The organism is Lancefieldella parvula, assembly GCF_963547875.1.
GTDB lineage: Bacteria > Actinomycetota > Coriobacteriia > Coriobacteriales > Atopobiaceae > Lancefieldella > Lancefieldella parvula_D.
Genome location: NZ_CAUUSI010000002.1, coordinates 1 through 115,343 on the forward strand (window position 1 = coordinate 1; position 115,343 = coordinate 115,343).

General features: G+C 47.1%; 91 protein-coding genes and 1 tRNA gene (1 of these 92 running past the window's edge). 72 read left to right on the plus strand and 20 right to left on the minus strand.

What is annotated here, in order from left to right; genetic code table 11:
• On the minus strand, positions 1 to 1,119 hold a 1,119-nt coding region (locus RWJ96_RS01625; protein WP_396427207.1), incomplete at its 3' end, for an N-acetylmuramoyl-L-alanine amidase family protein.
• 345 nt (positions 1,120 to 1,464) lie between these two features.
• Between RWJ96_RS01625 and RWJ96_RS01630 the strand changes: the two genes are divergently transcribed.
• Positions 1,465 to 1,668 carry a cold-shock protein gene (locus RWJ96_RS01630; protein ID WP_012808976.1) on the plus strand — a complete coding sequence of 68 codons (204 nt, stop codon included), beginning with the start codon at positions 1,465 to 1,467 and terminating at the stop codon, positions 1,666 to 1,668.
• Between the two features lie 87 nt (positions 1,669 to 1,755).
• On the opposite strand, the gene RWJ96_RS01635 is transcribed toward RWJ96_RS01630, so the two are convergent.
• Positions 1,756 to 2,418, minus strand: a complete 663-nt coding sequence (locus RWJ96_RS01635) for an HAD family phosphatase (RefSeq protein WP_314018581.1) — start codon at positions 2,416 to 2,418, stop codon at positions 1,756 to 1,758.
• 113 nt (positions 2,419 to 2,531) lie between these two features.
• Between RWJ96_RS01635 and RWJ96_RS01640 the strand changes: the two genes are divergently transcribed.
• A complete protein-coding gene (locus RWJ96_RS01640; RefSeq protein ID WP_314018583.1) occupies positions 2,532 to 5,177 on the plus strand; it encodes an N-acetylmuramoyl-L-alanine amidase in 2,646 nt (881 codons plus the stop codon).
• 91 nt (positions 5,178 to 5,268) lie between these two features.
• Here RWJ96_RS01640 and RWJ96_RS01645 read toward each other — a convergent pair whose 3' ends face one another.
• A complete protein-coding gene (locus RWJ96_RS01645; protein WP_314018585.1) occupies positions 5,269 to 7,539 on the minus strand; it encodes a tetratricopeptide repeat protein in 2,271 nt (756 codons plus the stop codon).
• Between the two features lie 171 nt (positions 7,540 to 7,710).
• Here RWJ96_RS01645 and RWJ96_RS01650 point away from each other — a divergent pair, with 171 nt between their 5' ends.
• Positions 7,711 to 8,421: an HAD hydrolase-like protein gene (locus tag RWJ96_RS01650; RefSeq protein WP_314018586.1), complete on the plus strand. Its 711-nt coding sequence runs from the start codon at positions 7,711 to 7,713 to the stop codon at positions 8,419 to 8,421.
• Between the two features lie 71 nt (positions 8,422 to 8,492).
• On the opposite strand, the gene RWJ96_RS01655 is transcribed toward RWJ96_RS01650, so the two are convergent.
• From RWJ96_RS01655 to RWJ96_RS01675, 5 genes are all read right to left on the minus strand, one after another.
• A complete protein-coding gene (locus tag RWJ96_RS01655) occupies positions 8,493 to 10,409 on the minus strand; it encodes an ABC transporter ATP-binding protein (protein ID WP_314018588.1) in 1,917 nt (638 codons plus the stop codon).
• On the minus strand, positions 10,402 to 12,303 hold the full coding sequence (locus tag RWJ96_RS01660; RefSeq protein WP_314018589.1) for an ABC transporter ATP-binding protein: 1,902 nt from the start codon (positions 12,301 to 12,303) through the stop codon (positions 10,402 to 10,404). Before RWJ96_RS01660 ends, RWJ96_RS01655 begins: the two co-directional genes overlap by 8 nt.
• Positions 12,288 to 12,719: a MarR family transcriptional regulator gene (locus RWJ96_RS01665; protein WP_314018591.1), complete on the minus strand. Its 432-nt coding sequence runs from the start codon at positions 12,717 to 12,719 to the stop codon at positions 12,288 to 12,290. The genes RWJ96_RS01660 and RWJ96_RS01665 overlap by 16 nt, the downstream gene beginning before the upstream one ends.
• A 177-nt stretch (positions 12,720 to 12,896) precedes the next feature.
• Entirely contained in the window at positions 12,897 to 13,793 is an 897-nt protein-coding gene (locus RWJ96_RS01670; RefSeq protein WP_314018593.1) for an alpha/beta hydrolase, read from the minus strand.
• Between the two features lie 21 nt (positions 13,794 to 13,814).
• On the minus strand, positions 13,815 to 15,854 hold the full coding sequence (locus tag RWJ96_RS01675) for a class I tRNA ligase family protein (RefSeq protein ID WP_314018594.1): 2,040 nt from the start codon (positions 15,852 to 15,854) through the stop codon (positions 13,815 to 13,817).
• Positions 15,855 to 15,981: 127 nt separating this feature from the next.
• Here RWJ96_RS01675 and RWJ96_RS01680 point away from each other — a divergent pair, with 127 nt between their 5' ends.
• From RWJ96_RS01680 to queA, 3 genes are read left to right on the plus strand one after another with little or no spacing between them, the layout of a single operon-like run.
• Positions 15,982 to 16,848: a type II CAAX endopeptidase family protein gene (locus tag RWJ96_RS01680; RefSeq protein ID WP_314018595.1), complete on the plus strand. Its 867-nt coding sequence runs from the start codon at positions 15,982 to 15,984 to the stop codon at positions 16,846 to 16,848.
• A complete protein-coding gene (locus RWJ96_RS01685; protein WP_314008211.1) occupies positions 16,848 to 17,480 on the plus strand; it encodes an epoxyqueuosine reductase QueH in 633 nt (210 codons plus the stop codon). Before RWJ96_RS01680 ends, RWJ96_RS01685 begins: the two co-directional genes overlap by 1 nt.
• The gene (gene queA / locus RWJ96_RS01690) at positions 17,470 to 18,633 is read left to right on the plus strand and encodes a tRNA preQ1(34) S-adenosylmethionine ribosyltransferase-isomerase QueA (RefSeq protein ID WP_314018596.1); all 1,164 of its coding nucleotides are present in this window, start codon (positions 17,470 to 17,472) and stop codon (positions 18,631 to 18,633) included. The genes RWJ96_RS01685 and queA overlap by 11 nt, the downstream gene beginning before the upstream one ends.
• A 119-nt stretch (positions 18,634 to 18,752) precedes the next feature.
• Here queA and RWJ96_RS01695 read toward each other — a convergent pair whose 3' ends face one another.
• Positions 18,753 to 20,063, minus strand: a complete 1,311-nt coding sequence (locus RWJ96_RS01695) for a hypothetical protein (protein WP_314018598.1) — start codon at positions 20,061 to 20,063, stop codon at positions 18,753 to 18,755.
• Positions 20,064 to 20,246: 183 nt separating this feature from the next.
• Between RWJ96_RS01695 and RWJ96_RS01700 the strand changes: the two genes are divergently transcribed.
• Entirely contained in the window at positions 20,247 to 20,519 is a 273-nt protein-coding gene (locus RWJ96_RS01700; protein ID WP_035427753.1) for an HPr family phosphocarrier protein, read from the plus strand.
• 68 nt (positions 20,520 to 20,587) lie between these two features.
• On the plus strand, positions 20,588 to 20,965 hold the full coding sequence (locus RWJ96_RS01705; RefSeq protein ID WP_035427752.1) for a phage holin family protein: 378 nt from the start codon (positions 20,588 to 20,590) through the stop codon (positions 20,963 to 20,965).
• On the opposite strand, the gene RWJ96_RS01710 is transcribed toward RWJ96_RS01705, so the two are convergent.
• Positions 20,934 to 22,160: an Mbeg1-like protein gene (locus tag RWJ96_RS01710; protein ID WP_314018600.1), complete on the minus strand. Its 1,227-nt coding sequence runs from the start codon at positions 22,158 to 22,160 to the stop codon at positions 20,934 to 20,936. The two genes, RWJ96_RS01705 and RWJ96_RS01710, sit on opposite strands and share 32 nt — an antisense overlap.
• Before the next feature lie 72 nt (positions 22,161 to 22,232).
• Between RWJ96_RS01710 and RWJ96_RS01715 the strand changes: the two genes are divergently transcribed.
• Positions 22,233 to 23,366 (plus strand): acyltransferase, encoded by a 1,134-nt coding sequence (locus RWJ96_RS01715; protein ID WP_314018602.1) that lies wholly within the window; start codon positions 22,233 to 22,235, stop codon positions 23,364 to 23,366.
• Between the two features lie 589 nt (positions 23,367 to 23,955).
• On the opposite strand, the gene RWJ96_RS01720 is transcribed toward RWJ96_RS01715, so the two are convergent.
• Complete coding sequence (locus tag RWJ96_RS01720) at positions 23,956 to 24,795, minus strand: peroxide stress protein YaaA (RefSeq protein WP_314018604.1); 840 nt, start codon at positions 24,793 to 24,795, stop codon at positions 23,956 to 23,958.
• 106 nt (positions 24,796 to 24,901) lie between these two features.
• Here RWJ96_RS01720 and RWJ96_RS01725 point away from each other — a divergent pair, with 106 nt between their 5' ends.
• The 6 genes from RWJ96_RS01725 to RWJ96_RS01750 are packed head-to-tail and all read left to right on the plus strand — an operon-like array spanning position 24,902 to position 36,769.
• Positions 24,902 to 28,045: a PD-(D/E)XK nuclease family protein gene (locus RWJ96_RS01725; RefSeq protein ID WP_314018605.1), complete on the plus strand. Its 3,144-nt coding sequence runs from the start codon at positions 24,902 to 24,904 to the stop codon at positions 28,043 to 28,045.
• Positions 28,046 to 28,051: 6 nt separating this feature from the next.
• The gene (locus RWJ96_RS01730; RefSeq protein WP_314018606.1) at positions 28,052 to 31,570 is read left to right on the plus strand and encodes a UvrD-helicase domain-containing protein; all 3,519 of its coding nucleotides are present in this window, start codon (positions 28,052 to 28,054) and stop codon (positions 31,568 to 31,570) included.
• Positions 31,571 to 31,582: 12 nt separating this feature from the next.
• Positions 31,583 to 33,895 (plus strand): primosomal protein N', encoded by a 2,313-nt coding sequence (gene priA, locus RWJ96_RS01735; RefSeq protein ID WP_314018607.1) that lies wholly within the window; start codon positions 31,583 to 31,585, stop codon positions 33,893 to 33,895.
• An 8-nt stretch (positions 33,896 to 33,903) separates the two neighbouring features.
• Positions 33,904 to 34,446 (plus strand): peptide deformylase, encoded by a 543-nt coding sequence (def, locus tag RWJ96_RS01740; protein ID WP_314018608.1) that lies wholly within the window; start codon positions 33,904 to 33,906, stop codon positions 34,444 to 34,446.
• An 8-nt stretch (positions 34,447 to 34,454) separates the two neighbouring features.
• The gene (gene fmt / locus RWJ96_RS01745) at positions 34,455 to 35,378 is read left to right on the plus strand and encodes a methionyl-tRNA formyltransferase (protein WP_314018609.1); all 924 of its coding nucleotides are present in this window, start codon (positions 34,455 to 34,457) and stop codon (positions 35,376 to 35,378) included.
• Positions 35,378 to 36,769: a transcription antitermination factor NusB gene (locus RWJ96_RS01750; protein WP_314018610.1), complete on the plus strand. Its 1,392-nt coding sequence runs from the start codon at positions 35,378 to 35,380 to the stop codon at positions 36,767 to 36,769. The genes fmt and RWJ96_RS01750 overlap by 1 nt, the downstream gene beginning before the upstream one ends.
• A 76-nt stretch (positions 36,770 to 36,845) precedes the next feature.
• Here RWJ96_RS01750 and RWJ96_RS01755 read toward each other — a convergent pair whose 3' ends face one another.
• Positions 36,846 to 37,031 (minus strand): zinc ribbon domain-containing protein, encoded by a 186-nt coding sequence (locus RWJ96_RS01755; RefSeq protein WP_314009051.1) that lies wholly within the window; start codon positions 37,029 to 37,031, stop codon positions 36,846 to 36,848.
• Positions 37,032 to 37,130: 99 nt separating this feature from the next.
• On the opposite strand from RWJ96_RS01755, the gene RWJ96_RS01760 reads away from it, so the two are divergent.
• Positions 37,131 to 38,495, plus strand: a complete 1,365-nt coding sequence (locus RWJ96_RS01760; protein WP_314018612.1) for a thiamine diphosphokinase — start codon at positions 37,131 to 37,133, stop codon at positions 38,493 to 38,495.
• A gap of 163 nt (positions 38,496 to 38,658) precedes the next feature.
• Here the strand turns inward: RWJ96_RS01760 and rpmB are convergent, their stop codons facing one another.
• The gene (gene rpmB, locus RWJ96_RS01765; protein WP_012808949.1) at positions 38,659 to 38,847 is read right to left on the minus strand and encodes a 50S ribosomal protein L28; all 189 of its coding nucleotides are present in this window, start codon (positions 38,845 to 38,847) and stop codon (positions 38,659 to 38,661) included.
• Positions 38,848 to 39,141: 294 nt separating this feature from the next.
• Between rpmB and RWJ96_RS01770 the strand changes: the two genes are divergently transcribed.
• The 16 genes from RWJ96_RS01770 (at position 39,142) to RWJ96_RS01845 (ending at position 55,318) form a co-directional block, all read left to right on the plus strand.
• Positions 39,142 to 39,489 (plus strand): Asp23/Gls24 family envelope stress response protein, encoded by a 348-nt coding sequence (locus tag RWJ96_RS01770; protein ID WP_035427743.1) that lies wholly within the window; start codon positions 39,142 to 39,144, stop codon positions 39,487 to 39,489.
• A gap of 37 nt (positions 39,490 to 39,526) precedes the next feature.
• Positions 39,527 to 41,191 carry a DAK2 domain-containing protein gene (locus RWJ96_RS01775; protein ID WP_314018613.1) on the plus strand — a complete coding sequence of 555 codons (1,665 nt, stop codon included), beginning with the start codon at positions 39,527 to 39,529 and terminating at the stop codon, positions 41,189 to 41,191.
• Positions 41,192 to 41,194: 3 nt separating this feature from the next.
• The gene (gene recG / locus RWJ96_RS01780) at positions 41,195 to 43,387 is read left to right on the plus strand and encodes an ATP-dependent DNA helicase RecG (protein WP_314018614.1); all 2,193 of its coding nucleotides are present in this window, start codon (positions 41,195 to 41,197) and stop codon (positions 43,385 to 43,387) included.
• Between the two features lie 50 nt (positions 43,388 to 43,437).
• Entirely contained in the window at positions 43,438 to 44,016 is a 579-nt protein-coding gene (rsmD, locus tag RWJ96_RS01785; protein ID WP_314018615.1) for a 16S rRNA (guanine(966)-N(2))-methyltransferase RsmD, read from the plus strand.
• An 8-nt stretch (positions 44,017 to 44,024) separates the two neighbouring features.
• Entirely contained in the window at positions 44,025 to 44,534 is a 510-nt protein-coding gene (gene coaD / locus RWJ96_RS01790; RefSeq protein ID WP_314018617.1) for a pantetheine-phosphate adenylyltransferase, read from the plus strand.
• 126 nt (positions 44,535 to 44,660) lie between these two features.
• Positions 44,661 to 45,158, plus strand: coding sequence for a hypothetical protein (locus RWJ96_RS01795; protein WP_012808943.1), 498 nt, complete (start codon positions 44,661 to 44,663; stop codon positions 45,156 to 45,158).
• 5 nt (positions 45,159 to 45,163) lie between these two features.
• On the plus strand, positions 45,164 to 45,733 hold the full coding sequence (locus RWJ96_RS01800) for a DUF177 domain-containing protein (RefSeq protein ID WP_314018618.1): 570 nt from the start codon (positions 45,164 to 45,166) through the stop codon (positions 45,731 to 45,733).
• Positions 45,734 to 45,880: 147 nt separating this feature from the next.
• A complete protein-coding gene (rpmF, locus tag RWJ96_RS01805; RefSeq protein ID WP_012808941.1) occupies positions 45,881 to 46,060 on the plus strand; it encodes a 50S ribosomal protein L32 in 180 nt (59 codons plus the stop codon).
• Positions 46,061 to 46,136: 76 nt separating this feature from the next.
• A complete protein-coding gene (plsX, locus tag RWJ96_RS01810; RefSeq protein WP_313993292.1) occupies positions 46,137 to 47,120 on the plus strand; it encodes a phosphate acyltransferase PlsX in 984 nt (327 codons plus the stop codon).
• Between the two features lie 169 nt (positions 47,121 to 47,289).
• Positions 47,290 to 47,526 carry a phosphopantetheine-binding protein gene (locus RWJ96_RS01815; protein ID WP_035427734.1) on the plus strand — a complete coding sequence of 79 codons (237 nt, stop codon included), beginning with the start codon at positions 47,290 to 47,292 and terminating at the stop codon, positions 47,524 to 47,526.
• Between the two features lie 13 nt (positions 47,527 to 47,539).
• Entirely contained in the window at positions 47,540 to 48,271 is a 732-nt protein-coding gene (gene rnc, locus RWJ96_RS01820; RefSeq protein WP_035427733.1) for a ribonuclease III, read from the plus strand.
• A gap of 17 nt (positions 48,272 to 48,288) precedes the next feature.
• A complete protein-coding gene (gene smc, locus RWJ96_RS01825; protein WP_314018619.1) occupies positions 48,289 to 51,828 on the plus strand; it encodes a chromosome segregation protein SMC in 3,540 nt (1,179 codons plus the stop codon).
• A complete protein-coding gene (gene ftsY, locus RWJ96_RS01830) occupies positions 51,828 to 52,733 on the plus strand; it encodes a signal recognition particle-docking protein FtsY (protein WP_035427731.1) in 906 nt (301 codons plus the stop codon). The genes smc and ftsY overlap by 1 nt, the downstream gene beginning before the upstream one ends.
• Complete coding sequence (gene ffh / locus RWJ96_RS01835; RefSeq protein ID WP_314018621.1) at positions 52,733 to 54,112, plus strand: signal recognition particle protein; 1,380 nt, start codon at positions 52,733 to 52,735, stop codon at positions 54,110 to 54,112. Before ftsY ends, ffh begins: the two co-directional genes overlap by 1 nt.
• A gap of 108 nt (positions 54,113 to 54,220) precedes the next feature.
• Positions 54,221 to 54,601 (plus strand): YbaN family protein, encoded by a 381-nt coding sequence (locus RWJ96_RS01840; RefSeq protein WP_314018622.1) that lies wholly within the window; start codon positions 54,221 to 54,223, stop codon positions 54,599 to 54,601.
• 63 nt (positions 54,602 to 54,664) lie between these two features.
• Positions 54,665 to 55,318, plus strand: coding sequence for a hypothetical protein (locus RWJ96_RS01845; protein ID WP_314018623.1), 654 nt, complete (start codon positions 54,665 to 54,667; stop codon positions 55,316 to 55,318).
• 64 nt (positions 55,319 to 55,382) lie between these two features.
• Here the strand turns inward: RWJ96_RS01845 and RWJ96_RS01850 are convergent, their stop codons facing one another.
• Positions 55,383 to 57,062: a L,D-transpeptidase gene (locus RWJ96_RS01850; protein WP_314018624.1), complete on the minus strand. Its 1,680-nt coding sequence runs from the start codon at positions 57,060 to 57,062 to the stop codon at positions 55,383 to 55,385.
• Between the two features lie 228 nt (positions 57,063 to 57,290).
• On the opposite strand from RWJ96_RS01850, the gene RWJ96_RS01855 reads away from it, so the two are divergent.
• Positions 57,291 to 58,943 (plus strand): hypothetical protein, encoded by a 1,653-nt coding sequence (locus RWJ96_RS01855; protein WP_314018625.1) that lies wholly within the window; start codon positions 57,291 to 57,293, stop codon positions 58,941 to 58,943.
• Between the two features lie 77 nt (positions 58,944 to 59,020).
• Positions 59,021 to 59,854 (plus strand): RNA methyltransferase, encoded by an 834-nt coding sequence (locus RWJ96_RS01860; protein ID WP_314018628.1) that lies wholly within the window; start codon positions 59,021 to 59,023, stop codon positions 59,852 to 59,854.
• 85 nt (positions 59,855 to 59,939) lie between these two features.
• On the opposite strand, the gene ftsH is transcribed toward RWJ96_RS01860, so the two are convergent.
• Positions 59,940 to 61,874: an ATP-dependent zinc metalloprotease FtsH gene (gene ftsH, locus RWJ96_RS01865; RefSeq protein ID WP_314018629.1), complete on the minus strand. Its 1,935-nt coding sequence runs from the start codon at positions 61,872 to 61,874 to the stop codon at positions 59,940 to 59,942.
• 465 nt (positions 61,875 to 62,339) lie between these two features.
• On the opposite strand from ftsH, the gene ileS reads away from it, so the two are divergent.
• From ileS to RWJ96_RS01880, 3 genes are read left to right on the plus strand one after another with little or no spacing between them, the layout of a single operon-like run.
• Complete coding sequence (ileS, locus tag RWJ96_RS01870) at positions 62,340 to 65,138, plus strand: isoleucine--tRNA ligase (RefSeq protein ID WP_314018631.1); 2,799 nt, start codon at positions 62,340 to 62,342, stop codon at positions 65,136 to 65,138.
• Positions 65,139 to 65,657, plus strand: a complete 519-nt coding sequence (lspA, locus tag RWJ96_RS01875) for a signal peptidase II (protein WP_314018633.1) — start codon at positions 65,139 to 65,141, stop codon at positions 65,655 to 65,657.
• A complete protein-coding gene (locus RWJ96_RS01880) occupies positions 65,650 to 66,660 on the plus strand; it encodes an RluA family pseudouridine synthase (RefSeq protein WP_035428892.1) in 1,011 nt (336 codons plus the stop codon). Before lspA ends, RWJ96_RS01880 begins: the two co-directional genes overlap by 8 nt.
• A gap of 5 nt (positions 66,661 to 66,665) precedes the next feature.
• Here RWJ96_RS01880 and RWJ96_RS01885 read toward each other — a convergent pair whose 3' ends face one another.
• Entirely contained in the window at positions 66,666 to 67,487 is an 822-nt protein-coding gene (locus RWJ96_RS01885; protein WP_314018636.1) for a helix-turn-helix transcriptional regulator, read from the minus strand.
• 150 nt (positions 67,488 to 67,637) lie between these two features.
• Here RWJ96_RS01885 and RWJ96_RS01890 point away from each other — a divergent pair, with 150 nt between their 5' ends.
• From RWJ96_RS01890 to RWJ96_RS01970, 17 genes are all read left to right on the plus strand, one after another.
• On the plus strand, positions 67,638 to 69,221 hold the full coding sequence (locus RWJ96_RS01890; RefSeq protein WP_314018638.1) for an ABC transporter ATP-binding protein: 1,584 nt from the start codon (positions 67,638 to 67,640) through the stop codon (positions 69,219 to 69,221).
• 132 nt (positions 69,222 to 69,353) lie between these two features.
• A complete protein-coding gene (locus RWJ96_RS01895) occupies positions 69,354 to 70,661 on the plus strand; it encodes a glycosyltransferase family 2 protein (protein ID WP_035437131.1) in 1,308 nt (435 codons plus the stop codon).
• Between the two features lie 75 nt (positions 70,662 to 70,736).
• Positions 70,737 to 72,260 carry an IMP dehydrogenase gene (locus RWJ96_RS01900; RefSeq protein WP_314018641.1) on the plus strand — a complete coding sequence of 508 codons (1,524 nt, stop codon included), beginning with the start codon at positions 70,737 to 70,739 and terminating at the stop codon, positions 72,258 to 72,260.
• A gap of 75 nt (positions 72,261 to 72,335) precedes the next feature.
• Positions 72,336 to 74,909, plus strand: coding sequence for a leucine--tRNA ligase (gene leuS / locus RWJ96_RS01905; protein WP_314018643.1), 2,574 nt, complete (start codon positions 72,336 to 72,338; stop codon positions 74,907 to 74,909).
• Between the two features lie 124 nt (positions 74,910 to 75,033).
• Positions 75,034 to 75,528 (plus strand): ribosome maturation factor RimP, encoded by a 495-nt coding sequence (gene rimP, locus RWJ96_RS01910; RefSeq protein WP_314018644.1) that lies wholly within the window; start codon positions 75,034 to 75,036, stop codon positions 75,526 to 75,528.
• Positions 75,529 to 75,544: 16 nt separating this feature from the next.
• A complete protein-coding gene (gene nusA, locus RWJ96_RS01915) occupies positions 75,545 to 76,786 on the plus strand; it encodes a transcription termination factor NusA (RefSeq protein ID WP_035427693.1) in 1,242 nt (413 codons plus the stop codon).
• Positions 76,787 to 76,829: 43 nt separating this feature from the next.
• Positions 76,830 to 79,469, plus strand: a complete 2,640-nt coding sequence (gene infB / locus RWJ96_RS01920) for a translation initiation factor IF-2 (protein ID WP_314018645.1) — start codon at positions 76,830 to 76,832, stop codon at positions 79,467 to 79,469.
• Between the two features lie 11 nt (positions 79,470 to 79,480).
• Positions 79,481 to 79,891 carry a 30S ribosome-binding factor RbfA gene (rbfA, locus tag RWJ96_RS01925; RefSeq protein ID WP_314018647.1) on the plus strand — a complete coding sequence of 137 codons (411 nt, stop codon included), beginning with the start codon at positions 79,481 to 79,483 and terminating at the stop codon, positions 79,889 to 79,891.
• 4 nt (positions 79,892 to 79,895) lie between these two features.
• Entirely contained in the window at positions 79,896 to 80,915 is a 1,020-nt protein-coding gene (locus RWJ96_RS01930) for a bifunctional oligoribonuclease/PAP phosphatase NrnA (protein ID WP_314018649.1), read from the plus strand.
• Positions 80,916 to 81,857 (plus strand): tRNA pseudouridine(55) synthase TruB, encoded by a 942-nt coding sequence (gene truB / locus RWJ96_RS01935; protein WP_314018651.1) that lies wholly within the window; start codon positions 80,916 to 80,918, stop codon positions 81,855 to 81,857.
• A gap of 9 nt (positions 81,858 to 81,866) precedes the next feature.
• Entirely contained in the window at positions 81,867 to 82,904 is a 1,038-nt protein-coding gene (ribF, locus tag RWJ96_RS01940) for a riboflavin biosynthesis protein RibF (protein ID WP_314018653.1), read from the plus strand.
• Positions 82,894 to 84,876 (plus strand): DNA primase, encoded by a 1,983-nt coding sequence (gene dnaG, locus RWJ96_RS01945; protein WP_314018655.1) that lies wholly within the window; start codon positions 82,894 to 82,896, stop codon positions 84,874 to 84,876. The genes ribF and dnaG overlap by 11 nt, the downstream gene beginning before the upstream one ends.
• Before the next feature lie 121 nt (positions 84,877 to 84,997).
• Positions 84,998 to 86,365 (plus strand): RNA polymerase sigma factor RpoD, encoded by a 1,368-nt coding sequence (gene rpoD / locus RWJ96_RS01950; protein WP_035437152.1) that lies wholly within the window; start codon positions 84,998 to 85,000, stop codon positions 86,363 to 86,365.
• 119 nt (positions 86,366 to 86,484) lie between these two features.
• Positions 86,485 to 86,559: transfer RNA gene (locus RWJ96_RS01955), tRNA-Asn, on the plus strand.
• 296 nt (positions 86,560 to 86,855) lie between these two features.
• Positions 86,856 to 88,157, plus strand: coding sequence for a substrate-binding domain-containing protein (locus tag RWJ96_RS01960; RefSeq protein ID WP_035430942.1), 1,302 nt, complete (start codon positions 86,856 to 86,858; stop codon positions 88,155 to 88,157).
• Between the two features lie 104 nt (positions 88,158 to 88,261).
• Positions 88,262 to 89,770 carry a sugar ABC transporter ATP-binding protein gene (locus RWJ96_RS01965; RefSeq protein WP_035430944.1) on the plus strand — a complete coding sequence of 503 codons (1,509 nt, stop codon included), beginning with the start codon at positions 88,262 to 88,264 and terminating at the stop codon, positions 89,768 to 89,770.
• A gap of 15 nt (positions 89,771 to 89,785) precedes the next feature.
• Positions 89,786 to 91,441 carry an ABC transporter permease subunit gene (locus RWJ96_RS01970; RefSeq protein ID WP_035430948.1) on the plus strand — a complete coding sequence of 552 codons (1,656 nt, stop codon included), beginning with the start codon at positions 89,786 to 89,788 and terminating at the stop codon, positions 91,439 to 91,441.
• A gap of 595 nt (positions 91,442 to 92,036) precedes the next feature.
• On the opposite strand, the gene RWJ96_RS01975 is transcribed toward RWJ96_RS01970, so the two are convergent.
• Genes RWJ96_RS01975 through RWJ96_RS01985 form a run of 3 tightly spaced genes read right to left on the minus strand, consistent with a single transcriptional unit; the run spans position 92,037 to position 95,957 of the window.
• On the minus strand, positions 92,037 to 93,656 hold the full coding sequence (locus RWJ96_RS01975; protein ID WP_314018658.1) for a UDP-glucose--hexose-1-phosphate uridylyltransferase: 1,620 nt from the start codon (positions 93,654 to 93,656) through the stop codon (positions 92,037 to 92,039).
• Positions 93,647 to 94,858: a galactokinase family protein gene (locus tag RWJ96_RS01980; protein ID WP_314018660.1), complete on the minus strand. Its 1,212-nt coding sequence runs from the start codon at positions 94,856 to 94,858 to the stop codon at positions 93,647 to 93,649. Before RWJ96_RS01980 ends, RWJ96_RS01975 begins: the two co-directional genes overlap by 10 nt.
• Before the next feature lie 40 nt (positions 94,859 to 94,898).
• Positions 94,899 to 95,957: an aldose epimerase family protein gene (locus RWJ96_RS01985; RefSeq protein WP_314018661.1), complete on the minus strand. Its 1,059-nt coding sequence runs from the start codon at positions 95,955 to 95,957 to the stop codon at positions 94,899 to 94,901.
• 266 nt (positions 95,958 to 96,223) lie between these two features.
• On the opposite strand from RWJ96_RS01985, the gene RWJ96_RS01990 reads away from it, so the two are divergent.
• The 15 genes from RWJ96_RS01990 to holA all read left to right on the plus strand — a co-directional run bounded on the left by RWJ96_RS01990 (position 96,224) and on the right by holA (position 110,779).
• Positions 96,224 to 97,252 (plus strand): LacI family DNA-binding transcriptional regulator, encoded by a 1,029-nt coding sequence (locus RWJ96_RS01990; RefSeq protein WP_314018662.1) that lies wholly within the window; start codon positions 96,224 to 96,226, stop codon positions 97,250 to 97,252.
• Between the two features lie 76 nt (positions 97,253 to 97,328).
• Positions 97,329 to 98,432 (plus strand): ATP-binding cassette domain-containing protein, encoded by a 1,104-nt coding sequence (locus tag RWJ96_RS01995; RefSeq protein WP_396427208.1) that lies wholly within the window; start codon positions 97,329 to 97,331, stop codon positions 98,430 to 98,432.
• A 153-nt stretch (positions 98,433 to 98,585) separates the two neighbouring features.
• The gene (pyrR, locus tag RWJ96_RS02000) at positions 98,586 to 99,161 is read left to right on the plus strand and encodes a bifunctional pyr operon transcriptional regulator/uracil phosphoribosyltransferase PyrR (protein WP_314018664.1); all 576 of its coding nucleotides are present in this window, start codon (positions 98,586 to 98,588) and stop codon (positions 99,159 to 99,161) included.
• Positions 99,161 to 100,096, plus strand: a complete 936-nt coding sequence (locus RWJ96_RS02005; protein WP_035427676.1) for an aspartate carbamoyltransferase catalytic subunit — start codon at positions 99,161 to 99,163, stop codon at positions 100,094 to 100,096. The genes pyrR and RWJ96_RS02005 overlap by 1 nt, the downstream gene beginning before the upstream one ends.
• Positions 100,080 to 101,387, plus strand: a complete 1,308-nt coding sequence (locus RWJ96_RS02010; RefSeq protein WP_314018666.1) for a dihydroorotase — start codon at positions 100,080 to 100,082, stop codon at positions 101,385 to 101,387. Before RWJ96_RS02005 ends, RWJ96_RS02010 begins: the two co-directional genes overlap by 17 nt.
• Complete coding sequence (locus RWJ96_RS02015; RefSeq protein WP_035427674.1) at positions 101,387 to 102,181, plus strand: dihydroorotate dehydrogenase electron transfer subunit; 795 nt, start codon at positions 101,387 to 101,389, stop codon at positions 102,179 to 102,181. Before RWJ96_RS02010 ends, RWJ96_RS02015 begins: the two co-directional genes overlap by 1 nt.
• Positions 102,175 to 103,101, plus strand: a complete 927-nt coding sequence (locus RWJ96_RS02020; protein ID WP_035427672.1) for a dihydroorotate dehydrogenase — start codon at positions 102,175 to 102,177, stop codon at positions 103,099 to 103,101. The genes RWJ96_RS02015 and RWJ96_RS02020 overlap by 7 nt, the downstream gene beginning before the upstream one ends.
• Positions 103,095 to 103,826, plus strand: a complete 732-nt coding sequence (gene pyrF, locus RWJ96_RS02025; protein ID WP_314018668.1) for an orotidine-5'-phosphate decarboxylase — start codon at positions 103,095 to 103,097, stop codon at positions 103,824 to 103,826. Before RWJ96_RS02020 ends, pyrF begins: the two co-directional genes overlap by 7 nt.
• Positions 103,827 to 103,989: 163 nt before the next feature.
• Positions 103,990 to 104,298: an integration host factor, actinobacterial type gene (gene mihF, locus RWJ96_RS02030; RefSeq protein WP_012808895.1), complete on the plus strand. Its 309-nt coding sequence runs from the start codon at positions 103,990 to 103,992 to the stop codon at positions 104,296 to 104,298.
• Positions 104,298 to 104,876 (plus strand): guanylate kinase, encoded by a 579-nt coding sequence (gene gmk, locus RWJ96_RS02035; protein ID WP_314018669.1) that lies wholly within the window; start codon positions 104,298 to 104,300, stop codon positions 104,874 to 104,876. The genes mihF and gmk overlap by 1 nt, the downstream gene beginning before the upstream one ends.
• Positions 104,876 to 105,160, plus strand: a complete 285-nt coding sequence (locus RWJ96_RS02040) for a DNA-directed RNA polymerase subunit omega (protein ID WP_314018670.1) — start codon at positions 104,876 to 104,878, stop codon at positions 105,158 to 105,160. The genes gmk and RWJ96_RS02040 overlap by 1 nt, the downstream gene beginning before the upstream one ends.
• 5 nt (positions 105,161 to 105,165) lie before the next feature.
• Positions 105,166 to 106,410: a tRNA uracil 4-sulfurtransferase ThiI gene (gene thiI, locus RWJ96_RS02045; protein WP_314018671.1), complete on the plus strand. Its 1,245-nt coding sequence runs from the start codon at positions 105,166 to 105,168 to the stop codon at positions 106,408 to 106,410.
• Positions 106,411 to 106,691: 281 nt separating this feature from the next.
• The gene (locus tag RWJ96_RS02050; RefSeq protein WP_051485229.1) at positions 106,692 to 107,444 is read left to right on the plus strand and encodes a ComEA family DNA-binding protein; all 753 of its coding nucleotides are present in this window, start codon (positions 106,692 to 106,694) and stop codon (positions 107,442 to 107,444) included.
• A gap of 97 nt (positions 107,445 to 107,541) precedes the next feature.
• Positions 107,542 to 109,824 carry a ComEC/Rec2 family competence protein gene (locus tag RWJ96_RS02055; protein ID WP_314018674.1) on the plus strand — a complete coding sequence of 761 codons (2,283 nt, stop codon included), beginning with the start codon at positions 107,542 to 107,544 and terminating at the stop codon, positions 109,822 to 109,824.
• Entirely contained in the window at positions 109,808 to 110,779 is a 972-nt protein-coding gene (holA, locus tag RWJ96_RS02060) for a DNA polymerase III subunit delta (RefSeq protein ID WP_314018675.1), read from the plus strand. Before RWJ96_RS02055 ends, holA begins: the two co-directional genes overlap by 17 nt.
• A 73-nt stretch (positions 110,780 to 110,852) precedes the next feature.
• On the opposite strand, the gene rpsT is transcribed toward holA, so the two are convergent.
• Positions 110,853 to 111,116, minus strand: coding sequence for a 30S ribosomal protein S20 (rpsT, locus tag RWJ96_RS02065; RefSeq protein WP_012808888.1), 264 nt, complete (start codon positions 111,114 to 111,116; stop codon positions 110,853 to 110,855).
• 108 nt (positions 111,117 to 111,224) lie between these two features.
• Here rpsT and lepA point away from each other — a divergent pair, with 108 nt between their 5' ends.
• The 3 genes in view from lepA to hemW are tightly spaced (at most 9 nt apart) and all read left to right on the plus strand, a layout consistent with a single transcriptional unit that may run on beyond the window.
• Positions 111,225 to 113,036 (plus strand): translation elongation factor 4, encoded by a 1,812-nt coding sequence (lepA, locus tag RWJ96_RS02070; protein ID WP_314018691.1) that lies wholly within the window; start codon positions 111,225 to 111,227, stop codon positions 113,034 to 113,036.
• Positions 113,037 to 113,045: 9 nt separating this feature from the next.
• Complete coding sequence (gene dusB, locus RWJ96_RS02075) at positions 113,046 to 114,137, plus strand: tRNA dihydrouridine synthase DusB (RefSeq protein WP_314018677.1); 1,092 nt, start codon at positions 113,046 to 113,048, stop codon at positions 114,135 to 114,137.
• Between the two features lie 9 nt (positions 114,138 to 114,146).
• Positions 114,147 to 115,343: the 5' portion of a radical SAM family heme chaperone HemW gene (gene hemW / locus RWJ96_RS02080; protein ID WP_314018678.1), read on the plus strand. It continues 54 nt past the right edge of the window; 1,197 of the gene's 1,251 nt are visible here — the first part of the coding sequence; its start codon is at positions 114,147 to 114,149; its stop codon lies beyond the right edge, outside the window.

The window sequence follows — 115,343 nt, forward strand, 5'->3', positions numbered from 1 at the left end:
TGCCCAAGCCCAACCGCCATTAGGGAGCTGTACCCAATCGTTAGAAGTCATTCCATTATTTACGTCAACGTAATAAGTTCCGCTGGAAATAGTGAAGACACCTTTCTTAAGCACAGGGAAGCTGTAAGTAGTGTAGACAAAATCCTTATTAATCATAGGGAATTCTGTTTCACCAAAATAGAACCACTTACCATTTGGCATGTGTTTCCAGCCAGAATAAACAGAGCCTACTGTTTCAATCCAAGCCCATTCACCATCATCCTCAATCCAACCATGGGTAACAAGGCCATTACTGTGATCAAAGAAATAATATTTACCATCAATAGCTATTCCGCCCATTACCACTGCATTGTAACCTTCTGGGTCGGCATACCAAGTTTTGCCATCTGGAGTTTTAAACCAGCCAGAGACAGCAGCGCCATCTGGACCAGCCCAGTACCAATCTTCTACACCCTGGCCCATATTCACCCAAGAATTTCGTAAAAGTCCTGTCGAAGGATCAAAGAAGTACAGCTTTCCATTGACTGAGGCATCGTCAGTAATAACCGGAGCACCCCCTTCAGTCTTAACAGTTAAATACCAGGTTGTACCATTAGGAGCAGTAAACCATCCTTCAATAAAACGCCCATCAGCTCCGGCCCAGCTCCAACCATGATCTGTTTTAACCCAATTGTTTTTTATCAAGCCGTTATCTTTATCTACGTAGTAGTAAACATATTGATTATCAGGCGTTTTTTGGTCGAAATAAATTAATCCGTATCGAGCGTATGGAAAAAAATTTGAATTAAAATACCAGGTTTTACCATCAGGCGTAGTATAGAAACCAGATGCTGCAGCTCCAGTTTCATCTACATAATATTTATCATCGCCATAAGTAATCCACTGACTTTTTAGAATAGTTCCATCTTCAGTATAAAAATATACCTTTCCATCAACTTCTTTCAATTTTGGATAATTGGATTTAGAAGTTGATTCAGGGGCACTTACTGCGGATGTATCAGTAGTTTCTGCAAGAGCAGGAGTAGCGTGGAGTCCGCAAAGTAGAGCTGCACTCAACGAAGCAACTGCAATAAGCTTTTGCATTGAAGGCCTGCTGGACAAACATGTCTTCTTTTTCATTGGCATATCCTTTTTTGAAGGGATAACTTTCTATATAAATAATAGTTTGATGTGTCTGTTATTGTTCCCGTAAATTAATCCTATACAAATTCTCTATCTTCTATGAAAAAATGCTCAACTAATGAGATAAAAAACGTTTAATAGCAGATATATCCATAAATAAATGCTGGAAAACAGCTTGATTACCTGTGGCTCTTCCGGTAGATGGTGTGAAAATCTCCATGAGTGGTTTCTCGCCACATAAGTTGTTGATTAAGGTTATTATATTCCACGTGGCGAAACGTCACGGTATCGCGCTCCACAGGCGCAGTTTTGCCCTGCGGGGCTAAGAAAGAAAGGCACGAAATGGCTCAGGGTACTGTAAAGTGGTTTAATCCAGACAAGGGTTACGGCTTCATCTCTCGTGAGGATGGCGACGATTTGTTCGTACACTTCTCCGAGATTCAGATGGACGGTTTCAAGACTCTCGATGAGGGTCAGCCTGTCGAGTTTGAGATTACCACCGGCCAGAACGGTAAGCTCCAGGCTTCTAGCGTCCACAAGATCTAGTACTTGCGAACACTACCATCAAAAGGAGACCTTCGGGTCTCCTTTTTTGTTACATCGCTATTTATACAGTTGCAGTAACCAAGAGCTTTAATACCAATGCTTGATGGTAAGGTCGGCAAGTTCAGAGAGTTTCTCGATATCTTGATGCTCATCATCACAATTAACAGCACAGGTGATAAGGCCAACAGAATTTCCTGTCTGAAGAGCCAGTGGAATGTCTTCAAACAGAATTGTTTTCTCGGCTGGAGTATTAAGACGTTTAAGCACCTCAAGATACAGATGAGGTTCATCTTTTGCAGATCCAACATCTGCTGCAAACACCTGAGTATCAAACAGAGTGGATAGATGTAAACGAGGCTCAAGAAGAGCAAGAAGCTCTGGCTCGTTGACAGTTGCTAATGCAGTAGGGATGTCTTTTTCTTGTAACTTGCCAATAAAATCAACAACACCAGGTCGAAGCTGCACGGAGTTTACAAAGAAGCTTTTACTGAGTTCTTTCCACTCGGCGACAATCTTTTCTGGATCTTCCTTTAGCCCATAGGTGGCAATTGCCCATTCGGCTCCCCTTTCAAATCCAAGAGGGGAGAGAATCTTGCCAATTTCTGGAGTGTAAGGGATTCCTCGCGACTCAAAAAACTCCTGGTCAACAAGCTTCCAAATATGGTGTGTATGAGCAATAGTGCCATCAAAATCAAAGATCGCTGCTTCAAAATCTGTTGCAAGAATATCTTCAAGTGTCGAGAAAATCACAGAGTTCCAATCAAGTTGCGGTGAGCTTGTGTTTTTTATTGTTGACGTGCCAGTCTAGTGTAAACTTTTAGCAAGTATGAAGAGGAGTAAACCAATACTTTTCGGAGGACCGCATGAAACGCAGCTTATTTAATACTCGCGGTAAATTGCTTGCTGTTTTGTTCTTTGTTGTCGCAGCATTGTTTGTAACAACAGTTCAAAACGCATATGCAACTACCTACACCACAATGGATGCCCAAGGAAACATTATCCAGAGTGAATCACTAAAAGATGCCGTAGCACTTGCTCGTGCAACTGGCAGACCTATTGCGCTTGACCCAGGTCACAGTGACGGCCTTGAAGGCAGAGATCCAGGTGCTACCTACTTTGGACTCAAAGAGGGAGATTTGGCTTGGGCCACTGCCATGTACGCCAAGAAGTATCTGGAAAAATGGGGTGTACAGGTTGTTGTTGTTCGTGGAGAACACGAGGATCCATCGATCAAGACGCGCGTACAGCGTGCTGTTGATGCAAACGCTTGCGCCATCATCTCACTTCACTACAATGCCGGCCCTGCATCTGCAACGGGCTCAGAGGTACTTGTTCCTCATAAGGTAAGCTACAACTATGATCTTTATCTCTCCGGTCAAGTTTTTGCTGGCAAGGTTAACTATTACCTCAGAAATAAAGTTGGTATTGTTACCCGCGGTGATGGAGCTACTGAGCGTGGCTACAACGACCAATACGGAACAGACTATTACGAGAATGGCGATGAGTCCGATTATTACGGTATTGTCCGCTATGCTCGTCAAAAGGGAATTCTTGGCGTAATTATTGAGCATCAATTCATCTCTAATCCAGCACATGCTGCTGAGTTTAAAGACCTTGGCGATAATTCCAAGGTTGACTACATTGGCTGGGCAGATGCATGGGCAATTTGGGAAATGTACAGCTCTGATACCTGGTGGAGCATGAGCAGTGTTTCAGTAGCTCAAAAGGATAACGATGTCACTTTAAAACCAGTTCTTACTGGCGTAGTTACTGACGCAACATTTACTTACAGCTATGTTGGTCCAGATGGAACAAAGGTAACGGTTGCATCTAATACAACGGCAACTTCGTCTACCTTTACGCTTCCTGCTAGCGGCCGTTACACCCTGTATATCACAGCAAGATCTTCTGATGGTCAAGAAGTAACCCGACAGACAAACTATGACGCTAAGATTAAAGAATCCTATGGCTGGCGCAGAGCTGCTGAAGGATGGATGTATTCCGACGACAACGGCACTGCTTACGTAAGCAGATGGCTTAAAGATGATGATGGCTGGCATTATTTTGATGCCAGGGGAATTGCTGTTTCTGGCTGGTTTACTACGTCAAATGGTAAGGTTTGGTACTTTGACGCAGCTACACCTCATAACGCTGCCGCTCTTGGTCAGAGGACTATTTCAGGTAAGTCTTATTACTTTGATGAGACTAATGGAATGGCAAAGAATTCCTGGGTCCACCAGGCTGATGATTCTTGGTCTTGGGCGACAGGAGATGGCTCTCTGCACGCAGGTTGGAAGTACATGCCAAATGGCAAGTGGTTCTACTTTGATGCTAACAACAGCTATCACGCTACCTTTGGTCTTATGACTGACGGAAACAAGAAGTACTACATTGATCAGAATCGTGGTCTGATTTACGGCGGTTGGGTCAATCTTGCTAATGGAGATTGGATCTGGCTTAATGACGACGGTACTCTTTACTCTGGCTGGAAGTACATGTCTAACGGCAAGTGGTTCTACTTTGATGAGAATGCTGAGTATCCACTGATGAAGACTGGACTTGTTATCACAGCTAGCGGGTCATACTACGTTGATGCCAATAGCGGCATGAAGGCTAATGACTGGGTAGAAATGCCTAATAATGTCTGGGCTTGGGCTCAATCTAATGGTGCTCTTGTTTCTGGTTGGTTTAATACACCAAATGGCAAGACATGGTACTTTGATCCAAATACAAAAGAGCACGGTGCTCTCTTTGGTCTTCAGGTAATTAACGGCTCATACTATTACTTCGATCAGAGTAATGGATTGTTGCGCTCTCAAAATGTCACTCTTCCTGATGGTCGTGTTGCTTACGCAGATGCAAATGGCGTTCTTAACATCAAGTCTGCAGATAACAACAACGGTGGTAATGGCGGAGATAATAGAGACGCTAACAACACTCCAGCTGATGACGGTTCTCCAATTGAACCAACTCGCGGTAATTTCTCTGATCGCACTAGCGTTCTTGGAGCACCTCTTGTCACAAAAGAGGACCTTCAGCGAGATTTCAACAAGCGCGTAGGTTCTGCTTATCCAGCCGTCTATGCCGAGAAGGGCGCTGCAACAGGGACCGATTTTGTAAACCAGCTATGGCAGGCTGCAATTGATGAGGGAGTTCGTCCAGAGCTCCTCTATGCGCAGGTCATGATTGAGACAGGTAACCTTCGCTTTGGTGGCGATGTCCTTCCTGAGCAGTGCAACTTTGGTGGTATGGGTGCAACAGGAAATGGTGAGCGTGGACTCTCGTTTGATACCGTTCTTAAGGGACTCCGCGCGCAGGCCTTGCACCTTCGTGCATACGCAGGTTATGAGCCACTGACCGTTGATCCAAGCAAAGCTCAAGAGGTTGACAAGCGCTACGGAGCATGGATTCTTGCTAAGAAAGCCAACATTATTCGTAAGCTTGCTGGTACGTGGGCAATGGATAAGAACTATGCTGTAAAGCTTGTTCGCGTAATGAATGAGCTGTAAAAGTCACAGCACATTGCGCAAAAGGAGTTCCGAGAAATCGGAACTCCTTTTTTATGCCAATTCTTTGTGAGTTTGAGTTGAGTTGAGTTATTTATCTATCAGGCTCTCCTTCAATGGAGTTGAGCATGTCAAAATAGACGTCATCTTTCGTCATAATTCCTAGGTTCATCATGAAGTTCTTGGCCACACTAAAAAGCTCTGCATCAAGCGAGGCTCTCGTACCATCCAAGAAAATAGTAGAGACTTCATCTGTCGGAGCAACAGGAATTTGATTTTCTATGAGCGTGGCGTAAATCTCATCATCGCTCAGTTCATCGCAGCTAAACTCAGGCTCTGTTTGCGCAAGAATAGCTGTCTCGGTGCCAATAATAAATGTAGCTCCCGGTAAGAACTTCAAGGCAAACTGATAGCAAGCTTGAGCAGCTTTAAGATGTCTCAAACGCCACTGGAAGAATGCCATGCGATAATAGCCAAACCCAATACTCTCTGGGTCATGGGCAAGCAGCAGGAGCTTCTTGAGTTCATCTGCCGCTGCAGTAATGTCCAACGACTCTTCAAGACAGTGGGAGAGATGTAGCCTTGCACTCATGCTCAAAGGTGCAATTTCCACAGCCCTTCTCGCGTGCTGAAGAGCACTTTGAGTTTGTCCCTGAAGCGTTTGAGCAATAGATACCAAAAGGTGTGCCTCAAAGTAAGACATAGGAGCTAGACGAGTGTTTTTCTCGGGATTAGAGAGAATTCTGTTGTAGAGCACTCGATCGACGTAGTTCATAAATACGCGCCACTGAGTGGTGTTTGTATCTGTGTAGGTGTTATTTCCATCAACAGAGTCCAGCGCTTCGCGTAGGAGCAGTTCTGCGTCTTGATAGTTTTTCTCGCCAATAAGACGCTGGGCCTTGGTAACCGCCAAGGAAAGAACGCCTCCGTCAACAAACTCTTCTGAAATAGCCTCAAAGTCATCTTCTGCAAGCGTACCCTTAATAAAGCGAGAAACCACGCGTTCTCCCGCTGCTCGCACCGTAGGATCGGTGGAGTTTGCGGTATACGACAAGATAGTGCGGACGTTTTCTTCTGTAGAAGAAGAGAGGTTGCGCAAAATTTTGGTGATAATTTCTTCTCGCGCCTGACCTTCATCAATAGAAAGCCCCGACACTTCATCGGTGCCTAGTGCGTGAGCTGCGACGCTATCAAGGCGTTTTTGAGAAGACTCAACAAAATCGTATCTACTGGGTGGGCAGAATATCTCATTGTCTAAGGTAAAGAGCGGCTGTACTGCATGAAGAATGCCATCTGCCTCGTTAATTTGCGCGTTCCAGAGCTGATAGACAGAAAGCGGATTAGTATCTTCTGTAATGTTTGTATCTTCAAATTGCTTGCGAGTAATGTGGAACGAGAAAAGACAGGCATGCAGCTTGTTTGTATTGCATATGCCAGAGAGCCATACCTCGTTAATCCTCTTCGAGCTTCTAAAAGCACTTGCGGTGATGAGCATACCAAGGTGTAAGTTGTAAGCGGTTGCCGCACGGCTGAGGTCATCAAAGGTTGCTTCTTTGATACTTCCATCTTTGTCAAGAAAGCTTCTTGGGAACTGCTCTGGAAGGGCCAGGTGTACCCTAAAGGCGGCAATTCCCTTGTGTACGTTGGTCCTAAACTCAGTGACAAGACGCTGAGATAGACGCAGGCTTTCAATGTGTAGAGAGATGGCTTTGCGGACAACCCACTCACCATCCTCTTGGGTGCTTTGAGTGGTGGCGCAGCGGGGGCGAGATTGCTTCATCATGGTAGAAACAATCTTTTGCTCAAAAGCAAGTAAGTCAAGCTCAGATGCCATATTTGCATCAAGAAAGTATCGCTCTGCAAAGAGGGCAGTGTTTAGTGCGCTTTCAATAGTAAGAAGCTGAATCTTCTGCTCATAAGAAAGTGCTTTTTGATTAGCGCGCAGATAAAAGAGGCCATTGGTACGCAGGCGCACCACGCGGCAGGGGATAGTAATGTCTTGCGCATCGAGAACACCGGCATCTTTTAGTCGCTGGGCTAGGTGCAGTTCAAAATCACTTGGCGGGATGGCAACAGATCCACCTTTTCGGTGAGAATCTTTTTCACGCAAAAATGCTGTAGTTACAAAATGTTTGAGCACTTCAAGAGGGGTTATGGACTCTGTAAGCGTAAGAGAAAGCGCTTCAATATTGAGCTTTGTATGCCAACCAGTCTGATCAATAGAACCAACATGTTGATTATTTTGTACAGCGTCTAGAGACTCATCAGGCAGAACGTCTGTATTGACGAGAGACGGATAGAGTTTTCCAAGCCTGTTTCTTCCAGGTTGCTTAGCTTCTGGATTATTTTCCTGACGAGTCATCATACACCTCCCAAGTTAGGCATACTGATTCATCTATAGTTAACTATATACCTTTGCTGGTGTACGACATTTCAGCTGTCAATAGTTAATTCGGCAGGCGAGAAGAAAAAGTCATTGACTGGTTAGTTTTGCGCCATGAACGGTATACTCACATACGTAGATGATTGGATTGACATGGCAATAATGCAAAACGTAACTGATACAAACAAAGCACTGATAGCTTCTGATGCAGTTTCAGATCTGCAGAATCGCTCGCTTATTATTTTTGATTTTGATGGGACTATGGCAGACACGTTGCCCACCATTGTTTCTACTGCAAAGATGGCAATGACAGACTGCGGCCACACAGACTTTATCGAATCAGACCTTAAAAAGCTTGTAGGACCGCCGTTTCCTTATGCGTTTGAGCTAGTCTTTGGCTTAAGCCATGAGGACGCTGCTGCGGTTACTAAGCGTTATCGAGAGCTTTATGTAACTACAGGAAAATGGCCACTCTTTGAGGGTATGAGAGACCTCATTGATGACCTTCATGCCGCCGGTAAAAAGGTTGCCGTAGCAAGCTCAAAGAATCAGCCCATGCTAGAGATGGGGCTTAGGGACAACAACCTTATTGGTGTTCTTGATGCCTATGCTGGAAGAATAGATGAGGCAGCAACTGATAAAATCACTGCTATTGCTCACGTTATGCGCCAGCTTGGCTTTGATGCTTCTGAAAGCGTTATGGTAGGGGACCGCCGTTTTGATATGGAAGCAGCATTCCCAAATAAGATTCCGTGCATTGGCGTTTTGTATGGAAAAACGACCAATAAACAGGAGCTTATCGATGCGGATGCGGTTGCAATTGTAGATACGGTAGAAGATCTACATCACGTTCTTCTCGCCTAAGAACCGTTACATACACAAAAAACGCCTTGTCGCTAAGATGACAAGGCGTTTTGCGTTTTGCGTGTCAGACGTTACTCAAGCTCAAAGGCTCCTGTGTAGAGCTGGTAGTACGTTCCTCGCTTGGCGAGAAGTTCGTCGTGTGTACCGCGCTCAATAATGCGACCGTGGTCAAGTACGACAATAACATCTGCGTTTCTAACCGTAGAAAGACGGTGAGCAATAACAAAGGTGGTGCGGTCGTACATCAGAGCGTCCATACCACGCTGGACAATTGCTTCGGTACGTGTGTCAATGCTGGAGGTAGCCTCGTCCAGAATCATAACGGGTGGATCTGCGACTGCTGCGCGAGCAATGGAGATGAGCTGACGTTGTCCCTGGGAGAGAGCGCTACCGTTGTCCTTGAGCATGGTGTGGTAGCCGTCAGGAAGACGTCTGATGAAGTCATCGGCACCGGCAAGTTTTGCGGCTTTCACGCAGTCCTCATCAGTGGCATCAAGACGGCCGTAGCGGATGTTATCCAAGACGGTACCTGTAAAGAGGTTGACGTCTTGCAGAACAATACCGAGAGCACGACGAAGAGCGCTCTTCCTAATCTTGTTAATGTTGATGCCGTCATAGCGAATCTTGCCGTCTTCAATGTCATAGAAGCGGTTGAGCAGGTTAGTAATGGTTGTTTTACCAGCTCCTGTTGCGCCAACAAAGGCAACCTTCTGACCAGGTTTTGCATAAAGAGAAATATCATGCAACACGGTGTGGCCAGGCTCGTAGCCAAAGTCAACATCAAAGAGACGAACGTCTCCCTTAACAGGGGTGTAAGTAACCGTGCCGTCACTGTGTGGATACTTCCAAGCCCAGTAACCGGTGCGGTACTCAGCTTCCTGAACTTTACCGTCAATGGTTTCTGCGTTGACTAACGTAACGTAACCTTCTTCAGTCTCTGCTGGTTCATCAAGTAGCTCAAAAACTCGATTAGCACCAGCGATACCCATAACAACAGAGTTAATCTGACTAGAAATTTGGTTGATCTGAGCGGAAAACTGACGTGTCATGTTGAGGAAGGGGACAGCTACAGCAATGGTGAAAGGCAGTCCAGACAAAGAAACGTTTTGAATGTTCAGAGTAATAAACACACCAGAAACTACAGCAACTACAACGTACATAATGTTGCCCAGATTGTTGAGGATGGGCATAAGCGTGTTGGCATAAAGGTTTGCATTTCTTGCAACAACCATCAGCTCATCGTTGATTTTGTCAAATGATTCAATAGTTTCTGCCTCATGACTAAAGACCTTAACGACCTTCTCGCCATTCATCATTTCCTGAATGTGGCCCTCAACATCTGCGGTAGTCTTCTGAGTCTTAACAAAGTTCTTTGCAGACTTACCACCAAGGTTTTTAGTAGCAAGGCCCATCAAAGAGAATCCAAACAGAACAACCATGGCCATAAGTGCACTGTAGTAAAACATGATGAATACTACTGCGATGATAACCACAGAGGTAAAGAGGAGGTTTGGAAGACTGGTGCCAATCATTTGGCGCATTGCGTCAATATCATTGGTGTAATAGCTCATAATGTCGCCATTGAGGTGCGTATCAAAGTACCTAATAGGCAAGTCTTGCATGTGCGAGAACATCTTTGAACGCCATTTTTGCAGAGCTCCCTGGGTGACAATAGCCATACCCTGGGTAGAGATGATATTTGCAAGAAGTCCAATGACGTAGAAGGTGGCGAGAAGAGCCACGTTCTGGAAGACTAAGCCTTCAGCAGAACTCCAGTCACCACTATCAATAAAGTTAGAGATGATAGAGAGGATTCGCTCCAAGAAGACACTTGGGAGTGACTGCATAATTGCTTGGATAACAGCACCAAGGAGTGCTATAGGGAGAAGGACAGGATAGAACTCCCAGAGCATTTTAATGGTTCGAGTAAGAATTTTTCCCACGGGAAGCTTTGGTCTTGTGTTGTTTGTTTCTGTTGTCCTACTCATGAGAAGTCACCTCACCTTCCTGAGACTGATTTTCATCAACACTTTGCTTGTTCTGTGAGAAGTACACTTCGCGGTAGATTGGATTATCTTTCAGGAGTTCTTCGTGCGTACCAATTGCGTTAACGCGGCCGTTATCCAGAACAATAATCTTGTCAGATTCTTCGATACTGGAAGTACGCTGAGCAATGATAATCTTGGTGGTATCAGGCAAGAAATCTTTAAGACCAGAGCGAATTAAAGAATCAGTCTTTGTATCAACAGCACTGGTAGAGTCATCAAGAATAAGTACTTTTGGGCGCCTAAGCAGTGCGCGCGCAATACAGAGTCTTTGCTTTTGACCGCCAGAAACGTTGTTGCCACCCTGCTCAATATGAGTCTCATATTTATCAGGGAAGGTTTGAACAAAGCTATCAGCCTGAGCAAGACGAGCTGCCTCAAGAATCTCTTCATCGGTAGCGTCAGGGTTACCCCACAGGAGATTCTCTTTGATGGTGCCGCTAAAGAGAACGTTTTTCTGAAGAACCATGGCAACAGCACCACGAAGAGTGTCAATGTCATAGTCTTTGACATTGTGTCCACCAACAGAAACGCTACCAGCGGTTACATCGTATAGTCGAGGAATGAGCTGCACCAGCGTGGACTTTGCAGAACCGGTACCACCGATGATACCGATGACCTCACCAGAGTTGATGTGAAGATCTACACCAGACAGGGCTTCTCGACCCTCTGGACCGGAATAGGAGAATCCAACGTTCTCAAAATCAATGGATCCGTCTGTAACCTCGGTCAGAGGATTTTCTGGGTTGTTAATAGTGGAAGTTGCAAGAAGTACCTCACAGATGCGGCGAGCACCTTCTTCTGCAATGATGATCATGGCAAAGACAAAGGAAAGCATCATGAGTGACATAAGCATCATAAAGCCATACGTAATAAGCGAAGAAAGCTGTCCAACGCCAAATGCAGTTCCCTGAGAAGAAACAATCAGATACGAGCCAAAGTACAGAATGAAGACAAACAGCACGTAAATAGTGAAGTTCATAAATGGAGAGTTCAGAGCCATGAGCCTCTCGGCTGCTGTAAAATCTTCGCGCAGCTCTTCTGAAGCCTTATCGAATTTCTGACGCTCAAAGTTTTCATTTACAAATGACTTAACAACGCGGATACCAGCCAAGTTTTCTTCAGCAGATTCATTGAGTGCGTCGTATCTCTTAAATACCTTTTTAAAAATAGGAATGACTCTAGAAATAATAAAGTAGAGGCCAATTCCTAGAAGAGGCATGACGGCAACAAAAATAATGGCAAGCCAGCCACCCATGATAAAGCCAGCAATAAACGCTGCAATAAACATAAATGGAGCACGAACGGCCATGCGGATGAGCATCATAAATGCCATTTGTACGTTAGAAATATCCGTAGTAAGGCGTGTTACTAACGATGACGAAGAGAATGCATCAATAGTGGTAAACGAGAAATTTTGGATATTACGGAACATATCACGGCGAAGATTGCGCGCAAAGCCCGTGGATGCTTTGGCAACAGAAATACCGGATAGTGTTCCAAACAGCAGCGACAGCATTGCCATAGCAGCAAGAACAGCTCCAGACTGAATGACAGCGTTTAGTTCTGCCCCTGTGCGAAGCGTATCAACAAGATTAGCTGTTCTAAAAGGAATAAGAATTTCTAAGATGGTCTCAATTAACACAAAGAGAGGAGTGAGGATAGTGTCTCTTTTGAACTCGCCGATACTCTTTGAAAGCACTAAAGCAATCTCTTTAATGGAAAGATTACTGACATCTGCAATACCTGTCAGGGCAGAGGGAACCATAGCAGTTTCTGCTTCAGTTGATTCAACCATGTTTTCAAGTTCTTCAGTTGAAGTTACTTCTTCTGACATGCTGTTTCTCCCTTCTCATCTCTGTTAATTGTGTCCCAATGTTCAACTAAACGATCTAGATATGCGCAGAATGTAACTTTTTCTTCATCTGAAAGAACCGACAAAGCCTGTGCTTCAAATGACTCGATGGCCTCTTGAGCTTCTTTTGCTTGTTTTCGACCTTCTTTTGTCAAAGAAAGAAGTGTTTGTCTGCGATCTTTGTCTACGCGTGTACGTTCAACAAGACCTTTTGCTTCAAGTTTGCTCACCATTTCTGAAAGAGATGCAGAGGTATTCTTTGTCTTGGCGAGAAGATCTTTTTGTGTCATATCTCCATCACGATAGAGCGCAGTCAAAATAAATTGTTGACCGCCACGACATCCGCGCGTGATGTAAAGATAATGACCTAGATGGCCAAGATTGCGAATAATGCGCATCTCTTGAGTAGGTGAGGTAGGTGCTTGATGCATGAGTACCTCCCATAACAGAAATAATTCTTGTAAGGTATTTTACTCAAAAATTTTGAGATAGCAAGGTACTTAACAATTAAGTACCGAAGTTTTATTTTCTTGAAATAAAAGCAGGTAAATCAGGTTAGAGTTCCAGCTCTGTTTTTAAAGGTAGGCAAAATTTGCAAATAACCTACGAATTACCGCACCAGGAGACACCTTAGGAACGTTGTGAGGGCATCCTGGAATGAAGAGAAGTCGAGCGGTAGGAATTGCCTCAGCAATACGGCGAGTTTCCTCTGGATAAATCTCATCGTATTCACCTGCCATGACAACAACAGGAACGGAGATGTGTTCAAGGGACGCGGGGTCAATATGAGGATTATCTACCATGAGCTCCAGATGCTCTGCAATACGAGCCGCCTCAGCAGGCGAGGGAACGGGATAGCCATCTTCTAGAACAGCGCCTTCCCAACCTTGAGCTGCCCAACGTTTATTGCCCTCGATACTTTCATATAGCCAGGTCATATCACCTAACGTGTCAGGCTCAAGATTTGCTCCGATAGATACGAGAGAGACAACTACGTCTGGATAGTCACGTGCCAGAAGAAGACCAAGAATAGCTCCGTCAGAAAAGCCCACAATATGAGCAGATGAAACACCAAGCTGCCTCAGGACAGCATACGCATCTTCTGCCATCTGCTCGTAGGTAAAGGCAGCAGTTCCTCGGGTGCTTAAACCCTGATCTCTTGAATCAATACCAATTGCGATGTAGCCGCGGCTGCATACTTCGTCAATGATGGTGCCAAAGATGCCGTGCTCTTCTCCATTTCCGTGGAGAAAAACAATGGGTGTAGCAAAGCTATCGTCGGGAACAGACGCCAAATAAGCCGCAGTTGAAGCGAGGTCTTCACAGGGTTTCTCGCCATCAGAGGTGTGGGGAGTGTAGACAAACGTTGCAATTTCTGCGCCGTCATCAAGCAACACCCGAAGATGGCTCTTCAGGTGTGCTGTTGGCTTGCTATAAGGTTTTGGGCGGTAGACGGGTGGAAACTCAACCACGTATGCTCCTAGCTGCGTGTTTTAGTTCTTCTGGCTTGGATGTGCTTTGAAGAAGTCAAAGCGAGGAGGGAGCTCTTCAAGCTGGTGCTCCTCTGCGCTCTGGCCAAGCTTTGCTGCAAGCTCTTTTGGACCCATAAAGGCGTTCTCCCAAGAGAAGAACTCCTCATGTGGGAAGTTGAGAGCATCTGCAATGCGCTCGCAGCCTTCCGGAACAGCCGGGTGCATAAGCAGCGTGATGGTCTTGAGTGCATAGAATGCATCAGCAAGTGCCTGGTCGTAGGCCTCGTCATTGCCCTGAGCGGCCTTGGAAGCCTCGCCCCAACGCTTGTTTTCTGCGCGAGCGTACTCATCAACAGCGGCAAGTGCAGAGTGTGCGTCAAAGCCGTATGCAAGCTGCTCGTACTTAAGCAGTACCTCTTGAGCAGCATCGATAACTTCCTGGTGAGGCTCACTGATAGGCAGGTGACCACCACACGCATTGGCTGCACCATACAGGCAGCTACGAGCCATTCGGTTAAAGATGTTAGTGAGGAATGCGGACTCCTTGAGCGCTGGATCAACAACGCGAGGGTCATCTTTTACCAGAAGATCTGGCTGACCATCTTTACCCTTCCTGGATACAGAGGTATCAAAAGCCTTTGGCGAGAAGGACACGGCGCGCTGATCAAGGCCAAGCGAGAGCCAGTGAGCGCGGAGCTGTTCTGGAGTGTAGAACTCAAGGAGTTCCTCGGCCATTGGAGGCTTGATAGCACCAGAGCTGGAGGCCTTCTTGTTCATAAAGAGAATGTGGTAGTTAGCAACGGGAGTATCGGTGATAAGACCCCAATCGAGTGCATCCCACAGTGGGTTCTGGACAATGCAATAGAAGAAGATGTTGTCCTGACCAATAAACTGGTAGACGGCAGCATCATCGCTGCACCACCAATCGCGCCACTCGTCAGAAGAGTAGCGAGAACCACCGTTGCTGGCGTCTTCAGAAAGAGCAGCACGTGTGAAGGTGATAGGAGCCCAAAGGGACTCAGTCCAAACCCAGATAGTAAGATCTTTGAGGTCCTCAATGTCAGGAGACTTAAGACCCCAAGAAATATTGCCCGTCATGCGATAAGGCAGGAGGGTCTTGCTTGTTCTAAAACGAATTCCAGCCTCTTTGAGTTTCTCGCGAGCTTCATCTCTATCTTGCCAGTTTTCAAAAACAACAGAGAAGGAAGAGGCGTTCCCTTCTGGCTCAATGACACTATGAGCTGGGAGGGAAGAGGCAACACTATCAAAGTCTTGGCGGTAGGAATTTTGGATATAGATAATAGGCTCGGTCAGAGTCTCTTGAACGGTAGAGGTAACAACTGAGCGAATCTGTGGGTTGTTCTTCCACTTTTCTACCAGGTTGTTTAGAAACTCTTTGTATTGTGGCAGGTCAAAGTACCAGCTTGGTGCAGGACGAAGCTCTGGCGTGGTGCCGGTGAGCTGCGAAATAGGGGCAATGAGCTCCTCTGGGTTGAACTGATGACCCAGGTCGCATTCTTCTGCATAAGCCTTCTCTGACTTGCAGCCCTTAATAGGGCAACGTCCATTGACCTGGCGACCATTAAGGAATGTGTGAGCCTCGGTATCGTAAAACTGTTTAGTTGAGAGCTTGGAGAGTTTACCGCGCTCGTAGAGGCGGTGCATGATGCTGTCAGCCATCTCTTCGTGGATCTTTGCGGCGGGTTCTAGCGCGGAACCGCCGTAGAAATCAAGCGAGATATTGTAGGCGTTAAGAGCGCTTTTCTGCAGGTTGTGATTATGATTAACGTAATCAAGGATGGTACCCTCGTAGCCCTCTTCTTCAACCTTTTTGCGATAGCCCTCTGCAATAGGAGAGCCATAGCAATCAGTTCCCGAGATAAACAAAACGTTTTTCTGGCCAATTCGATCTCTTAAGAAACGAGCAAAGAAATCTGCTGGGACAAAGACGCCCGCAATGTGTCCAAAGTGGAGATTTTTATTACCGTAGGGCATACCACCGGTAATAACAGCGCGCTTAGGAAAATGAGGGCGCATGTTCATGTCGTAGCTTTCGGCCATGGATACCTCGCAGTTGGAATTAGTAGATTACGCAAATTATCTTCTTATTCTAATCTTTTTTGATTCACTACACGAATAGATTCAGAAGTCGATACTATAGTGAGTAGAAATTATGTAAGGAGAGTTTGTGGGAAGAAAAAAGCCAAAGACAAGCCTTGAGTTTGTCCTAAAGGATCCACCAAAGTCTGTGGTGACGCCCTTCCTTGTGGCTGACCTTGCGCTTTTACTCATGTTTGTGTGTCATATTCCACTGATGGTTATGGGAGAGCTCCCACCCAATGACATCCTTCCAGCCGTGTTAGGTCTTCTTGGAAGCATGTTGGCAGGCGGCTTAATCCTTGTGTGGATTACCCGCGTCAATAAGCGTGATTTTAGGTCTTTGGGTCTTCGAGTAAGCTCCTGGCCAGGATTTATGCGCGGAGTTACCTTTGGCTTCTTGATGGTACTGTTTACCTTTGGCTCCATCATGCTTATTGAAGGCTTTGATTTTAACTTCAACGCCTCCTATAACATTTTTGCCGCTCTCTTTTTACTTGTGGCAACACTTATTGAGTCCGCAGCAGAAGAAATCTTGTTTAGAGGCTACCTACAAACTGGAGTTGCCGCTAAGAGTTCTTTCCCTGTAGCGCTTGTGCTTCAAGCAGTGCTCTTTACCGCAACGTATGGACTAACGCCTAATATCTCTGTTGCTGCAGCAATCTCAGTCTTTTTGATGGGCATCCTGTATGGCCTGGTTTTTTGTCTTACCGATAACCTGCTTATGACCATTGCTATGCACTTTATCTGGAACTTTGTGACTGGCCCTATTCTGGGTATTTCGGTTACTACGACGCTTCTTCCCACCACGCTTTTAACGGCGTATCCTGCGGCGTCTGAGTTTATCTCGGGTGGCGCTTACGGTATCGAAGCAAGTGTTGTTACCATTTTTGTCTGTCTTGCTGCCTGCGCTATAGTAGGTTGGAAATGTTATAAGGCGCAAGGCGAGAAAAACTAATGGCTTCAAACATGCTTCAGTCAATTGAGACTCTTTCAGTAGAGCCGGGAACACCGCTGCTGCTCCATGCATGCTGTGGTCCATGCTCACTTGAACCTTTAAAACATCTGAGGGAAGAGGGCTTTGAGCCAACCATCTGCTGGACTAATCCTAATATTCAGCCAGTTGAAGAGCACGATAGGCGTCTGCAGACATTACTTACGTGGGCTCAAGAAGAGGCTCATGTTGAGGTGATTGTGGCAGGAGATCCGCGAGAGCAGTGGGAGCGAGCTGTGGCCCCTCAGGGATTTGAGCGAGATCGTCGCTGTCGTGCTTGTTACGCAATCCGCTTGGCAGAGAGTTGTCGTGTGGCGGCTGAGCGCGGGTTTGAATACGTTTCTACAACACTGGCTGTCTCGCCCTATCAGCTCTTTGATGCGTGCGAGGATGAGCTGGTGTCCATTGCGCACGCTCATGGACTGACGCCTGTATGGAGAGATTTCCGTCCGTTTTACCCCGAGGCTACAAAAGAGTCTCGTGAGCTTGGTATGTATCGACAAAATTATTGCGGTTGCAGATATTCTGCGGCCGAGGCTCAGATAGAGCGTCATGAAGCTCGTGACGCAAGAAAGGCAGCACGTCATGCGAACTGACGATTTTGATTACAACCTTCCAGAAGAACGTATTGCACAAGCTCCTGCTGAGCCAAGAGACTCTTGTAGGCTTTTGGTGCTGCATAGAGAAGATGGCCGCATAGAGCACAAGCACTTCACCGATATTGTGGAGTATCTTGAGCCGGGCGATTTGGTTGTAGTTAACCAGACGCGCGTTATGCCAGCTCGCCTTGTAGGTAAAAAGCAAAATACGGGCGGCGTCTCAGAAACGCTGCTTTTAAAACGTCGAGAAGACATTGATGCTTTGGGTAGTGTATGGGAGTGTCTGGTAAATCCTGGTAAGCGTCTAAAGCCTGGCGCGGTAATTGAATATCGTGCAGGTGGCTTGCATGCCCCAGACTCAGCTCCTGTTGTGTTGACGGGCACCATTGTGGACTTTGTTGACGACAACAGGGGAGGTCGCCTGGTGCGTTTTGAAGCACAGGGAGATCGCACTCTTGACGAGGCTATTCATGAAGCGGGCCACGTTCCACTGCCTCCGTATATTACACAATACGAGGGAGACCCAGAGAAGTACCAGACGGTCTACGCTATGCAGGACGAGCATTCTGCTGCAGCTCCTACCGCGGGTCTTCACTTTACTCCTGAGCTCATTGAAACCATCAAAGCAAAGGGTGTTCAGTGGGCATCTGTTGAGCTAGAGGTGGGTATTGATACCTTCAGGTTGGTAACAGAGGATGACCCTACTAAACACGTCATTCATACTGAGCGCTATCACGTAGCTCCAGAAGTTGTAGAAGCAGTAAAGGCTACCAAAGCCGCTGGTCATAAGGTTATTGCCATTGGTACTACCAGTGTTCGCTCGCTTGAGAGTGCTTGGGATAATCAGATTCCTGCAGCTGAGCCTCCTGTTGTTGCTCGTCGCTTTGAGGAGGCAGAAGACTCTGCTGCAGTGACTCATAAAGGCGATATGGTTGCCCGAGAAAACGCAACCACCAATCTCTATTTGATGCCAGGCTCTACGTTCCACGTGGTAGACACCATGGTGACCAACTTCCACGTTCCACGTTCAACTTTGATGATGCTGGTTTCTGCGTTTGCAACGCGCGAGCAGATTATGGACGCCTATCAAAGTGCCATTGACGAGAAGTACCGCTTCTTGTCATTTGGTGATGCCATGATCATCATTTAGCGAGTTTGGTTACGTGACCATGATCCTTACGTTTAACTTGAGAGTTTAGATGTAGAAAAAGTGCCCACAGTATTGTGAGCACTTTTTTCATATGGTGATTTGTCTGGGCAAAGACTAAATTACCAGTTAAAAATCAGCCAAACAAAAGACGCAAGAATCGCTATCATGCCAAGAACAACAATGATGAAGCCAATGCGCTGACCACGAGTTGTCTCTCGAAGGATTTTCTCGCCAGTAATGAGCTCTTTAAGGGTGAGCTGCTTGGTATTGATGTTAATTACTTGCTCGTCAACAGACTTTCTGAGCTCCTCAGTAATTTCTGGTGTTGCGTGAATTTCTTTAGCGTCATCAATGACTGACTGTGCTTCATCATGTTTATCTGCTGCTTCGTTAAAAAGCTCCTTGGCTGTCTTAATTTTCTCTTCAAGATCCTCTATATCTTTGCTCAGAATCCTCTGACGAGCATTAGCCTCAGCTACTACGGCGTCATATTCTTGCTGTTTCTGCTCATAATCTTTGCGAGCTGCATCAATAGAAGACTCTGAGGACTCCAACGATTTGCCCTGGGTCCAGTAATGCGTTTGTGCCATCTCAAGTGAAGACTGGAAAGAGTTCTGTAGTTCCTCAACTTGCTTTTGGGCCTGCTCTGCACGAGCAAGCTCTGATTTAAGGTCTTCCTCAATACGAACAATTGCATCGTGGTTAGCAGCAGGGTCTGTCTTAAGACCAGCAAGCTCTTCTCTGAGAGAAAGCTGTCTTGCCTGGGAGTTTTCCAGTGCTTTATTTGCAGACGCTACAGCAGCATCGCGTTTCTCGGTAACTTCTTTGAGCTGAGCCTCGGCGTTTTTAACACCACGCTGCGCCTCGGAGATTGTCTTTGAGATATCATCCAGCCTGCCTTTTGCTGTGGCAGCAACTTCTTTGTAAGGCTTAATCTTTGCTTCGTCGTCAACTTTTTGCTGTTCAAGCTTCTGAATAAGCTGGTTTTTCTTAACCGTGAGAAGATCCACTTGCGTAGATTGATCACTCATGACCTGAGCGGTCTCTGCAAAAATTTTCTCTTGCTCAGCAATTATTTGATCAAACGAACTCTGCACGTAGTCTCTGTGCTCTAAGTCTTGCTTGTCTTGAGCAAGGTGTTCTTGCATCTGCTTAAGCTCTTGCTTTGCAGAGTTTGTCTCTTTGGCAGCGTTGTGGACTTCTTTGGTAGCCTGGAAACCTTCTGCAACAGCGGTTGTGGCGCTCTCAAACGCACTGCTTACGCCCTTTGCTACAACCTGAGTAGTGTCTTTGGCAATCTTTTGAATGTCCTGGGACTTGCTGACTTCAGGTGTGTTCTCAGACTCATTCTGTTCATCAGAAGTTGTTGTTTGAGTATCTATTGTGTCCAAATCCTCGGTTTTAGAGTTTTGGATATCGTTTTCAGCCATGGTGAACCTCCTATAAGAGTTCCGACTTTTTATTTTTACCCTGTTTTTGAGCAAATCATAGTCTAATTTGGTTCTTTCTGGAAATAAGATTGGATATAATACGTTATGTTTTGTTACGATAGTAACGATTAATCGAGAATAACTCTCGAGTAGATTTTTGGTTTCCGGAAGGGGAGTCCACTTATGGTTTCAAAGCAGACTACTATCATCAATGCAACTGGTCTTCACGCTCGTCCAGCATCCGTCTTTGTTTCTGAGGCAAAGAAGTTTGAGAGCAACGTCACCATCAAGAATGTTGACAAGGACTCCGCACCAGTTAACGCTAAGTCCATCATGATGATTCTTGCTGCTGGCCTTGGTACTGGCACCAAGATTGAGATTGCATGCGACGGCGCTGACGAGCAGGCAGCTCTTGACGCTCTTGTTGCTCTTGTTGACAGCGGCTTCGGCGAGTAAGCTAACGGCTTACATACTGTGCATGTTAAGCCCGGCTTTTGCCGGGCTTTTTTCAAAGAGAGGTTAGTATGACATTTGTTGCAACATGGCTTGTAACTACTGTTGCTACGTTGGTGGCCTGCACCTTAATTCCAGGTCTAACTATTGTGGGAGGCTCGTGGGCAGGTCCTATTCTGTTCTCATTAGTACTCGCAGCAGTCAATACGGGCATTAAGCCTGTTGTTAAGCTACTCTCATTGCCTATTAATGTGCTAACCCTAGGTATTTTCTCGCTCTTTATTAATGCCTTTATGCTTGAGCTTTCAAGTTTTATTTCTAGGAATTTGCTGCATGCGGGCGTTGCTATTGATTCTTTAGGCACCGCTATCCTGGGATCAATAGTTATCTCAATTGTCTCTTCAATTGTGATTAGCCTTACTGGTCTGAAGAAGGAGAACCTTTCGTAAGTTCCTTCTGGGCTTTATCCAGTTTGGCAAAGCTTTCTGAGATAGCAGAAGTAATCTGAGAGATCTGCGATGACTCGGTAATGTTTTCAATCAAAGATGTTGCTGATGCATTGACAAGCGAACTAAGGAGGTCAAAGAAGACTTCTTTGGTTTGCTTTTCTGTTTTAGTGAGTGCTGCAACAACAGGCTGTAAGTTTGCGGGCGAGCTAATAATGTCGCTGAAATAGACTGCTCCGCCTGCCGAGAGAGCGTCAAAGAGCTCATTAGTAAAGTGCTCACGATCAGAGAGCGGGAGTTCTTTATACCAGTTGCTAAACGCCTCGTTAATCTTTTTACATTCCAGCTGGAAGTCGTCAGCAAACTCAAAGGTATTGCGAGAGACTTGCCATGAAACGCCGTCGTGAGCCATCATACCTGTCTCGGAGCTTTTTACGATGAGCTTTGGAACAGCAGGATCATCAAAAATCATGCCAACTACACTAAACTCAGGCAAAATTCTGATGTATTTATCTCCAAGCACCTTATGGGCTGTGGTGGGAAGAATTTCTGGACACATGTTAGGACCGTCGTTACTCCAGACGCGATCAATTGTGCCAAGCAGCTCGTCAGGGCAGACTGTTGCTGCGTATGCCGCAAGATTGCCACCCTTAGAGTGACCGCCAACCATAACGTTTGCGCAGGTAGTGCTATTGCCATCTGCAAGGTGTTCTCGAATACGTTTCTCAAGGTATAGTGCTGCTGATTTATCAGCGGAAGTAACCTGGAAGCTAAGGTTAAGGTTTTCTCGCCAGCCAACCAGGGTACCGTCGGTTCCTCTAAAAGAAACAAACATCTGCCCCGTAGGAAGATAGACGGTAAACGCTGCAAACTGCAGGCTTTTCTCGACATTAATACGATCTACATAGCGGCCAAGTTCAATGTTGGCAAAACGAGGAGCATTGACCAGCGCTTCAAGGAAGGTTCCATCAACGCGAGAAAATCCCGTGATAAGAGACGGGTCATCTTTAAGTTTTTCCAGTATTTTTGCGCAAGCGTCACCAAGTAGAACGCGTTTCTCGCTTCGTTCAGAAGGAACGACGCCGCCAAATCCCAGATAGGAAAGGATTGAGAGAATCAGGTTATCAACGTTGTTAAAGGGATCATTCTCAAACGTCAGATCGCCGCGCCAGTGTAGATAGTCAACGACATTTGCCATGATGCCTCTTTCCTGTTGGTACTTTTCGTATACTAAGCATAGAGGAAGTTTGATTGATTTGGGGAGAAGCCCGTGGAAAAAGCTACAGTTTCTTCAAAAGCAGCTGCTGTTCAGAAGCGCTTTGTTTTTGCAGATGTTCTTACCATTCTGGCAGGTATTGCTGTTGTTATGTTACATACCTCGCTCAACGTTTTTTCTCTTGCGCACACTAAAACATGGGCTTTCTCTTTAGCTCTGCAAGCAGCGTTTATTTACGCGGTACCCATCTTTTTTATGCTGAGTGGCATGAATCTGCTTGGATATAGAAGCAAATACTCCACAAAGACATTTTTTATGAAGCGTGCTAGAAAGACGCTGATGGCGCTCATTTTTGGCAGCGCAGTGGTGTATCTGATGTACGTGCTTTTTCCTACAAAGTTTTGGGGCGCCGAAGAGGTTGCGGCAAGCGCTGGTGTTGCTGATTTTGTAAAGCGCTTTCTAACCAATAACGTTAACAGCACTCTTTGGTTCATCTATACCATTTTGTATCTATATCTTTTGACGCCTGTGCTTTCTTTGGTAATTCAAAAGAAAGAAACCCTGCTCTATGTTATGGCGCTCACGCTCTTTGTGAGTTTTGGCCTGCCGCTACTTGAGTTCATTGGCGTTCGTGGTGTTTACTTTGATCAGCTGTTTAGATGGGCTGCGTTTAACAGCGATGGCCTTTTCTACTATCTGCTGGGATATTACGTTAAGACGTATTACGACGAGCTTCCAAAATTTACTAAAAACAATCTTGTGCTTGCTGTAATTTTCTTGCTTTCGTCTGCGGCTATGTTTGGCTGGGGAGTTATTGCTAACAACTTTGGAACCCCATTAACTCCAGAAATGACATATCAGAGTTATCCCATTACTATCAAAAACTTCCTTTGTGTAGTACAAGCGGCATCTTTGTTCTTGTTTGTGCTGAACCTTGAACCAAGTCTGCAGGAGCTTTCCGATGGTACCAAGAAGCGCATCAGCACGGTATCTGCTGGTGTTTTAGGAGTCTATCTGTTCCAGATTCCTGTTATTAACTTCTTGGGACTAAGACTTGGCCGATTCCCGTACAGCTTGCTTGGAAATGCTTTTGTACGGGGCATCTTTGTCTTTGTAGTCACAATTGTTGTAGTTATGGCGTTCCAGTGGCTGATGAGGCAGATCAAGCTGAAATTATCTGCTAAATAGCTTTCGCTATGTCATCTGAGAAATTGAGTTGATATTAGAAATAATTTTAATATCAGATAAAATATGGTTTATATAAACTGAAGGAGTACAGAGATGAGCTCTTTTACGTTTTTTAAACATAAAGAATTTTCTAATAACGCGTCCGAAAATGTAATAAAAACGTCACATCTTCGCACGTTCAATCCCACTAGAATACTGGGCTTTTGTTTGCTTAGTTTAATCTTTGGATTTCCTTTTCCTGTGATTTTAATTCCTAGTGATGATGTTTATTGCAATGTGCCATTGGTTTCTTTTGTAATGTGCATTTTTGTTGCTTGTGTCTTTGATAAGGCGTATCGCATTCTCAATGGTGAGTCAGTTCAAAAAACAATAAAGAGCCTGTGTTTGTGTCTGGTCATTTGGTTGTTCTCAGCTCTATTTATTTACTGTTTAGCGTACATAGATTTGGGATTTGGTGGAAAAATTGTCAATACAGGTATAGGTCTCTTTGTATTTATCTGTCTTAGTCGGATTGTGATTCGTTAATAAATAAGCCTGCATCAAATATGCGGGCTTATTTTGAAGGTTTTGGATTAGTTTTATTCAGTGACTAGCGACCAGTAACAAGCGTGAGCGTTGCTTCTCCAGAAGCATTTGCTGTGCTTACGTCAACGTCAATGACACCTGGTAGATCGCTTGCGATTTCTACAATTTGAGATACGCTGACTTCTTCAGAGAGCTTTCCGTTTGCTCGCTGCTCAAAGAGGGCGCCTGCAAGTACACCACGCATGTGTTTTGCGTTATGCGATACAACACTGCGCTTTCCCGTACAAGGATCTTCTCGCTGTACGACAACTTGCAACAGCTCACAAGGATGCTTTGCCGAAGGCGTCCACATCTTTCTGTATTCACCCGAGCGACAATCTACAATTATTTGATCTTTTAGAGCGGCGTTTAACAGGGGATTAAGCTGCTTTTTCCAGTAAGTTGCAACGGTACCAACGGTGGGCAGCTTGATTGAGGCAGACAGTCTATAGTTGGGGAGAAGATCGTGCGGTCTTACAACTCCCCAGAGACCAGAGAAAATCATGATTTCTGAGTTAAGGATATCTGCTGGTAATGTGACTGTTTTCTGCGTGTTTTCTAACGTAACGTTTTCAAGTGTTTGGTTGAACTTTGCAGCTTCAAAAAGTACGCCAGTATAGAGATTGAGTGCGGTTGTGGTTGGAGCTTCATAGACGTCTAGGTTGTCGGCTATGTCACCGACGGTATTAGGACCAATTTTAAGCATCTGAGCTGCGTTTGCGTGAGAACATACCTGGTGTAAGTCCTTGATGAGTTCTTCTCGACAGCTGGTGAGTTCAGAACCAAACAAAAGTGATGAGAGATTAAGAGAAGGTCCCGAGGTGGGAGCGGTTTTTCCTGATGATGGAGGAAGCAAAATAATCATGAAAATCCTTTTGATACGGGATTTTTAGTTGTTGTTTAGTTTGATTCTAATTTATGTCCGGTGTGCGTGGTAACTTTAGAAGTAAGAAAAATCGGAGAGGTGACGTATGGGCTTGCTTCTGTACAAACAACAAACAGGTGCTTTCTTATCAAACTCTGTTAAAGAGCAGTTAGAGACTTCGCTTGAGAGGTGGGGTTCTGCTCAGCTTATAGTGCCTTCTTCCGATGCTGTGCTGTTGGTTAAGAGGAAGCTTGGAGCCATCCAAGAGCTTTCTGTTGGCGTGAATGTTTCAACTTTTGATGAGTGGATGCGCGATCAATGGAAGCTGTATGGAAGCTCTGATCGTCTGCTTTCAAATACGCTTCGCAAGGTATTTTTCCAGCAGATTCTGGATGGAATGTCTGCTGATGAGCTAGGCACTTTAACTACGAGCAAGGGTACGGTGGAGCTTCTGTCTAAGCTTGCTCCAGAGTATCTTACAGAACTTGATCAGATTACGACCTCCGGTCAACTTTCTGCTGGTCAGATGAGTGCTTGTAAGGTGCTCGAGCGCTACAAGGCGCTGCTTGAAGAAAAATCTTACGTTGAGATGTGTCAGTGTTTGGACCACCTACTGCAGTCCATACCAGCACAAGGACCTGCATTGGTTTTCTCGCGAGTTGAAGATCTTTCGGAGGCACGTCTTCAGTTTGTGCGCAAGCTGTCGCAGAAGCGGGATGTGGTGTTTTCTCTCTACGTGCCTGAAGGACCGGCAGGTTATGCAGCAGAGCAGCAGCTGGAGTTGGTTGGCGGTCCGGGATGCGATTGTCGTGTGGATACGGAGCCGGCGCCAGCCGCAAAAAGTCAGGAGCTCACCGATCTTCTCGCCAGGGTGTTCAGGGCCAAGGAGGGCAATGAGGTTACGCCGAGCGGTGCGGTAACGTTTTTGTCGCCGCTGGGTCAGCATGCCGAGGCGGAGTCTATCAGCAGGTATATCTCTCAGCGCGTTGAGTCTGGTAGCAAGAGCTTTGTGGTGTACACCTCAGATTCACAAAGGGTTTGGGATGCGCTCTCGCAAAAGCTTGCAGCAAAGGGGATTGCTGCTCACTATAAGCGTTCGGTGCGTATTCAAGACTCGCTTGCAGGACGTGCGTTTGCTAGCTTGATTGATGCGTACGTCACGCTCAGTGAACGTGCAGAGCTCGAGAAAAACATTGACTACCAGGCATCTGACCATCAGATGGGGGATATGTCGTGGTGGCCTCCACGTACTCTTATGGACTATCTGATTTCACCTATTTCAGGTATAAGCGTCGAGCGCGCGTGGATGCTGGATAAAAGCTGGCGCGGTAATAGAACGCTGTATGCCACCAGAGTGCTTGAGACGCTTTCTAAAGCAGCTATGAGTTCACGCCTGTGCGCAGAGACCATCAAGAGCCTTGAGCTTGGCAGAATTGGCTCTGCTGCTCAGCGCATTATTGAATACCTTTCTGCAGAAACATCTGATGAGCAGGCAGAGGTTGTCCAGTCTAAAGAGTTGACACTACAGTCTCTTCAAAACCAAGAGTCGCTTAAGGTAATGAACAAGATTGTTTCTTCTGCTCAGGAGCTACATGAGGCAGGATTAAAGCTCACTCCTCAGACACTCAAATCTTTTATTGAGCTTTGCAAAGACCAGACGGTCATGACGCCTGTTTCTAATGGTATCCAGTCTGATATTCAGGTGCTAATCGCTCCTGTAAGCCAAGCTCATTCTTTTGAGCCACATTCTTTTGATGCCGTCATTTTCCAGGGTATGGATACGCTGAATTTTGGTGTCAAAGCATCAGACGGTGCACTTCAAGAGTTTGTTCGCCATGCAAGCCAAATGCCTAAGGTATCAGAGTTTGCACGATATCAAAGAGATTTTTATACGGCGCTTACAACTGCTTCCATCAGCGTTGCGTTTGAGAAGGTTGAGCAAAAAGATGTCTTTAATGCAGTAGCTCTCAGTGAGGTTAAAGCATGCTATCCCAAAGACTATGCAAAGAAGACAGGGGTTGCACGCGGAGAAGAAGATGTGCTGGTAAACCTGTTGCCTCAAGCTACTGACCCAGAACGTGTTGCAGAACTCCCAACAATCGAGTCTGGTGAAATTGACCCTAAACTCAAAAATATTGTGGTACTCCCACGTCATTTGACTAGGGAGATCCTTGAGCAGGAATTACAGGGTCTTATAGAGGTCTCGCGAGAGGGGCTACCGCTTCTTTCCGCTTCTCAGATTGAGACGTATCTTGAGTGTCCCTACAAGTGGTTTACGCAACGTCGAATCAAAATTTCTCAGGTAGACACTGACTTTGCTCCAATGCAGATAGGTACCTTTATCCATCGTGTTTTGGAGCTAACACACGCAACACTTTTAGCTGAATCACTTGGTTGTGATGTGGCTGAAGTTGATTCAGTGGTTGAATCTGCGCTTTTACAAGACATTCCTGGATCTAGGATTACATCTGATAATCTAGATCATGCAAAACAAGTGTTAGACAGCTGTTTTGCCCAGGTCTGGGATGAGCAATTCAACAACATTAACCGAGCATCTTCAAATGAGCTTATTCCGCATAGCATTCAAGAAAGAAAACAGGTTGAGAATATACGAGAAAATCTCAAGGATCTTCTCGAGTTTGAAGCTTCGCACTTTATTGGCTATCAGCCCAGGTTTTTTGAGCTTCGTTTTGGTAGAGAAGAAAATGTTGTTGAGTATGCAGGAGCTCAATTTACAGGCTCGATTGACCGCGTAGATGTAAACGCTCATGGTCAGGCACTTATTATTGACTATAAACACAAGGCCACAAAAGATCTGAAGGCTTATTCAGCAAAGCTAAGCCTGGATAGTGAGCTTTCAAAAGAGATCCTTCCAAGGCATGTACAGTCTGCAATATATGCTCAGATTATGAGAAAACAGCTCACCAAGTATAAGCTTGAGCCAGTTGCTGCAATTTATCTGGGCACCAAAGAGCAAAAAGATAAGCCTTCATTTGCTCTTGCAGGCATGGCAACAGAAGCGGCAACAGAACATATTTGGAACATGAATCCGGAAGATAAAAAGCTTAGGGACCAGGCAGTTATGGTTGTGTCTCAAAACTCAGCGGAGTTTGCAGACTACTTGGACGCTTGGGAGAGTTTAATTGCTCAGAAGGTTCAAGCCATGCTTTCTGGAGATGTTCGAGCCAATCCTTGCGATAAGGATGCATGTAAGTATTGTCCAGTAAAACTGTGCGACAAGAGGAGGTAAGCTACTATGGCTGACACACGTTATACGCCTGGTCAAGAGAAGACCATCAAGACGCTTGATAAGCCTCTTTTTGTTGCAGCAGGTGCAGGTTCAGGAAAAACTTTTACGCTTACGCAGAGAATTGTGTGGGCTTTAAAAGAAGGTTCGGGAGCTGACGGAAAGTCGTATCTGAATAGCCTTGATCAGGCATTGATTATTACGTTTACCAATGCCGCAGCTACAGAAATTAAAGAGCGCGTTAGAGAAGCTCTAGAAAAAGAAGGTCTTCATAGCGCTGCGTTGCAGGTTGATGATGCGTGGATTAGTACTATCCACGGTATGTGCAGCAGAATCTTAAAGATTCATGCACTTGATTTAGGTCTTGATCCTGAGTTTGAAATCATTGACGACATGACCAGAAATCAGCTGGTCAATATATCTATTGAAGAAGTACTCAGAGAGCTTTCGCAAGATGAAAGCTATGCAGAGTTTCTCTCAACCTATGCAGGGAACAGAGATGCACTGAAGTCTCGTATTGAAACGCTGATTTCGTACGCTCAGTCATCTCCTGTAGGAATGGATGCTATTTCGTTTGTAGGGGATAGCTCTGACCTGGAAGTTCTAAAAGCGGAGCTTGAGAGTCTCTGCGGTGCACTCGAAGCGCTAAGGGCTGCAATTTCTGCCACAAAACCAGATGAAGCAGAACAGCTACAAAATGTTCAATCTGAGCTTTCAAGTAAATTGCAGCAACACTTGGTTCTCTCGCTCACTGATTTTGACCAGGCGTTTTGGGAGGCTCTGGGAAAAGCCGTTAAGGCCATCCGTTCTTCAAAAGAAATAAAAAATGTAAAAGATGAAGCTGTATACCGGCTTAAGGTTTGTAGCGCTTTATTTGGACTTATTCAGGACATGTCTGAGGGTCAGAGTCTAAAAGATGTTACAGAGCAGGTCTACAAGCTCTTTAAACAGAAGAAACTTGCTGTTGGCGGCCTTGATAACGATGACCTTTTGCATCTAACGGCAAAGGTATTCGAAGAGCATCCAGAGATTGCAGCTGTTTACACGGATAAATTCAAGCTTGTAATGGTTGATGAGTTCCAAGATACGGACCAGCAACAGGTGCAGATGATTAAGAGTCTCTCAGGTAAAGATGCTCAATATCTCACAACAGTTGGTGATGCGCAGCAGTCAATCTATCGATTCCGCGGTGCTGATGTTGATGTGTTCTTTAGACGTCAAGCAGAGGTTTCAGAAGATTTGCAACCCCGTCTTGTAGATAATTTCCGCAGTCACAACGAAATTTTGCGATTTGTTGCAAAGGTTTGCAGCGCTGACGGCATGATTCCTAACTTTATGGATCTGTCTGCTGGGCGAGAAGAACCTGCAACTCCGTTCATTGCTCATTCGCCACGCGTATATTTTGAAGTCACAAAATTTGAAAAGTCAGGAAATTCTAAGCCAGGCGATGACGTTACAAGAAGCCAGCTTGTTGCGTATCAACTTGCAGATAGAATCAACACGCTTATGCAGGATGAGAAGATCCAAGCAAAAGATGTTGCAATTTTGATGAAATCAGTTAAAAAGGCACAGCCCTATATTGAGGCACTTCGTACCTTTGGAATTGAAAGCGTGGTCTCTGGAGCTTCAACGTTTGGTGAGCAGCCTGAGGTTCAGCTGATTGGTAGTCTTTTACAAGCACTCGCAAATATGTACGATTCATACGAGGGACTGTTTCCTGTACTCTCGAGTGAGATTTTTAGCCTTGATGCGTCTGACCTGCTTCTCTTGGGCACTAATTTTGGAGAAAATGGTCAGAGGATTACCAATAGAGATATTGCAGAGTCAGTGGTAAATGACGCATTTAATCCACCTTTTGAGATAAGTCCAAAGCTCAAAAATGCTTTAGAGGTGTTGAGTAACGCTCGTAGCTCTCTTTCAAACAAGAGAGTTTCAGACGTCATTAAAAAGGTAGTTCTTGATGCTGGATGGATTTCTCGCCTTCAAAAGATGGGAAATGAGGGACAGTCAAAGATTGCAAATATCTTTGCCGCTCTTGATCAAATTGATAGCTTGCAAAAGGAGCTAGGCGTTGGCGTTGCTTCAGTTGCAAAGGCGTTTAGTCAATGGTGTAACACGGCTAAAGAGTCACCAAAGGTGCTTCACTGCAGCACTCAAAATGCGGTTACCTTTATGACTATTCATGCTTCTAAGGGATTGGAATTTCCTGTTGTTGCTGTTGTAGGAGCTGTTTCTGGTCCTAAGGCAGGCGCTGGTAGTGAACCATTTTTGCATGTTAGAAAAGACGATTCGTATCAGATTGCATTCTCAAGCAGTTCTAAAAAACTTCATGAATTGTATGACGACTGTCATGAGGTCCCTACAAGCCTTGATGAGTGTAAGAACCTTCTTGAGTGGAGAATGTTCCTGGAAACTCAAGAGAATGAGTTTGAAGAGCAGGAGCAGAACCGCCGTCTGTATGTTGCTTTAACACGCGCTCGAGAAGCAGTCATTCTGACTTCAACCATCGACCTTACAAAAGAAGGAATTAGTCCTCGTTATACACGCAAGATTACAAACGCCTTGTTTAAAGAGCCGCCACTTTCTGCTGGTGAGCATCAGTTTGAATATGGTGGAAATCTTGCTGGTTGTATGCGTGTTGTTCAGGGTTCTGGAAAAAAGGATGAGCCTATTCAGGTTGAAGGTTTAGAGTTGGTTGAACCTTTTGGCGACAAGTCCGAACCCTCTGATGGCAAGCCAAGTGAAGAGGAAAACTCGCAGGCTGTTGAAACGTTTGACCTCTATGAGAAGGTAAGACTAAGTGTTATCTCAGAAACTATATATGATCAGCGAAAAGATTTCTTTAGTTACTCATCAGCTCATCAACAAATGGCAGAGAACTTCAAGGGAGAGAATAACCAGAATCTTGAGGAGCAGTCTCAGGTAGTAAGTCAGGAGCATGAGGCGGACAACCTTCAATCGGCAGCTGAGACTTCCGTTGTTTTGCCTGGTACATTAGCTGACGATGGAGTAGATCCAACAAGCCTCGGTTCAGCCTTCCACGAGCTTGCTCAGATTATGGTTGAGACTCAGTCTAAGGTTGATGAACAAACTATTGATAAATTGTGCTTAAAGAATAGCGTTCCTCAGCGCGCGATATCACGAGTCAAACAAGCACTTGAACTGTGGAGCAATTCTGCAATCAGGCAAGAAGCTTTAGCTCATGATGTGGTTATTGCGGAGTCTCCTTTTACGCTGCAGGTTGATTCTGAATATGGGAACTATGTAGAAGGAGCCATCGATCTTCTCGCTTATAATAAGGGAAGCAAAGATGCGCTGGTAGTTGACTATAAAACAGGCGATAAGAGCCTTAGTGCAACTCAGATTTATGAGCATCATCAGATGCAGGCAAACTTCTATGCCTACGTCTTGATGCAGCACGGATTTACTAAGGTTGAGTGCGCATTTGTTTGTGTTGAGGTTGAAGAAGCTGGTCAGCCACACGTTGCTCGTTACACGTTTGATGTAAACCATCAACCACGGCTTTAAGGAGGCAAGAACGTGCCTTTTGCACATGTTGTTTTAGACATACCAACTCGTGCTCTTTCTGGCACGTTTGATTACGCCATTCCAGAATCTTTGGAAGAAACTGCGGTTGTAGGAACAACAGTCTTGGTGCCGTTTTCTCACAGGCAGGTTGTTGGCTACATTGTGGGTGTCTCAGACCGTGTGTCTTTAGGTTTAGATGTTTCTCGCGTCCTTCCAATAACACAAGTTCTAGCAGATTCAGCATTTGATGAGCAATCTGCGCAAGTAGCAGAATGGATGAGCAAAGAATACGCCTGTAGTTACGCAGACGCTTTGCATCCATTTTTAGCGCCTGGCCAAAAGGTTAAAGTCACCAGAAAAGATACAGAATCTCCCTGGCAGCTTGTGTGTGAGAAGTCCGGTCCTGTTGATGAGCGATGGGTTGAGCTGACAGAAAAGGCGGCTGACTTTACGCCTGCGGTAAATGCAAGCAAGCAGCGATCGGTGCTTGAGGCTCTGGCGCAAGGTGCCATGAGGTTATCCGAGCTCTCGGCCACAATCCCAGGAGCTCGCAGTGCAGTAACTGCACTGCAGAAAAAAGACATCGTTGAGGTGCGCACACAGCGACAAATTCGTGGAAGCCAGGAGGGTCTGGGAACCACGCTTTCAAGCGGTGTAGCACCTCGTCCTCAGCAACTTACTGAGGGGCAAGAGTCTGCTCTTGCAGCAATCGAGGCTGCGCAAACTGCTGCTCAGGGCGATGTTGTGCTTATTGATGGTGTAACGGGCTCAGGTAAAACTGAGGTGTATCTCTCCGCTATTGAGAAGACCTTAGCGGCTGGCAAGGGTGCTGTGGTGCTTGTCCCAGAGATTTCTCTTACCGCGCAAACAGTAGGCCGATTCCGTTCACGTTTTGGTGAGCAGGTGGCCGTTCTTCACTCAAAGCTTTCGCTTGGCGAGCGCTTTGACCAGTGGGATTTAATCAGGCAGGGTAGGGCTCGCGTGATAGTAGGTGCACGATCTGCTCTGTTTGCGCCCATTCAAAATCCGGGACTGTACATCATTGACGAGGAACACGAAGCTTCATACAAGCAAGATTCGCTCCCACGCTATCACGCAAGAGAAGTTGCTGCTCAGATGGCCCGTCTTCGCGGTGCTGCGCTGGTGCTTGGTTCTGCAACACCTTCGCTTGAGAGTTTATACCGAACAGCTCAAGGAAGTTGGCGTGGCACTAACTGGATGCGTGTTGCCATGACCGAGAGGCCCGGTGTGGCGGTTCTTCCGCAGGTCCAGGTAGTTGATATGGCTTCCCAGTTTAAAAACGGAGGCAGATCGGTCTTCTCGGCAGTTCTTGCTGAGGCTTTGCAGGAGACAATGGAGCGTGGCGAGAAAAGCGTTCTGCTCCTTAATCGGCGTGGATTTGCAAACTTTTTGATGTGTCGCGAGTGTGGCTGTGTGCCCGAATGTCCGCATTGCTCGACGTCTCTCACGTACCATGAGCGCACGCATTCTCTGGTTTGTCACAGTTGCGGCAGACAGTGGTCTCAGCATGCGTATCCTAACCCTTCTAGCAAATGTCCAAACTGCGGCAGCCGTTATATGGGTGCATATGGCGTGGGAACACAGCGTGTAGAAGATGAGCTCAAACTTCTGCTTGGCAGCGATGCGCCAATTATTCGTATGGACGCCGATACCACGTCCAAAAAGGGCGAACATCAGCGTCTTCTTGAGCTTTTTGATGCAACGCCTGGAGCGGTGCTCATTGGTACGCAGATGATTGCAAAGGGTCTGGATTTTCCTGATGTCACCTTGGTTGGCGTTATCAATGCCGATACCATGCTTAAGTTGCCAGATTTTAGAGCAGCCGAGAGAACATTCGACTTGCTAGAGCAGGTTGCTGGTCGTGCGGGCAGGGGAGAAAAGCCAGGTAAGGTCATCATTCAGTCGTACTGGTCAACACATCCTGCTATTGCTTCTGTTGTGACCCATGACAGACGCCCGTTTCTTGATGCAGAACTTAAAGAGAGAAGAGAGGGGGCTTATCCGCCCTTCTCGCGCTTGTCTAATGTGCTTTTCTGGGGAGTTTCAGAAAAAGAAGTTCGTCGCGTAGCGGATCAGATGGCAGAGGCACTGCATACAAAGTTAGACGCGCAAACAGGATGGGAGATTTTGGGTCCTGCTGATTGTGTAAAAGCTAAGGTAAAAGATAAGTATCGCAGGCATATTTTGGTAAAGGCTCCCGTGGATGCTCAGGTGGGAGAAATTCTTTCTGAGTGTGCTGCTTCACTTGATAAAAGAGTGGGTATCAACATGACATTAGATGTTGATGCTTACGACATGATGTAAGGATAGTTATGAGTTCTGAAGCTGATGATATGGTACTTTGGCCAGACCCTCGTCTGAGCCAAGAGTGCGAAGAGATTGACGATATTAACGACGATGTTCGCAAGATGGCCGAGCATATGCTCAAGGTTATGTATGCCACCGACGGCGTTGGTCTTGCTGGACCTCAGGTTGGCTATATGAAACGCATGGTAGTCATTGATGTTGACTACCCTAATGGCCAAGAGAACCCTTTTGTGCTCATTAATCCAGAGATTAAAATCGCAGATGGCGAGCCTCGTGTGTACGAGGAGGGCTGCCTTTCGTTCCCAGGCATTACCGTTCCGGTTACGCGCCCAAGTCATGTTGTCGTTCACGCATATAACCTCGATGGTGATCTTATGCGCTATGAGGCAGAAGGAGACCTTCTCGCCGTCTGCCTGCAGCATGAGATTGACCACATCAACGGCGTAACCATGCCAGATCACCTGGGACCAGGTGCTCGTATGGAGACGCTGCAGGAGTACAAAGAGGCGTTAGCTTCTGGCGCTCGTCCTGGTCAAACAGACTATTAGGAGTTGACATGCGCGTAGTCTTTATGGGAACTCCAGATTTTGCTGTTCCATCGCTCAAAAAACTTGCCCATGATCACCAGGTTGCTTTGGTTATTACAAGGCCAGATGCCGTTCGCGGTCGTGGTAAAATGCTTGAGCCGTCTCCCGTAAAAGAATGCGCACAAGAGCTTGGATTGCCCGTTCTTGAGGCAAACCGCATGACTCCAGAAGTAATTTCTTCCATGCAAGAGGTACAACCAGAAGCGCTCTGTGTGGTTGCTTTTGGCTGTATTTTGCCAGACGAAGTTATCTCTCTTGCACCTTATGGTGCTTTGAATGTACACGCATCGCTGCTGCCTCGCTGGCGAGGAGCCGCTCCAATTCAGCGTGCGATCCTTGCTGGTGACGTTGTCGCTGGCGTTTCTATCATGAAGATTGCACATGAGCTTGACGCGGGAGATTGGTGCAAACAAGCATCGTGTGAGGTTGGCTCCAAAAATACCGAGCAGCTCACTGACGCTCTAGCACATCTGGGCGCTGACGCACTGTCTGAGGCTCTTTCTGAGCTCAAGGAAGGCTCTCTTGAGTGGCATGCACAGGATGAGCGAGAAGTAACGTTTGCTCCTAAAGTTACTAAGCAAGAAATGAAGCTTGCTCCAGAAGATTCAGCCCAGGTAAATGCGTTGAGGGTCCAGGCTTCGTCTGATACCGCTCCTGCTCGCGCTTCGGTTGGTGGCAGATCTTTGCGCGTGCTCTCCGCTCAACTAGCTCCAAGTGATATTTCTATTACTCAAGGCTCGGTTGTTGTTCAAGATCATAGGTTGTTCCTTGGCTGTGCTGAAGGAACTCTTGAGCTTCTTGAGGTGCGTCCAGATGGCAAGCGCTCTATGGATGCAAAATCATTTGCCGCAGGACTTCAGAAGTCCCAGATGACCTGGCAGATGCTTCAATAATGGCCACCTTAACTCCTGCTCGAAGAGTGGCCTATCAGGCATTCTTTGAGTGTAGACGCAATAATTTACGTATTCGTGATTACTTACGAGAGTCAAAAGATTTCTTGGAACTCTCTGTACAAGACAAAGCTTTTGCTACTCGTCTTGCTCTGGGAGCAACGCTTACCAAAGGTAAGCTTGATGAAGCTTTAAAGAATCATCTTACGTCAGGTATTCACCTAGAACCGAAGGTGCAGGACGCTCTCCGCATTGCTGTATTTGAGGTTTTATATTTAGAGACTAGGCGCGACGCCGCCATTAGCCAAGGTGTTGAGCTGGTAAAGTCTGTCTCAAAGCGTTCTTCTGGCCTTGCAAATGCTGTGCTTAGAAAAATTTCTGAAAAAGAAGCTCAGCTTACGCGTGCAAAGAATCACAAATCTCCTTCAGAGCTTTCGTGGGCGTCAGGCATTCCTGAGTGGATTTGTTTGGAGATTATTGAGTCGCTGGGAGAGTCTGCCGCACAAAAGCTCATTCTTAATTTAAAGAACCCAGCTCCTGTGTATGTTCTACAAAGAAACGTATCAGAACAACAATTGCAGAGCAGCTCTTTAGAGCTACAGCAAACAGTTCTTCCAGATGTGTATGAGGTAAAAAATCCTGCTCAACTGAACGTTGACGCATATGTAAAGAAAGTTCAGCTTGTTCCTGCAGATTTAGCTTCTCAGCTTGTGGCACTTCTCGCGGCATCCTATGTAGACCAAGATATGCTTGAGGTTGGACAGGGTAGAGGGACCAAATCTTTGTTGCTCTCTCATGCATTTGAGGTGCTAGATAAAGAGAATCCCCACATCACCGCTGTTGAGCTTGTAAAAGGAAAGTCCCACGTTTCAAAAAGAAGATTGAAGACCGCTGGACTTTCAGATCAGGTTACATCACTCACGTTTGATGCCACACAGTTTGTATCACCAGAGGTTCCAGAGGAGCTTAATCAAAGCTTTGACGTGGTGTTTATTGATGCTCCATGCTCTGGTTTGGGTACGCTTCGTCGTCACCCAGAGATTGCATGGAACCTGTCTTCAGAAAGCCTGTATGACGGAGGAGAACTTACTGTCTTGCAGACCAAACTCTTGCAAAGCTGTAGCAGTCGTGTAGAGGTGGGTGGCTTTATAGTCTATGCAACGTGCTCACTCTCAAATTCAGAGAATCAGCAGGTTGTAGATGATTTTCTTGCAAGTCCAGAAGGCTCTCAGTTTGAGGTGCAAAGCCTTTTTGAGTGTCCTGCGCGTGCACGTTTAACACCAGAAGCGCAAGAGTTTCTCGATACATGCATTACGCCAGAGGGATTTTTGCAGACGGCTTTTGCCTCCGCCGATTGCGATGCCCACTTTATGGCGGTGCTCAAACGCAAATAAAAAGCTCTTGTTGTGTTGTCCAACAAGAGCTTCATACGTGACGTTTAAAGAGCGCCTTCAGGCTCAAAGCACAGGATTACTTGCCTTTGCTATCGGTGTTGTAAAAACCGGTGCCCTTAAAGACGATGGTTGAGGTGTTGTACACGCGCTCGGTCTCATGTCCACATTTTGGGCACTGAGGAGCTTCCATCTTCAGGCTCATAGGGCGTTCAATTTCAAAGGTATTGTCGCAGTGTGTGCAGTGATAGCTATAACGTGCCATGCTTCCTCCATGAAAACAATTTATAAACGTGAGATACTTTACCCTACTTAGAGTAGATATTTCACGATTGCAACTAATAAGTTTGTTTACGGAGGCATTATGCAGGTAACCGGTGCAATTTTTGATTGCGATGGAACCCTTGTTGATTCAATGCGCGTTTGGCGCAATGTGTTTGGCGCTGTTCTTCCTAAATACGGCAAGACTGTTGACTCAGAATTTTTTGAGCGCGTTGAGGCTGTTTCGCTTATGGATGGTTGCAAAATTTGCGTTGATCATCTGGAGCTGCCTATCACTGCAGAAGCTTTGTATGAAGAGTTCTGCGCGTATGTAACAGAGCAGTATCAACATCACATCTCCATTATTTCTGGTGCAAAAGAGTTCTTGCAGGAGCTTTACGATGCGGGTATTCCTATGGCTGTTGCATCGTCAACTCCCGTGCGAGAAGTTCGTGCAGCTCTGGCAGCTCAAGGTATTGAGCACCTCTTTAAAACAGTGGTCTCAACGGAAGATGTGGGGGGAGTGGACAAGGTTGAGCCAGATGTTTACCTTGAGGCTCTTCGCCGTCTTGGCACTGATAAGGCAACTACCTGGGTCTTCGAGGATGCTCCGTTTGGCGCACAGACAGCACAAAATGCAGGCTTTCCTGTGGCTGTACTCTACAACGACCACGATGGCCGCGACCCCGTCTTTATGCGCGAGCACTCTAACATCTTTGCCCACACCTACGGCGAGCTGTCGCTTCTGCGCCTTCAGGACTACGAGCGCCCTCTGACCGCAGCGCCTTCTGGCGAGAAACCCCTTGAGGTCCTTGTTGTGGGCGGATCCCCAGAGGCGGTTTCGCACACGACGCTGTCTACCTGCGCCCAAAGCGCTGACTACCTGATAGCGGTTGACCATGGCGCAGATGTCTGTCACGCTGCCGGCGTGATTCCACAACTTGCGCTTGGAGACTTTGACTCCGCTACACCAGAAACTCTGGCTTGGCTCAAAGAGCAGCAGGTACCTTGCATGAAGTTTAATGCGGACAAGTACGATACCGACCTGGCGCTAGCATTGAAATCAGCTGAATATGAGGCAATTCGTAGAGATGGCAAGCTCTCTCTGACGGTTGTCTCCACATCTGGTGGCCACCTTGATCACCAGCTTGTAGTGCTTGGTCTTCTCGCCACGTGGGCAAAGACGGGCAAGGCAAGCGTTCGAGTTATTGAGAATGACTTTGAGATGCGCTTTTTAGTTGCTGGCCAGGTGGATTCTTGGCAGCTGAACACTATCAATGTAGGTAAAAAGATTTCTCTTGTAGCTCTGTCAGAGGAGTGCGAGGTTTCTGAGACTGGCATGAGGTGGAATCTTAATCACGAGAAATTCACACTGCTTGGAGACGATGGCATTTCAAATATTGTTGAAGCCAACGATGCTTGTGTGACGTGTAATAAGGGTTGCCTTTTGGTACAGCTCTGGAACTAAGTCGTTTGATGAATTGTGTTGGGGCTACGTTTGCATAACAAAGCCCCAACAAGCGGCTGTAAGTCCAGCAAGAAGTATTAGATGTTGCTGTCAGTTAATCGAGCTAAGAAAAAAGGTCGCCGAAGCGACCTTTTTAAATTTGAGGTAAGACGAGCTGAGTTGCTTAGTTGCGAGCAATCTTGCCGGACTTGAGGCAACGGGAGCAAACATTCATCTTCTTGCGCTGGCCATCGACAACGACAGTAACACGCTGGATGTTTGGCTTAAAGGTGCGGGCCACAGTACGGTGAGAGTGGGAGATGGAGCGACCGGCAACGGCGTGCTTACCGCAGAAATCACAGACCTTCGACATGAGTAAGACCTCCATAGGATAGGCGCCCTCTGCGCCTAAAATTTCCAAATAGCCGAATAAATATAGCACAATATATTGTGTTGTCAAAGCATGAATATAACATTCACAATTAGATAGCTTTTAGACAGCTTTTGAATGTTTTTCATTTATTACACCAAGATTAAATAACAAGAAAAAGATTTGTCAATTGCAAGGTTATCAACTTGTATATATAAGCCGCTTTAATAATAAATGTGCTCTGCGGTATACTAAATAACAATGACTAACCCTGGTTCTTGCGAGAGGAGTTATGTAATGACTACCGCTGTTCCCGGAACACTAAGAGTTTCTAATGATTGCCTTGCTGACCTGGCGGGCTATGCAGCTATGGAATGTTATGGCGTTGTTGGCATGGCAGAGATTGATGAGGCAGCAGGTGTTGCTCGTCTTCTTCCAACGTACCGACTTCGTAAGGGTATTGATGTGACCCCAACTCCTAAGGGAGTTCAGGTTGACCTTCACATTGTTGTTGAGCAGGGCGTTAACATGGCGTCTGTTGTCGACAATCTTGAGAGCTCAGTAAAGTTTTTGCTTAAGCAAATTGCAGAGCTTTCATGTGTTGATGTAACTGTACATATCGAGGCCATGCGTAATTCTCGCTAAGCTTTTTGCTTCAAATGAGTAGGAACTGAGGTCTAACGTGATTTCAAATGTCATTCGTACATGCTTCCCTGTAGCAGCCCTTGCTGTTGCAGACAAAGCAGAAGAGATCAACAAGCTCAACGTTTTCCCTGTACCAGATGGAGACACCGGCACTAACATGTCCCTTACCTTGGGCACCGTTGTTCGTGAGGTTCAAGATCTTCCTCAAGATGCAAGCATGCAGGATATTGCAAAGGCAATCACTCATGGCTCTCTGATGGGTGCCCGTGGTAACTCTGGCGTTATTACGTCTCAGATTCTTCGCGGTATTGCTGAGGGTCTGTGCGACGTTAAGAATCCTGAGGCAGTAACTCCAAAGGATATTGCTCACGCATTCCGCCGCGGTAAAGAGGTTGCTTTTAAGGCTGTTAGAAAGCCTGTCGAGGGTACTATTCTTACCGTCCTTAAAGACGTTTCTGCTAAGGCAGACTCCCTTGAGAAGTCTCAGCTCACCCCAGTTGAGGTCTTGGATGCCCTGGTTGTTGAGGCATATGAGTCTGTTGCTCGCACTCCTGAGCTTCTTCCTGTTCTTAAAGAGAATGGCGTTGTTGACTCTGGTGCGTTTGGTTTTGCAACCTTCCTTGAGGGCTTTGTAAACGCTGTTACTGGCAAGACTGAGACTACTGATTTCCAGACAACCGTTTCTGTTTCTGATGCTAAGGCTGCTACCAGCGCTAAGGTTGAGATTGAGCTCAACGATGACTGGGAGGGTTCTGAGTATCGCTACTGCAACGAGTTCCTCTTTAAGGCAGATAGCCCAGACTTTGACGAGGAAGCAGCTCTGAACTTCCTGGCAACCATGGGTGATTGCGAGCTTCTTGTTGGTGCAAACCCAGACTACAAGATTCACGTTCACTCAAATACTCCTAACAAGGTTCTTGAGTACATGCTTCAGTACGGCCAGATTTTTGAGGTCTTCATCCATAACATGGACCTTGAGGCTAAGGAGCGTACCGAGAAGATCGCTGAAGATAAGAAGGCCGCCGCAGCACCTAAAAAAGAGCTTGGCTTTGTTGCGGTAACTGCTGGCTCTGGCGCTGCATCAATCTTGAAGTCTCTTGGCGTGGACGTTGTTGTTTCTGGTGGTCAGACTATGAATCCTTCAACTGCGGATATCCTTGCTGCAATTGAAGAGGCCAATGCAGACCAGGTCATTGTTATGCCAAATAACTCCAACATTCGTATGGCAGCAGAGGCTGCTGCAAGCGCATGTGAGGATGTTAAGGTTGCTGTCATTCCAACCAAGTCTGTTCTTCAGGCATTTGCTGCAATGTTTGTTGTTGCAGATGGCGTTCCATTTGAAGAGCTTGTAGAAGAGATGACTGACGCTATCTCTGGCGTTCGCTACGGTGAGGTAACCACTGCAGTCCGTGATTCCTCTGCAGCTAACGGCACCCCTATTCACGATGGTGATGTCATGGGTATTCAGGGCGGCTCCATTGATGTTGTCGGCTCTGATGTTATGCAGGTCACGCTTGACCTTATTGCCAAGATGCAAGAGGAGGAAGAGGGCGACAACCTCACCATTCTTGCAGGTGAAGATTTCTCTGACGAGCAGCTCGATCTTCTCGCCAGCAAGATTGAGGACACCTATCCAGACCTTGAGGTTGACGCTCAGCGCGGCGAGCAGCCACTCTATCCAGTCATCTTCTCTATTGAGTAGGACATGTCTGAGTCCAAGGTAAGCATCGCTCCCGCATCAGAGCGAGTAGCACATACCTGCTCACTTGTTGATAGTGTGACCAGGTTAAGGTATGTCAATGCAAATCGTGCCGAGGCGCTTGAGCGTCTCGGCATTCTGCGTGTACGAGACCTTTTGCTCAATGTTCCTCACCGCTACCTCGATTTTTCTCACCGCGTGCAGATTGCTTTTGCGCAGATAGGTGAGGACGCTACCATTACGGGTCGCGTTGCTTCGGTAAAGACTAAGCGTCCACGTCCTAAAATGGTCATTGTAGAGATTGAGGTTGTGGATGATACGGGCGTGCTCACGGCTTCGTTTTTTAGGCAGCCTTGGATAGCTGAGCAAATCCACGTTGACGATGAAGTGGCGCTAAGCGGTAAGGTTCTCTTTGCCTACGGTTACCGCCAGATGAAGTCACCGTTTTACGAGGTACTCAGCACCGCAAAGTCTGATTCAAGTGATGAAGCACGCTCCAAAGAGACACCTTCAAAAGCTGCAATTCTTCCTGTTCACCCAGCTACCGAGGGCGTGAGTCCTGCATGGATGCGTCGCATTATGTCGGCGGCTTTGGCGGACACGGGAAGCGTGTGTGATTGGCTGCCTTCAGAGCTTGTCACCAAACACCACCTCATGTCGCTCTCATCGGCGCTTCGTGAGGTTCATTTTCCATCCAGTTTGGACGCAGCTGAACAGGCCCGTCGCCGTCTTGCTTTTGATGAACTCTTAAGTTTGCAGCTTGCTCTTTTGGCGAGAAGAAACTTGGAGCTTGCGGGTCATAGGCCTTTTGAACACGTTATAGATGGACCTAAAGTTAAGGCTCTGATTGAGGCTTTGCCCTTTGCTCTGACTGACGAGCAGAACCATGCTGCTCAAGAGATTCTTTCTGACATGACTGCACCACGCATTATGAATCGCTTGCTTTTGGGTGATGTTGGTACTGGTAAAACAGCCGTTGCTGCCGTTGCCTTGGCTGCAGCCGCAGATTCTTCAACTCAGGCTGCCGTGATGGCTCCTACCTCGGTTCTTGCTCAGCAGTACGCTCAAAAGATTGGGCCTTTGCTTTCGCTTGCGGGAATTACGTGGGCGCTTATTACTGGTTCTACTTCAGAAGAGGAGAGGCAACAGATTGAGCTTTGCCTAGCTGACGGTTCTTTGTCCGTTGTCTTTGGCACTACGGCGCTTCTTTCTGACCGTGTAGTATTTAAGCAGCTCACCATTGCTGTTGTTGACGAGCAGCATCGTTTTGGCGTTGATCAAAGAACAGCGTTGCGCAAAAAAGGACAAGGCGTAGATCTTCTCGCCATGAGTGCAACGCCTATTCCGCGTACGCTGGCACTTTCTTTGTACGGAGATGTTGATACGTCTCGCATTACCAAAAGACCAAAAGCAGGAGCTGGCGTTACCACCAAGTTGTGTGTGCCAGAAAACCTTGACCAAGCATATGCCGCTGTCGCCGAAGCTGTTCAGGCTGGTCATCAGGCGTATTTGGTCTGTCCTTTAATTGACCCAAGCGATTCTGAAGAAGAGCTTGAAGATGTTCCTGAGGCCGCTCGTACAAACGGTAAGCTTTACAGTGCAACTCGCGTATATGAGGAGCTCTCAAAGACCGTCTTCAAAGACTTCACCTGTGATCTTTTGACCGGCAGACTGCCTGAGACACAAAAAGATCAGGTAATGGAAAAGTTCCGCGCAAATAAGACGCAGATTCTGGTCTCTACTACCGTCATTGAGGTTGGCGTTGACGTTCCTAACGCTACGGTCATGATTGTCTTTAATGCAGATCGTTTTGGTTTGGCTACACTTCACCAGCTCAGAGGCCGTGTTGGTCGAGGAGACTTCCCAGGAACCGTCTATCTTGCCAGTAACGCCAAGCGAGGCTCTACCGCAAGAAAACGCTTAGCCGCCCTTGAGCAAACCTCCGACGGTGCGCGCTTGGCAGAGCTTGACCTTGAGCTTAGGCACGAGGGAGAAACCTTGGGATACCGTCAGTCGGGCGGCACCACGCTCAAGATTTCTGATCTTTACGCGGATGCGGACCTGATTGAGGCGGCCCATATAGATGCCCTGGCAATTACTGCTCAAGACCCAAATCTTACCAGCGACGCCTATGCAACGCTGGGAATTGAGGCAAAAGATCGCTTTGGCATCTACTTTGAAGAGCTTGGCTATAAGTAATAACCTGCAGGTAAACTGCAGTACAAGATAGATTTGGTGGCGAGAAACCCATGAGGATTGTTGGCGGAAAATGGAAAGGTCGTGCAATTGAGGCCCCTGATGGCAAGGGGACTACGCGACCAACCACTGATCGTACACGCGAGGCCATAGCAAGTTCCATCTTGGCTTCTCGCGGTCTTGACCTTAGTGAGTCTAGAGTGCTCGACGCTTTTGCAGGTTCAGGTGCTATGGGTTTTGAGCTTCTTTCTAGAGGAGCGCTATACGCTGCTTTTGTTGATAAAGATAGAAAGACGTGCGATCGCATTAAGCGTACGGCTAAATCTCTTGGCGTAAACACCTCTGAGATGAGTGTTATCTGTGGTGATACAGCTCGCTTAGCTGAGTCATCCCAGCTGTTTGGGGGTCCTTTTGACGTGGTATTTTTGGACCCTCCTTATGCCGTTGAGGCAGAAGTAGTATCCAAGCTGCTCAAAGACTTGACTCAGGCGGGAAGTCTGACAAAAGATGCTGTAGTAGTCTATGAGCATAGCCATAAATCTGATTCAGTTTCTCTTGATAATTTTGAGCTTTCTAAGAGTAAGCGTTATGGTATTGCTCAAGTTGATTTACTTGTTCGTTGTGAGGGATAGGAGATACGTTGAACAGCATCACTCACGTAGTTGTACCAGGTACTTTTGATCCCGTCACAAACGGACACCTTGATGTAATCAAACGAGCTTCTCGTCTTTTTGAAAATGTTACGGTAGCTGTAGCGGCTTCAAAGCGCAAACACGGCACGGGAACTACGTTTTCTCTTGAAGAGCGTGTACAGATGCTCAAAGACGCTCTGGTAGATGAAGGACTTGTGCACGTTTCTGTAGAGCCTATGGAAGGTCTTCTCGTTGATTTCTGCAATGCTCGCGGTGCAGGTGGCGTTGTTAAGGGCCTAAGAGCTATGACAGACTTTGAGTATGAGCTGCAACAGGCAGATCTTAACGCTCATATGGCTCCTGAGCTGGAGAGCGTCTTTGTTATGTCCAGTCCAGAGTACGGCTATATTTCTTCCTCAATTGTGAGAGAAATTTCAGCTATGGGCGCAGATGTATCATTTTTGGTACCAAAGAACGTCATTAAAAAGCTTGAAGCTCTGCATAATTGCGGTAATTAAGTATATTTGCCCTGCATTTTCATTATATTCTGCTAACATTCTTAAAAAGGTGTTTTATGCGTCGTGCTCATAAGGGCTAAAACTGCATATAACACGGCTTGTGTATTGGATTGAAAGGAGCCCTGGATGCAGCCAGGCGAGGAAATTGAGAGCCTTGTATCTGAGATTGAGCAGATGGTAACTGAGGCTAAGTCACCTTTTATGGATGGCGGTAACAAGAAGATTATTGATGCCCAGGACTTCTACGAGCTGCTTGATGAGATTCGTCGCGTCTTCCCAGAAGAGTTTGCAACCGCTCGTCGCATCATCAAGGAAGAGGATGAGACCCTTGAGCGCGCACGTGCTCAGGCAGAATCCATCATTGCTGACGCACAGCAGCAGGCTATGATTCTTGCTGGTGACCAGGAGGTTGTCCGCCTTGCTCAGCAGCAGGCAGATGGCATTCGTGACCAGGCAGAGCAGTATGAGCGTGATACTCGCTACAACGCTGAAGAGTACGCAGATACCGTTCTTGCTCACCTTGAGGAGAACCTCAAGAGCCTGACAAACTCAGTCTCTCGTGTTCGTCAGACACTTGATGAGAACTCTGGTCCTCGTAACACCAGCAATAACGTTGCCTGGTAATTCCAATGCAACCAGTTCTTTATGCACTAGATGATCGTCTTGCAAATGCAGGCGATACTGTTTCTTATGCGGGTCATCTGAATGAAGACTCGTATGAGCTAGGGGAGCATGAATTTTCTCTTCCTATGGGAATTGATTTTGATCTAGTGCTTACCAACGCGGGTGAGGGCATTTTGGTTACCGGAATGCTTCGTGCTGACGCAGTTGGTACGTGTGACCGTTGTCTTGAGGACGCACATCTCTCTTTAAACGCAGAGGTAGATGAGTATTATCTCTTTGAAGAGCCTGTAATTTCTGCAGATGATGAAGATGAGGCAGATTACGTTTTAGTAAATGCCGATAAAACCATCGATCTTGCAGAGGCTCTTTTGCCTTCGCTTGTTATGGAGACGCCTTATGTTGTACTGTGCAAGTCCGACTGCAAGGGACTTTGCCCAGTATGCGGTTGCAATCTGAATGAAGAGGATTGCGGTCATGCAGCTCAGATTGAGCAGAAGCGAGAAGAAGAAAAGCTTGCTTCAAACCCGTTTGCGGCTCTCAAAAATCTTGTGATTGAGCCGGATTCGGGAGAGTAAAATAAAATTTCTTCTCCTAAATGGTGAAGAAATGCTGTATCTACGTACAAAATGTGTCAGTACGTGGTATAGTATCCAACGCATTATGTGAATGGGTCGCGCCCTCATATGTTTTAGGGGCGCTAGCAAGAGCAAAAGAGGTTTAAGATGGCAGTACCTAAACAAAAGAAGGGCCGCGGCGCAACCCACACCCGTCGTTCGGCAAACAGCAAGCTTAACGCAGCAGCTCGCTCTGTATGCCCACAGTGCGGCGCTCCAAAGCTTCCTCACCACGTATGCCCTAATTGTGGCTTCTACAAGGACCGTGAGGTTGTTGTTACTGAGTAACACTCATACATCGTATGGCCAAGAAGGCTGGTTCTTTAGGGGCCAGCCTTCTTTTTTATAGCACTAAGGAGTTATCATGCCCGTTATTTGTGTAGATGTTATGGGATCTGACCAAAGCCCTGAGGTTGTTCTTGAGGGAGTTCGTATGGCTCTTGAGAAGGACAAAGAGCTAGAGGTTCTTCTCGCCGGAGCTGATGAGTTTGTTACTCCTTTTGCAAGCAAGCATGAGCGCGCAAAGGCTTTGGTAACCACTGAAGTTATTGCAATGAGTGAGCATCCTGCTAATGCGGTTAGGCAGAAGAAAGACGCAAGTATTGTAAGGGCTGCCCAGGCAGTCAAGGCAGGAGAGGCTGACGGTCTTTTCTCGGCAGGCTCCACAGGAGCAGTGCTTACTGCAGCTACCTTTGGTATTGGTCGCATTAAAGGCGTAAAGCGCCCTGCGCTTACCCTGATTCTTCCTGGACTTGGTGGCCATAAAACAGTCTTTTTGGATACTGGTGCTAACGCTGATGTGCGTCCAGAAGTTTTGGTGCAATTTGCGCAAATGGGCAAGGCTTTTGCCAATGCATCGCTTGGAATTGAAAACCCAACCATAGGACTTCTCTGCAATGGTTCTGAAGAGACCAAAGGTTCTGAGCTTGCTCTTTCATATCACGCAGCTCTTGCAGAAGCGGCTATCAATTTTGGTGGAAATGCTGAGGGAACTGATATTTTAGGAAGCCGCTTTGATGTTATTGTGACAGACGGCTTTACAGGAAATGTGGCCTTAAAATCCATTGAGAGCACAGGCAAGTTTATTATGTCTAGCCTTAAAGACGCAATTAATTCCTCCAAGAAGGCCGCGTTTGGTGCACTTCTTTTGAAGGATGCTCTGAAGGCTACAGCAGCGGAACTTTCAGGAGATTCTGTTGGCGGCGCCTTCTTGCTAGGTGTTTCTGCACCTGTACTTAAAGGACATGGTGCTACCAGTTCTTCTGCTGTGTGCGCAGGAACACTTTCTGCAGCAAATGCAGTACGTGCCAACCTTATCGAGAAAATTTCTTCGTCAATTCAGCTGTAGTAAAAGCGCCTGTACATAAAAATTTTTATAAGTTATGGTGGAGCCCATGGACAATTCTGTGGGCTTTACTTTTTTAAAGATTGTTTGTTTCAGCTCTAGTAATGTCATCATACAGACGCCCATTACGGGGTAAAATTACTAGCGTCATTGTTGTGTGCAAGGAGGATGTATGGATCGCACAGAAACACTTGAAAAGGTAATTGACGTTGTTAGAGAGACACTGGACCTTGACGATTCCGTTGAGCTCACAGAGGGTACCTCATTTAAAGATCTTGGTGCAGACTCATTTGATCTTTTGCAGCTTGTCACAGACCTTGAGCAAGAGTTTGATATGACCTTTGATGCAGAAAACATCGATGAGATTGCTACCGTTGGTGACGCAGTAGATGCTATTCTTGCTGCTTAAGTAGGTTTTATACGTGAAATTGCACGAACGAGTAGCTGCTGCAGAAGCTATTTGCGGTCACACATTTACCAATAAAGAACTTATCGAGGCTGCCCTCACACACCCTTCGGCGGTGGAGGGCAAGCCTGTTTCTGCTTCGTATGAGCGCCTGGAGTTTCTGGGTGACTCAATTCTTGGTGCCATTATTGCAACGGAGCTGTTTGAGCGTTATCCAGATATGGATGAAGGCCAGCTTACTAGGCTGAAAATCTCTCTGGTATCCGGCCACACGCTCTCCATTGTCTCTGACGCTCTAGGAATTTCTCCCTTAATTGTTATGGGAATTTCCGAGAAGGGCACGGGAAAGCGTGGCATGAAGTCTGCTCTGGAGAACGTCTACGAGTCCATTGTTGGCGCGCTCTACCTTGATGCGGGTTTTGATCCAACGCACGATTTTGTTATTCGTACGCTTGGACCTCACATTTCTCCAGCGCTGGCAGTTCGTTCGGTAAGCCCTAAATCTCGTTTGCAAGAAGCGGTACAGGCTAAAGGCAAGGCTACCCCTGAATATAAGCTTATTGGCGAGAGTGGACCTGCTCACACACCAACGTTTACCGCTGTGGTATTTGTCGACGGCCTTAAGGTGGGTCGTGGACAGGGACCATCAAAGAAAGCCGCAGAGTCAGAAGCCGCTCAAGACGCACTGGTACGTCTTGGTGTGGATGACGCTCCGCTTGATGCTGATGCAGAAATGCACCTAAGGTAGAAAGGTACCCTGTACCCGTGTATCTAAAATCGCTGACACTTAAGGGTTTTAAGTCATTCGCTGATAAAACTCAGATGGTTTTTGACCCCGGTCTTACCGTTGTCGTTGGTCCTAACGGCTCGGGTAAGTCCAATGTCTCTGACGCAATTCTCTGGGTATTGGGCGAGCAGAGCGCAAAGATGCTCCGTGGCCAGGCCATGGAAGACGTCATCTTCTCTGGCTCATCAGCAAGGGGAGCGGTGGGTGTTGCTGAGGTAACGCTGGTTCTAGATAACTCCGACCACACTATTCCTATTGATTTCTCTGAAATTGGTATCACCAGACGCATGTATCGCTCTGGAGAGTCCGAGTACCTGATTAACGGTGCTCCTTCAAGACTCATGGATATCCAGGACATCTTGCATGACTCCGGTCTGGGTAAAGATACCCATTCCATCATTTCCCAGGGCAAGCTTGATTCTATCTTGTCTAGCCGTCCTGAGCAGCGTCGTGAGCTCATTGAAGAGGCAGCAGATATCTCTAAGCATCGCCGCCGCAAAGAGCGTGCGGAGCGCAAGATCTCTTCCATGGATGAAAATCTCACGCGAGCCAAAGTGGTTTCTCGCGAGATTACCCGCCAGCTTAAACCGCTTGAAAGGCAGGTAGACAAGGCTTCTCGCGCTAAAGATCTGTCCGCTCAGCTCAAAGATTTGACGGTTCAGCTAGCGGTTGATGACCTTCGTCAGCTTCAGTTTACGCATGGAAAGTTGGAGGCACGCGCTAAAGAGGCAGAGGCTGCTATTGAGCTTGCTCAATATCGTGCGGGCGAGAAAAACCGTGAGCTTGAAAAGCTCCAGTCACTTCTTGAGCAAAAGGGTCTCTTTGTTGGAGACTTAGGCGAGCAGCGCCGTCGCATGCAAGAGATTCTTGGTCGTATGGGATCTGACATGCGCCTTTTGGAGGAGAAGGGCAAGAACATGGTTTCTCGCCTTTCTGATACGCGTATGCAGCTTTCTGTGATGGATAAACAGAAGGCAGACGCCGCAAAAGAGAACGAAGAGCTTTCTGGTCAGCTGGCAACAATTCGTGCAAAGGTTGCTGATCTGACAGAGAGTGTGAACGCGCTCCAAGAGGCGGCTAACCAGGCAATTGCCGAGCGACGTGCTCTTGATGTAAAGATTTCTGACTGTACTGCATCTGAGCGAAGTGCGCGTAATACCGCTGATAAAGAAACGCTTGCGTATGTAAAGCTTGAAGAGCAGATTGCTCATGCGCAGGTAGAAGACCAGATGTTTGAGTCTAGGTTGACTCAGATTACGGAAGCGCTTGAGATTGCTCGTGCTGCTCTAGAAGATAGTGGCGCTAAAGAAGCAGAGCTCACTGCGGCTCTTGAGAAAGCTCGTCAGGAGTCCGAGGCGTTTGTCGCTGAGATTTCTGAGCGCGCTTCTGCACTTGAGGCGGCTCGCGAGGCAGAGCGTACTGCTCGCCAGGAGCTCTCAAGCAGTGAAGCTACGCTTGAGGCACTTCGTGCGCTTGATGTGGAAGTCCAAAAGGGAAGTCCTCTGGCAGAAAAGCTTGTTGCGGATGCAGCAATTGCTTCTCTTGTTTCTGGCAGACTTGCTGATTACCTTGAGGTCCAGCCAGAGTTTGAGGCTCTTGTTGAGCAGCTTTTGGGAGAAGATCTTTCCGCGCTTGTTGTAGACAAGCAGCAAAACATTCAGACGCTCTTTGAGCGCGTTCAGACGCTTTCTGAGGACGGCAAGGCTACGTTGGTTGCTCTTTCTGACACAACTCCAGCTCTTGCTGCGCCTGCACATACAACGTCTTTGCTTGAGCACGTATCTGCTCAGAAGGGTGCCGAAGCTCTTGTGCAGGCGCTTTTTGGTCACGTTTTTGTTGCTCAGAGTCTTGATGATGCCTACGCTGCTCGCAACGTTGAGCCTCGTGGGCTTTATGCGCTCCCTGACGGCACGTTGCTCTATCCAGATGGTCGTTTGCTCCTGGGACACGCATCTCAGGCTGAGGACGGCTCTCTTGAGCGTAAGCGTCGTATCCGTGAGCTTGAGGGTGCGCTTCCTTCCCTCAAACGCCATCTGGAGGCTGCTCGCTCCGCAGTTACCAACTGCGAGAATGAGCTGGCTTCAGTTCGCGAGAAAAGCGCGCAGTCCAAGGGCGAGGTTGCTCGACTCAATGGTGAGCTTACCTCTATTGCTGCAGAAAGAGGCCGTCTTGAGGGACAAGTTGCTTCTTCTCAGGCTGAGCTGAAGCAGGTTAGCACTTCTCGAGAGCAGGCAAAAGAGCGCGCTCAGGAGGCTCGTGCGCACATTGATGAGCACAGGCGTGCCGCAGAAGAGGCAAAGGCTCGCATGGAGTCGCTAGCCTCGGAGCTCAAAGAGCTGCAGGACCAGCATGAGGATGCCATTCGCGCTCAGGGTAGGGCCAACCGAGAGCTTTCGGATGCAAAGACGGACCTGACTGTTGCAAAAGAGCGCGCAACTAGTATGGCTTCTCGCCAGGCAGAGCTTGAGAGGCGTCTGTCTCAGCTGGATGAGCAGCTTGCTGCAGCTAAGCAGGCAACGCACGCGCTTGAGGTGATTAGGCTGCGCGTTGACCCGCTGTACAAGCGCTACGATGCTCTGCACCAGAAGGCGCTTGAGTGGGCTTCTAGGCTCAAGGATCGTGCGTCGCTTGCAGAGGCAGACTCTGAGACGCTTCGAGAGACCATCTCTGAGGCAAAAGATGCTGCTTCTGAAGCTGCGCTTGCAGTAGAAAAAGAGAAAGACGCTGCTAACCAGATTAGCGTTGAGATTGGTAAGCTTGAGGTCCAGGTTCAAAACGCTATCGAGGCCATTCTTGCCACAGGCGCTTCACTGGACGAGGCTTTGACGCTTCCTGAGCCAGAAGACAGAGAGCAGGCAGAGCGCCTTGCTGCGTCGCTCAAGAGTCAGCTTGAGGCGTTGGGTCCTGTCAACGCTGTTGCCATGGATGAGTATGAGCGACTCAAAGAGCGTGCCGATTACATTAATGAGCAGGTAGCTGACTTAGAGGCTGCTCGAACCTCGCTGAAGAAAATCATCTCGGCCATTGACCGCAAGATGCGCAGTCGCTTCCTTGTTGTCTTTGACCGCGTCAACCAGAACTTCTCCGAGATTTTCTCGATGCTGTTCCCTGGTGGTCATGCTCATATTGAGCTCACCGATCCAGACCATCTCTCCGAGACAGGCATTGAGATTGTGGCTCAGCCGCGCGGTAAGCGCATTACCAAGATGATGCTCATGTCAGGTGGCGAGAAGAGCCTCACCGCCCTGGCATTGCTCTTTGCTGTGTACAGGACGCGTACTGTTCCGTTCTACGTCTTTGATGAGGTTGAGGCTGCGCTCGACGACGCCAACCTCTCCAAGCTGCTTGATGCCATTGAGCAGCTCAAAGAGACAACACAGTTGATTGTCATTTCTCACCAGAGGCGCACTATGGAGCAGGCAGACGTACTGTATGGTGTATCTATGCAGGCAGATGGAGTCAGCCACGTTGTCTCTCAGAGGCTTGATAAGACAACCGGAAAGGTAGTTGATATCTAATGGGCTTTATGGATAATCTTCGCCGCGGTCTTGAGCGTTCCCGTGAGACCTTAAGCGAAATCTTTTATATGGGCGGAGAGGTCACCGAAGACTTTTGGGATGACCTCGAGGACACACTGGTTATGGGAGACATGGGCGCTGAGGTGGCTATGCGTGTCACCGATGACCTACGTGAACGTGCTGCGCGAGAAAACCTTATGCGCTCCGATCAGCTTCGCCGCGCCCTTGTAGAGCGCCTTACAGCAGAGTTTCCTGTTGCAGAAAGAGACCCCTTTACAGATACGCCTTCCATTGTCTTGTTTGTAGGCATTAATGGCGCTGGTAAAACCACCACTGTTGGAAAGATTGCTGGTCGCGCACATGCCAGCGGCGTTAAGACCTTGATTGGTGGCGCTGATACTTTCCGTGCTGCTGCAATTGAGCAGCTGCAGGTATGGGGAGAGCGCTCTGGTATTGAGGTAGTAACCAGAGAGCGCGGCGCTGATCCTGCAAGCGTTTGTTTTGAGGTTGTCGAGACTGCAGAAAAACAAGGCACTGAGCTGGTTCTTATTGATACTGCTGGACGCCTTCATACCTCATCTGATCTGATGCGCGAGCTTGCTAAGGTTGTCTCGGTTACCAGAAAGCGCGCAGGAGATATTCCTGTTAGCGTTGTCTTGGTTATTGATGCAACTACCGGTCAAAATGGCCTTAACCAGGCAAAAGAGTTCAATGATGCACTGTCTTTGGATGGTCTTATTGTTACAAAGCTTGATGGCACTGCAAAGGGAGGAATTGCTCTGGCAATTTCTAACCAGCTTAACCTGCCTATTTATCGTATTGGTGTGGGCGAGTCAATTGATGATCTTCAGACGTTTGATGCTCGTTCATTCTGTGAAGCACTTGTTGGTGAGGGAGTTCAGTAATGTTTAACAGCCTGCAAGATAGACTGCAAAATACATTTTCCGCTCTGCGCGGAAAGGGCCGTCTCACTGAGGACGATATCAATTCAGCAATGCGAGAAATTCGCATGGCTCTTCTCGAGGCTGACGTTAACTACAAGGTAGTTAAAGAATTTGTTGGCCGCTGCAAAGAGCAGTGCATGACCGCTGACGTCCTGGAGTCTTTGTCCCCAGCTCAAAACGTTGTCCGTATTGTTCTGGATGAGCTCACGGCGCTGCTTGGCTCAACCGAGTCCAAGCTTACGCTGGCACAGAACCGCATTCCAAACGTCATCATGCTCGTTGGTCTTCAGGGCTCCGGTAAGACTACCGCGGCTGCAAAACTTGCCTACCTGCTTAAGTCTCAGGGAAAGAATCCTCTGCTTGCCGCCTGCGACGTTCACCGTCCTGCAGCAGCAGATCAGCTCGAAACACTTGGTTCAGAGATTGGCGTAGCAGTCTATCGCGGCGATGGCAAAGACGCTGTGGCTATTGCGTCTCAGGCAATCCAGGAGGCTGTTGATCACCTCAACGACCTGGTAATTGTCGATACCGCTGGCCGTCTTCAAATTGACGAAGAAATGATGGAAGAGGCCGTTGCCATCAAGCGCGCCGTCAAGCCAGATCAGATTCTTATGGTTGTCGACGCCATGACCGGCCAGGATATTGTCAACGTTGTGAGCACCTTCGCCGAGCGCGTAGACTTTGACGGCGTTATCATGTCCAAGCTTGATGGCGATGCTCGTGGCGGTGGCGCACTTTCCGTACGCGAGGTTACCGGCAAACCTATCAAGTTTGTTTCTATGGGCGAGAAACCCGATTCACTTGAGGTTTTCCACCCAGATCGTATGGCTAAGCGCATCCTTGGCATGGGCGACGTTATCTCTATTGTCGAGAAGGCCCAGCAAGCAGCAGACGAGAAGCAGGTTGAAGATGCTGAGCGCATGTTGCGCGAGGGCTTCACTATGGATGACCTGCTTAATCAGATGAACCAAATCCGCAAGATGGGCGGTCTTGCAAAGCTTATTAGTGCTCTACCTGGTGGTGACCGCATGATGGCCCAGCAGGGTGGTGTGGATGATAGCTCTATGGGAAAGATTGAAGCCATCATTCATTCCATGACCAAGGAAGAGCGTGCACGTCCTAAGATTATTAACGGACAGCGCCGTCGTCGTATTTCCATGGGTTCTGGTCGTAGTGTTCAGGAAGTCAATCAGCTTATTCGTCAGTGGGGAGAGATGAATAAGATGATGGGCAAAATGAAGGCTATGACTCAGGGTGGTAATACAAAGAAGGGTCGCCGTGCTATGGAGTCTATGATGAAGAACATGGGCTTTGGTGGAGGTCAAATGCCCCGCTTCTAGGCTTTACCGATAAATATTTTTATATAAGAAATACTTTGGTCTGATTACTATCCCTACTGCTTTTTGTTACACATGGTAAACTTTCTCAAAAAGCAGTGGGGAGTAATTATGTCAATTAAGCGTATTACCTTTGTTGTATTAGGATGTGTAAGTTTGGCGCTTGCCGTAATTGGCGTAGTGCTTCCTATTTTGCCCACTGTTCCATTTTTAGCGCTCGCAACATTTTGCTTTGCAAAATCATCCGATCGACTTAATAATTGGCTTATTAACACGAAGTTTTATCAAAATAATCTTGCTGATTTTAAAGCTGGAAAAGGGATGACTGTTAAGACTAAAGTGCGCATTCTTGCCACAGTAACTTTGGTCATGGCTATAGGTCTGATTGCCATGCTTATGAAAGGCATTATTGTTGGCAGTATTATTCTTAGTGTTGTTTGGTTAGGCCACATTTACTATTTTGGTTTTAAAGTTAAAACGCGTGAAGAGTAAACAATTGTTACAATAGCTTTTAGTTAGTTTCATTATTATTCGGTAATGATGAGGTGACTGAAGATGCAGCGTAAAAGAAAAGTAGTTTTGTTTACTCTTGGGGTAATGCTCATTGCCGTTGTATTCATATGTAGTTGGTTTAGACCCGAAGCAGTTAAAGAACGAAATCTTGATTTTTTAAAACATGAAGCTGCGGAATTTATACGGGAGAAATCAGTTGGTAATATTTTCTCGTATAAAAAGTTTGAGTCTGGGGAATATAGGACCCATACTTGCAATTTAAACGACGTGTATATATCTGGTCCAATTTTATCAATTGTAGAGAAAGACAATGAATTATTAGACGGTGGCATTTCGTGGGTTGTAAGTGTTAATGGAGAAATCATTGGAACAATCGAGCAAGATGCCGCTTTATATTCAGTTTCTCTCTCATCACAAGATTTTGATCAATATATTCTTTATGGGACTGCTTACGTTCTGCAAGCTATAAGCACTCGCAAATTACCTGCCGTCTCCTACTATGAATACGATACAGATGGTGGAGGAACCTTTCTGTCTGATAATATACTTGCGACATTTAATTACGGCACAGGAGACTATGGTTTTGATAAAGCATTCAGCAAATTTCCTTCTGCCAGTTCATTGATCACTTCTCGCTTAGGTTCAGAGTATCTTGATTTTATGGCAAACAAAGAGCGTGTTGTAGATCTTCCGTAAGACATAAAAAATGCGCGCTTCAGAATTATTTTCTAAAGCGCGCATAAACTTTTTTCAAAAAAACCTAGTAGTGGATGATAATTGGATCTCCATCTTTGGCAATATCAAAGAGTTTTTGAGCGTTTTCATAGCTTAGGTTGATGCAGCCATGACTACCGCCAGTTCTGTAGATGTTTCCACCAAACGCACTTCTCCATGGAGCGTTGTGAAAACCAACTTCCTGACCTTTTACACCCAACCAGAAGTCAACGTGTGCATCCCAACCTGGTTTGCCATTCTCGTCATTTGGACCAAGAAGACGAGCGTTTCTGATATGACTGGTAATATACCAGACTCCTTCTGGAGTGTTGTGATGTCCGTCTGGGATACCAGTTACTACATCGGCTTCCCAAAGAATTGTTCCATCATCACCATAAAGGACAGCATGCTGAGTGGTAAGGTCAACGTCAATATAACGACCGCCCCAGTCCTGCTCGCCCTGTTTAGTAAATTTATCAGCCGACTGTTTTGTAGGCAGTTCAATCTTTGTTGCCTGACCGGCAGACAGACCATCAGAGATAGCTTTTACAGCAGCATCGTTATCAATAACCCAGCCGTATGCACCAGCAGCCTTTGTAGTGAATTCTTTTCCATCCCAGCGCTTATACGTTCTTGAAGTTCCGCGAGTATCTACTGCAGGTGCAAGTGTCTCGTTGACCCATTTGGTAATAGCGTCTGTATCAAATGAAATAGAGAGATTCTCATCAAACTTAATCCAGCTAGCAATGGTGTCTTGGTCAAGCTGATATGCAACAGAGTCACCCAACATCAAATCAACCGCAGAGGTAACGTAGGAATTAGCAGTCTTTAAGGCAGCATCAAGGTCTTCTGCGCTCATAAGGCTTTCTGGGCCAAGCTGTACGGTAGTAGTCAGATTATCAAAAGCGGTTTGCAAGTCTTTATGGACACCCTCAAGAGATAGTCTTGTGGCAATAGCATCATCAGCAAAAATAAACTTTTTAGCCGAGCTATCGTAGGTAATTCCATTGTTTTCAAGAGCTTGAGCAGATTCTTTTGCCTGCTCAATTCTTTGGTTAAAAAGTGCGTCTGCCTTGCTTGTATCGTACGAAGCGGTAGCGTGTGGGCTCAAGGACCTGCTACGAGTAAGCTCCAGTGGCCACATCCAAGGATTTTGCTGGCTAATAGCATCGCGAGCATATCCTGCTGCGTCGTACTTCAAATCAATGTCAGAGGCCTTGATGGTTAAATCAACGCCGTTTCCAGAGACTTGTACGGAATAGTTTGAGGCCTCGTTTGCTCTAGAAGTCTGCAAATCTGAAGCTGGTTTTAAGGAGTAATCCTTACCATAAATGCTGGTTTGAGGCATAAAGAAGAAGTTAAAGAAGATTGCTCCACCCACATACACAAGGGCGAGAACACCAACGAGCACGGCAGGTATTTTCCACCACTGATGTTTCTTGTGGTTAACAGGAGCTTCTTCTTTTTCTCCAAGCTCAGCGCTATCAAGGGGAGCAATGACAGTTAATTCAGCTGCTTGCTCTTCTGGGGACTCTGTAGCTTGTGAAGAATCATTGAGCTGATTGGCTTTTACCTGCTCTTCATTAAGAGCAACGTACATATCAGTATCGCCAAGACTTGGAACTGAATCCTTAAGGGAAGGTGTCTTCTCTGTAGCTTCTTCTGAGGAAAGAGGCTGTAAGTTAGCGGTGTGAGAAGCAGAGCTTTTTGCAAAGTGCTTAGCCAAGGAGCACTCCTTATAAAATACGAAGTTACACAGCAACAATCAGTGTGTTTTGACCAACAAGCTTTCTGCAGTTGAGTCAAAGACACATCTATTTAGTGTAGTGCATATTCGCCACATATTTTATGGAACTTACGAGGAATTATTTTCCACAGGAGAAGAACAAAACTGGAGTAATATATACGACATTTAGAAATAATTATTTGCCAATTGCAAGGGGAGCAATAGCGTATGCCATCAACTAGAGTCAATAGTATCACGCAAAAATTTAGATGCGTTTGTACTGCTCTTGCTGTACTTCTTTTATGCATTTCAGCTTTTCCTAAAATTGCTGTAGCTACTGCATCAACTATTCAATCAAATTCCCATTCTGCTAATCAGTTGTTGCTGCATACTGATGTCAAATCGTATGAACTTCTACCTTCTGATTTTGCGCCTCTTGTGGGCAATGATTCAACTTCGTTTGATAACCTTGAGCAAGTTAAGCCTTATGAGGCAGTTAACCCTGATTCTCATCCAAACTTTAGCAAGGTAAGTGATTTTGTTTACCTAGATAGAGACCAGTTTGACTTGTCGCTTTTCTCGCCAGATGATTCCTTGAGCTATACAACAGATGATGCAGCGGTAGATGCATACATTCAGACTCATCCAGAGCTTGCCGGTGTGACTGATCGTAGAATTTTGCTTCCGGCGTTTGAATTTGATTCAGACAATGATATTCAGGCTCACAGAGACAGAATTAATTCATACATTGCTCATGGTCAGCTGGCACAAGGGTCGGTTGGTCAAGATAATACTGCTGTTATTGATACTAGTTTGTCTATGGGTCAGTATAAGCTGGAAAAAACGCTCTCGTATGATCAAGAGCATGGCTTCTATTACATCTACACCATGCACGTGGGTATATCTGACATTGACCGTAATCTCACAACGTTTGTTGATAGCAACGGAAATAAGACTGAAAAACAAGGTCTGTTCCAGGCTCCAGAGGTAGTGGGTAATGACATTCTTGACCACAAAGAAGTTGACTCTTATACGATTTCCGCTGGTTATGATGGTGATGGTAATGTTGCTCGTCCAACTACGTATGTAACGCATATTACGTATTACTACACGCTTGCACACACCGCATATGTTTCAGATACTGGAACTACTTTAAAGCCTATTGACGCTGGTCTTCAGAATGCGCCAGCTACCATCTCTTCTTACAACTATGATCACACGGTTGATGCAGGTACAAGGCGAGTATTGGATATTGATGCCGTGACAGCTCGCCTTATGGCTGAGATTCAATCACAAGATGTTACTCAGCTTTTCCCTGTTAGTGCTGCTACTCATAATGGAGATATTGCTATCAGCAGAACTCCTGGTGGTAACACTTACGATATTCAACTGTTTGAAAACGGCCAATTTACTGTTGATTTGAGCTATCTGCCAGATGGCACACCTCGTGTTGTTGATGCCGATGGCAATGCTGTTTATTTCTCAAACCATTTCAAGGATGTTGTCTATTCTTCATACCAAGATGACACCTTGCCTGTTGGTCAGTATCGAATTGAATATCTGCTTACTCCAACATCTGCAGATCCAGATCACTTTGATTCATACCAGCATTTAAAGGTCAATCTTGTTATTGGAACAAGTGATACTTCTCAGCCAGCCATTACTGCAAATTGGACTCACGTATACGTGAAGCAGCCTGAGACTACTCCGGAAACGCCCGAGACTCACACTCCTGAGAAGCCTCAGCAGACTCAGAAGAAGTCTTTGCTCCCTGATACTGCAGACTATTCTCAGGTTGCATTACAAGGGACGCTTATGGGCTCTTCTATCTCACTGATTTCTTTGAGTTTCTTCCTTAAGAGAAAACAGCTGCAGAAGTAATTCATGAATATATGACGTTGCTCTTGCCTCAAGAGTGAGAGAATACTGTCTATCAAGAGGCGAGAGGTACGTTATTTATGGCAACATATCCGGTTATTCATGTAGATTCATCTGACGACCATCGTCTTGATGTGTATGCTCGACTGACTGACAACCAGCTTCGTAATCGTCTTGATCCGTCCCGCGGTGTCATGATTTGTGAGTCACATTTTGTGATTGAGACTGCGCTTGCTGCAGGTTGTAGACCGCTCTCATTTCTTGCGAATACTTCTCATACAGACAATATTTTGCAAATTGTCGAGAAGTTCCGTCCTCTGTCAGACAAAACTTCCATTTTCATTCTTCCAGATGAGCAGCTCACACAGCTTATTGGCTACAAGATGAATAGAGGAGTGCTCTGCGCTATGAGGAGACCTCAAGGCGCAATGCTAGAAGAGATTCTAAGCACGTCAAAGCATATTGCCGTTCTAGAAGATTTAGTAGACGTCAACAACGTTGGCGCTGTCTTTAGGTCAGCTGCGGCTCTCAATGTAGATGCTGTGATCTTAACTGCTAAGTGCGCCGACAACCTCTCAAGGCGTGTCCTACGCGTTTCTATGGGAACGGTTCTTAATGTACCTTGGACTCGTTTGGATGAAGAGATAACTTCACTGGACCTTATTGAAAAGCTTAAAGCTCATTCTTTTACTACGTGTGCACTTGCGCTCACAGATTCTGCAGTACCTCTTAATAAAGAGCTGGTAAAAGGTAAAAAAGCTGCACTATTCTTTGGTAGTGAAGGCTATGGTCTTGATAAGAAAACCATTAAGGCTTGTGACATTACCACCATCATCCCCATGTCTCATCAGGTAGATTCACTCAATGTTGCTGCATCATCTGCTGTTGCTTTTTGGGAGCTCTTTGCTCGATAGCCTGGATGGAACATCTTTGCATATGGTACAAAAAACGGCCACCTACAACTGTAGGCGGCCGTTTAACTTTGCTTATGAGAAAAGATTACTCTGCTGAAGGAGTAGTGGAACCCTCTTCGTTAGTGTTCTCAACTACTGGTGCAAAGGTATTCTCGCGCTTGAGGATATTCATGAACTCCTCGCCGGTGATTGTTTCCTTCTTTTGCAGGTAGTGAGCAATCTCATGTAGCTTGAAGCGGTTCTCCTTAAGTGTCTGGAGTGCGCGCTGGTGTCCTTCTTCAACAATGCGCCTGACCTCGGCATCAATCTCTTCAGCTGTTGCCTCAGAACAGGTGAGGGAAGAGCCACCGCCAAGATAGCGGCTTTGCTGCTGGCTAAGGGTGACCATGCCAAGTTTGTCAGACATGCCGTACTGCGTGACCATAGCGCGAGCAATAGCTGTTGCACGCTCAATATCGTTGGAAGCACCATTGGTCATCTCGCCAAAGATAAGTTCTTCAGCTGCGCGTCCACCACAGAGAACAGCAATCTCATCCATTGCCTGACTTTTGCTCATGAGATAACGCTCATCATCCTCAACCTGCATGGTAAAGCCAAGAGCTCCGCCAGTACGAGGAACAATGGTGATCTTGGTAACAGGAGCATCATTTTTCTGGATGGCACCAACAATTGCATGGCCGGTCTCGTGATAAGCCACAACGTCCTTCTCGTGCTCAGAAAGAACGGTGTTCTTCTTCTTTGCGCCGGCAATAACAACGTCAACGGACTCGGTGAGGTCTTCAGTGGTAACACGACGACGGCCAAAGCGAACAGCGCGAAGAGCTGCCTCGTTGATGATGTTTGCAAGGTCTGCGCCAGATGCACCTGGTGTGGACTTAGCAATGATAGAGAGGTCAACACCTGGCTCCATCTTTACATCATTAGCGTGAATCTGAAGAACTGCCTCACGACCCTTAAGGTCTGGAAGCTCAACAGGAATACGGCGGTCAAAACGACCAGGACGCAGAAGTGCCTTGTCCAAGGTTTCTGGACGGTTTGTTGCTGCAAGAACAACAATACCCTTGTGGTTGTCAAAGCCGTCCATCTCGGAGAGCAGCTGGTTTAAGGTCTGCTCGCGCTCGTCATTGGAGTTAAGGGAAGCATCACGGCGCTTACCAACAGCATCAATCTCGTCAATGAAGATGATGCAAGGAGCTTTCTCATTTGCCTGCTTAAAGAGGTCACGGACTTTTGCAGCACCGCGTCCAACAAACATCTCAACAAACTCAGAGCCAGCAATCTGGAAGAAAGGAACGCCTGCCTCACCAGCAACTGCCTTAGCAATGAGGGTCTTACCAGTACCTGGAGGGCCTACAAGCAAAGCACCACGAGGGCAACGAGCACCAATTTCTTTGTATTTATCGGGAGTCTTAAGGAAGCTCACAATCTCTTGCATAGACTCTTTAGCCTCTTCTTGACCAGCTACGTCTTTAAACGTAATGCCTGTATCTTCTCCCTTAATTTCTTTAGCGCTTGAGCGGCCAAGATTGCCGCCAAGGCCACCAAAGCCACCGCCAAAGTTCATGGAAGGACCATCATCACCCATGGCGCGTTTAAGGGAGCGGTTAATAAAGTAGCCAATGCCTAAGAAGATAACAAGAGGGATGCCATACTGAATGAGGGCATACAGCAGCATGTTTGTTGAGTTGTCAGGAATAGAAGCCGAGAAATCAACTTTGTGGTCTCTAAGCGTCTGAACCAGCGTTGCATCATTAGGGAACTGCGTAGTCTCAAAGACCTTCTCTGAATCTCCAGAGCCTGTTGTGAACCTAATGTTTCTGTTGCCAGTATTAAGATCTACCTTGGTAACTTCATTGTTGTCAATCTTGTTAAGGAACTCACTGTACGAAACAGTTTGTACCTGTTGGCGTAAAAGTCCTGGTAATAATGTGTTGCTCAGCAGGAGATATACAAAGATGGCTACTGCAATATAGAGTAGCATCGACATAGATCTACGGTGCTTGTTATTGTTATCTGCCATACACGTCCCTTTACCTGTTTGGCTCAAATGTGATATGAGCTCACTTAGATATTAGGTTTGTTGTACCCACTCTTCTTTTTTTATTTCTACAAAACTTCAAAATTTGAATTCCGTGTAATTTGTTAAAAACGGTTTACGCGTACGTATTACTTAGTTCAATGAGTACAAGACGTGGTAGTATTACTAGCACAAGCTGTGATGAGGACAGTAGCTGGGTAGCGCAAATCTCAAGCGAGCGGAGTTGGTGGAAGTCCGCATTTGCGTCCGTGTGAACATCACCTCGGAGCTGCAGTTCAAACGTACAGGTTTTGTACTAGTAGATGCTGCCGGAAATGGTCGCCGTGACAGGCCAGCCGAGTAAACGGACATATCCGTCGCTGGGTGGTTACAACGAAGTGTATTGTGGCGCTTCGTCCCAGCTGTGAGGGACGGGCGCTTTATTTGTGCCCAGAAAGGTTGTGCTTGATGGCAAACGAGTACAAAAAGACCACCAACCTGCCAAATACAGGCTTTCCTATGCGCGCATCACTTGCGCAGAATGAGCCTCAGCGTTTGGCTGATTGGGACCAAAACAATGTTTATGAGCTTCTGATGAAGAAGAATGAGGGACATGACAAGTTTGTCCTTCATGACGGACCTCCTTATGCAAATGGTCCAATTCACCTGGGTCACGCACAGAATAAGATTTCCAAGGACATCATCAACCGCTATAAGGCTATGCAGGGCTTCCAGACCCCTTATGTTCCTGGTTGGGACTGCCATGGTCAGCCAATCGAGCACAAGGTTGAGCAGATGCTTGGCACAGAGAAGTTCAATCAGTTATCTACCGAGAAGATCCGTGAGCTTTGCCGCAAGATGGCGGTTGAGCAGGTAGATACTCAGCGTCAGGGCTTTAAGCGCCTTGGTGTGTTGGGTGAGTGGGACAATCCCTATCTCACCTACGTCAATGATTACGACGCTACAGACATTGAGATCTTCAAGGCAATCTACGACAAGGGCTCTGTGTATAGAGGCACCAAGCCTGTTCACTGGTGTACTCATGACCACACAGCTCTTTCTGAGGCAGAGATTGAGTATCACGATGTCACCTCAACCGCAATCTTTGTTCGTTTTGAGCTAACCACAGTTCCTGATGGTCTTGAGGCTTATGCAGGTAAGACCTGGGTAGACATTTGGACTACTACTCCTTGGACTATGCCAGCAGACGAGGCAGTTATTCTGCATCCAGAAGCTAACTACGTTGCTCTTGAGCTTCCTGATGGACACATAGAGATTGTTGCTGAGGCTCTTGCAGAGAAGGCTGCTGCCAAGTTTGGTTATACCGATTGGAAGCTGGCTCAGGACGCAGAGGGCAACACCTGGAAGAAGACTGGTGTTGAGCTTGCCGGCAATGAGTACAAGCAGCCAATCTTTGGCGATCTTGGCAACACTGGTAAGTTTATCTACGCAGAGTACGTTACCCTTGACGATGGTACCGGTGTTGTTCACTCCGCGCCTGGTCACGGTGTAGACGACTATAACGCTGGTGTTCGCTTTGATATCCCTCAGACCATGCCTGTTGATGATGACGGCCACTTCTTCAAGGGTGACGGTCAGGGCACTGGTGGCCCCTTCTCTGGTATGGAGGTCAATGAGGCTAACCCTGTCATTGTTCAGTGGCTCAAAGACCGTGGAACGCTCATTCTTGCGGAAGAGATTACCCACAGCTATCCACACTGCTGGCGTTGTAAAGAGCCTGTTATCTTCCGTGCAACAAGCCAGTGGTTTGTCTCCATGGATAAGACTGGTCTGCGTCAGCAGGCAGCAGAGGAGCTTACAAAGGTTAAGTTCTATCCTGCAAACGCGGTAAAGCGTATTGGTTCTATGGTTGAAGGCCGCCCTGACTGGTGCATTTCCAGGCAGCGTAACTGGGGTGTCCCAATCCCTGCTTTCACCTGCGAGGATTGTGGCGAAACCGTTATCAATGACCAGACACTTGACGCTGTCATCAAGCTTTTCCGCGAGAAGGGCTCTGATGCTTGGTTCACCGACGATCCTAAGACCTATTTAGGCGACGCTTGCGTCTGCCCTAAATGTGGCGGCCACAATCTCAAGGCAAACAAGGACATTCTGGACGTTTGGTGGGATTCAGGTGTTTCTCACACAGCTGTTTGTAAGCATCGTTCAAATCTTAAGTTCCCAGCTGATATGTATCTTGAGGGCTCCGACCAGCACCGTGGTTGGTTCATGAGTTCTCTCATGACTTCTGTTGGAGCCTACGGAGTTGCTCCTTATAAGTCTGTTGTCTCACAGGGCTTTACGCTTGATGGCCAGGGACGCAAGATGAGTAAGTCTCTGGGCAATGTCATTGATCCAAATGCCGTTTGTGCTGAGCGTGGCGCAGACGTCCTACGCCTTTGGGTTGCTTCTGTTGACACTTCAACTGACGTTCCTTGCGATGACGCCATTCTTTCCCAGGTAGGCGATGCATACCGTAGGTTCAGAAACACCCTGCGCTTCCTTCTTGGTGAGCTTGAGGGCCAGTTTGATCCTGCTACCGATGCAGTTGCTGTAGCGGACCTTGAAGAGTATGACCGTCTTGTTCTTGCACGTATGTGCGAGGTTCATGCTGCAGTCACTGAGGCTTACGAGGGATATCGCTTTAATAACGTCTTCCGTACCCTCTACGATTACATCATTGAGCTTTCCAACGGTTATTTGAACGCAACAAAGGACCGTATGTACTGCGATGCTGCAGATTCTGCAACACGCAGAAGCGCTCAGACTGTTTGGGCAGAGATTCTGTCCATGCTTGTTCATGACCTGCAGCCAATTCTGGTTTATACCACCGATGAGGCTATGCAGTTCCTGCCAGAGTCTATGCGTGACGGTCAAAAGTACGCAGCTCTTCTCGACTGGTATAAAGCTCCTATGAGCACTGACGAGTACACCGCACTGCTTCCTGCATATCAGGTACTGGTTGATGCTCGCGCCGCATACACTAAGGCATACGAGACCGCTCTTGAGGCAGGTGTTGTTACCGAGAAGACCACGCAGGCTACTCGTGCAGAGGTTACCCTTACCGCTGAGCAGGCTGCATCCATTTCTCATGCTGGCCTTGACTTTGCTGAGGCATTTGTCTGCTCTGAGGTTACCGTCTCCGAAGGTTCTGAACTTACCGTGAGCGTTTATCCTGCAAACGGCGAGCGCTGCGACCGTTGCTGGAACTATCGCGAGCTTGGTGAGGATCACCTTTGCCACCGCTGCCACGACGTTGTTGCGTAAATGAACACTGACCAGCAGCAACATACAACTCACACACTAGTGACCCGCCTTGCAGTTCTCTGCGGGGCGGGCGCTGTTGCCTGTGTGCTTGACCAGGTAACCAAGCTCTGCGTACGAACCTCAATTCCAGAGGGAACCACAGTACCTTTTATCCCAGGTGTTATGGAACTCTTCCACGTAAGTAACACCGGTGCAGCGTTTTCTGTAGGCTCTGGAAATGCCCTCTTTTTTGTGGCTCTCACTGCTGTGGTCATAGCCGCTCTGGTGAGCTTTGTAGTTCGCGAGAAGGACCTCCCGCTGCCGCTTATTGCGCTTTTGGGAGGCGTCGCAGGCGGCGGAATTGGTAACGCTATTGATCGTATTTTGTATGGTCAGGTTACTGATTTCTTTGCTACAACGTTTGTTAATTTTGCCGTGTTTAATGTGGCGGATATCTTTGTGACTTGTGGCATCCTTCTTGCTTTTGTGTACTGGATAATCTGGGACAAAAAGCAACAGCAGGGTAGTGGCAATGAATGAGCGTATCGTTGACATACTAGTTGGACCAGAAGGGGACGGCGTCAGATTAGATGCGTTCCTTTCTGCCCAAGATACACTTCCCTCAAGAAGTGCCTGCGCAAAGCTGGTAGAAGAGGGAAGAGTAACCATCAACGCTACGCTGGCTACCTCCAAGTCAGAAAAACTTATGTTGGGCGATAGGCTCTTAGTGTCTCTTCCAGACGCACAGCCTCAAACAGGACTTTTACGTCCAAACCCAGACATTCCCCTTGATATTCGCTTTGAGGACCAGTACCTCATAGTGCTCTCCAAGCAGATTGGCCTTGTATGCCACCCATCACCTGGCCACGTTGATGACACCCTGGCAAATGCCCTGGTAGCACACTGTGGCTACGAGCACCTAGGAATGCTTCAGGGTGAAGAACGTCCTGGTATTGTGCATCGTCTTGATATGGATACATCTGGTCTTATGCTGGCAGCAAAGTCAGACGAGGCGCAAAAGGCTCTTCAAGACCTCATTAGGCTGCGCGTGCTTGACCGACGCTACATTGTGCTGGTGCAAGGCTATGTTGCCCACGATTCTGGCACTATTGAAACGGGCATTGCTCGCTCAACGCGAGACCGTCTCAAAATGACCGTATCAGACGCGCCTGGTGCACGAGAGGCCATTACCACCTTTAGAACGCTTGAGCGCTTTGAAGCGGGCAGAAAAGGCGAGGGTTACTCGCTTCTTGAGTGCCATCTCTATACAGGTCGCACACACCAGATTAGAGTTCACATGCGCCACATTGGTCATCCTGTTGTCGGCGATCAGCTCTACGGTAAAAAAGATACAAGCCTTAACCTTGGCCTTAACAGGCAGTTTTTACACTCCTGGCACGTTCAGTTTGAGCACCCTTTTACGGGCGAGAATATCGTGGTAGCAGACACACTACCAAAAGACCTGCAAGAAGCCCTACTTTCTCAAAGCACTATGTCTATGGGAAGGACTTCTGTAGGAGATGAGATTTGTCCTCAATTGTAATATGACTAAAAAGTTTCGCTTCTCATTTCACGTGGTGTAATAGAAAAGTAGTCCTTAAATTTCCTATAAAACTCTGATGTTCCACCATAGCCGATCATTGAAGAAATAGTAGAGACAGGCAATTTGGTATGAATTAACAGCGTTTTTGCTCGTTCCATTCTTTGCTCTAAAACAAGTTCAGAAAAAGTCTTGCCACATTTTTGTCTGAGAAGTTCAGAGAGATAAGTTGGTGTATATGAGTATTTTTCTGAAAGTTTAGCAAGTGTAATACTTTCTGAATGAGCAGTAATTTCATTAAGGATAAGAGCGACCGTCTCATTAGTGTTACCTGGAGTGAACGTATAGTGAGCATCAGGAGAAAGGCAGGTAATAAGCGCAATAAGTAAGGAAGTAACAATAGCTTCCCAATTTGGTTTTCTCTCGGAATAGGTAATGATTATTTGAGTATAAAGTGTATAGATTTGTTCAATATCAGCTGGATGAATATTTTGCGGCAGTGTATTTTTATTTGATATAAGGTTTGTAGTAAAAGTAAAGAAATCTTCTGATGAAGGCATTAGAAAGAAAAGAAAACTTCCAAAATAGTTTTTACGAGCAAGTATTGAGAGACTCACAATGTCTTCTCCATAAGGTTTTGTAGAAAATTGGCCTAAATTTGTTAAATCAAAAGCAGAAGTGAGTGTAAAAAATCCTCTGATATGAGGGTTAGCAGATTCTTCTGTTTCGTAGTGTGCACTCAAAATGACATTTGAAGCGTCACCTTGAGCAAGAGAATTCCCATTGGCAAGTATATTTTGAAGTGCTTGAGTTAGTCGCTTTTCGCTCATAATCAGCCTTTCAACGGTATTTTCCTGCGTCAAATTATAGGGTGATAACGCAATTTTATACGAGAAACCCGCCTTTAACCTTAAAGAATTTATCAAGTGCTTATTCTATAAGTGCAGGTAATAGTTAATGATGTTTTGGGGATGATGAGTATGAATAATCGTCTCTCTCACTTATTTGTTATACGAAAACATATGCTTCTATCTGCCTTTGGTTTGGCAATTGGATATATTGCTGTTGCAATGCTGGGTATTTTTACAGGCGATTTAATTGATAGTATGCTTAATGTGCAAGCTGCTGACGGTGTTTGGCAAAAGCTAGGGCTATTGTTGCTCCTTTCGCTTGCAACGCTTTGCTTAAGCTTTTTTCTCACTGTTTGGATTCCACAAAAAATCAATTTAGAAGCTGCGGTTGCTAGTTCTGAGGTAGCAATATCGGAATTTTTAAGGATGTCGCTTCGTGTTTTTTCAAAAAAGAAAACCGGACACTATCTTAATGTAGTCACTATGACGGCCTTTGTCTTCAGTGGTGTTCAAATTGCAGTAAGTGTTGAATTTTTAGGTGGTCTTTTAGCAGTTATTGTTTTGGCAATTGTGGCGTTTACGGTAAATCCATGGATTGGTTTGCTTGTCTTGCTATATATCCCTTTTTACTTGGTGATTATTGATTATCCGAGCAAGAAAACAAATGAGATTTTGACCGAGTCAATGAAAAAACGAGAAGGCTGGCTGGATATCGGTAGGCGCATAATTGAGGAAAAGTTCTCGATTAATGTGCTACGAGCAGAGAGCTATTTTGAAAACGCTTACAAGGCAGCTAATGATGAGTATTTTCTCTATGTAAAAAGAAGTAGTTTTTTTAGTGCTTTATCAAAGAACCTTCCATCAGCGCTTTCAAATTTCACGCAAGTCGTAGCTATAATTACAGGTGTTATGCTGCTTTCTATAGGTCAGATGAGTGTTGGAGAGATTTTAGCCGCCTATCTGATTTTGTCAGTATTGAGCGAACCGCTTGATACGGTTTGTTCTGTTAAAAGCTCATATCTTGCTGCAAAAGCGGATATTGATGTTTATCTTGAGCACGAGAAAGAATCCCAAGAGCCTTCAGGTTATGAGAAGCTTTGGAATTCTTCACTTAAACCAGCTGTAAAGATAGGAGAGGGAACTCTTTTAGCTACTCCAGAAGGACCAGAACTTTTCCATACACAAGCTCTCAGCATTCCACAAGGATCTCTCGTGGTGGTAAAGGGTTCCAATGGCTCAGGCAAGTCTTCTTTCGTGGATCTTTTGGCAGGCTGCTCTGATCCATCACTATTCAGTGGTGATATAGAGCTTTCGGATGATCTTAAAGATTGTTCTCGTTTTGCTCGTCCGGTACCTCTTGTAGAAGGAAGCCTTGCTGACAATATGTTTGGAGAAAAGATTGATCGTACGATTTACAACTTGCTCGATTTCTCCTCTCTTGAGACGCATGCTTTTGACGGAAAAGAGGAGTCCGTTTCTTTGGGTGAGCGACAAAAAATTGGCCTTTTGAGAGCTCTATCCAGAAAACAAGGGGCACTTGTTTTGGATGAACCTCTACAGAATTTAGATGCGCCAACATCACAGAGGCTTTGTAAATATCTCGCAAACCTCAAAGGTAGGCGGACTGTCGTGGTGATTATGCACTCTGATGAACTAGATCAAGAAGCAGACGTTCTCCTCGATATCCAAGATGGCCAATTGCATGTGCGTTGATGTGGGAGAAAAATAGATTCAAAGGCTTGGGCGCTTTGACCCTTTCGTTGCGCTAAGATTGTAAGGTAATTGTTTATCGAAAGGTTTTGGCTGATAAAACATATTTGCCTTGAGTTTGGAGCGTAGGGATATATGCCATTGCAATTTAACAGACTCGGTATCACTCCAATCGTTGTTTTTAACTTTATTATCTGGCTTTTCTTTACACTCGCATACTTCTATCAAATTGTGTATATCCTTCGTGTTTTAGTTAAGGGTGAGGTAAAACTGCCAGAGGCAAAAAAGCAGCACCGCTATGCCTTCTTTATTGCTGCCCACAATGAAGAGCCAGTTATTGGCAACCTTGTCAGGTCCATTCTTTCTCAGGATTATCCTCGAGAGCTGATGGATGTCTTTGTTGTTGCAGATGCTTGTACCGATAAAACAGCTGAAGAGGCGAGAAAAGCTGGAGCAATTACATGGGAGCGTAATGACCTTGCTCGTAAAGGTAAGAGCTGGGTTATGGATTACGGCTTTGATCGCATCCTTAATGAGTACGGCGACAAATACGAGGCATTCATTATTATGGACGCCGATAACCTGGTTTCTCCAAGCTACTTAAAAATTATGAATCAGGCTTTTGATGCAGGATATCTTGTTTGTACCAGCTACAGAAACTCAAAGAATTTTGATTCCAGCTGGGTAAGCTCTGCATACGCAACCTGGTTTATGCGCGAGGCAAAGTTCTTGAATAATGCCCGTATGATGATGGGTACCAGCTGCGCTGTTTCTGGTTCCGGCTGGATGGTTTCTTCTCGCATTATTAAAGGCATGCATGGATGGGATTTCCACACCCTCACCGAGGATATTCAATTCTCCACGTTCTGCAGTGCTCACAATATTCAAATTGGCTATGCACCTGCAGAATTCTTCGATGAGCAGCCTTTGACCTTCAAGGCATCGTGGACACAGCGTATGCGTTGGACAAAAGGCTTTTACCAGGTGTTCTTCTCGTATGGTTTTGATCTTATTAAGGGTATTTTTAAGGGTCAGTTTGCTTCATACGATATGCTCATGACCATTGCGCCAGGCATGATTTTGACACTGCTTTCAGCCTTTATTAATGGTACTTACATGCTAGTTGGCTATTTGAGCCACGGCTTCGTTGCTACTGACGCAGAGATTGCTATGAGTGTGGGATCTTTGGTCATGACGGTCTTCTCGATGTATGTGGTCTTCTTTATTCTGGCGCTTATTACCACCATCTCGGAGTACAAGCATTTCCATGTAAAGAAGAAATGGCGTATTTTTACCAATCTCTTCACGTTCCCTATTTTTATGATGACGTATATCCCAATTACCGTTGCAGCTTTGTTTAAAAAGGTTGAGTGGGTTCCTACAAAACATGACATTGCTGTTAACTTTGAGGATGTTATTGCTTCAAGTGGGAGTTCAAATTAAATAATTAACTCCACTGGTGGTACAATGCCAAAACACGTTGAGCATGACCGGTAGGTCAGGAGGGAGCCAAAAACAATGGCAAAGTTCTTCGAAGGCGAATCACACACATTTTCTGAGTACCTTTTGGTTCCTGGCTATTCATCAGCTGAGAATATCCCTGCAAATGTTTCTTTGAAGACTCCTCTTGTTAAGTTTAAGCGTGGCGAGAAAAGCGCAATTGAGCTCAATATTCCTATGGTATCTGCAGTAATGCAGTCGGTTTCTGGTCCTCGTCTGGCAATTGCTTTGGCCCAGCAGGGCGGCATTGCCTTTATTTATGGCTCTCAGTCCGCTGAGGATGAGGCTCAGATGGTTCGCGAGGTTAAGAGCTACAAGGCAGGCTTTGTTGTCTCCGATTCAACTCTTACTCCAGAAATGACCCTTGGTGAGGTGCTTGACCTTAAAGAGAAGACTGGTCACTCCACCATGCCTGTCACCGATGACGGCACTTCTCGCGGTAAGCTCGTAGGTATTGTTACCTCTCGTGATTATCGTCCTTCTCGCGATGATCGCTCTAAGCTTGTTTCTGAGTTTATGACCCCAGCTGATAAGCTTATTACCGCAGCTGAGGATACGACCCTTAAAGAGGCAAATGACATTATCTGGGACAACAAGCTCAACACCCTTCCTGTTGTCGATAAGAATGGCCACCTGGTTAGCCTTGTATTCCGCAAGGATTATGATTCCCACAAGTCTGCTCCAGATGAGCTTCTTGATGACTCTAAGCGTTACATGGTTGGCGCTGGTATTAATACTCGTGACTATGAGACTCGCGTTCCTCTGCTTGTTGAGGCAGGCGCTGATGTTTTGTGCATCGACTCTTCTGAGGGTTACTCCGAGTGGCAGAAGCGCACCCTTGAGTGGGTTCGTGCAACCTACGGTGATTCCGTCAAGATTGGTGCTGGCAACGTTGTAGACGCTGAGGGCTTCCGCTTCCTGGCAGAGGCTGGCGCTGACTTTATCAAGATTGGTATCGGCGGCGGTTCTATCTGTATTACTCGTGAGCAGAAGGGTATTGGCCGCGGTCAGGCTACCTCTGTTATTGATGTTGCTCGCGCTCGTGATCAGTACTTTGAGGAGACTGGCGTCTATATTCCAATCTGCTCTGACGGCGGAATTGTCTACGATTACCACATGACTCTTGCTCTTGCTATGGGCTCTGACTTTATGATGCTTGGTCGTTACTTTGCTCGTTTTGATGAGAGCCCATCAGACCGCGTGATTGTCAACGGCTCCTACATGAAGGAGTACTGGGGCGAAGGCTCTGCTCGTGCTCGTAACTGGCAGCGCTATGACCTTGGCGGCAACAAGCGCGGTCTTTCCTTTGTTGAGGGAGTTGACTCGTACGTTCCATACGCAGGTCCTCTGAAGGATGGCGTCGAGGCTTCGCTTCTGAAGGTCAAATCCACCATGTGCAACTGCGGTGCTCTTGACATCCCTGAGCTTCGCGATAAGGCAAAGATTACGCTTGTCTCTTCAACTTCAATTGTTGAGGGTGGCGCACACGACGTCTTGCTGAAAGACTCAAACCAGCAGGTCAGTTACAATTTCCGTTCGTAGCTCACAGGATTTATGGACTACTGGCGTCACCAGGTATTTTGCTTGGTGACGCATCGCTATAAGAAAGGGGAACTCGTGGAAAACGAGGAAGTACAGAACGTAACCGATACAGGTGATTTTCCTGCCTACGACGCTGAGGCCATTGAAACTAAGTGGCAGCGCGTCTGGGAAGAGCAGAATCTTTACAAGACAGAAGAGGACAGCTCAAGGCCTAAAAAATACGTTCTAGAGATGTTCCCTTATCCTTCGGGCGATCTTCACATGGGTCATGCTCGTAACTACACCATTGGCGATGCTATGGCTCGTCAGGCTCGTATGCGTGGCTTTGATGTCTTGCATCCAATGGGCTTTGATGCTTTTGGTCTTCCTGCAGAAAACGCTGCTATTAAGCACAATACTCAGTCTTCTGTGTGGACCCATAAGAATATTGACCAGGCTGTAAAAACCATGTTCCGCATGGGCTTTGCCTACGATAAAGACCGCATGTTTAACACCTGCGACCCTGAGTACTACAAGTGGGGCCAGTGGATCTTTCTTAAGATGCTTGAGAAGGGCCTGGTATATCGCGCAACAAGCCCTGTTAACTGGTGCCCTAACGATAAGACCGTTCTTGCAAACGAGCAGGTAGTTAACGGTAAATGCTGGCGTTGTGGTGCAGTTCCAGAGAAGCGCGAGCTTTCCCAGTGGTACCTGCGCATCACTGACTACGCTCAGGAGCTCCTCGATGATCTTGATCAGCTTGAGGGATGGCCAGAGCGTGTTCGCGCCATGCAGGCAAACTGGATTGGTCGCTCTGAGGGCGCAGAGATTGACTTTACCTTGGCAGATACTGATGGTGTCACACCAACGGATACCAAGATGACTGTCTTTACCACTCGTGCAGATACCATTTACGGCTGCACCTTCATGTTGCTTCCACCAGAGTCTAAGCTTGCAGCTGAGCTGGTAGGGGATTCAGAGTACAAGGCTGCTTTTGACGCCCTTCATGAGGAAGCTGTAAAGGTTTCTTCCATTGATCGCCAGGGCACCGATCGCGAGAAACACGGTGTATTCACGGGCCGTTACGCAATTAACCCTGTCACCGGACAGACCGTACCAATTTGGGTTGCCGACTATGTCCTTCTCGACTATGGTACTGGCGCTGTTATGGGTGTTCCATCAGGCGATAAACGCGACTTTGACTTTGCTAAGAAGTATGACCTGCCTATTGTTCCTATCATCTGTGAAGAGGGAACTGATATCTATGAGGAGCTCAAGGGAGTTTCTGAGTACAAGGTAACCTCTGTTGACTGGGATGGACCAATGGATACCGTGGGTATTCTCGTCCAGTCTGGTCCTTTTACCGGCCTCCGCGGCGGTAAACATTCCGAGGCAGAAGAGGCTGTTGTTGCTTATCTGACTGAGCATAACGTTGGTCGTAGAACTGTCCAGTTCCGTCTTCGTGACTGGCTCATTTCCAGGCAGCGTTATTGGGGCAATCCAATTCCTATGATTCACTGCGATTGCTGCGGTGACGTTCCTGTTCCTTATGATCAGCTTCCTGTTATGCTTCCAGATAATCTTGATCTGGCAGCAGGAGACACTCTTGCTGAGTGCAAGGAGTTTGTAGAGACCACCTGTCCTCAGTGCGGAAAGCCTGCAAAGCGCATCACTGACACCATGGACACCTTTACCTGTTCCAGCTGGTACTATCTGCGCTATTGCGATCCACACAACACTGAGCTTCCTTTCTCCAAAGAGTCTGTGGACCGTTGGATGCCGGTAGATAACTACATTGGTGGTATCGAGCACGCAATTCTGCACCTTTTGTATTCTCGCTTCTTTACTAAGGTCCTCCGTGACCTGGGCATGATTGACATCGACGAGCCATTTAAGAACCTGATGACTCAGGGCATGGTCAAGGATGAGCACGGCGAGACCATGTCAAAGTCAAAGGGTAACGTGGTTCCTCCAAGCTCTGTCATTGAGCCTTATGGTGCAGATACGATGCGTCTTGCCATTCTCTTTGTTGCTCCACCAGAGAAGGATTTTGACTGGGACGAGAAGGTCGTTGCAGGTGCAAACCGCTTTATCAAGCGTGCTTGGCGTGTGGTTTGGGAACTCTCTCGCACTGCTGATGCTTCTGCCGTACTCGACCACACCACCATGGACCCTAAGTCACTTGAGCTCAACCGTGTCCTTAACGCTATGGGAATCCGCTGCACCACTGAGTTTGACAAGGGTCAGTTCAACACCGCAATTTCTGCAGTCATGGAGCTGGTTAATGCAGCAAGTGCCTATATCAACGAGGTTCCTGCAGAGTCCAGAGATGCAGCACTTTGCTACAAGGTTGCTAATGACGTTGTAGCTATGCTGGCGCCAATCATTCCTCACTGGGCAGAGGAGCTCAGCCATGAAGCTCTGGGCAAGAACACCCCTGTCTATCATCAGCCATGGCCAGAGTTTGATCCTGAACAGGCAAAGAGCAATACCGTAGAGATTGCTGTTCAGCTCAAGGGTAAGGTCCGCGCTCGTATTGAGGTTTCTGCCGATGCTTCTGAGGAAGAACTCACTGCGGCCGCGACTGAGGCTATTGCCGATCAGCTTGAGGGCAAAGAGATTAGAAAAGTTATTGTAGTTAAGGGACGACTTGTGAATATCGTTGCCTAACAGCAAAAACACTTGACGAGAAGCCCTTTATCTCGTAATATATCTCTAAACGTAGTTGTTATTAGTTGGAAGTGGGGTTGAGTTTTGACCCCGCTTCCTTTCTGTATGTAGATGAGGAGGTCAAATGCAAAACGAAGGTGCAACACAGAAAATCTTGTCCGCACTAGAGCAGGCTGCATTCAATCACCACATTGATATTGTTGATGTTGAGATTGTTGGTTCTTCTAAGAATCCTGTGGTCAGAGTAAGAATTGACCATGATGATCAGACAGCAGAGACCATTTCTCTAGATGAAGTTGCTCAGGAAACATCATGGATCTCAGATACCATCGATGAGCTTGATCCTTTCCCAGCATCATTTACCTTGGAGGTTTCTTCTCCAGGAATGGCACGTCCACTTCGTCGTGCAAAAGACTTTGAGCGCTTTGCGGGAGAAGAGATTCAGCTTCAGACTACTGCCACAGAGGGACGCCGTAAATTTACTGGCAAACTCTTGGGCATTGAGGGTACAACAATCTCAATCCAGACAGAAGATGAGGTCTGTACTGTTGATCTGTCTGAGTTAAAGAAGTGCGTTATTAAACCAGTTTTTGATTTCTCGGCCTCAGCCAAGAAGTAGATAGAGAGGATTATTCATGGCATCTGAAATGATGGAAGCTTTGATGTTGCTTTGCCAGGAGAAGCACATCGATGAGTTGTATCTGCTGGATCGTTTGGAGCAGTCTCTGGCAAAAAGCTATGCTGACGTCCTCCACCTTGATTTTGGCGCTCGTGTCACCATTGATAGGGCAACTGGCCGTGTTTACGTCTATGAGCTTGTTCCTAAGGGTGAGCCAGACGAGGAGACTGGTGAGTACACAGAGTTTGATGAGGTAGACGTAACTCCTCCAGACACAAGCCGTATTGCCGCTCAGCACGCTAAGGCAGAGATTAAGACGCTTGTACGCAACGCTGCTCGTGCACAGATTTATGATGAGTTCCGCGGTCGTATTGGTGACATCATCACTGGTACTGTTCTTCAGTCCACTCCTGATTTCACCATCATTAAGATTCGTGAGGGCGTTGAGGCAGAGCTTCCACACTTTGACCAGCGTCGTTTCCCTGATGAGCGCGATGAGCGTCCAGCAGGTGAGCGCTACCTTCACAACCAGCGCATCAAGGCAATTATCGTTGACGTGCGCGATCCTAATGCAACTCAGCCAGCAGTTCGTGGTGAGCGCCAGCGTCCACCAATTGTTGTTTCTCGTACTCACCCAGATCTTATCCGTCGCCTCTTTGAGCTTGAGGTTCCAGAGGTTTATGACGGGGTTGTAAGCATTCGCTCCATTGCTCGTGAGGCTGGCGTCCGTTCCAAGATTGCCGTTTCTTCCGTTGACGAGCGTCTTGATCCAGTCGGTGCTTGTGTTGGTCCTAAGGGCAGCCGTGTTCGTACGGTAGTCTCTGAGCTCCGTGGTGAGCGCGTAGACGTTGTGCCTTGGTTTGATGACGCTGCTCGTTGCGTTGCATCCGCGCTTTCACCTGCACGTGTTTCTCGCGTTATTGTTGATGGCGCTACGGGACACGCAACCGTTATTGTCCCTGATGACCAGCTGTCTTTGGCTATTGGTAAAGAGGGCCAGAACGCTCGCCTTGCTGCTCGCCTAACTGGTCTTCATATTGATATCAAAAACGAGTCCCTTGCTGCAAGCATTCTGAACAACCTTCCTGAGGTTGTTGAAGAGACTGTTGACGAGGAAGAGATTGCTCATCGTTGCAAGTATGTGAGCCCTAACGGAACTCCTTGCCGCAATATGGCAAGACCTGGTTCTGATTTCTGTGGCATTCATGATGACATGGAGAATGCAGAGATTTCTTCCGATCCAGACTCACTGATCTAGGCAACTACCTGTAACTATCCCGTCAACCGGAAGGTTTTCATATATGGCAAAAATGCGTGTACATGACCTTGCCAAAGAATATGGTATGCAGAGCAAAGAATTGCTCGAGCACCTTGCGGACATGAAGATTCCTGCAAAGTCTGCTTCTTCTACGCTTGAAGATGCATATATTTCTATTGTTCGTAAGAAACTCCAGCCTATTATGGAGGCTCGTGCCGCTGAAATCGCAGCTCAGAAGGCTGCCGAGGAAGAGGCTGCTGCCAAAGAGGCAAAGGCTGCTGCAGAGGTAGCAGAGGCTGAGCGTCTTGCTGCAGAGGCAAGGCGTGAAGCTGAGCGTGCTGAAGAAGAGAAGAAGCGCGCAAAGGAAGAGGCTGCTCGTAAGAAAGAAGAGGAGCGCCGCCGCGCTGAGGAAGAGAAGAAGCGTCTCGAGGCCGAAGAGGCTGAGCGTAATCGCGTAAAGGACACCGCTCCTAAGGCTGCTCCTTCCTTCAACAACCTGCTTGATCAGATTGCTCAGCAGGAAGAGGTTTTGAAACAGCAGGCTGCAGAGTCTGCTGCTCAGAAGAAGGCCGAGAAGGGACCAAGAAATCACGCTCGCGCCAATGCAAGCGAGGCAAGTGGTGCTCCTTCTCGTCATAACTTCAAGAATGAGCGCGATGACGCTTCCATGTCTGATGAGCGTCCAAACGGTAAGCGCAAGAAGAATCGTCGCGGCGGAGATGACGGAGAAGACCGTTATAGCCGTATGGCGCGTGAGGCTGAGGCTTACAACAGAAGCCGCGTTTTGGATGAGGCTCGTGTTGCTATTGAAGAGGCAAGCCGTGAGTCCACTGGCCGCCGTAAAAAGCGTAAAGAGCGTCGTCAGAAGCAGGCTGCAGAGGCTGCTATGGAGCAGCGTATTGAAGAAGCGCTTGCAAACGACCAGGATATTTCCCAGCTTGATACCGTAAAGGTTCCTCAGGGCTCAACTGTCTCTGAACTTGCTGAGCTTCTTGGTGTTCCTGCAAATGACATCATTAAGCGCCTGTTCCTGCTTGGCAACCCTCTGACGCTTACCGAGACCATGTCCGATGAGCTTATTGAGATTGTTGCTGATGACCTTGGTCGCCAGATTAAGATTATGTCCAAGGAAGAGGAGAATTCCTTCACCTTCTACGATGATCCTAAGGACTTGAAGCCACGTCCTCCAGTAGTTACCGTCATGGGTCACGTTGACCACGGTAAGACATCACTTCTGGACGCAATTCGTCACACCGGCGTTGCAGCTGGCGAGGCCGGCGGCATTACACAGGCAATCGGTGCTTCTCAGGTCACCATTAACGGCCGTGAGATTACGTTCATTGATACCCCAGGTCACGAGACCTTTACCGCTATGCGTGCTCGTGGTGCAAAGGTCACCGATATTGTCATTCTGATTGTTGCTGCAGACGACGGCGTTATGCCTCAGACCATTGAGTCTATCAACCACGCAAAGGCTGCTGGTGTTCCAATTGTTGTTGCAGTCAACAAGATTGATAAGCCAGGCGCAGATCCTACCCGTGTTCGTCAGGAGCTCACCGAGTACGGTGTTATTCCTGAGGAGTGGGGCGGACAGAACATGTTTGTTGATATCTCCGCTAAGCAGAATTTGGGCATCGACGATCTTCTTGAGACTATTCTTTTGCAGGCAGATGTCCTTGAGCTGAAGGCCAATCCAGACACCTTTGCGTCTGGTAACGTTCTTGAGGCTAAGCTTGACCGTGGTCGCGGCTCTGTTGCTACTGTTCTGGTCACACGCGGTACACTCCACATCGGCGACGCTCTTGTTGCTGGTATGGCATTTGGACGCGTCCGCGCAATGCTTGATCCTAAGGGCAACGCAGTTACTACCGCTGGTCCTTCTGATGCAGTTGAGATTCTTGGTCTGCAGACTGTTCCTGGCGCAGGCGATGAGTTCCGCGTCTTCCAGGAGGAGCGCGATGCCCGTGAGCTTGCTGATCAGCGCGCCCTTAAGGCTCGTATTGAAGAGCAGAACCGTGTTAAGCACGTTACCCTCGAGAACCTCTTTGACACTATGGCTGACCGTGACGTCAAGGAACTCAACCTCATCATCAAGGCTGACGTTCAGGGCTCCATCGAGGCTCTCCAGGATTCCCTGGACAAGATGGACCAATCCGAGGTTCGTATCAGCACCATCCACTCTGCTGTTGGTGGCATTACCGAGACAGACGTTGTTCTCGCTGACGCATCCAACGCAATTATCATTGGCTTTGGCGTCCGTCCAGATGCAAAGGCTAAGCTTGCTGCAGAGCGCGTAGGCGTTGAGATTAGAACGTATAGCGTCATCTACAAGGCAATCGAAGAGATTGACGCAGCTCGTATTGGTATGCTTAAGCCAACTGAGCAGGAAGTCCAGACCGGCGTTGCTGAAGTTCGCGATACTTTCAAGGTACCTAAGGTTGGTATTGCTGCCGGCTGCATGATTTCTGAGGGTGAGATTTCCCGCGACGATAACATCCGCCTCATCCGTGACGGCTTTGTTGTCTACGATGGAAAGATTGCATCGCTCAGGCGCTTCAAAGACGACGTTAAGAGCGTTAAATCCGGCTACGAATGCGGTATTGGCCTTGAGAACTTCCAGGACATCAAGCCTGGCGACCAGCTCGAGGGCTATCGCATTGAGCAGGTGGCTCGTACCGAGTAAGAAGGGACAGCATGAAACAGAATCAGTTTTCTCGTCGTACTAATGAGATTGCTCGAGAAAAGCTCAGCTGGATCCTTTTGTTTGAAATTTCCGACCCTGATCTCCAGCTTGTGACTGTCACAAGCTGTGAGGTCTCGGTTGATAAGTCCTTTATGCGTGCCTATGTAAGCTGTGAGCCTGACCGCTACGATAAGGTCCTTGCAGCTCTTAAGCGTGCTAAGGGTAGGATTCGCTCGCTTTTGGGCCACGCGCTGAACTGGCGCGTAACCCCTGAGCTTGATTTCAAAATTGATACTACTACCGATGAGGCTGAGCGTATTGCTCAAGCCCTTGAGGTTGTTCCACCAACGCTTGGTGTTGAGAAAGACGAGTTTGGATACCCTCTAGCTTCTGATGAAGAGAAATCTGACGAGGAGGCGTAAGTAAGTGACGTCACTGAATACAAAAGTCAGTCGTCCAGAGTTTGACGAGGTTATAGCTCTGATTGAGCAGGCCTCGTCAATCGTTGTTTGCGCACATACTTCTCCTGATGGAGATGCGATTGGCTCTGGATTAGCACTTTCTTCCATTATTCAGAGAAGATGGCCTAGCAAAACTGTCACCAATCTTTTGGCAGATGCTGATGGAGAAGTACCACGCATTTACAAGTTTCTTGATGGTACTGAGAGCTTTGTGCCTGCAAATAAGTACGAGGGAACTCCAGATCTTTTTATCTGCGTAGATCTTTCAACTGCAGGTCGTTTGGCTGATGCAGAAGCGCTGATGGAGCGTTCCAAGACGGTAGCAGTGCTTGACCATCACCCTTATAACAACGTGTATTGGAACGCAGGACTTGTGCGTCCTGATGCGGCGGCAACTGGTGTCATTATCACCGAGTTTGCCTGTCATTTAGGCGCTGAGCTTATTCCATCTGAGGCACAATGTCTTATGTGTGCGCTGGTAACTGATACTGGTCGTTTCCAGTACCAAAACGCTGATGGCGAGGCTTTTGAGGTAGCAAGTTTGCTGGTGGAAGCAGGTGCTTCTCCATCTCAGATTGCGCTTCATGTCTACCAGAGTGATCGCTTGGCCTATCTTCATCTTGCTGCAAAGGTTATGGGTCGTATTCGCACCTTTGGTGAGGGTCGTGTTGCCTATAGCTACGTTACTACCGCAGATCTTTCTGCATCAGGTGTTCCTCTAGCAGAGATGGATGGCCTGGTAGATGTTGTGCGCTGTGTTGAGGGAACTGAAATTGCCCTCTTCCTCAAAGAGGTTGACGGCGGAAAAGTTCGTGGCAATTTGCGTTCCAAATCTCAGCTAGATATTTCTGGCGTAGCTCGTCAAATGGGTGGCGGCGGACACACTGCTGCTGCAGGCTTTACCGCTGAAGGCACCATTGACGATGTGTTTACCCAGATAGTCCCGCTGCTTATTGATCTTCTCGCGCTTGATAAGGAGTCATAGGTGAAGCGAGGAGCTAGCGGAATTAACGCACTTATTGCAGTTGACAAGCCGCTTGGCTTAACCAGCCATGACGTGGTTTCTCGCGTTCGTCGCGCATTTGGCGAGAAACGCGTGGGACACGCAGGCACTTTGGATCCTAATGCAAGCGGCGTGCTGGTAGTGGGTATTGGCCTTGCTACAAAGCTTTTGGGCCTTCTGACGCTTGACCGTAAGGGGTATGTGGCCGACATTTCGTTTGGCGCTCGTACCTCAACCGATGATGCAGACGGTCAGGTCGTAGCCACTGCTGCTGTCCCAGAAAGTCTCTATGATGAAGAGTTTGCTCGCGCTGCATGCGCAAAACTAGTGGGTACGGTAGACCAGCTTCCACCTGCAGTTTCTGCAATCTCAGTTGATGGCAAGCGTGCCTATCAGCTTGTTCGTGAAGGTAAGACGCCAGAGCTTACGGCTCGTAGAGTCTCTATTTACGACGCTACGCTTTTGGCAGTGCGCAAACCTTCTACTACGGATGAATCACTGGTATGGACGGTTGCGTTTGACGTTTCAAAAGGCACCTACATTAGAAGTATTGCTCGAGACCTTGGTCAGTCTCTTGGAACAGAGGCTCATATTAGTGGCCTGAGAAGGACGTTCTCTGGTCCAATCACGCTTGGGAGCTGCGTTTTATTAGAAGAGCTTGAACAAAGCCCAGCTCAGGTGCTTGAAGCTAAACGCCTCAATCCAATTGAGGTTCTGGGATACCCTGTGCACAGGTTGACTGCAGCGGAATACAAGTGTGTTGAGGTTGGAAAACGTTTTGGTATTCCAGAAGATTTCTCTGAGATTGCCAATAACTCGCTGGTCAGCCTTGTGTGGAATGAAGCTCTCGTAGGAATTTGGTCAAAGCAGGGCTCCTGCCTTGTCTGCCAGACAAACTTCTCTCAAGGTATTCTGTGTAAGTAAGGATGCACGTTGAACAAGGTAGAACGCATAGCACAATCCGTTTTGTATGGAAGTGAGTTGCCGGCTCCACGTGAGCTTGGTGATGCCGACTTCTATACCTTGCGTTCTGACTGCTACAAGCAACCTTGCGTGTGCGTGCTTGGTGTCTTTGACGGACTTCATGAGGGCCACCAAGGGCTTCTCACTAGCGCAAAAAAGGACGCCGAAGCTCGCAATGTACCACTTGTTGCTGTGACGTTTTTACCAGACCCTGTTGAGGTGCTGTTTGACGGATCTCCTCGGCGATTGCTCTCGGGAGAAGATAGACTTCGTGCACTTGCCGCATGGGGAGTGGATGGCATTTTGGTGCACCACTTTACCCGCGAGTTTGCGGCATTGAGCGCTACGCAATACATTGAGGACAAGTTGCTTCCAAGTGTCTCGGCTGTGTCTGTTCATGTGGGTTCTGACTTTGGTCTGGGCGCACAAGGAGCTGAAGGAAGCGCGTTGCTCACCTCGCTTGGGCATAAGCATGGCTTTGAAGTTCACGCTCATGATCTCTTTTGCTCAGGTGGACAGAAAATCTCTGCAACTCGTATTAGGGACTTGCTTGAGCAGGGTAAAGTTGAGGAAGCGGCAAGTCTGATGGGCCGCTGGCACTTTGTGAGTGGCGTGGTCAAGCACGGCCGAGGCCAGGGTACTGGTTTTGGCTTTCCAACTGCAAATGTTTCGCTTGACCTGCGTGATTGCATTCCTCAAGATGGCGTGTATGCGTGCTATGTGGTTCACGGTGCAACAGCATGGCCCGCTGCGGTTAATGTGGGAAAAGCTCCGTCATTTGAGTCTCAAACAGGACCTTTACTTGAAGCTAACCTCCTAGGTTTTAGCGGCAACTTATATGACTCGCAGGTTCAGACGGTATTTGTGAAGAGACTGAGGGAATCTAAAAAATTTGATTCACTTGAAGAGCTCAAATGCGCCGTTCGTGGAAATATAGATTGGGTAGCCCAGAATCTGGGTACGACTTCATATAACTTAGGAAACGGGGAGGTGGAAGATGATAACTGACGAAGATAAAGAGCGCGTAAGACAAGCCACAGATTTTGTCACGCTTGTTTCCGAGACAGTTGAGCTCAAACCCCGAGGTCAGGACTATTGGGGATGCTGTCCTTTCCACCAAGAAAAAAGCCCTTCATTCAAGATAAATCCTTCTACGGGTCTTTGGCACTGCTTTGGCGCTTGCTCCGAAGGTGGAGACGTCTTTAGCTATGTCATGAAGCGAGAAAACCTAGATTTTCCTGACGCTATCAGATATCTTGCCGATAAAGCTGGAATTACCCTTTCAGAAGAAGCTCATGTTTCTAAGGGTCCCCGCAAGAATCGCTTAATTGAGTGCCTTACCGAGGCCGAGAATTACTTCCACTCCATGCTTATGCGCGGAAGGGGAGAAGGTCCTGAGGCGGCGCGTGCATATCTCTCTGGTCGCGGATTTGGAGCGGCTGTCTGCAAGCGCTGGAAGCTGGGATATGCACCTGGCAGAGGCGCGCTTGTAGCGCACCTGCGTAAATGTGGCTATACCACGCAAGAGATGATTGCTGCAAACCTTGCTGTTGAGCGTAACGGTCGCATCAGCGACTGGTTCTATGATCGAGTGATGTTTCCTATTCATGATGAGCAGGGAAGAACTATTGCTTTTGGCGGTCGAATTACTAAAAAGGTAGAAAACGCTCCTAAGTACCTTAATACCAGGGACACTTCTGTCTTCAATAAAGGTAAACACCTCTTTGCCTACGATGTCGCAAAAGAGACTATTGCTGCCCAGTCCGAGGCCATTATTTGCGAGGGCTACACTGACGTTATTGCCATGCATGAGGCTGGTTTTACCAACACTGTGGCAGCTTTAGGCACTGCATTTACGTCTGAGCACGTCAAACTCATCGATCGCCAGCGTGCACGCAAAATCATTTGCATGTTTGACGGTGATGCTGCAGGTCAACACGCTGCTGCTCGTGCTATTAAATTTATCGATAAAACAACCGCTGCGTTTCTCTGTGTTGTTTTGCCAAATAATCAGGACCCCATGGAGTTTCTCGCCGAATCAGGTGCAGATAAGCTACGTCCTATCTTAGATGCAGCTCGCCCGCTTATGGACTTTGTCTTTGATGCCACAACAGCTCAGTTTGACTTATCTGTACCCGGTGGTAGAGTCAAAGCGCTTGAGGCTTTAGCGTCTCTGTTGGCCCCGCTCAAGACATCGGTACTGCTGAGCGAGTATGCACTTCGTGTGTCCGATTTGCTTCATATTGATGTCGAGGAAGCAAAGCGCGCAATTAAGGCCGCGCCTATTCAAGATGACGCGTCAGATTCGCGCACTTCAAAGATGGCGCGCAAACAGCCCCAGAAGAACATCTATACCTCTTCGTATAATTCTGCTCCTAAAACTTCAGCTTATGCCGAGGGTCCTTCATACGATGATGTTCCACCGTATGACGAGGCGCCACCATATGATGATCCTTCATCGTATAGCGTTTCTGCTGATACGTATGAGCCACGAGGCTCGCAGGGTCTCTCCGCAGAAGATCGCAGGCAGGTTAACTCAGAGCTTGAGCTCTTAAGTGCTATGGCAACAAACTTGTCTTTAGTACGAGAGTATCAAGACCGTATTGCAGACTTTGTCTGGGCCGATGCTCGCCATCAAACCATGGCATGGGCCATGCTTGCTACTCCAGAGGGCGCTACGCCAGCGCAGGTTGTTGCCGCGGCTGCGGCTGTTGAGCCAAATGCGGCAGCTATTCTTTCTTCTGGTCGCGTGATATCTGAGGGCAACTCCGATACACGTCGTTCGCTTGAGTTTATTGTGGACACGGTTGACTACTACTCGGTACAGCGTAAATTGCGAGAAATTCGATCAAATCTGCGCTCCAGTTCTTATGCAGGGGAGTCTTCAAGCGGAACACTTGCTGAAGAGCAACTTGCTGCTGCGCAGGAACTTCAGACACGAGCGCTTGAGCTAGGCAAGAGGCTTACTTCGGGGCAGTAGAAAATACTCATTTTATGGGGATGCTACTCATCTGATTTTTTATAAATTAAAATGAGTAGTTTGATTAGGTAGAGAAACTTTTGGGTATAAAGATTTGCGCTAATCTATCGAAAGGATATTTGTGGCTGCAAAAAAGGCAAATGAAGAGGTCAAACTCTCAGATGAGCTTACTAAAATTGTTGATGATCTGGTAAGTTCTTCAAAGTCTAACGGTAGTATCAGCGAAGACGATATTCAGGTTGCCATTCGTGACGTTGACGTTAACGATGATGAGCTTTCTGATCTGTACGATTCGCTGCGTGTTAAAGGTGTAGAAATTACTACCGCATCTGAAGCAACCGTTTCTTTCGCCATTGAAGATGACGCCGTAGAGGATGATTTTTCATCCGATGATGACTTGGATGACTCATCTGATTTTGAAGATGAAGATGATGAAGATTTTGATGCCGTAAATGAGGCACGTGAGGTCAAAGAGGCTCTCCGCTCTGTTTCTAAGGCAAAAGTCTCTAAGCCAAAACGTTCTTCTCGCGCTCGTGCTCGTCGCTCAGATACCACCACGGTTATGCTTACCGGCGATCCTGTCCGCATGTATCTTAAAGAGATTGGTAAGGTAGACCTGCTTACTGCATCAGAAGAGGTTCACCTTGCTATGAAGATTGAGGCAGGTACTGCGGCTTCCCAGAAGCTGGAGGACTTTGAGGATGGCCTCATCGAGCTCAACCGTGCAGAGCAGCGCCGCCTCATGCGTATTGAGTCCGTAGGACTTGACGCTAAGCAGCAGCTTATCTCTGCAAACCTTCGTCTTGTCGTCTCAATTGCTAAGCGCTATGTTGGCCGTGGCATGCTGTTCCTCGATCTTATCCAGGAAGGTAACCTGGGCCTTATTCGTGCTGTCGAGAAGTTCGACTACACCAAGGGCTTTAAGTTCTCAACATATGCTACATGGTGGATTCGCCAGGCAATTACCCGTGCTATTGCGGACCAGGCTCGTACCATTCGTATTCCAGTTCACATGGTAGAGACCATCAATAAGCTTATCCGTGTTCAGCGTCAGCTTCTGCAAGATCTTGGTAGAGATCCTTCTCCAGAAGAGATTGGCGCAGAAATGGGCATGTCTCCTGATCGCGTCCGCGAGATTCAGAAGATTAGCCAGGAGCCCGTCTCTCTTGAGACGCCTATTGGTGAAGAAGAAGATTCCCAGCTTGGAGACTTTATTGAGGACTCTTCAGCTGTTGCTCCACCAGATGCAGCTTCTGATTCAATGCTTCGTGAGCAGCTTGAGCAGGTTCTTGACGGCCTTGCTGATCGTGAGCGTAAGGTTATTAAGTTCCGCTTTGGTCTTGAGGACGGTCATCCTCGTACCCTTGAAGAGGTAGGCAAGGAGTTTGGCGTTACGCGTGAGCGTATTCGTCAGATTGAGTCCAAGACCTTGGCAAAGCTTCGTCATCCTTCTAGGTCCGGTCGTCTTAAGGACTACATGGAGGAGTAGCTTCTTGGTTTAGGTATGAGAGATTGTGTAAGAGGAATTTGAATAAATTTTTTCTAAATAATGCTTGCATGGTTTGGAATGTCTCTCTATACTTAAACACCGCTGAGAAGCACACATATTCCCCGATGGCGCAGCGGTAGCGCAGCTGACTGTTAATCAGCGTGTCGCAGGTTCAAATCCTGCTCGGGGAGCCAGAATTTTCAAGACCAGGCAATGCCTGGTCTTTTTTTTGTTTGAAGAACCGTTCTGCTTTTCTCGCATTAGGCATATTTTTATTCACAGATTCGAAGAGGACGCTTTTCTCGACAATTTGGTCATTTGACCGATTTTTCTTTATTTATCCTCAAAAACTTCAAAATTGACACCGTAAAAGGTACAAAACATAACGCTTACGGTATTTCTGCAACCGTTGAGCGACATCTCACAAAGAGCTGTGATGAGATTTGTTAACGTACTCATTAAGGTCAGTGTTATGCAAAAGGCATAACAAATGAGAAAGGTCACTACTATGGATGTGTCTCGTCGCAGTTTTCTAAAGTTCTGTGGTCTAGGCGTTCTTAGCGTTGGTGGATCTAGCGTTCTTGCAGCTTGCGCACCTAGCGAGAAAAAAGAGGAAGGCGCTAAAGATGCAAAGGTAGAGAACAAGGATAAGCCTGTTGTCTTCTTTAACCGCCAGCCTTCCAACAGCTCCACTGGTGAGCTTGATACAAACACTCTTAACTTCAACAAAGACACCTATTACGTTGGCTTTGATGCAGTTCAGGGTGCAGAGCTCCAGGGCCAGATGGTTCTTGATTACATTAAGGCTCACGCAGCTGAGCTTGATCGCAACAAGGACGGCATTATTGGTTACGTTCTTGCAATTGGTGACATTGGTCACAACGACTCTATCGCTCGTACTCGTGGTGTCCGTAAGGCACTTGGTACTGGCATCGAGAAGGACGGCAAGATTATTTCCGATCCAGTAGGCACCAACACCGATGGCTCCGCTTCTGTTGTCCAGGACGGTAAGCTTGAGGTCGGCGGCAAGTCCTACACCATCCGTGAGCTTGCTTCTCAGGAGATGAAGAACACCGCTGGTGCAACATGGGATGCTGCAACCGCTGGTAACGCAATTGCTGCTTGGTCCTCTTCCTTCGGCGATCAGATTGATGTTGTTGTTTCCAACAACGACGGTATGGGCATGTCCATCTTCAATGCATGGTCAAAGGCTCAGAAGGTCCCAACCTTTGGTTACGACGCTAACTCTGACGCTGTTGCAGCTATTGCTGACGGCTATGCAGGCACCATTTCCCAGCACCCAGATGTTCAGGCTTACCTGACTCTCCGCCTGCTCCGCAACGCTCTTGACGGCGCTGATATCAACACCGGCATTGAGTCCGCAGACGATGCTGGCAACAAGATTGACTCCAAGGACTACAAGTATGTTGCAGAGCAGCGTTCTTACTACGCTCTCAACCTTGCAGTTACCGCTGAGAACTACAAGGATAACCTTGACGCAACCACTACCTATCCAGAGGCTTCTAAGCAGCTGAGCGCAGACAAGCACCCAGAGAAGAAGGTTTGGCTCAACACCTACAACTCTGGCGACAACTTCCTTGGTTCAACCTATGTACCACTGCTCAAGAAGTATGCTCCACTGCTCAACCTCAACGTTGAGTTCATCGCAGGCGACGGCCAGACTGAGTCCAACATTACCAACCGTCTTGGCAACCCTGACGAGTACGATGCATTTGCATTCAACATGGTTAAGACCGACAACGGTTCTTCCTATACCCAGCTGCTTAAGTAATTAAGTAGTCGATAGCACGAAACAATACCGGAGGGGAGACACCTGCTCTCCTCCGGTGTTCTCGCGAATAAGCGCAATAACTTAGCGAGATAAGGGGTGATTACATGGCAGATACAGAAAACGATATCGTTCTAACAATTGATGGAATGAGCAAGTCCTTTGGACGTAACCGCGTTCTGGATCACATTTCAATGAACGTACGCCGTGGAACCGTTATGGGTCTTATGGGAGAGAACGGCGCAGGCAAATCTACCATGATGAAGTGCCTGTTTGGTACGTATCAAAAAGATGAAGGCAAGATATTTCTTGACGGCAAAGAGGTTAATTTCTCTGGACCAAAAGACGCACTTGAGAATGGCGTCGCAATGGTTCACCAGGAGCTTAACCAGTGCCTTGATAGAAATGTTGTAGATAACTTGTTCCTTGGTCGCTATCCCGTTAATGCAATGGGTGTTGTCGACGAGGGACGCATGAAAAAAGAGGCTAACGAGCTCTTCAGGCGTCTTGGTATGACCGTAGACCTGACACAGCCTATGAAGAACATGTCAGTATCTCAGCGTCAAATGTGCGAGATTGCAAAGGCAATTTCTTACAACGCAAAGATTATTGTTCTTGATGAGCCTACTTCTTCACTTATGACCCAAGAGGTCGAGAAACTCTTTGAGATGATTCATATGCTCAAAGAGCAGGGAATTTCTTTGGTCTATATCTCTCACAAGATGGATGAGATCTTTGAGATTTGCGACGACATTTCAGTTCTTCGTGACGGTAAGCTTGTTATGACCAAGCGCTCTGATGAGACCAACATGAATGAGCTTATCTCAGCAATGGTCGGTCGCTCACTTGAGAATCGCTTCCCAGATGTTACTAACACACCTGGTAAGACGTATCTTTCTATTCAGCACCTTTCAACTAAATACGAGCCATACCTTCAAGACGTCACTTTTGACGTAAGGAAGGGCGAGATCTTTGGTCTGTATGGTCTTGTCGGCGCTGGTAGAACAGAGCTTCTTGAGACAATCTTTGGTGTAAGAACCAGAGCTGCAGGTCGTGTCTATGTCAACGGGCACCTTATGAACTTCTCGACAGCCGCAGAGGCAATGGATCACGGCTTTGCCATGATTACCGAGGAGCGTAAAGCAAACGGCCTATTCCTTAAGGGTGACCTGACGTTTAACACAACCATTGCAAACTTGAATCAGTACAAGGCTGGTCCAATTCTTTCTGATCCTAAGATGACTAAGGCTACCGTCAACGAGCTCAAGGTTATGAACACCAAGGCTCAGGGTCCATCAGACTTGATTTCAAGCCTTTCTGGCGGCAACCAGCAGAAGGTCATTTTTGGTAAATGGCTCGAGCGCTATCCACAGGTTTTCCTGATGGACGAGCCTACTCGTGGTATTGATGTTGGTGCTAAATATGAGATCTACCAGCTCATTATTGATATGGCTAAGAGCGGTACCACTATTATCGTAGTCTCTTCGGAGATGCCAGAGATTCTGGGAATTACTAACCGAATTGGCGTTATGTCCAACGGTAGACTCTCGGGCATTGTAAATACCAACGAGACAAATCAAGAAGAACTCCTGCGCCTCAGCGCAAAGTACCTGTAGGAGAGGATGATACAAATGCCAAAAACAGGTGGATCTGTTCTGACGGCCGAGCAGGAAAAAGAGCTGCTAAAGCCTATTGATCAGAAGATTGGTTCCATTCAGGCTCAGATTGATGAGCTTCGCGCAAATGGTACCAACAAAGTAATTTCAACACTGAGCGCAATTGAGTCTGCAAAGCGCGATAAGTCTATCTCTGCCGAAGAGCGCAACACGCTTATCGAGGGCTACAAGGCTGAACTGGAGCTTGCAAAGAAGGTTGAGTCCGAGAATAGCGCTCAGGTCTCCAAGCTTATTGCAGAGGCCGAGGCTTATCTTAAGGAGCACTACAAGAACGAGTACCTGGAGCCTGTAAAGGCTAGCTGTGCTCTTGAGAAGGAGCAGGCTAAGCAGAACTACGCTGCTGCTCTTGAGCGCCTCAAGAAGGAGCATGAAGAGGCTGTCAGCAAGACTTCTGACGCTCAAGAAATCAAAGACGAGAAGTACGTCTATAAGAACCGTCAGTTTGATGCAAAGGTCAACTATCAGAAAGACCTTCAGCGCATCAAAGACCGTGCTCATAATGCGTTTAGTCATGAGTATCACCTCATCGACCTTCTCAGGATGTCTAAGTTCACTCCACTGGAGTCTCAGGCTCAGAAGTGGGAGAACTACAAGTACACCTTCAACACCCGTTCATTCTTGCTTCAGAACGGCCTGTACATTGTTATTCTCCTGGTGTTTATTGCCCTTTGTATCATTACCCCAGCAGTCAAGGGCACTCAGCTCCTGACATACTCCAACGTCATCAACATTCTTCAGCAGGCATCGCCTCGAATGTTCCTGGCTCTTGGTGTAGCTGGATTGATTCTGCTTACCGGTACTGACCTTTCCATTGGTCGTATGGTTGGTATGGGCATGACCGCTTCAACCATCATCATGCACCAGGGCATCAATACTGGTCAGGTCTTTGGTATCACGTTTGACCTCACTGGTATTCCAATTCCTGTCAGAATCATCATGGCTTTGGTTACCTGTATTGTTCTCTGCACCTGCTTTACCAGTATCGCTGGCTTCTTTACTGCTAAGTTTAAGATGCACCCATTCATCTCGACCATGGCTAACATGCTGATTATCTTTGGTATTGTTACCTATGCAACAAAGGGTGTTTCTTTTGGTGCTATCGAGCCATCTATTCCAGACATGGTCATTCCACGAATTGGTAAATTCCCATCAATTATTTTGTGGGCAATCGCAGCTATTGCTATTGTTTGGTTCATCTGGAACAAGACCACCTTTGGTAAGAATCTCTATGCTGTAGGTGGAAACCCCGAGGCAGCAGCTGTTTCCGGTATCTCTGTCTTTAGAGTTATGGTTGGCGCTTTTGTTATGGCTGGTATCCTTTACGGATTTGGTTCATGGCTCGAGTGCATGCGTATGGTCGGCTCTGGTTCCGCAGCTTACGGCCAGGGTTGGGACATGGACGCAATCGCAGCCTGCGTTGTTGGTGGCGTCTCGTTCACCGGTGGTATTGGTAAGATCTCCGGTGTTACCGTGGGTGTTCTTATCTTCACCGCACTGACTTACGCACTGACCATTCTTGGTATTGATACCAACCTGCAGTTTGTTTTCTCGGGCGTCATTATTCTGACCGCTGTCACCCTTGACTGCTTGAAGTACGTCCAGAAGAAGTAGTCCACTACTACGTGCAAGTTTCGAGGCGTCTACTTACGTAGACGCCTCTTTTTTTGGCGAAAGACAGCGCTTGCACGTTAAGGAAAAGTGGCTTTACGGGGAAATTACAAAGCAGCTGGTAAACTAAGGTATCTCTTCGGACATATGTCCTTTTATGATTTTCGCACCACACCTATGACAGATAATCTGCAAAAATTGGCGAGAAAAGCACACCTAAGGCTGATATTCTGCAGATTTAGAGAGAAATAACACACCTATGACAGAAAATATGTTAACTATCGACAGATTATTTGACTTTGGTGTGCTTGGGTTTCTCGATACATGCAGATTATCAGTTATAGGTGTGGTCAGAGCATTGAACGGAGCTATTTCCGACAGATTATCCGACATAGGTGTGCTAGAAGAGTTAACCAGATTCCACATCCAACAGAATATCCGTCTCTACGGTGCTTATACGTTTTTTAACTGTCGCAGGCTGCTGGTTTGGCGGTAAAAAACAAGAGGACCGATCTTCTCGGCCCTCTTGCTGGGTGATTTATGCGATTGTGACGTGCGGTTCGTTGTAAGCTGCGTGTGAACCTTCGGATAGCAGTAACTACAGACTCTCAAGGAAGCGATGTTGCGCGGCTCGTCCTTCTTCGTCCCATTTGAATACACCGGCGTCTTCAAGGACGTGCGAGAAGACAATACCAACCTCGTCATAGATATACTTTTTGAGCTGTTCGGACGAGAGGGAAGCGTTGCCCTTGCTGGATCCGTCACCCTGTTCAAGCAACTTGGCGTAAATCTGGCGCGCCCAGTCGGCGTGGGAGATTGTAGTAGAGTCCGTGGTCAACTGACCGTAGACGGCATTGGCTTTCTTGCCATTTGCCAGGCACTGCTCCATAACAGACTGAACTTTATTGAGCTCTGGCACAAGACGAGGCGGAAGCACTGCAAGTCCCATGACCTCGATGAGGCCGATATTTTCTTTCTTGATGTGATGATACTCGGCATGTGGATGGAAGATGCCAAGCGGATGCTTTTCGCTGGTAACGTTGCAGCGCAACGCAAGAAAGACCTCGTAAGTCTCATCTTCAAGCTTGCGAACAACAGGGGTAACCGTGTTGTGGAGCTCGCCGTCAGTTTCCGCATAAACAGAGACGGACTCGTCGGTATAGCTGCGCCATGCGGTGATGATAAACTCTGCAGCTTTGAGTGCTTCTTCTCGACTGGTAGAGGAGAGGCGAAGAACGGAGAGTGGCCACTTGAGAATTGCGCCTGCCACCTCGGGGAACTGCTTGAGCTCAAACTCTTCCGCAACTTCTGCGCGCATCATAGGGAACTCGTAACGTCCGCCCTGGTAGTGATCGTGCGAGAGGATCGATCCGCCCACAATGGGCAGGTCAGCGTTTGAACCAATGAAGTAGTGGGGGAACCTGTCCACAAAGTCAAAGAGGTTGACCAGCGCCTCGTGATCAATGTGCATAGGAATGTGATCCGAGTTCATGGCAATGCAGTGCTCGTTGAAATACGCATACGGACTGTACTGGAATCCCCAACGATGCTGGTTGAGCTCAATGGGGATGATGCGCAGGTTCTGCCTGGCAGGATGAGCACCTGCACTAGACGAAGCGCCGCGTCCAGAATAGCCCTCATTATCAAGGCAGAGCTGGCATGCGGGATACTTCTCGCCAGAAGTGTTTTGAGCCGTTTTAACTGCAGCGATTTCACGAGGGTCTTTTTCTGGCTTGGAGAGGTTGATGGTAATCTCTAAGTCTCCCCAGGTAGTTGGAGTAGTCCAGGTGATATTCCTGGCAATGGCGCTTCTTCTAACATAGCCTGCGTCGCAGCAGAGCGTGTAGAACCAGTCAGTTGCGGCACGAGGCTCCTCGGCAACGTACAGCTCATTGAAATGGCGTGCCACCTCGGAAGGTTTTGGCAGCAGAAGACCCATAACGCGCATGGCAAAAGAGTCTTCGCCGCTCTGGGTGTTCTCGGCCAGACCGTGAGCAACAGCTAAGCGGGCAAGCTCGGCAAGTGTCTGGTCAAGATCAAACGACGCCAGGTCAATCTTCTCCCAAGGCTTAACGGGAGCGGGCCCCTCGTACGAAAGCATGTCCAACAGCGCGTTATAGCACCAGGTCAAATCCTCAGTTTGAATAAGTCCGTGCTCGCATGCATACGCGACAAGCTGCTGAATGCACAGTGCGCTTTCATTGTCTGCTACAGCCATTGTGCACAAGCTCCCTGGTCAGAGATAGCGTAGTGGCGGCAAGCGCCTTCGCCAAACCACTGGTTCATTTGTGCGATAAAGGTCTCGACAAGGGCGAGAGGGACAAAGCACTGGATAGAGCCGCCAAAACCGCCGCCGTGAATGCGAACGGCGCCAGAACCTTTTAAGATGCTCTCGGCCAAGCCAAGGGCAAGCATAGCCGGCTGATATGAGCCAGAAGTGGAAACGTTCTGCAGGTACATACCGGAACTTGCGCCAGAAGCGTTGGTGAGTGCAATAAAGGACTCAATGTCAGAGTTCTGAAGATCTGCCCAGCGTTTGTCTACCAGGTCATTCTCGTACCAGTAGTGAATAGCGCGGAGAAGAGCGCGGTCTCCAAGATCTTCTCGCAGCTCATTGACGCGAGCTTGGAAGTCTTCAACGGGAACCTCAGAGAGGCGAGTCTTGCCAAAAGCCGCGGCAACTTTCTGCATCTCAACAGGTACAGCGGCATACTCATCAGTGAATGCAACGTGGTCGCAGCCAACATCAACAAGGCAGAGGGCGTAGCCGTAATCCTCAAAGTTAAGATCCAGCTTTTCTGCCTTGGGCTCTGCGGGGTCTTCAAAGTTCATGAAAGCAAGGCCGCCAAGGCAAACAGCCAGCTGGTCCATAAGACCGCACGGCTTACCAAAGTAAACGTTTTCTGTGTTCTGGCTCATTTGGGCAAGTTTAACAGCAGAAATCTCGCTGCCACCTTCCCAGAGAGCTTCCATTGCACGGCCGGCTGCAGCCTCAAACGCAGCAGAGGAAGAAAGTCCGCCACCACCAGGGACATTGCTAACTACTGCCATGTCAAAGCCGGATGGCTCAAAACCAAGTTTGACCAGGTTTGCTGCCATACCACGAACAATAGCCTTAGTGCTCAGATACTCAGCTTCGGTGGGCTCTAGATTTGTGTAGTCAACCTCAAAAGGATCATATCCCACGCTGGCTACACGAATAACGCCCAGGCTGTTAGGGGCGCAAATTGCATCAATAGCAACATCCAGGGCACCAGCGATGACATGACCGCCCTCGTGATCTGTGTGGTTTCCTGCAATCTCGGAGCGACCAGGCGCGTGTACCGCAAGATAGCGGTCAGCTTTTCCAAACATTTGCTCAAAGTGCTCTTTTGCGCGATTGAGCTGAGCTGTGGTTTTCTCGTCAAACGTGTGAGCCATGGTGTTCCTTTCCCTTTAGTGCTGTGAAGCTACAGGTACCTTAAAAGAATCGATAAACAATTTGCGAGCTGTAAGGCTGCTCAGGCGTGCAGGTAGGCTGAGGCCACTCTGCATGGTGAGCACAATCTGGATAAAACTCGCTCTCAAATGCAAAACCAGCGTGAGGCTTGTAAATAGCGCCGTCTTTTGCACGTGCCTCATCAAGCCAGTTGCCGGTATAAAGATGAGCACTGGGAGCGGTAATTTGAATCTCAAGCGATCGTCCGCTTTCTGATGTGGCGAGAAGGGCGGGGCGCAACTGACCGTTTTCATAGTTGTTAATAGCAAAGCAGTGATCATAACCGCGAGCAATTTTGAGCTGCTCATTATCTGCGTTAAGATCTTTGCCAATGGTCTTAGGTGTGCGGAAATCAAAAGGAGTTCCTGCAACAGCATCGATGGTTCCTGCAGAAACTGAGTCATCTCGTAGAGGCAGATATGAATCTGCTTGGATAGTAAGTTGGTGACCAAGAACATCACCAGAATCATGACCGTTGAGGTTAAAGTAGACATGGTTGGTCATGTTTACAAAAGTTGTAGCATCAGTTGTGCAGGTATACGTAAGATTTAGCGTTGACTGCGCGGCTTCTTCAACAAGCTTATAGGTTGCAGTAATATGACGGTTTCCTGGCAGTCCATATTCTCCATCTACCAGGTCAATGCTAAAGGTTACCGTATTATGCGCTTCATCAATTTCTGCCTGCCAAATGCGCTTATGGATACCAGCAACTAAATCAGTGTGCAGGTTATTTTGATTGTCTGGACCGTTGTTTTTAGGAAGGTGATAGACAACTCCATTAAGCGGAATCTCTGCTTTATCTGCGCGATTAGCAGAAGGTCCAATGGAGGCACCAAAGCAGGCAGGGTTATCTAAATACAAGTCAAACAAGCCGTAGCCAAGAACTACATCTGCTTGCGTTCCATAGATATCTGGTACAGAAATGCCAAGAATGGTTGCACCAAAATTACTCAATTTAACTGCTGAATGAGCGCCGCGAATAGTATAGGTAAGCGCAGCAGGGGAGTTAACAAAACTATCAAAAGGTCGAACATCAATCATCGGATACCTCCGAGATACCACTCATAGTGCATTACCCTTACTATGTTAACGTACTCATAACGAACTAACAGGAAATTATTAAGTTTTCAGTCAGTGGTATTTTTGCGGGGGCAAACGGTTAGAGCGCAGGTCAAAAGTCCTTCTCGCCGAACGGTTCTTTTTTTACCGTGAGCGTTTAATTTGCTGATAAATATGCAATTTTATCGCGTTATGTCAATCTGCCTGTTAGTATGAGTACGTAAACAAGCAGATAATCGGAGGAATTCGTGACTCGCTCGCATAGTTCTAGCTCAAATAAGCGCTCTGTTTCAATGGCTGATGTTGCACAGGTTGCTGGTGTTTCTCAGCAGACCGTTTCTCGTGTTGCTAATGGCGCTCAGAACGTCAGTAAGGCAACGCGAGAAAAAGTCCAGGCCGCAATGGAGTCCATGGGCTTTAGGCCAAGCTTTGCAGGCAGGTCGTTAAGGTCTGGTTCGTATCAATCGGTGGGACTCTGTTTGTACGACATTCGTGAGTTTGGTAACTTGGCAACCCTCGATGGCATTGTCTCTGCGGCTCGTGAGCATGAATATGCAATTACGATGATTGAGAAAGGCTCTGACGATGGCCTCTGCCTGCAGGACATTTCTCATCGTATGTCTAATCTTCCTGTTGACGGCATGATTATCAGCATGAGCCTTATGGCATCAGACTTTGAATCATTTGTACCGCAGCCGGGCCTTGGAACAGTGCTTCTTACCATGCACGAGCACCCTTACTGCACAACCGTTGACTCAGATCAGTACGGCTGCTCAAAGCTTGTCATTGATCACCTCTATGAGCTTGGTCATCGCAAGATCCGTTTTGTAGCAGGCCCTTCATACTCTATTGACTCGCAATTTCGCGAAAAAGGCTGGCGAGATGCCATGTCTGAGTATGGGCTAGAAACTGTTGAGCCTTTAGCTGGCGATTGGACCGCCAATAGTGGCTATGAAATTGGTAAAAAACTGCGAGAAACTCGTGATTTTACTGCAGTTTATGCAGCAAACGACCAGATGGCGCTAGGTATCATTGCGGCATTTGAAGAAGTGGGACTGAGCGTACCGGAAGACGTGAGCGTTGTTGGTGTTGACGACTCTCTTGAAGACTATCTGCCAAACTTCTCTTTGACCACCGTACGCTTTAATCTCCTAGAGCGCGGTCGCGTTGCTCTTGAGCATGCAATACGTGCATCTGAGGCGGGGTATGAGCCTGAAGCAATTAGAATTGCTCCAAAGCTTATTGTACGTACCACTACAGCGGCACCACAGAAGTAGAGAAGTCTCTTAAAAAGTCGGGTTTCTCGCCATAATCAGCTATACTGTTCAGGCAATAGTTGATTAGAGGAGTTGTATGTCTGAGTCACCAAATAAAGAATTAGGCTGGTCAGTTCAGGTTTCCTTGGATACGCACGAGATTCGTGCAGGAGAGACTGTAACTGCTACTCCTAAGATTATTGGTGCAGACCCTGAGGACTTTAAATTTCACTATGTGTGGAGTTTGAACGACCGTTGGGATGAGGGTTTTTGGGATACCACAGAGCATCAATTTGGTGATTCAATTCCTAATACGTCGTGGACATATACCTTCCCAGAGCCTGGTCGCTATCATCTTTACATTGATGCATTTGACACGCACAACAACCCTCAGACAGTTACTGCCTGGGTAGTTGTTGCTGGCGATGACGATTTTATGCGTCCACCGCTTCCATCTGAAGACGCAGAGACCGTTGTTGCGGTAAACGGCGTTTCGGAGATCTTTAACATTGCCTCTGAGCAGTTCAACTCTTTGAAAGAGTATTTTATTGCCTTTGCACGCGGCGAGGTTGCTTTTAAGGAGTTCAAGGCTCTTGATGACATCTCATTTGAAGTAAAGCGTGGCGAGGCTTTTGGCCTGGTGGGCACCAACGGCTCTGGCAAGTCTACCATGCTCAAAATCATTGCGGGCGTACTTGAGCCTTCTAAGGGAACTTGTGAGGTTAAAGGTACTATTGCGCCTCTTATTGAGCTTGGTGCTGGCTTTGACATGGAGCTTACCGCTAAAGAGAATATCTACCTCAATGGCGCTCTTCTTGGTTACAAGAAGGAGTTTATTGACTCGCACTTTGACCAGATTGTAGAGTTTGCTGAGCTTGAGGGCTTTATGGACATGCCACTCAAGAACTACTCCTCTGGTATGGTGGCACGTATTGCCTTTGCAATTGCAACCGTTACAGAACCTGACCTGCTCATTGTTGATGAGACGCTCTCGGTGGGAGACTTCCTTTTCCAGCAAAAGTGCGAGAACCGCATCAAAGAGTTGGTCGCTTCTAATAACGTTACCGTTCTTCTGGTTTCTCACTCCATTGACCTGGTTCAGCGCATTTGTGACCGTGCTATTTGGATTGAGAAGGGCAAGCAGCGCATGCTGGGTCCTGTGGATGAAGTTTGTGAAGCTTACGAGCACCTCAAGAGATAATTAAAATTCCTAACCAAAAGTTAGGGTCTGTACGAGTACAATATGTGTGTCTTTAAATGTGGTACGAGATACCCGTAAGGCTCATAGTCATAGTTTTGCCTTTTGGATACCTTGTGCCTGGTTAGGTGAGGTATCTTTTTTATTGGAGGCGCTATGGCTCAAGAAGGTTCGCACTCTCTCATTGTGGATGAGCAGTCCCTTGACCGCATGCTTACACGAATTGCTCACGAAATTGTCGAGAATAACGATGCAATTGAAAACGTTGCTTTGGTGGGCATTATTCGCCGTGGAGAGGTTTTGGCTTCTCGTCTTGCGGAAAAGATTTTGAGTTTTACCGGATTTAAGCCAAAAGTTGGCTCACTTGATATCAGTTTTTATCGCGATGATTTTAGAAGAAATACTGCACCGGTTCTCCACGCAACTAATATCGATTTTGATATTACAGGCACAAGCGTTGTGCTGGTAGACGATGTTCTTCAGACAGGAAGAACTATCAGAGCAGCACTCGATGCCCTCATTGACTATGGCCGTCCTGAGCGCGTTCAGCTAGCAGTTGTTGTTGACCGTGGTCATCGCGAGCTTCCTATTAGACCTGACTATGTGGGAAAAAATGTTCCTTCATCAAAGAGCCAGGTAGTCAGCTTAAATGTTAAAGAAATTGATGGTCAGGACTGCGTCTTGCTGTACGAAGCTGACTATTCTGACCCCTTTATTGAGGGAGGAAACTAATGCTTTCAGTTAAACATTTGATTGATACAAACAGCCTGACGCGTGACGATATCCAGCAGATTCTTGATACAGCTCAGTCGTTTGAAGCTGTAAATAACAGAGACATTAAAAAGGTGCCGGCACTTCGTGGGCGCACCATTGTTAACCTGTTCTTAGAGCCTTCTACCAGGACTCGCTCTTCATTTGAGCTTGCCGAGAAACGCCTCTCGGCTGACGCTTTAAATATGGGAGGATCTACTTCATCTGTGGTTAAGGGAGAGTCTCTGGCAGATACCATTCAGACTATCGACGCTATGAACGTTGATATGTTTATCTGCCGTGCAAGACTTGCAGGTACACCGCAGAAGATTACTGAGCACACTGATGCCGTTGTCATCAACGCTGGTGACGGCAAGCATCAGCACCCCACTCAGGCCATGCTTGACCTTTATACCATTCGCAAGAACTTTGGACACCTTGATGGCCTTAAAGTTGCCATTGTTGGCGACCTTTCTCACAGTCGCGTTGTTGGTTCTTTGGTGCCAGCACTCAAGACTATGGGCGCAGAGGTTGTTCTAGTTGGACCTCCAACATTCCACGTAGACGATCCAAGCTGGTTTGGCTGCTATCAGACCTCACACTTTGATGAGGTCATTGGTGATGTTGACGTCGTGTACATGCTCCGCGTGCAGCTGGAGCGTATGGAAGGAGCTCCTATTCCTTCTCGCCGTGAGTACAACAGGCTTTGGGGCCTTGACGAGCGCCGCAGTAAGCTGATGAAGCCCGAAGCAATCATCTGCCACCCAGGTCCTATGAACCGTGGCATGGAAATTAACAGCGAGGTGGCCGATTGCGCTCGCTCTCGTATTCTTGACCAGGTCAATGCAGGCGTTTTGACGCGCATGGCCGCAATGTATTTGCTTCTGGGAGGAGACTCTGATGGCATTTCTGCTTAAGGGCGCGCGTGTTGTAGACCCGCAGCTTAATCTTGACGCGGTAATGGACGTCCGTATTGACGGAGAAACCATTGCTGAAGTTGCAGCTACGGTTAAGCCTCAAGAGGGTGATACCGTCATTGATGCAAAGGGCAAGGTGCTTACCCCTGGCCTTGTTGATATGCACGTTCACTTTAGAGATCCTGGCTTTGAATACAAAGAGACCATTGAGACGGGCTCTAGGGCTGCGGTTCATGGTGGCTTTACTGATGTTGCTACTATGCCTAACACCAATCCTGTTACCGATAACGGGCCTGCTGTTCGCTTCCAGATTGATCGTGGCAATGAGGTTGGTCTCATTCACGTCCGTCCTATGGGTGCTCTAACCAAGGGTTCTAAGGGACAGGAGCTTGCTGAGATTGGCAACATGGTTGACGAGGGAGCATCTGCATTCTCTGACGACGGCCACGGTGTTCAAAGCGCTGGTATGATGCGCACGGTAATGGAGTACGTCTCCCAGTTTGACCGCGTTGTTGCTGCTCACTGTGAGATTGAGTCCATCAGTGCTGGTGGCGTTGTTAACGAGGGTCGCGCAAGCACGCGCCTTGGCATGTTTGGCTGGCCAGTACTTGGCGAGGAGCTGGAGATTTCCAGAGACATTGATCTTTGCCGCCTTACCGGCTGTCCTCTGCACATCTGCCACATTTCAACGGGCAGGGGAGCAGAGCTGGTACGTGCAGCTAAGAAGGAGGGTTTGCCTGTTACTGCAGAGGTTTGCCCTCACCACCTCTTCTTGTCTGAAGATGACATTACCGATACGTATAACACCAATCTTAAGATGAATCCACCGCTCAGAACTGCTGAGGATGCGCTCGCTCTTCAGGCAGCGGTTGCAGACGGTACAGTTGACTGTATTGTTACCGATCATGCACCTCATGCAGCTCATGAGAAGGACTGTGAGTGGGAAATCTCTTACTTTGGCTGCATTGGCCTTGAGACCTCGCTGCCTTTGATGGTTACCAATATGGTGCGCACCAATAAGCTTTCTTACACTGGTCTTGTTCGCGCAATGGCCGTTAATCCTCGTCGTATTCTGCGTCTTGAGCCTGTTAAGATTGCTGCAGGTTACAAGGCTGACCTGACCCTTTTTGACCCAGAAAAGAAGGTTCAGATTACGACAGAGTATTTTGAGAGCAAGTCCAAGAACTCCGCCTTCATTGGCGCTGAGCTCTATGGTGTTGCAACAGATGTGTTTGTTGATGGCAAGCGAGTTCTTGTCAATGAAGTAGTTGTTCCTGGAGGGGAAAAGTAATGCCACTACGTGGAAATGTACAGGTATTTGACTTTACGGTTTTGAGTAATACCCAGGTTGCCCAGAATCTGTATAGAGCCCAGCTCAAGGTACCAGGTCTTTGTAAGTCTCTAGCGCCTGGTCAGTTTGTAAACGTTAATGTTCCAGGCGATAAGCGCCACATTCTTCGCATCCCACTGTCCTTCTCGCTAGCTGATAAAGCAACCGATACGCTCGAGCTTATCTACGCAACGGTAGGCGAGGGTACACGCAGGCTTTCTCAGATGAAGCCTGGTGACGCTAGTGACATGACTGCTCCTTGCGGCCGCCCCTGGCGCCTTAACGCCTCTAGCAAGAGAAGCGTCCTGGTAGCAGGAGGTGTGGGTATCACACCAATTATCGCTGCAGCGCGCAAGCTTACAGAGCTGGGTGTTGAGTTTGACGCGGTCATTGGCGCACAAACTGCCGAGAAACTCTTTGGAGAAGAAGATCTTCTCGCCTTGGGCGCACAGAACGTGTACGTCACAACGGATGACGGTTCTAAGGGTACTAAGGGCTTTGTAACAGCAGCTTTGGAGGAACCTCTAAGTCAAGGTGTTTGGGACGCTGTGTATACCTGCGGTCCAGAGCCTATGATGAGAAGCGTGGCCAAGCTTGCAATTGCCAACAACGTTGCTTGCCAGGTTTCTATGGAGCGTATGATGAGCTGCGCCTTTGGCGCATGCAACACCTGCAATGTCCCACTTGCTAAGGGCGGCTATGCGTCTGCTTGCATGGTTGGACCTGTTTTTGAGGCAAAGGAGATCGCATGGTAGATCAGGTAAAAATGGCCGTTAATCTGGGCGGTATCCAGATGAAAAACCCTATCAACACTGCTGCGGGTACCTTTGGCTACGGTTGGCAGTTTGAGGGTTTCTACGACGTTTCTCTGCTTGGCGCCATCACTATGAAGGGTGTTGCTCGCGTTCCTTGGGAAGGAAACCCAGCTCCTCGTATGTGCGAGCTCAACGGCGGCATGATGAACAGCGTTGGCCTTGCCAATCCTGGAGTGGACGATTTTATCGCCCACACTGATGACTACATGAAAGATCTTGAGGGTCGTGGCACACGCGTTATCATGCAGATGGCAGCACACTCCGTGCAGGAGATGATTGACGTTGTCGAGCGCCTTGAAGAGCTTAATCCACACATCTCAGCTATTGAGCTTAACGTGAGTTGTCCAAATCTTGAGAAGGGCGGTAAGCCCCTCGGTGGTACTCCAGACCAGGCTACAGAGATTATGAAGGCAGTTCGTCCTCTGACAAAGCTGCCCATTCTGGTTAAGATGGCCCCCGTCAACGTTGCCGAGATTGGTAAGGCTTTTGAGGCTGAAGGCGCTGATGGTCTAACGCTCATCAACTCTATTCCAGGCATGTCAATTAACGTCCACACCAGAAAGAGCAGGCTCTCTAAGCCAACTGGCGGCCTCAGTGGTCCTCTCTGCCATAATGCTGCTGTTCGCATGGTTTGGGAGTGCGCAAGTGCGGTTTCTATTCCTATTTGCGGCGTTGGTGGCGTAGAAACGGGCGAGGATGCTGCAGAGTTTATCCTTGCGGGAGCTACGGCTGTCTCGGTGGGTTCTGCAAACCTTTATGACCCAATGTGTGCTCCACGTATTCTGAACGAGCTTACTGACTGGGCAAAGTCTCAGGGAGTATCTGACATCCACGAGCTGATTGGAGCTGTTGAATGCTAACAGACGAGCAGGCACGCGACGCCGTTATTGTTGCGCTTGATTGCACAAGAGAAAGAGCTCTGGAGCTCACCGATCTTCTCGCCGGCCATGCACGCTGGGTTAAGGTTGGCATGACGCTTTTTTATCGCTACGGACCCTCGATGGTAGATGAGATGCACGCTCGCGGTTTCAAGGTGTTTCTTGACCTTAAGGTGCACGACATTCCATTCCAGGTCAAAGGCGCTGTCCACTCTGCATCGCTTTCTGGTGCAGACATCTTATCTATCCATGGCCTGGGAACCGCTCAGATGATCTCTGCTGGTCGCGAGGGTGCAGAAGAGGCTGCAGCAGAGCGTGGCGTTGATGAGTCTGGCCGCACCAAACTGGTGGCTATCTCTGTGCTTACCAGCATGGATGAGGATGCGCTTCACTCCATTGGCGTAGACGGATCTATTAAGGATGAAGTTGCTCGTTTGGCGTCTCTTTCTTATTACGCTGGTGCCGATGGAATTGTCTGCTCGCCTCAGGAAGCACAGGAGATGAGAGAGCTTTTGGGACCAAATGCGCTCATCGTGACCCCCGGAGTACGTCCAGAAGGTGCCGAGAAGGGCGATCAGGTCAGAATTTCCACACCTTCAGCTGCAATTAAGGCTGGAGCAAGCAAATTGGTAGTTGGTAGGCCAATTACCTGCGCAAACAATCCAGTCGAAGCATTTGAATCCATCATTTCTGAGCTCAAAAATTAACGGAAATTGTTGGAATTGTGATGAACAGGTGGTTTTTGATGCGGAAATATTAAAAAACCCCTTGTAAATAACGTGTTATGTGGCAAACTATTTTGCTGAAGTGCAAAAGGCACATTAAATTGAGTTTCGTATATGAAGTACGAAAACGATGTTTGGAGGAACAATGGCTCTACCTACACTTACCGATGAGCAGCGCAAGGCAGCACTTGAGAAGGCAGCTCAGGCTCGTCACGCTCGTGCAGAGCTTCGCGAGAAGGTTAAGACTGGTAAGGTCTCCCTTAAAGAGGTCCTTGATTCTACCGATCCTATTGCTGAGCGTATGAAGGTTTCCGCTCTTATCGAGTCCCTTCCTGGCTATGGCAAGGCAAAGGCAGCAAAGATTATGGACGAGCTCGGAATTTCCGCAACTCGCCGCGTTAAGGGCCTTGGCGCTCGTCAGCGTGAGCAGCTCCTCGAGGCACTGACCAAGTAGTGGCTCGTTCAGCCAAACTTTTTGTAGTATCTGGACCGTCAGGTGTAGGAAAAGGAACGCTTGTCTCTCTGTTGAGGGACAAGCGCCCAAACCTAGGCCTGACGGTTTCGGCTACTACGCGCTCTCCACGACCAGGAGAAGTCGATGGAGTTGCGTATTATTTTCTCTCCGATGAAGAATTTAAAAAGCGCGTTGATGCTGGTGAATTCCTTGAGTGGGCTCATGTTCATGGCCATTGCTATGGCACGCTCAAATCCGAGGTTGATCGCCTGATTTCTGCAGGTCAGTCTGTTGTTCTAGAGATTGACGTTCAGGGTGGACTTATGGTCCACAAACAATATCCCAACGCCATTCTCGTCTTTATTAAGCCACCTTCATTTGAAGAGCTTGAACAGCGTCTTAGAGGTCGCGGTACAGAAGACGAGAAGACCATTTTTACGAGACTTTCTAATGCGTCACGTGAAATGGAGTATGCAAACGACTATACTGTTTGCATTGTGAACGACAACCTTGAGACTGCTCTCAGCAAGCTCGAGGAAGTTTTTGATGACTATGAATCAGACGGAGGTCAGCTTTAATGTCTGTTATTAAGCCTGAGATTGACAGCCTGCTTCAGAAGACTGAGCAGAATCCATTCTTGCTTTGCTCTCTTGCTTCTAAGCGCGCTTGCGATATTAACAACATGCTTCACGGTCAGCACCTGCGTGTAACCGCTGTTCAGGATTTTGATGACATTACTACTGTTGCAAGTGGTAAAGATTCTGTCTCTATTGCTATGAAAGAGATTAACGACGGTACCCTTGGCTTTGTTAAAGAGTCTTTTGACGAAGCAATTAAGGGCGAGAACACCATCGTTTACTAAGAGTTATGACTGAAAGAGTATGTCTGGTTCACTACCACGAAATTGGTTTAAAGGGTAAGAACCGATCCACTTTTGAAAATCAGTTGGTAACAAATTTGCGACGAGCCCTCCGACACTTTCCAGTGGCGGGGGTTTCTCGCATTTCTGGCTACCTTCTTGTAGAAACCACTGATAAACAAGCAACTGAAGAGCTGCAACATGCCGTGGCCCAGGTTCCCGGTGTTGCTCGCGCTTCTTTGGCGTATCGCTGTGGCTTAGATGAGCAGGAGTTTTGTAACGCTGCCGTGAAGGCGCTGGGGGAGTCCGGTGACTTTACTACGTTCAAAGTGCATGCTCGTCGTTCCTCAACGGTTTATCCAAAGCATTCTATTGAGATTAACCAGCTTGTAGGCGCCGTACTTTGCGAGAATTTTCCTGATAAAAAAGTTCAGATGCATAATCCGGATATGACGGTCTATGTACATGTTGTTCAGGGCAACGCATATGTTTACGCTGCATCTATTCATGGTGTTGGTGGTCTTCCTGTTGGCACTGCAGGCAAAGTTGTATCGCTTCTTTCAAGCGGTATTGATTCGCCTGTTGCCACATGGATGGTTGGTCGTAGGGGAGCTACGGTTATTCCTGTTCACTTCTCTGGACGTCCCATGACTTCCGATACCAGTGAATATCTGTGCCAGGATATCATTGAGGCTCTTGAGCCTGCTGGTCTTATTGGCAGAATGTATGTTGTGCCCTTTGGCGAGCACCAGCGTGAGATTTCCCTTGCTGTTCCACAGGCTCTTCGTGTCATTATGTATCGTCGCGTGATGTACATCATTGCGCAGAAGATTGCAGAGCTTGAGGGCGCTAAAGCCCTGGTAACTGGCGAGTCACTTGGTCAAGTTGCTTCTCAGACGCTTGATAACATTGCTGCTGTCAACGAGGCAGTCACCATACCTGTTTTGAGGCCTCTGATTGGCTCTGACAAGCAAGAAATCATCCGTCGCGCCCAAGATATCAACACGTTTGATATCTCAACGCAGACGGCTCCTGATTGCTGCACATTGTTTATGCCTCGACGTCCTGAGACTCACGCAAGAATGCGAGAAGTTCTTGAAGCATGGAATTCCTTTGACCATGAAGCCATGATTGATGACCTTATGCAACATATTGAGTACATTGACTTTAGTCAGTGTCCTTCATATAAGCCACCTAAAAAGCTTGCTGCTCGTCATAAAGAACTTGCTCCTGCAGAGTTTATTGCTGACTAGGATATTTTTAAGTCTGAAGTATTTCTGCAGTTCAAAGGTTTTGATAGCTTTGCTCAGATACATTTTTAGAATCCGCCCCGTAAAAGGGCGGATTTTTTATGCGAGTGGTTTGATAATCTTATTTAGTGCAATTCTGTACTTGTTAGTTTGTGCAATATATCTGGTAACTGTTGATAACTGTGTCAGATTACCAGCAGTTTTAGGACAAAACTATTAGATGAATCTTTAAAAGTACCGCTTCTCATTAACCTAATAGTTGAATATAAATCTGAGGTGATTGTATGGCTCAGATTTCAAATAACCGCACTCAAGTAATTAATAAATTGATGAGAAGATTTAATCTATCTCAGCAACAACTCATAGCGGTTGCCGCTGTGGTTGTCCTAGCTATTGTGTCGGCAGTTGTATTAATTGGAATAATTTCTGCTGGAACATCAGAGTCTTTTGATAGATCGCATAATCAAGGAGACTCTACGCAAGGAGTGACTGTTGCAGAAAATCCACAACATACGGAAGAAGATAATGCTACAGATCAGCCAGGAGCTGATCATAAGATTAAAGAAGCTTCTCCTCAAATGATGGTTCATGTTGATGGAGCTGTTAAGTCACCAGGACTTTACGCTCTACAAATGGCAAACCCACGCGTGAATGATGCTATTCAAATAGCAGGAGGTTTAACTGAAGATGCAAACGGGCAAGGGATTAATCTAGCGGCTCCTGTTGAAGATGGTCAAAAAATATATATTCCTAAAAAGGGAGAAGAGCCGCCACCAGAGATTCCACAGCCAGAGCAAAACAAAGCCACAAGCAATAAGCAAACAAATACGAAGAGAGATAAAAAGACAGTTGTAGATATTAATCGAGCAACTGTAGAAGAATTAACCAAGCTTCAAGGTGTGGGAGAAGGGCTAGCTCAGCGAATTGTTGCAGACAGACAAAAGAACGGACCTTTTAAAACAACTGAAGATTTGATGCGTGTTTCTGGAATTGGCCAGAAAAAGTTTGATCAGCTCAAGGACAATATTCGTGTCTAAGGTGATAGAACAACCCACTAGGCCTTTTATTCCGTATAGCCTTTGTATCTTGCTATTTGTTTGTGTATGGCTGCAAGTTTTTATCGCAAGAAACGTAATGCTTGATACTATTTTGCTTCAGATTTTAGGAAGCTGCATGGCGGCGGCATTAGGACTTTGGTATGTAAAGTACGCGCATACCAGCCTTATGACTGTTGGAGTGGTTTTACTTTCACTTGTAATTATCTTTATCAGGTCTTCTTTTATATATGCCAGTCAAATGGCATCGGTAGATCTTTTAGAGTCAACTGCTATACACGATTTTGAATTAGTCGTATCAAGAGATTTAGTCTATAAAAATCATACATGGACTGGTCAGGCGTCTGTCTTTTACCAAGGTAGTTGTATTGGATTTGTGGGCATACATGCCAAGGAACCATTCTTGCGAGAAACTCATCTTTGTTGTGAAGGCAGGTTTACACAATATAAAGATAGGGAGTTTTCAGAAGAACAATTTAAGAGAGGAGTACTTGGTTCAATTCAGATAACCAAGGTGAACTCAAAAACCTATGAAGAGGGAATTATTGGAGAAGTTGCCCAATTTAGAGAAAACTGTATTTCTCAACTTCAACCAGAGCAGAGCTTTGGCCGAGCGTTAGTTGCATGCGGTCTTTGTGCCTATAGGCCTAGCTTGTATAGCTTTAACATTCCTAGAATATTTATGCGTTGCGGTCTAATGCATCTCATTGCAATTTCTAGTTGTCACATGGTAATTCTCTCTACCTTTATTGACGCTTTTCTTAAAAAGCTAACGATAAAACCTCTTTTAAGAGGGGTAGTGAATTTATTTTTACTCAGTAGCTACGCGCTTTTCTGTGGATTACCTGCGTCTGCAATGAGGGCAATACTTCTTGTTGAACAAAAATACGTAATGCAATATGTGGGAAGAAAAAATCATACGCTCTCAGCAGTTTCTATCGTTGCATTATTTATGCTTTGTATAGATCCACAGCTAAGTGTGAATATTGCTTTCACTTTGTCTTTAGCATGTATTTTTGGCATGAATATTTACGGCGGTCTTGCTCAGTACTATGCAAAAATTGCTTTTCACATATCTGGATATGGAACAATACAGAAGATCCTTAGAAAACCGTTTTCTGACGTGCGAAATACTATGTGTGCCACAACCGTTGCTCAGCTATCGTGCCTTCCAATTTCTTGCATGTACTTTGGTCATTTTTCTTTACTTGCTCCTCTTTCAAGTGCGCTGATTACAAGTTTATTTTCTCTTCTGAGCTTATTTGGAATTGGAGCAATAGCTTTATGTTGGTTTAAACCGGCTCAAGATGTTGCTTTCTGCCTTGTGGATTTTCTTGGTCAGTTTATAGAGACTCTTACTTCTTTTTTATCCGAAAGATCTTTTGCAAGCGTGTCGTTAACTGACATGAGCTGGATAGTTTCATTGCTTGTGTTTGCAGCAATGGTGGCTCTTTACGTGTTTTGGCCAAAAGGGAAAAGAGTAGTTTTATCTGGCATTTGTTTGATGGTGTTTATGCTTATTTTGGGTTTAAGTATCTACTGGAAGTTTTTCTCGCCAACAAGAATTTGTGTGATGGATATTGGCCAAGGAGATGCCATATTGCTCAGTGACGGCGCGCATTCTCTGCTTGTAGACACGAGTGTGGGAGATGTGGTTAATGACGCTCTAGAGCGACAACATATCTCATATCTTGATGCTATTTTGCTCACACATCTTGATGAGGATCATGCTGGTGGCGTGAGGTATATGGTTGGTTCGGTGAAGGCAGGTCGGGTATTAGTTGGAGAAGGAATAACAAAACAAGAAAAACCTGAGCTTCAGAGAGCTATTCAGAGGATTTCCGGCAGCAGCTCCTATGAAGTTTTATATGGTGATGAATTTGATGTTGGTCGCTTTCATATTCGCGTTGTGTGGCCACATAGGGGATACAGAGCTAAAGAGGCTAATAATGCGTCAGTTGAGCTCTATGTGACGTATAACGATGGACAAAATACCTTAACTACGCTTTTAACGGGAGATGCTGAAAGAGATCAGACAAAAGAGACGGTGGATTCAGGCGATGTAGGCGATATAGATTTCTTAAAAGTTGGACATCATGGTGCAGCAAAGTCGCTTTATCCAGAAACTGCTCGTTCGCTAAAACCCGAGGTAGCAATTGCAAGTGCTGGAAAGAATAATCGTTATGGTCATCCTAAACAGGAAGCGGTGGATATATTAGAGGATGTTGGCGCAAGGTTTTATTGCACAAAAGATTATGGAGACGTCACCGTATTTCCCGGAGAACATGGACCTAGGGTAAGTGTGCAACATGCTAAAGTAGATACAGATTTAGAGGAGGAAAAAGATGGCGGAGCAGGCTAAGCTACTAGCTGCATATTTGGCTGTTGGCCCTGACGAGATGAAGCGTGCGAGGGCTATAGACAAGCTTAAAAGCCGTCTTAACCAGAGTTTTATTACGTTTAATCTTGATGAGATTTCTGTAAGTGCTGAGCTGACTTCAGAATCTGTTCTGTCATCCGCTCAAACACTACCTATGGGTGATTCTCGACGAATTGTTGTCATTGATGATGCAGGTAAATTACTCAAGTCTGTGTCAGAGGCCCTTGTTGAGTATCTAAAGAACCCCAATCCAACTACTACGCTTATGCTTTCTGCAAGTAAACTTGCCAAAACAACAAGGCTTTACAAAGCAGTTGATGCCCTAGGTAAGCTCGCAGTTATTAATTGCGGTGCAATGACTAGAAGTGAATTGCCTAAATATATAGGAGATCTTGGAAGAAAGTATGGGCTACAAATTCCAGCAAATGTGGCCAACGAGCTTGTAAGTCGTGTTGGCGATAATACCACCATGCTCGATTCTCAGATTAAATCTCTAGCAGCTCTGTTGGGTCGTCCTGGTGCAATTGACGTTCAGTTTGTAGAAACTCATGTTGCACGAGTGGTTGAGGTCAAGCCGTGGGATTTTCTCGACAGTTTATCAGCGAGAAATGCTCAAAAGGCTTTGGAGCTTTACAGTCAGATGGATGAATCGGGAGCTATTGGAAATCTGTCACTTATGACTGGACGCGTAAGAGAGCTTATTTGCGCCAGGTCTATGGTTAAGCGTGGTACAGAACGGGAAATTACTCCAGTTTTGGGTAAGCAGGACTGGCAAGTAAGAAATTATGCACGATGGGCGCGTCAATTTGCAGATGGCGAGCTTGAACATATTCTGGCTCTCTGTGCAGATGCAGAACGTGGTCTTAAGAGTGGAGAAGATAAAACAACCACAATGACCAAGCTTATCTTTGCTCTGTGCGGCGTCGCAAATGTGTAGATTCAAAGAATTCAGGTAAGAAAAAAACGGACTCCAAGGAGTCCGTTTTAAAAAGTTTAAAAGTAGATAAGAACTACTTAAGGGTGTTAACAAGCTTCTGAACGCCGCTCTTACGCTGAGCAGCCTGATTCTTGTGTACGATGCCCTTAGAAGCAGCCTTGTCAAGAAGGCGGGATGCCTTGTTAGCTGCAACCTGTGCGTCCTCAAGCTGGCCTGCCTCAACAGCAGTGCGAACTGCCTTAATAGCAGTCTTAAGCTCGGAACGGACAGCCTTGTTGCGCTGGCGTGCCTTCTCAGCGGTGAGAATACGCTTCTTCTGAGACTTGATGTTAGCCACGTGCGGTTCCTTTCGGTGTTTACTATGTGAGGCCTCTTCGCTGAGACACGTTTGAGGCAGCTGTTGAAGTATAGCACGAAGGGGGTAGTTTACGCTATTATTTTCCTTATGAATACACAGGATACTTCACATATTCGCAACTTCTCTATTGTTGCGCACATCGATCACGGTAAATCTACCATCAGTGACCGCATTTTGGAGCTTACTCATACCGTTGAAGAACGCGATATGGAGTCACAGCTCTTGGACACTATGGACATTGAACGTGAGCGCGGAATTACCATTAAATCAAACGCAGTCCGCGTCATGTATGACGCAGATGACGGAGAGCGCTATCAGTTCAACCTGATTGACACCCCAGGCCACGTTGACTTTACCTATGAGGTCTCAAGGTCTTTGGCTGCTTGTGAGGGTGCAGTGTTGGTTGTTGATGCAACGCAAGGCGTTGAGGCACAGACTGTCTCAAACGCCATGCTGGCCATGAACGCTAACCTGGATATTGTTCCTGCAATCAATAAGATTGACCTTCCATCTGCTCGACCTGAAGAGGTACGTGCAGAAATTGAAGATGTTCTTGCTATCCCGGCTGATGATGCGGTATGTGTCTCCGGTAAAACAGGTGAGGGTATTCACGAGCTCCTTGAGGCTTTGGTGTATTTGGTTTCTCCTCCAAAGGGAGACCCTACAGCTCCACTTAAGGCGCTTATTCTTGACTCGTATTTTGACCAGTTCAGAGGCGTCGTTGCAACAGTGCGTGTTTTTGATGGTTCAATCAAGGCCGGCGATCAGCTTCTTATGATGCAGGGATCTATGCCTTTTCTTGTTGAAGAAGTTGGCGCTAAGAGACCTCTTGAGATGGCTGTTGACCAGCTTTCTGTTGGTGAAGTTGGCTATGTGGTAACTGGCCTCAAAGACCCTGAAGCTGTCCGCGTTGGAGATACGCTGACCTATAAGCAAAATCCTTGTTCAGAGCCACTGCCAGGTTATCGTGAGGCAAAACCAATGGTATTTACCGGTCTTTTTCCGGTTGATAACAAACAGTACGAGAATCTCCGTGACGCACTTGATAAGTTGCACGTTAATGATCCATCTCTTACGTGGTCTCCAGAGACGTCCGTTGCTTTGGGATTTGGCTTCAGAGTAGGCTTTTTGGGTCTTCTCCACATGGAGGTTGTCAAAGAACGTCTTGAGCGTGAGTTTGACCTGGACTTGATTGCTACCAGTCCCTCTGTTGACTATCACGTGTACAAGACCGATGGAACTATGATTGAGATTACCAGTCCTCAAGATCTTCCAGAGGTAACCAAGATTGACCGCATTGATGAGCCATACCTAAAGGCAAAGATTATTGTGCCTCCTGAGTTTGTTGGTACGGTTATGCAGCTTGTTGTTGATCATCGTGGTGTATCTGAAGACATGGTGTATCTGTCTGATAAGTCCGTCGAGATGATTTTTAGCATTCCTTTGGCCGAGCTTATCCTGGACTTCTTTGACCAGCTTAAGAGTAGAACCAAAGGTTATGCCTCACTTGACTATGAGTTTGATTCGTATCGCACTTCTGACCTGGTTAAGCTTGATATCTTGCTTGCTGGAGACGTCGTTGATGCGCTTTCGTTTATTATTCACAAAGACAAAGCATATGATCTTGCTCGTGGTCTTTGCGACAGGCTAAAAGGTATCATTCCTCAGCAGCTCTTTGAGGTTCCTATTCAGGGTGCTATTGGCAATAAAATTATTTCTCGCTCTACCGTTCGCGCACGTAGAAAGGACGTCTTAGCTAAATGCTACGGCGGCGATATTTCTAGAAAGCGCAAACTGCTTGAAAAGCAAAAAGAGGGTAAAAAGCGCATGAAGCAGATTGGCTCAGTCGAAGTACCTCAAGAGGCGTTCTTGGCTGTTCTCAAGGTTGACGACGAGTAGAAGGTATTTGTGGAGTCGCTTCAAACAATCATTTCAACCTGCGCGCCTGAAGCAGGTCTTTCTTCACATATTGTCCCTTTTGCGTCAGGAGCTTCACTCAAGGAACGCCTGTCTGCTAATCCTGTGCTTATGGCACCCATGGCTGGTGTCAGTGATGGTGTGTATCGCACTATGGCTCGAGCGGGCGGGGCAGGTTTTGCATACTCAGAAATGGTTTCTGTCGCAGGAATTCATTATGGTGGCGATAAAACCTGGGAGCTTGTAGAACCTCTTTCAACTGAGCCAGATATTGCTGTTCAACTTTTTGGTTCAAAGCCAGAGCAATTTAAAGAAGCGGCAGCTCAGATTAGTGAGCGCCTAGGAAATAAACTTGCGCTTATCGACATCAATATGGCTTGTCCTGTTCCTAAGGTTGTCAAAAAAGGGGAGGGCTCAGCCCTTCTCGATACCCCGGAGCTTGCTGCAGATCTGGTCAAAGCTTGTCTTTCTGAGGTCGCGGTGCCTGTTACCGTGAAGATTAGACGAGGTAGACGTCAGGATGAAGAAGTAGCTCCTGAGTTTGCTCGCGCCATGGAAGCTGCTGGAGCGTCTGCTGTTGCTATTCATGGTCGCTTTGCCACCCAGATGTATCGAGGCCAGGCGGAGTGGGAGACCGTTAATAGAGTTTGCGATGCTGTTTCAATTCCGGTAATAGGCTCTGGTGACATGCTCTCTGCTGAAGCAGCAGCTCATGCCCTTACAGAGACAGGTGTGACAGCTGTAATGATTGCTCGCGGAACCTATGGTAATCCATGGATTTTTAAGAACACTCAAGCTTTAGTTGAAGGTCAAGCTCCACTTGTTCCAACACTTGATCAGATGCTTGCATCTTTTATGATGCACGTACGCTTACTTGACGCAGCTCACATTCATATTGCTCGCGCAAGAAGCCTCTCTACCTGGTATTTTAGGGGTATTCCAAACGCCGCCTATTGGCGTGGTAAGTCGGTAAGGTGTGTTACTGCTCAAGATTTTATTGATCTGGCGCTAGAGATTAATGAAACCGTCAAGCAACTTGAGGGTGAGCAGGAATTTTCTGAGCACAATCCATCTATGAGCTAGTGGTCTGTTGTGGATTCTTGGCAGTCTAAATACAATCAAACGGCTACCTCTGCACTTTACCTGCATATTCCGTTTTGTTCTCAAAAATGCTTCTATTGTGATTTCTCTTCTTGGTCTACAAGACAAGATGACAGTCGCATGAAAAATTATGTTAAAGCACTAAAACATCAGCTAGACGAAGCCGCTCAGCTTGGTTTGTTATCAGCCACAAAAACAGTTTATATGGGTGGCGGAACGCCAAGCTTGCTTGGTCAAGATGCAGTGGATTTGGCGCAGCACGCTTCAGCGATTGTAAATCCTGTTGAGTTCAGTATTGAAGCAAATCCAGACTCACTGTCTGATGATCTTCTCGCCACTCTTGCTACGGGCGGGGTAACACGAGTTTCTTTGGGAGTTCAAAGCTTTAACGATAACGAGCTTAAGAAGTTGGGCAGAATTCACTCGGCCGACCTGGCTTACGACAGAGTACTTGCTGCAAAAGAGCATGACTATGACGTGTCGGTTGATCTTATGTGTGCAATTCCTGAGCAAACAGAGAGTTCTTGGGAGTTTTCGCTCTCAAGATTTATCTCGCTTGGCATAAATCATGTGAGCATCTATCCGCTAACTATTGAAGAAGGCACGGCGCTGGCTAAGCAAACCCAGGATAAAGATACTCCATGGAACACCTACGACGTGCAAGCAGATCGAATGCAGGCGGCCACAAAGGCGCTTCAAGCGGCAGGGTTTGAACGCTACGAGGTAGCAAGTTATGCTCGCAATCAGAAGAGCTGTAAGCACAATAAGATGTACTGGACAGGCGAGTCGTACCTTGGGCTTGGCACGAGCGCTGCAAGCATGCTGACTGCAGCTGAGTATGATGTACTTGCCAAGGTCAACATCTCTTTGCCAAAGCGTCCGCAAAATGCCGTACGTGCGCGACTGGTGGTCCTTGATGCTCCAAGAAAAATTGCCGAAGGTGCATCGCTTTTCTCGACAGAGTTTGATGTTGAATTTCTGACTCAAAAAGAAGCTGTGGCAGAAGATTTGATGCTGCATGCTCGTCTTATGGAGCCAATTTCGCCTGCACTTTTGGATGAGTCTGAGCAGGTATTTGGCGTAGCGCGTCTACATGATGTGTTTGATGCGTGTGTGCGAGATGGGCTGTTAGTTCACGTTGATGCGGCAAATTCTAGGACTGGAGCTTCATATAAGCCTACCGAGAAG

Coding starts and splice junctions, on each gene's coding strand:
- ffh (WP_314018621.1), top strand. CDS start 52,733: ATGTTTAACAGCCTGCAAGATAGACTGCAAAATACATTTTCCGCTCTG.
- RWJ96_RS01645 (WP_314018585.1), bottom strand. CDS start 7,539: ATGATGACTCGTCAGGAAAATAATCCAGAAGCTAAGCAACCTGGAAGA.
- RWJ96_RS01725 (WP_314018605.1), top strand. CDS start 24,902: ATGGGCTTGCTTCTGTACAAACAACAAACAGGTGCTTTCTTATCAAAC.
- lepA (WP_314018691.1), top strand. CDS start 111,225: ATGAATACACAGGATACTTCACATATTCGCAACTTCTCTATTGTTGCG.
- RWJ96_RS01800 (WP_314018618.1), top strand. CDS start 45,164: ATGCAACCAGTTCTTTATGCACTAGATGATCGTCTTGCAAATGCAGGC.
- RWJ96_RS01665 (WP_314018591.1), bottom strand. CDS start 12,719: ATGCGCATTATTCGCAATCTTGGCCATCTAGGTCATTATCTTTACATC.
- thiI (WP_314018671.1), top strand. CDS start 105,166: ATGACTGAAAGAGTATGTCTGGTTCACTACCACGAAATTGGTTTAAAG.
- RWJ96_RS01760 (WP_314018612.1), top strand. CDS start 37,131: ATGCAGGTAACCGGTGCAATTTTTGATTGCGATGGAACCCTTGTTGAT.
- plsX (WP_313993292.1), top strand. CDS start 46,137: ATGCCCGTTATTTGTGTAGATGTTATGGGATCTGACCAAAGCCCTGAG.
- RWJ96_RS01890 (WP_314018638.1), top strand. CDS start 67,638: ATGAATAATCGTCTCTCTCACTTATTTGTTATACGAAAACATATGCTT.
- fmt (WP_314018609.1), top strand. CDS start 34,455: ATGCGCGTAGTCTTTATGGGAACTCCAGATTTTGCTGTTCCATCGCTC.
- RWJ96_RS01995 (WP_396427208.1), top strand. CDS start 97,329: ATGTCTGAGTCACCAAATAAAGAATTAGGCTGGTCAGTTCAGGTTTCC.
- RWJ96_RS02015 (WP_035427674.1), top strand. CDS start 101,387: ATGCCACTACGTGGAAATGTACAGGTATTTGACTTTACGGTTTTGAGT.
- rsmD (WP_314018615.1), top strand. CDS start 43,438: ATGAGGATTGTTGGCGGAAAATGGAAAGGTCGTGCAATTGAGGCCCCT.
- RWJ96_RS01970 (WP_035430948.1), top strand. CDS start 89,786: ATGCCAAAAACAGGTGGATCTGTTCTGACGGCCGAGCAGGAAAAAGAG.
- RWJ96_RS01900 (WP_314018641.1), top strand. CDS start 70,737: ATGGCAAAGTTCTTCGAAGGCGAATCACACACATTTTCTGAGTACCTT.
- RWJ96_RS02020 (WP_035427672.1), top strand. CDS start 102,175: ATGGTAGATCAGGTAAAAATGGCCGTTAATCTGGGCGGTATCCAGATG.
- RWJ96_RS01815 (WP_035427734.1), top strand. CDS start 47,290: ATGGATCGCACAGAAACACTTGAAAAGGTAATTGACGTTGTTAGAGAG.
- RWJ96_RS01655 (WP_314018588.1), bottom strand. CDS start 10,409: ATGAGTAGGACAACAGAAACAAACAACACAAGACCAAAGCTTCCCGTG.
- RWJ96_RS01975 (WP_314018658.1), bottom strand. CDS start 93,656: ATGGCTGTAGCAGACAATGAAAGCGCACTGTGCATTCAGCAGCTTGTC.
- RWJ96_RS01630 (WP_012808976.1), top strand. CDS start 1,465: ATGGCTCAGGGTACTGTAAAGTGGTTTAATCCAGACAAGGGTTACGGC.
- rbfA (WP_314018647.1), top strand. CDS start 79,481: ATGAAACAGAATCAGTTTTCTCGTCGTACTAATGAGATTGCTCGAGAA.
- rpmF (WP_012808941.1), top strand. CDS start 45,881: ATGGCAGTACCTAAACAAAAGAAGGGCCGCGGCGCAACCCACACCCGT.
- holA (WP_314018675.1), top strand. CDS start 109,808: ATGGCGGAGCAGGCTAAGCTACTAGCTGCATATTTGGCTGTTGGCCCT.
- ileS (WP_314018631.1), top strand. CDS start 62,340: ATGGCAAACGAGTACAAAAAGACCACCAACCTGCCAAATACAGGCTTT.
- RWJ96_RS02010 (WP_314018666.1), top strand. CDS start 100,080: ATGGCATTTCTGCTTAAGGGCGCGCGTGTTGTAGACCCGCAGCTTAAT.
- pyrR (WP_314018664.1), top strand. CDS start 98,586: ATGGCTCAAGAAGGTTCGCACTCTCTCATTGTGGATGAGCAGTCCCTT.
- RWJ96_RS01755 (WP_314009051.1), bottom strand. CDS start 37,031: ATGGCACGTTATAGCTATCACTGCACACACTGCGACAATACCTTTGAA.
- RWJ96_RS01845 (WP_314018623.1), top strand. CDS start 54,665: ATGCAGCGTAAAAGAAAAGTAGTTTTGTTTACTCTTGGGGTAATGCTC.
- RWJ96_RS01685 (WP_314008211.1), top strand. CDS start 16,848: ATGGCTTCAAACATGCTTCAGTCAATTGAGACTCTTTCAGTAGAGCCG.
- RWJ96_RS02050 (WP_051485229.1), top strand. CDS start 106,692: ATGGCTCAGATTTCAAATAACCGCACTCAAGTAATTAATAAATTGATG.
- RWJ96_RS01650 (WP_314018586.1), top strand. CDS start 7,711: ATGGCAATAATGCAAAACGTAACTGATACAAACAAAGCACTGATAGCT.
- dnaG (WP_314018655.1), top strand. CDS start 82,894: ATGATAACTGACGAAGATAAAGAGCGCGTAAGACAAGCCACAGATTTT.
- RWJ96_RS01985 (WP_314018661.1), bottom strand. CDS start 95,957: ATGATTGATGTTCGACCTTTTGATAGTTTTGTTAACTCCCCTGCTGCG.
- RWJ96_RS02005 (WP_035427676.1), top strand. CDS start 99,161: ATGCTTTCAGTTAAACATTTGATTGATACAAACAGCCTGACGCGTGAC.
- RWJ96_RS01840 (WP_314018622.1), top strand. CDS start 54,221: ATGTCAATTAAGCGTATTACCTTTGTTGTATTAGGATGTGTAAGTTTG.
- RWJ96_RS01750 (WP_314018610.1), top strand. CDS start 35,378: ATGGCCACCTTAACTCCTGCTCGAAGAGTGGCCTATCAGGCATTCTTT.
- RWJ96_RS01895 (WP_035437131.1), top strand. CDS start 69,354: ATGCCATTGCAATTTAACAGACTCGGTATCACTCCAATCGTTGTTTTT.
- RWJ96_RS01695 (WP_314018598.1), bottom strand. CDS start 20,063: ATGGCTGAAAACGATATCCAAAACTCTAAAACCGAGGATTTGGACACA.
- RWJ96_RS02055 (WP_314018674.1), top strand. CDS start 107,542: ATGCTTGATACTATTTTGCTTCAGATTTTAGGAAGCTGCATGGCGGCG.
- RWJ96_RS01705 (WP_035427752.1), top strand. CDS start 20,588: ATGACATTTGTTGCAACATGGCTTGTAACTACTGTTGCTACGTTGGTG.
- queA (WP_314018596.1), top strand. CDS start 17,470: ATGCGAACTGACGATTTTGATTACAACCTTCCAGAAGAACGTATTGCA.
- rimP (WP_314018644.1), top strand. CDS start 75,034: ATGCAAAACGAAGGTGCAACACAGAAAATCTTGTCCGCACTAGAGCAG.
- RWJ96_RS01675 (WP_314018594.1), bottom strand. CDS start 15,854: ATGGCCGAAAGCTACGACATGAACATGCGCCCTCATTTTCCTAAGCGC.
- RWJ96_RS01640 (WP_314018583.1), top strand. CDS start 2,532: ATGAAACGCAGCTTATTTAATACTCGCGGTAAATTGCTTGCTGTTTTG.
- infB (WP_314018645.1), top strand. CDS start 76,830: ATGGCAAAAATGCGTGTACATGACCTTGCCAAAGAATATGGTATGCAG.
- nusA (WP_035427693.1), top strand. CDS start 75,545: ATGGCATCTGAAATGATGGAAGCTTTGATGTTGCTTTGCCAGGAGAAG.
- RWJ96_RS01880 (WP_035428892.1), top strand. CDS start 65,650: ATGAATGAGCGTATCGTTGACATACTAGTTGGACCAGAAGGGGACGGC.
- RWJ96_RS01860 (WP_314018628.1), top strand. CDS start 59,021: ATGGCAACATATCCGGTTATTCATGTAGATTCATCTGACGACCATCGT.
- RWJ96_RS02040 (WP_314018670.1), top strand. CDS start 104,876: ATGTCTGTTATTAAGCCTGAGATTGACAGCCTGCTTCAGAAGACTGAG.
- RWJ96_RS01770 (WP_035427743.1), top strand. CDS start 39,142: ATGACTACCGCTGTTCCCGGAACACTAAGAGTTTCTAATGATTGCCTT.
- RWJ96_RS01965 (WP_035430944.1), top strand. CDS start 88,262: ATGGCAGATACAGAAAACGATATCGTTCTAACAATTGATGGAATGAGC.
- lspA (WP_314018633.1), top strand. CDS start 65,139: ATGAACACTGACCAGCAGCAACATACAACTCACACACTAGTGACCCGC.
- RWJ96_RS01660 (WP_314018589.1), bottom strand. CDS start 12,303: ATGTCAGAAGAAGTAACTTCAACTGAAGAACTTGAAAACATGGTTGAA.
- RWJ96_RS01795 (WP_012808943.1), top strand. CDS start 44,661: ATGCAGCCAGGCGAGGAAATTGAGAGCCTTGTATCTGAGATTGAGCAG.
- mihF (WP_012808895.1), top strand. CDS start 103,990: ATGGCTCTACCTACACTTACCGATGAGCAGCGCAAGGCAGCACTTGAG.
- def (WP_314018608.1), top strand. CDS start 33,904: ATGAGTTCTGAAGCTGATGATATGGTACTTTGGCCAGACCCTCGTCTG.
- RWJ96_RS01710 (WP_314018600.1), bottom strand. CDS start 22,160: ATGGCAAATGTCGTTGACTATCTACACTGGCGCGGCGATCTGACGTTT.
- RWJ96_RS01720 (WP_314018604.1), bottom strand. CDS start 24,795: ATGATTATTTTGCTTCCTCCATCATCAGGAAAAACCGCTCCCACCTCG.
- ftsY (WP_035427731.1), top strand. CDS start 51,828: ATGGGCTTTATGGATAATCTTCGCCGCGGTCTTGAGCGTTCCCGTGAG.
- ftsH (WP_314018629.1), bottom strand. CDS start 61,874: ATGGCAGATAACAATAACAAGCACCGTAGATCTATGTCGATGCTACTC.
- RWJ96_RS01700 (WP_035427753.1), top strand. CDS start 20,247: ATGGTTTCAAAGCAGACTACTATCATCAATGCAACTGGTCTTCACGCT.
- rpmB (WP_012808949.1), bottom strand. CDS start 38,847: ATGTCGAAGGTCTGTGATTTCTGCGGTAAGCACGCCGTTGCCGGTCGC.
- RWJ96_RS01960 (WP_035430942.1), top strand. CDS start 86,856: ATGAGAAAGGTCACTACTATGGATGTGTCTCGTCGCAGTTTTCTAAAG.
- RWJ96_RS01855 (WP_314018625.1), top strand. CDS start 57,291: ATGCCATCAACTAGAGTCAATAGTATCACGCAAAAATTTAGATGCGTT.
- RWJ96_RS01885 (WP_314018636.1), bottom strand. CDS start 67,487: ATGAGCGAAAAGCGACTAACTCAAGCACTTCAAAATATACTTGCCAAT.
- RWJ96_RS01730 (WP_314018606.1), top strand. CDS start 28,052: ATGGCTGACACACGTTATACGCCTGGTCAAGAGAAGACCATCAAGACG.
- pyrF (WP_314018668.1), top strand. CDS start 103,095: ATGCTAACAGACGAGCAGGCACGCGACGCCGTTATTGTTGCGCTTGAT.
- RWJ96_RS01980 (WP_314018660.1), bottom strand. CDS start 94,858: ATGGCTCACACGTTTGACGAGAAAACCACAGCTCAGCTCAATCGCGCA.
- recG (WP_314018614.1), top strand. CDS start 41,195: ATGTCTGAGTCCAAGGTAAGCATCGCTCCCGCATCAGAGCGAGTAGCA.